Consider the following 113,178-nt stretch of genomic DNA (forward strand, 5'->3'; position numbering starts at 1 on the left):
GGCCGACCAGCTCGACACCGCGATCGAGCAGCACGGCAAGGGCGACCTGGGCGCACTGCTGGCCGGCGGCGACACCTGGACCGTCATCGGCTGACCTGCCGGACACCCACCCGAGGCCCGGGACCGCTAGGAGGCGGCCCGGGCCTCGTCGTACGTCTGCCGCGCCTTCTCCACGTCGTCCATGCGGTCGCGCGTCCACTGCGACAGGGCCCGCACCTGCTCGGCGGCCTCGCGGCCCAGAGAGGTGAGGGAGTAGTCGACGCGCGGCGGGATGACGGGCTTGGCGTTGCGGTGGACGAGTCCGTCCCGTTCCAGGGTCTGGAGGGTCTGCGTGAGCATCTTCTCGCTGACGCCCCGGCCGCCCCCGTATGCGCTGATCGTCCGGCGCAGCTCGCTGAACCGGTACGGGCGGTCCAGGAGCTCGATCAGGACGAGCACGCCCCAGCGGCTGGTCACGTGCTCCAGGACGAGCCGGTACGGGCACAGGGCTTCCTTGTCACTTACCGCCATGCCAGTACCTTACTTCAAAGTGGGTACTTTCCAAAAGTTAGCGCACCCCCTAAGGTTAGTTACAACGCACCCCACAAGGAGAGTTCTCACCATGAGCATCGTCGTCACCGGAGCCACCGGAAACCTCGGCCGTCACGTCGTGGAGCAGCTGCTGGAGAAGGTTCCGGCCGAGCAGATCACCGCGGTCGTGCGCAACGCCGACAAGGCCGCCGACTTCGCCGACCGCGGTGTGAAGATCGCCCTCGCCGACTACAACACCCCCGCCACCTTCGACGGCCTCTTCTCCGCAGGTGACAAGGTGCTGCTGGTCTCCGGCAACGAGTTCGACAAGGGCCGGGTGCAGCAGCACAAGGTCGTCATCGACGCCGCCAAGGCCGCCGGCGTCGCCCTGCTCGCCTACACCAGCGCCCCCGGCACCCTGACCGCCGCGCTCGCCGACGACCACCGCGGCACGGAGGAGATCCTGCTGGACTCCGGAGTGCCCTACGCGCTGCTGCGCAACGGCTGGTACCACGAGAACTACACCGAGAACCTGGCCCCGGTGCTGGAGCACAACGCGGTCGTCGCCGCGGCCGGCGAGGGCAAGCTGTCCTCCGCCTCCCGCGCCGACTACGCCGCCGCGGCGGTCGCCGTGCTGACCGGCGAGGGGCACGAGAACAAGACGTACGAGCTGGGCGGCGACACCCCGTGGAGCTTCGCCGAGTACGCGGCGGAGCTGAGCCGTCAGACCGGCAAGGAGATCTCCTACAGCGCCGTCTCCCCCGACGCCCTCGTCGGCATCCTCACGGGCGCGGGTCTGCCCGAGCCGTTCGCCCGCACCCTCGCCGGTGTGGACGTCTCCATCGAGAAGGGCGAGCTGGTCGTCTCCAGCGGTGACCTGTCCCGCCTGATCGGCCGTCCGACCACCCCGCTCTCCGAGGCCATCACCGCCGCGCTCAAGGGCTGACACCGCCCTCCTGTACGCCACCCCCGGCTGTCATGACCGTATGCCGATACGGGCATGACAGTCGGGGGTGCTCGGCGTTACCGTCGTGAACGCGGACGCAGGCCAGGCGCGAAGGAGGGGCACGTGAGCGGCAAGCCGAGGGGTGAGCGCCACATAGGACTGCTGAACGGCTTCGCGGCCTACGGGATGTGGGGGCTCGTCCCCCTGTTCTGGCCCCTGCTGAAGCCGGCCGGCGCGGCGGAGATCCTGGCCCACCGGATGGTGTGGTCGCTGGTCTTCGTGGGCGCCGCCCTGCTCGTGCTGCGTCGCTGGGCCTGGGCCGGTGAGCTGCTGCGGCAGCCCCGCAAACTGGCGCTGATCACGGTCGCCGCGGCGGTCATCACCGTCAACTGGGGTCTTTACATCTGGTCCGTGAACTCCGGGCACGTCGTCGAGGCCTCGCTCGGGTACTTCATCAACCCGCTGGTCACCATCGCCCTGGGCGTGCTGCTGCTCAAGGAGCGGCTGCGGCCGGCGCAGTGGGCGGCGGTCGGGACCGGCTGCGCGGCGGTCGTCGTGCTGACCATCGGCTACGGCCGGCTCCCGTGGATCTCGCTCTGTCTCGCGTTCTCCTTCGCAACGTACGGGCTGGTGAAGAAGAAGGTGGGCCTCGGCGGCATCGAGTCGCTGGCCGCCGAGACGGCGATCCAGTTCCTGCCCGCGCTCGGCTTCCTGGTCTGGCTCTCCGCGCGGGGCGGCTCCACCTTCGCGACCGAGGGCATGGGGCACGCGGCGCTGCTCGCCTCGGCCGGCATCGTCACCGCGCTGCCCCTGGTCTGCTTCGGCGCGGCCGCCATTCGCGTGCCGCTGTCCACCATCGGCCTGCTGCAGTACCTGACGCCGGTCTTCCAGTTCCTGCTCGGCATCCTCTACTTCCACGAGGAGATGCCGCCGGAGCGCTGGGCCGGGTTCGCTTTGGTCTGGCTGGCGCTGACGCTGCTCACCTGGGACGCGTTGCGCACCGCCCACCGGGCCGCCCGGAGACTCACCAGCGAGATCAGCGTGCCCGGCACCACCGGCGCGGCCGGCACGGCCGGCACGGCCGGCGCCGCGCGGAACGCCGAGAGCGTGGCGGCCTCCGGGCCGGACCCGGTGGACGCCAGGCCGTAGACCGCGCCGCTGGTGCGGCTCGTTCTGCTGCGCCGGCGTCCGGCCGCGCGAGCCGACCCGGGGCGCTGCCCTGCTCGGGTGAGGGGGCGTGAGCGGCACCGCCTGCGACACCCGCGGCGCAGGCCACGGACGCTACGGCTTCGTGGGAGCGTGGCGCGTCCGGTGCACCCGGGCCTTCTCGCGGTTCCCGCAGTGCTCCATGGCGCACCAGCGGCGGCGGCCCGGGCGGGAGGTGTCGACGAAGAGCAGGTGGCAATCGTGCGCGCCGCACTCCCGGACGCGGTCGGCGTAGGGCCCGGTGAACAGCTCGATCGCGTCGCGGGCGACGGTCGCGAGCAGCCGGCTGCCCGTGGCCCCCGGGGCCCAGGAGCGGGTGCCGTCGGGCTCGATGCGGGCGACGAGCGGGGGTGCGGCCGCGGCGGCGTTGACGACGTCCAGGTGGGCGGCCTGCAGGGGGCGGCCGTGGGCGCGGTCGGCGGCCAGCAGGAGAACGGCGTCCCGCAGGGTGCGGGCCCGCTGCAGTTCCTGCCCGGAGACGGTGAGGTCGAGCCCGTCCGGCAGCCGGCTGCGCCCGGCCCAGGCGATCAGGTCGGCGGGCTCGTGCAGCACTTCCCAGCGGGCGAAGGCCCCGGGGCCGCCCGTCGTCGTCAGCTCCAGGCACAGGGCGCCGGGGTCGAAGCGGTAGGGCTTGCCCCCGCCCGAGACCAGCACCAGGCCCGGCGTCCGATCCGGCGTTTCCCCTGCGCGTCCACTCACCTAACCAGTATAAGTGGTTACATGACGCAGACATCCGCATCACCCGCTCCCGTGCACTGGAAAGTCGTCATCGACGCGAACGACCCGCACGCGCAGGCCGACTTCTGGGCCGCCGCCCTGAGGTACGAGGTCGAGGACAACAGCGCCCTGATCGGGAAGCTGCTCGGCTTCGGCGCCCTGCCCGAGGAGGCCACGGTCGAGTTCCACGGCCGCCGCGCCTTCAAGGACCTCGTCGCCGTACGGCACCCCGAGGACCCGTTCGAGGAGGAGAGCGGGACCGGGCTGGGGCGGCGGCTGCTGTTCCAGCGGGTGCCGGAGGCGAAGACGGTCAAGAACCGGCTGCACCTCGATCTGCACCCGGGCGAGGGGCGGCGTGACGAGGAGGTCGCCCGGCTGCAGGGACTCGGGGCCGGTGTGCTGCGGCGGGTGAAGGAGCAGGGCGGCACATGGGTCGTGATGGCGGACCCGGAGGGGAACGAATTCTGCGTGCAATGACCTGAGGGGCGGAGGCTCGTACTCCGTAACGCCCTGGCCGGATCACGACCTTGACGGAGAGTCAGTACCAGCTTCACCATCCAGGCACCCCATTCACTGTGGGCGGCCCGTGGACACCCCACGGGCCTCCTGACGGAATCCGGAGCCCCCACATGAAGCTCTCCGTTTCCGCGCGCGCCGTCGCCGCGGGCGGCATGGCAACAGCCATGCTCCTGACCGGCGGTGCCGTGGCGGACGCCGCGTCATCCGCTCCTTCCAGATCCGCCGCCGCGCCGGACATCCCCGTGGCGAACGTCAAGACCCACCTGTCCCAGCTGCAGTCCATAGCCACCGCCAACGGCGGCAACCGGGCGCACGGCCGGGCCGGCTACAAGGCCTCACTCGACTACGTCAAGGCCAGGCTGGACGCGGCCGGGTACACCACCACGATCCAGCAGTTCACCGCCTCCGGCCGCACCGGCTACAACCTGATCGCCGACTGGCCGGGCGGCGACGCGAACCAGGTCGTGATGGCCGGCTCGCACCTCGACAGCGTCACCTCCGGGCCCGGCATCAACGACAACGGCTCGGGCTCCGCCGCCGTCCTGGAGACCGCCCTGGCCGTGTCCCGGGCGCAGTACAAGCCCACCAAGCACCTGCGGTTCGCCTGGTGGGGAGCGGAGGAGCTCGCCCTGGTCGGCTCCCGCTTCTACGTCAACCGGCTGGCCACCGGCGACCGTTCGAAGATCAGCGCGTATCTGAACTTCGACATGATCGGCTCCCCGAACCCCGGCTACTTCGTCTACGACGACGACCCGGCGATCGAGAAGACCTTCAAGGACTACTTCGGCGGCATCGGCGTCCCGACCGAGATCGAGACCGAGGGCGACGGCCGCTCCGACCACGCGCCCTTCAAGAGCGCGGGTGTGCCGGTGGGCGGTCTGTTCACCGGGGCGAGCCGGACGATGACGGCGGCGCAGGCGGCCAAGTGGGGTGGTACGGCCGGGCGGGCCTTCGACCGCTGCTACCACTCGTCCTGCGACACCACCGCCAACATCAACGACACCGCCCTGAACCGCAACAGCGACGCGCTGGCGTACGCGGTGTGGGGGTTGTCGGAGTAGCCCGCGCGTCAGCGCCTACTGGTTGCGGGCGGCGCGTTCGGTGAGGCGGCCCATGCGGGCGCGGGCCGACTCCAGCTGCTCGACCTCCTCGGCGGCCGGGCCGTCCTCGGCTGCGAGCTCCGTCCACAGGCCGATCAGGTCCCGCCCGAGCTCCAGCCCCAGCGCCGGGTCGCGCACCGCCCGCCAGGCGGTGGCCGCGCTCTCCACGTTGCCGTAGGCGGCCTCCGCGTCGCCGGCCCGGCGGTGGGCACCGGCCAGGTCGAGCGACAGGCGGAAGGCGCGGAGCGGGTCCCCGGCCAAGTAGGCGATGTACGCGGTGAGTTCGCTGAGCCGGAGCACCTCGGGGTGCTCCGCCCCCAGCGTTCGCGACGCCTGCGCGAGGGTCTGCTCGGCCAGGCCTGCGGCCTCTTCGATCCTGCCCTCCTTCACCGCCTCGTTGATCCGCGTGACCGGCTCCGCGAGGAGCGCGGGCGCGGCGGGATCGCCCGGGGCGGTGAGGGGTTCGTCCCCGAGCACGGCCTCAGCGACGGCGTCGAAGCCGCGGGGAGGCGTGGGCTTGGGGTCGGGGTCGGCGGCGATCAGGGCCTCTTCGTGAACCGGGGCGGGCCGGGGAGCCGGCCGGGCCTCGGGGACGGGGAGCGGCCGCGCGTCCATGGGCGGGGGCGGACCGAACGCACCGGTGGGCGGCGCGACGGTGCCGGGCGGCATCACAGCTTCCGGGGCCGGGGGCGCGTCTTCCGGCGCGGGCTCCACCGACTCCGGCACGGCTCGCAGCTCGAACGTCGGTACGACCTCCTCGGCCGGCTGCGGCTCGGACACGGCCCGCAGCCGGAAGGTCGGGGCGGAGCCATGGCCCGAGTCCGGCACGGGACGCAGCACCTGTGTGGCGCTGTCACCGGGCGGATGCGGGGGCTCGGACGGTGGCGCCATGGCACCGCCGCTCCGGGCGCGCTGCGACTCGGACGCGGCCGTCGCGTCGGCGCCTCGGACATGCTGCGGCTCAGGCGGAGTCGCGGCGTCCGCGCCCCAGGCGGGATGCGGCTCAGGCGGAGTTGCGGCGTCCGCGCCCCGGGCGGGCTGCGGCCCCGACGAAGTTGCAGCGCCCGCACCCCCGGCGGGCTGCCGCCCCGACGGAGTTCCGGCGCCCGCACCCCCGGCGGGCTGCGGCCCCGACGAAGTTCCGGCGCCCGCACCCCCGGCGGGCTGCCGCCCCGACGAAGTTCCGGCGCCCGCACCCCGGGATTGCCGCGGTCCCGGCGGAGTCGTCGTGTCGGTGCCGCGGGTGTGCTGCCGCTCCGGCGGGGTCGTGGCGATCGGCTCTGCCGTGAAGTGGCTGGAGCCGTCCGGGTCGACCTGAAGCGGGACGACGTAGCCGATGCGCTCGTCGCGGATCGTCGCGAGGACGGGATGGCCGGTGGCGAGGGCGATGTGGTGGAGGCGGTTCAGGACGGCCCGCTGGATCTCCTCGCCGGGGGCCGCGAAGACCGGGACGCCGCCGACGGAGGCGCCGTCTGACACCCCACCGGCTCCCCCGTTCACATCCGTACCGGCCCCGGGGACATGGACGTCGATCGGCGCCGCCGGGGTCGCCGCGTGCGCGGCCTGCTTCTGTTCCCGCTTCTTCTCGCGGCTGAGTCGCGCCATCGTCCCCTCACTCGGCGTCGGACACCTACTGTCGAGTGTGTCCGCTCGCCCCCGTTTCTCACGTCACCACGGTGTCACAGGCTCGTCCCAAGGGCCGTCCACCCCGCCGCGGCCGTCGGGGCGGGTATGAGAACCGGGCGCACGAGGGAGGAGAGGGGCATGCACACAGGCATGCGACAAGGGCCGGAGATCTGGCTGCGCGGTCCGGTGACCACTCCGGAGCCGGGCCCGCCGGAGCCCGCGCACGCCCATGCCGCGGCACGGTGTTTCTCCTGGGTCGGCACCCACGGCGGCGCGGGCGTCTCCACCCTCGCCGCGGTCTACGGCGGCCATGACAGCGGACGGTCCTGGCCCGGCCCCGGCGATCCCCCGTCGGTGCTGCTGGTGGCGCGCACCCACGCGGCGGGGCTCGACACGGTCGCCGGGGTGGTGGAGCTCTTCCGGCGCGGCCAGGCCCCGCCGGGGCTCGATCTGGACGCCGTCGTGCTCGTGGCGGACGCCCCGGGGCGGCTGCCGCGCCCGCTCGCCCAGCGGGTCAGGTCGCTGGAGTCGGTCATCGACGTGTACCGCGTGCCGTGGGTGGCGTCCTGGCGGCTCGGCGAGCCGGGCCGCCCGCCACGCGAGACGGCGGCCCTGGCCCGGCTGACGGGGGCGGCACGCTGACGGCCGTACCGCTGACGGCCGTGCCGCTGTCGGCCGGGGAGATCGCGGCGGGCGTTCGGGCCCGGGAGCTGCGTGCGATGGACGTGGTCGCGGCGGCCCTGGACCGGATCGAGCGGGCCGATCCGCACCTGTGCGCGTTCGTCGAGGTGTGGGGTGAGGAGGCACTGCGGCGGGCGGGTGAGCTGGACACGCGGCTCGACCGGCGGGGCGCCGGCCCGTCCCTGCCGCTGGCGGGTGTGCCGATCGCGGTGAAGGGGCGCGGCGGGCTGCAGGCGGCGGGTCCGCTGCTCGCGGCCGGTGGTGTGGCCGTGGGAGCCACCTCCGTGCCCGGGCCGGGGACGCCCTGGCAGACGTGGGGGCTCGGGGCCCGGGGCCGGACCGTCAATCCGTGGCGGGCCGACCGTACGCCGGGCGGCTCTTCGGCCGGGGCCGCGGCGGCCGTGGCGGCCGGACTGGTGCCGCTGGCGACGGGCGGCGACGGAGCCGGGTCGGTGCGGATCCCGGCGGCGTGGTGCGGGGTGGTCGGCCTGAAGACCACGAGGGGGCGGCTGCCGTCGCCCGACCGTACGGGGCTCGCCGTACCGGGGGTGCTCGCCCGCTCGGCGGCGGACGCCGGGCTGTGGTGGACGGTGATGGCCGAGGAGCCGGAGCCGGCCGAAGCGCCCCGCCCCGTCACCGCCGTCTGGTCGCCCGACCTCGGGTTCGCCGGACCCGATCCGGAGCCCGTGGCGCTGGCGCGGGCCGAGGTGGAACGGCTCGAGGCGGCCGGGGTCGTCCGGCTCGTACGGCCGCGGAGACCGGTGCGGCTGGCGGACCCCGGGCCGGCCTGGCTCGCCCTGCGCACTCCCGGTGCCGATCCGGCCGGGGCCGAGCACGTCCGGGCGCAGAACGACCTGCGGCTCGCCGGAATCCTCGGTGAGGCCGAGCTGTTGCTGACCCCGACGGCACCCACCGCCCCGCATGGCCACGAGGGGCCCGGGGATCGCTACTCCACCTCCCTCACCTGGGCGTTCAATCTCAGTGGGCACCCTGCGCTGAGTCTGCCCGCGGGGTTCGGCCGCGACGGCTGCCCGGCCGGACTCCAGCTGGTGGCGCCGCACGGGCGGGAGGCGCTGCTGCTGGCCGTGGCACGGAGGGCGGACCGGAGCTGACGGGCACCCCTGGCGCAAGTACTTGCGTACGCATATGATGCACACGCACGTAATTGACGTACGCCGAGTTTCCAGAGGGGCACCCCATGACCCGCCGTTTCCTTTTCGTCCTGGGCAGCGCTCGCGCCGAGGGCAACTCCGAGCTGCTGGCCCGCCGGGCCGCCGAGCAACTGCCGCCGGACGTCGAGCAGGAGTGGATCGACCTCTCCGCCGTTACGGTGCCGGACTTCGAGGACCTGCGGCACGACAGCGACCACGTCCGCCCGACCGAGGGCGACGTGGCCCGGCTGCTCGACGCCACGCTCGCGGCGACGGACATCGTGATCGTCTCGCCGCTGTACTGGTACTCGGTCTCCGCGCAGACCAAGCGCTACCTGGACTACTGGTCGGGCTGGCTGCGCACCCCCGGCCTCGACTTCAAGGCGACCCTGGCCGGCCGCACCCTGTGGGGCGTGACCGCCCTCGCGCACACACAGGAAGTGGTCGCCGACCCGCTCGTCGGGACGCTCCACAACTCGGCGGCGTACATGGGGATGCGCTTCGGCGGTGTGCTGCTGGGCAACGGCAGCAAGCCCGGTGACGTGCTGAACGACGACGCGGCCCTCACCCGGGCCAAGACCTTCTTCGCGCAGGAGGCGCCCCTGGCCAGGTTCCTGTACGAGGACTGAGCGCTGCGCGGTGGTGCCCTTCGCCGTGAAGCACGCCCCCGTCGGCGCCCCGCGGACCGCCGAGGAGCGGTCCTCTCGACGTCCCGCGGGGCCACGGGGCTCACTTGCCGGCGTCGGCCGCCTTCACGAGCGCGTCCTTGGTGACCAGGCCCGCGTAGACCTTGCCGTCGTCGGTGACGAGGGCGTTGACCAGGCGGGTGGAGAAGACCGTGCCCGAGCCGAACGTGCCGTGGACCTTGTCGCCGAGCGAGTCGATGAAGCCGCCGAACGCCCCGCCGGACTTGCCGGAGGGCACACCCTCGCCGCCGGTGTCGAACGTGGCTATGGCGGTCCAGCCCTCGCCGATGGTCTTCATGCCGTCATGACCGCCGACGCCACGGCCGGCGTCCTTCCCGGCCCCGGGGGCGTGGCCCGGCGCCTCACCCAGGTCGAAGGGCAGGCCCGGGGCCTTGCGCGGAGTCCCGCCCGCGGCCTTGCCGGCGTCCTTCTCCTCGGTGACCTTCGCGCCCTTGGGCGGCGTGAAGTCGAAGGTCGACGCGGCCGGCGCGGCGAAACTGACCTTCGTGAAGCCGGCGTCGACGACGGCCGCGCCGCCGCTCGCCGGGGTGAGCGTGAACTTCAGCGGCATGCCGGTCTTCGCGTCCACGGCGACGGTGATCGCGCCGACCGTCGAGCCGGACTGCTTCGGCTTCACGACGAGCTTGTAGGCGTCCCGGCCGGCGACCTGAGCGGTGCCGTCCACGGTCACGGACGTCGTGTCGTCGACCGCCTTCAGGGCCTCCTCGGCGAAGTCCTTCGGTGTGGCCGGCGGCTGCTGGTCCTTGCCGCGCTCCGGGCTCTCGGCGGCGGTGCCGTGGTACACCTCGCCGGCCTTGCTGTCGTAGCCCCAGACGTCCTTGCCGTTGTGGATGAGGCTGTACTCGGCGGCGTTCTCCACCAGCGACAGCTTCTGCTTGTCCGGGCCGTCGGCGGCGACACGCAGCGTGTGCGTGCCGGAGGCCAGTTCGGTGAGCCTGGCCGACGGATCGGCGGAGGAGCCGCCCTCGCCCTTGCCCGCCGCGCCGGACAGCAGGCCCGACTCCAGGCCGCCGAGGTCCGGCAGGCCGAGGTCCGTGCTGATCTTCACCGTGCCGGACAGCTGCTGGACGTCCGACTTCGCGATCTTCTCGATGAGCTGCTGGGCGGTGATCTTCGGGAGGTCGGGGTCACCGGAGCTGGCGAGCGCGGGGACCAGCCCGATCGTCGCGGCGGCCACCCCCACCACCGCGACCGGGACGATGTACCGCGCGGCCTTGCGCTGCCCGGAGCGCTGCTCGTCGACCTCTCCGGCGGTCGTGCTGTCGTCGGATGCGTACGGTGCCATGTGTGCCCTACCTCCGTGGTCGGCGGCGGCTGTCCGTGTCGTCCACGCACTCGTCCCTGAGCCGCCATTCTCACCCGAACAGGTGAGGAGTGGTGTTTTCCGTGGTCCCCATCTGACCAAATCGGCCGGGGAGTTGCGTCAGACCCCGGAATCAACTCCGCGTACTGCTGGGGTATGACACGGGAGGGCGGCTTGTCCCCCGACCCGTAGGGGTCGTCGGGACCTGGGAGGTCCGGGTGGCCGGGGAGGGCGGGCTAGCCGGCCCGGTGCACCACCGCGTCGCACAGCTCCTGGAGCGCCGTCTTCGCGGTGCACTCGGGCAGCGGCGCCAGCGCCGAACGGGCGTCCTGGGCGTAGCGGACGGTGTCCCGCCGGGCCTGCTCCAGGGCCGGGTGGGCGCGCAGCAGGCGCAGGGCCTCGCTGTGCCGGCCGTCGTCGGTGAGGTCGGAGTCGAGCAGCTCGCACAGGGCGATGTCCTCGGCGAGCCCGAGCCGGGCCGCGCGCTCACGCAGCCGGAGCACCGGCAGGGTGGGGATGCCCTCGCGCAGGTCGGTACCGGGAGTCTTGCCGGACTCGTGCGAGTCGGAGGCGATGTCGAGGACGTCGTCCGCGAGCTGGAAGGCGACGCCGAGCCGCTCGCCGTACTGGGTCAGCACGTCCACGACGGTCTCGTCGGCGCCGGACATCATCGCGCCGAACCGGCACGACACCGCGATGAGCGAACCGGTCTTGCCGCCCAGCACGTCCAGGTAGTGCTCGACGGGGTCCCGGCCGTCCTGCGGTCCGGCCGTCTCCAGGATCTGGCCGGTCACCAGGCGCTCGAACGCCTCGGCCTGCACCCGGACGGCCTCCGGGCCGAGGTCGGCCAGGATGTGCGAGGCGCGGGCGAAGAGGAAGTCGCCGGTGAGGACGGCGACGGAGTTGCCCCAGCGGGTGTTCGCACTCGGGACGCCGCGGCGCACGGCGGCCTCGTCCATGACGTCGTCGTGGTAGAGCGTGGCGAGGTGGGTCAGCTCCACGACGACCGCCGACGGGACGATCCCGGGCGCGTGGCGGTCACCGAACCGGGCGGAGAGCATCACGAGCAGCGGGCGGAACCGCTTGCCGCCGGCTCGCACCAGGTGCTGGGCGGCCTCCGTGATGAAGGGCACCTCACTCTTGGTGGCCTCGAGCAAGCCTTCCTCGACAGCCGTCAATCCGGCCTGGACGTCGGCTTCCAGAGCCTGGTCCCGCACGCTCAGCCCGAACGGCCCGACGTCGGTCACGAGGGGTCTCCTGTCTGCTGTGTCTGCCGGTGATTACGCGGATTGTCGATAGGTCGCTGCCCTCACTCGAGTCAGCGTATCCGGTCACGTTTCGATCACCGCCAGCGCCCGTGGTTACAGGCCGGGTGGTATCCGATCACGACCGCTATGTTTTCGATCAACCTATAAGAACAGATATTTATCGACTTACCCGAGGGTAGCGAGTTATGCACGATTTGCCGTGTTGAGTCGTGGAATTCCCCTTGGCGGAAATTGCCCCACGGGCTCGTGATCAGTGAGTTGAATCACTACTTCCCCTTTTCCGCCCCGTGCCCACACCAGCCCCTACCGCCTTCCCGTGAAAGCCAGTTGAGCCTTGGCTCTCGCAAAGGATCAAGTCGCCCAAACGCCCCCGACCAAGGTCAACCGCGCGATATGTGACTGAGGTGCTTGTTCCCGACATGTGCTCTCGCATACGTTCCGGCCCTGTCCGGCGGACGCCTAATCCTGCCGCCGCCCGGACTCCCCACAGGAACCGAACTCACTCACGCGTGGCAGGAGCGGGGGACCCAGGTAAGTCGCCGGTCCGCACAGCGGCACGGCTCGGGGTGAAGCCGCGTACGGCACACGGTGCCGTAGGCGGCCGGGCACCTCCCGGCCCGAACCCGACAGCTCACCTCGCAGGCGCCGGAGAGGAACATCGCCATGGCCGGACGAGGCAAGCACCGTCGCCCCAGAACCAACCCGCTGACCCGAGGCATCGTCGCCGTCGGCACCGGTGGAGCCGCACTGACCCTTCCGCTCCTCGGGGCCACGCACGCGAGCGCCGCCGAGCCCCAGAGCGCCCCCGCCGCGCAGTCCGTGAAGCAGGCGGCCCAGCCCGCCAAGTCCCTCACGTACACCGTGACCAAGGGCGACTCGCTCGCCCGCATCGCGGACCGGTACGACGTCCGGGGCGGCTGGAAGCAGCTCTACAAGGACAACCGCGCCGCCGTCGGCGACAACCCGAAGCTGATCCACCCGGGTCTGAAGCTCAAGGTGAAGACCACCAAGTCGCTCGCCCCGAAGAAGACGGCGACCAAGTCGTCCGCCCCCGCCAAGCCCGCCGGCGGTGTCGCCCAGGCCACGCAGGCATCCGCGAAGACCTACGCGAACAACCTCGACGGGTGGATCCGCGAGGCGCTGGACATCATGGCGCAGAAGGGGATCCCCGGGTCCTACGACGGCATCTACCGCAACATCATGCGCGAGTCGTCCGGCAACCCCCAGGCGATCAACAACTGGGACTCCAACGCCGCCGCGGGCACGCCGTCCAAGGGCCTGCTCCAGACCATCGACCCGACCTTCCAGGCCTACCACGTGGACGGCACGTCGTGGGACCCGTACGACCCGGTCGCCAACATCACGGCGGCCTGCAACTACGCGGCGGCCCGCTACGGCTCGATCGACAACGTCAACGGCCCGTACTGATCCGCCCCGTCCAGCAGTCGCTCGAGGACGACGGCGATGCCGTCGTCCTCGTTCGACAGGGTGACCTCGTCGGCCACGGCCTTCAGCTCGGGGTGGGCGTTGGCCATCGCGACACCGTGACCGGCCCAGTCGAACATCGGGATGTCGTTGGGCATGTCGCCGAAGGCGATGGTGTCCGCCGGCCGCAGCCCCAGATGCTCGGCGGCCAGCGCCAGCCCCGTCGCCTTGGTGATCCCGCACGGCTGGAGCTCGACCGTGCCGGGCCCCGACATCGTCACCGTCGCCAGCGAGCCGACCACCGAGCGGGCCGTCGCCGCCAACTCGTCGTCCGTCAGGTAGGGGTGGCGCAGCAGCACCTTGCTGATGGGCTCGCCCCACAGCTGCTCGCGCCGCTCGACCCGGACCGCGGGCAGCGTCGGGTGCGGCATCAGATACCCCGGCTCGATCAGCGTGAGCCCCTCCACCCCGTCCTGGTCCACGGCCGCGTAGACCTGCCCCACCTCGGCCTCGATCTTGCCCAGGGCGGTCTCCGCCAGCTCCCGGTCCAGGGTGATGGACCACAGCAGCCGGTCCGCGCCGGCGTCGTACACCTGCGCGCCCTGCCCGCACACCGCGAGCCCCGTGCAGCCGAGGTCGTCCAGGAGCGGCCGCACTCTCGGCGCCGGCCGGCCCGTCACCACGAGGTGCTGGGCACCGGCGTCCGCCACCCGCGCGAGCGCGGCGAGAACCCGGTCGGACAGGGTGTCGTCGCCGCGCAGCAGCGTCCCGTCCAGATCGGTGGCGATGAGCGAATATGCGAGGGGTGCGGCCATGATCAGAGAATACGGACAACGCGCCCCTTCGTTTCATCGGACGGTGGGCGCCGATTGCCCGGTTGAAGGCCTCTGCACCGGTTGGCAACAACATGCTCCGCTACCTACCCGTGGGGCCGCATAGAGCGGTACCTTCCAAGTGTCCAGGGGGGACTTGATCGGGGGGTCGGGTTGAGCAGTGGGCGCATTCGCGTGGCTGGGCCCGGGGAGCTCGGCGAAGGGGACAGGGAGCGCTGGCGTGCGCTGCGCGCCGCCTCGGAGGCGCCGCGCAACCCTTTCATGGAACCGGAGTTCACCGAAGCCGTCGGCTTGTTCAGGCCGGGGGCCCGGATCGCGGTGGTGTACGAAGGGCGGGAGCCGTCCGGCTTCCTGCCTTTTGAGCGGGGCCCGTTGGGGCAGGGCCGGGCGATCGGGCTCGGCGTCTCGGACGCGCAGGGCGCGATCCTGCGGCCGGGTCTGGACGTGGAGACGGGTGAACTGCTGAAGGCCTGCTCGGTGTCGAGCTTCGCCTTCGACAATCTGGAGGCCGAGCAGCGGCTGTTCGTCCGGTACGCGGCCGAGGAGCACGCCACCTACGTCATCGACGTGGAAAAGGGTTACGAGACGTACGAGTCGGTGCTGCGCGCGCAGTCGCCGAAGTTCCTGAAGACGACCCTGGCCAAGGAGCGCAGGCTGGGGCGGCAGGCCGGTGAGCTGCGGTTCGTGTTCGACGAGCGTGACCCGGCCGCGCTGCGCACGCTCATGGAGTGGAAGTCCGCGCAGTACCGCAGGACCGGCCGCCGGGACCGGTTCGCCCAGGAGTGGATCACCCGGCTCGTCGGGCAGCTGGCCCGGACCCGGGCGCCGGAGTGCAGCGGCACGCTGTCCGTGCTGTACGCCGGTGAGCGGCCCGTCGCCGCGCACTTCGGGCTGCGTTCGGCCTCGGTGCTGGCCTGCTGGTTCCCGGCCTACGACCCGGAGTTCGCGAAGTTCTCACCGGGTCTGGTGCTGCACCTGCGCATGGCCGAGGCGGCGGCCGCCGCCGGTGTCGCCCTGCTCGACCTGGGGCGGGGCGCGGCCGAGTACAAGGACGCGCTGAAGACGGGCGAACTGCCCGTGTACGAGGGCGCGGTGACCCGTCCGGGGGCGGGCGCGGCACTGCACTGGCTGAGCCGCGAACCGGCACGCCGCGCGCACAGCTTCGTCCGCGGCAGGCCACGGCTCGCGTCGCTGGCCGCGCGGACGCTCAAGGGCGCGGCCCGGCTGCGCCGTACCTGAACACACGAGGGGGGTGGGCGCATGGCCCGTTCGGCGCGTGCGCGGGAGGAGATTCGGCGGTTCCTGGCCATCGGGGCGGTGCAGGTCGCCGAGCTGGACCTCGACGGCGACGAGGCGGTGCTCAGACCCGGCCCGGGGAGTCCGCCCGTGACGCATGGAGAGGTGTTCGTGCTGGTCAGGAGAGGCGGCCGGCCCGTGGGGACGCTGCTCGGGCGGGTGCCGCAGGGGGCGGATCCGACAGCGGTGCTGGCGGAGCGGGCCCGGGCGGAATGCGGCCCCGCCGACCTCGGCGACCCCGGGGAGCCGCCGTTCACGAGCGTGGTCGTCGCGACGCGGGAGCGGGCCGGGCAGCTGGCACGGGCGCTGGACTCGCTGCTGGCGCAGGACCATCCGCGGTGCGAGATCGTCGTCGTCGACAACGCGCCCGTCACGAGCGAGACGCGGGAGCTGGTCGAGCGGAAGTACGCCGAGCGGGTGCGGTACGTCTGTGAGCCCGTTCCGGGGCTCGCAGCCGCCCACAACGCCGGGCTGGACGCCGTGCGCGGCGAGGTGGTCGCCTTCACCGACGACGACGTGGTCGCCGATCCGCGCTGGCTGACCGAGCTGGCCGCGCCCTTCGCCGCCGACCCGGGGCTCGGGTGCTGCACCGGGCTGATCCTGCCCGCGCGGCTGACGACTCCGGCCCAGGTGCTGCTGGAGAGCCACGGCGGCTTCGCGAAAGGCTTCACTCCAAGGACGTACGACCCGGCGCACCCGCCGGTCGACGAGCCGCTGTTCCCGTTCACGGCCGGGCGGTTCGGGTCGGGCGCGAACATGGCGTTCCGCACGGCGGTGCTGCGTTCCGTCGGCGGTTTCGACCCGGCCACCGGGGCGGGGACCGCGGCCCGGGGCGGCGACGACCTCTACGGCTTCGTGCGCGTCCTGGCCCAGGGCCACCGGCTGCGCTACACGCCGTACGCCCTGGTGTGGCACCACCACCGCGAGACCTGGCGGGACCTGGAGACCCAGGCCTACGGCTACGGCGCCGGGCTCACCGCCTATCTCACCGCGGTGCTCGTGAACCGGCCCGCGCTGCTCCCGGCGTTCCTCGCGCGGCTGCCCCGCGGCCTCGCCCACGCCCGCACGCTGACGGCGGTACGCGCGACGGACGGGGCGGACGGCACCGGCACGCCGGGCGACCACGACGCCCGCACACACCCGTGGCCGCGGCGGCTGTCACGGCTGCAGCGCAGGGGGATGCTGTACGGGCCGGTCGGCTATCTGAAAGCACGGCGTGCGCTGCGCGCGACCGCACGCGGGAAGACGGCCCGGGGGGCGATATGAGGGCGGACGGCAGAGGCAGGGCGGAGCGGAGTGCGCGGGAGAGCGAGGGACCGGTGGGTCCGCCGCCGGCCGAAGGCGCTCCCGCCGTCCCCGTCTTCCTGTACCACTCCGTGATGGACGATCCGCCGGACTGGATCGCCGAGTTCACCGTCACCCCCAGGCAGTTCGCCGCGCATCTCGACGCCGTGGTCCGCAGCGGGCGTACGCCCGTCACGATCAGCGCGATCGCCGATCACCTGGCCGGGCGGGCACCGCTGCCGCCCCGGCCGGTGCTGCTCACCTTCGACGACGGATTCGCGGACCTGCCCGGACCCACCGCCGAGGCCCTGGCCGCACGCGCGCTGCCCGCCACCGCCTATCTGACCACCGGCGCCATCGCCCCGGGCGGCCGCAGTCTGCTGCCGCCCGCGCCGATGATGAGCCTGGCCGGCGCGGCGGAGCTGGAACGTTCCGGCATGGAGATCGGCAGCCACACCGTGACGCACGCGCAGCTCGACACCCTGTCCGCCAAGGCCCTGGCGTACGAGCTGCGCACCTCCAAGGCCGTGCTGGAGGACGCCCTCGGGCACGAAATCCGGCACCTCGCCTACCCGCACGGCTACAACAGCCCCCGGGTACGGGCCATGTCGGCCAGGGCGGGCTACGAGACCGCGACGGCCGTGCGGCACGCGCTCAGCTCCGACCGCGACGAGCGGTACCGCATCGCCCGGCTCATCGTCCGGCGCACCCACACCGTCGCCGACGTCGAGGGCTGGCTGGCCGGGGCGGGCGCGCGGGTCGCGCCGTACCGGGACGGGCCGAAGACGATCGCGTGGCGCTGGTACCGGCGGGCCCGTGCGGTGCTGCACGGGCCCGAGTTCGCGGGCTGACCCCCGCGGGGACTACCGCAGCGGCTGGTTGAGGTAGGGGTCGGAGACGGCCTTGCGCAGGCTGTGCCAGGCGGTGTCGTTCGCCACCGCCAGGTCGCAGTGCGGGCCGGGGTCGCGGTAGTTCCACTGGAGGGCGGCCTTGACGCCGTCCAGGCCCTTGAGCACCCCGGGCACCTGCGCGTACCACTCGGCCTGCCGTCGCGGGCGGTTCGCGTCCGCCGCGGTGCCGAACTCGGAGAGCATCAGCGGCTTGTCGTCGGAGAGGTGCGTGCGGATCCAGTCGTGGGTGGCCTTCTGCGTCTGCGCGAAGGTCAGCCAGTCCGCGTCGTGGCAGAGGTAGTAGTTGTACTGGTTGTAGCCGATCCAGTCGACGTAGTCGTCGCCCGGGTACATCTTCTCGATCGTGCCGGCGTGGTCGAGGTACCCGGTGGTGATCCACGTCCACACCACGTTGTCGACGCCCAGGGCGCGGAACCGGTCGTGGATGTGCCGGTAGGCCTTCACGTAGTCGGCGGGCGTGCCGCTCGCCGGGGTGCGGGTGTCCATCTCCAGGTCGAAGGAGAGGAACACCTTCTTGCCGTAGTCCTTGATGCGCCGGGCCTGGACGTCGATCACCCGGTCGTCCAGCTCACCGGCCGCGATCTGCTTCCAGGTCGGCTGCTGCCCCTTGGCGCCGCCCCACCACTTGCTCTCCCAGGAGAGCAGCAGCAGGTGGTCCTCGCCGACGCGCCGCTCCTCCGGCGTGAGCAGCTGTCCCTCCCGCCGGGTGCCCGAGGGCAGGGACATGTCGTGGTACGTGTACACGATGTCCAGCTCCCGGCCCACGCGCCTCTCGTAGGCGCGTACCTTCTCCGGCAGGTCGTCGCGCTCGTGCGGCACGAAGGCCCCGAACCAGGCGCCGCACGGCGGTACCAGAAGAGCCGTCGGGCGGCAGTCCGCCGGGGACCCGGCCGCTCCCTGCTCCTGCGGTCCGGAGGCGTTCCGCAGAGCGAGTACGGCGACCAGCACCGCGCTGACGACGGTGGCGGACGTGATCAGCAGTCTGCGACGGCTCGAGGCCAGCGGGCCTTCGACCGTGTGCTCCTCGTGTGGCTTCTCCCCGTGCGTTCTGCGGTGCTGGCCTCCGGTGGCGTGCGGCGTGCGGCGAAAGGGACGGTGGGGGCGGTTGAACCTCACTGAGCGGAACCCTTCGGTGTCCTCGGTGTCGTCCCCGGCTGCGGGGAGGCGCGCAGCGGCGGACAGCACGCGGTGAGTGTGGTCAGCACTGTCAGCGTCAGCAGCACCCGCTGCGCGCTGAAGGTGTGCGTGGCGATCAGCACGGTCGCGACGAGCATCACGGCGCCGATGCTCAGGAACAGCGTCAGCATCAGCCGCTCCAGCAGGTCGGAGTGGCGGGCGAAGTCCGGGTCCCGGCGCTCCACGGGCCCTTCGGCAGGACGCGCCCCCAGGGCGGGGGCGCAGACTCTGACCACGGCCGCGCCGGGCCCCGCGGCCAGGAACAGCACGACCGCGGCGCCCCGCAGCGGCGATCCGCCGGGCAGGGCCAGGGCGGCCAGCGCCAGCCAGCCGCCGAAGGGGGGCAGCATCCGGACCACGAGTTCCTGCGGTGTCATCGCTCCGCTCCCCCTGACTGCTTCAGTACGTAGAGCCATCCGGCGCCGTTCTCCGCCACGAGCCGGAATCTCGGCGACGCGGCGACGGATCTCTGGATGCGCTCCAGCTGCGCCCGGTCGAGCTGCCCGTTCATCTCGGAGTTGGCCAGCTGCCCCTGGGTGAGCAGGAAGTAGGCCCGGCCCGGCCGCTCCACCCCGGCCATGTCGCGCGCGAGGGTGGCGGCGGGCTGCCTGACGATCCGGTCGACGTGACTGCGGCCGTCGTCGAGGAACCAGTAGTGGTCGACGCTCCAGTAGTCGGCGTACGCGTCCGGGTAGTTGCGGTTGGCCGCCACGACCAGCGAGCCCTCGGGGGCCTGCTCGAAGAGCTGCCGCACGAGCGCCACTTCCTGGGGCGGGAAGTAGTTGATCCGGTCCTTGCCGGAGTAGGCGGGCACGAACGCCAGGGTGGTGCCGAGCAGCGCGGCCAGCGGCACCCAGGTGCCGGCCCCCCGCCGGCGGGCCCAGGAGGGGCCGCTCGTCCGCCGGTTGCCGGCTTCCCGTACGGCGGCGTCGGCGGCCAGGGTGCGGACCTCGGGCAGCAGTGCCGCGGCGGCGAAGAAGGCGGCTCCGGGCAGCATGAACAGCAGCACCCGGAAGATCATCTCGCTGCCGTAGCTGCTCGCCGCGAACATCGGCAGCGGGGCCGCCGCGACCAGCAGCAGGGGGAGGGCGCGGTGGCGCAGCACCCGCTGGCGCAGTACTCCGACGGCCGCGAGCAGCAGGACCGAACCGGACAGCAGCCGGGCGGCCCAGGACGTCGCGATCGCTCCGGCGCCGGTCGGGGTGGCGCCGTAGCCCGTCTCGACGTTGGCGCCGACGTCGCCGATGGAGCGGATCATGTCCGGCATCGCCGCGGACAGGAAGGGCAGGGCGGCCGTGAGGCACCAGGCCAGGAAGATGACGACGGTCGTGACGACCGGGACCCAGTCGCGGTAGCGGCGGCTCAGGCACAGGGCGAGCAGGCAGACGGCCAGCATGCCCGGGGTGAGCTGGTGGGAGATGACGATCGCCACGATCATGACGGTGATCACCACCGTCCACACCGCCTGCCGCGGCTGCCCGCTCCGCACGGCGGACCGGCCGAAGCGCCGCAGGACGACCGCGAGCACGCCCACGTGCAGCGCGTACGCCACGGACTGGGGGGAGAAGTAGTCCTGCCCGACCCAGTTGGCCACGTAGAAGAGCCAGACCGCGGTCCAGATCAGCCGCCGGTCCTCGGTGAAGGTGCGGTAGATCAGCAGCAGCGGGAGCAGCAGCATCAGGCTGGAGACCAGGGGCCACCAGGCCATGAACATCGCCGCCGAGTCCACGCCCAGCAGCCGTTGCAGGGCGGCCTGGGCGGCGAAGAAGCCCGGCCACTGGTCGTACACCGCCATGTCGCCGACCTGATCGGCGGTCTGCAGTCCGCCGGCGGTCAGCAGATGGTCGATGACCGCCTCGTGCTTCCACGCCCAGGCGTACAGCGGGGTCGGGTAGAGCACGGCCTGCGTGGCCCGCTCCATCACCAGCAGGCCCAGTACGTACGCCGCCGACCAGGCTGCCGGGCGGTGTGCGTCGCGGACCGTGAACCAGAAGCCGGCGGTGAGCACCGCGAGCCCTGCCCAGAACGTCGGGTGCAGCGCGCTGACCAAGCCGTAGTCGTCGAGCCGCGAGACGTCGGTGTGCCGCACGGCGTACGCCCAGAGCGCGAGCGCGACGAGCAGCGGGACACCGGGCAGGGCGAGCGCGCGGCGGCCAGGCCAGGCCGGGGGCAGGTCGGACAGATCCGTCCCGAACCCATGGGCGGGGCTCGACGACTCCGAGGAGCTGGGGCTGGAGGACTGGCTGGCCGTCTCGGGGCCGCCGGCGGGGGTGCTCGCGCCGTCCCGTGCGGGTGTGGGTTCCGGCGTGGATCTCTCCCTCGGTGTGACTGGCGGACGCACGGTGGTTCCCCCCTGGCGGTTGCTCTCTTCGGCTGCGCTCGGCTTTTCCCGGGCCCGGGCCCGGTCGTTCTCGGCTTCGGGTGTGATCAGTCGCGGGGCCGGCCGCTCGGTAAGCCGCCGGCCGTTCGGTTGGCTGTCGGATCTGTCGGGGCCGCGGTGCGGGAGCGCCACCACGCAGACGCGGCGCGGTGAAGCGGCAGGAGCAGCGTGAGGGCGACGAGCAGGGGCGGCGCGAGGGGTGCGAGCGCGTCGCGCCACACCCAGCCGCAGACCGCGACGAGATACAGAACCCCCCAGCGCCCCGGCCACGTCAGCCGGCCACCCGCGTTCGCGAGCAGCAGCCCCAGCGGTACGAGACACAGCAGCTGGCAGACCGGCGGCGCCCAGCGCAGCAGCGGTTCGGGCCCGTCGAGCCCCACCGCGTCCGCCAGGAAACCGGCCGTCCTCTCGTACAACGCCCCGTCCGCCGGCCGTGGTTCCCGTCCGAGGGCGACCGGTGCGGCGTACAGGGCGCACAGGACGGCGCACAGTGCCGTGCCGGGCAACCACGGGTCGCGCCGGGTGCTCAGCGTGACGGCGGCGACGAACACCACGAGCAGCAGGCCGCCCGCGGTGAGCGACGGCAGGGGCAGGCCCTCCAGCAACTGGCGGCCGGACAGCGCGGCTTCGAAGGCCCCATCGAGCCACGGCAGGTCCCGCAACGGAGCCCAGAAGAACACGACGGCGACCCCGAGCAGGCTCCACAGGGCGCCTCGCAGCCGCCGCTCCTGCGGCTCCTGCTGCTCCTGCGGCTCCTGGTCCGGTTTCCCGGCCAGGTGGGGCGGTGGTTCCCTGGTCGGCCCGTCCGGCCGCACGATCAGCGCCAGCCTGTCCGCCTGCAGCGCCTCCCGCTCGTAGCCGGGGCGCCCGATGAACAGTGTGACCGTGTCCTGGTCACCGTCCTTGGGCTGGTAGGCGGCCCGGCGGGCCCAGGTCGTGCCGTATCCGGCGGTCGCGTTGAGCTTCGCCCAGCGGGTGCCGTAGGCGGGTTCGGCCGGCGGACGGACGGCAGGGGTGCTGTCGTCGTGACGCAGGGCCGCGCGCAGTCCGGCCATGGAGACGACGGCGATCAGCGTCATGCTCAGCAGCACCGCCCAGCCGGCGCCCGCGATCCCGGACGGGGAGAACAGCACGGCCGCACTGCCCAGCACCAGGGCGCACATGGCCCCCTGGAGCGCGGCCAGCACACCCGTGCGCCCCTGCACGCGCAGTACGCCGATGTACAGCTCCACCACGACCCGCGGCAGGGCACCGAGGGCGAGAAGCCGCAGCACGGTCGAGCCGTGCTCGGCGTAGTCCGGGCTGAAGGGCGTGAGGATCTGCGGGGCGAAGACGACCAGCACGGCCACGACCGGGACCAGAAGCAGCGTCATGCGCCGCAGGGCACCCCGGACGCCGTCGGCGAGCTGGCGCGGGTCGTGCGAGGCGTGCGCGGTGAGCGACGAGGCCATGTTGATGGCCATGAACTCCATCGTGCCGCCGACGGTGTAGGCCACGTAGAAGTAGCCGTTCTCGGCGGCGCTGAAGCGGACCGCGACCATCACCGGCAGCAGGTTGATCATCGCCAGGCTGAACAGTGCGCCCAGCGAGTCCCCGGCCAGGAAGCGGCCCATGTCCCGGATCTTCGGGGGGTCTTTGTCCCGGTCGGCGGCCGCCTGGCGCGGGATGAGCCGGCGGAAGATCAGCCAGCCCAGCGGCAGAGTGGAGAAGGCGATCGCCACCGCCCAGGAGACGAAGATGCCGAGGACCGGCAGCGCGCCGGCGAAGACGACCAGGAGGGCCAGCTTGCCGACCGAGAAGACCGCGTTCCCGGCGGGCACCCACTCCGCCTTGCGCAGTCCGGTCAGCACCCCGTCCTGCAGGGTGAGCAACGCCCAGGCCACACAGGCGGCGACGAACACGGCACCCGCCGCGGGTGTGCCCAGGGGCGCGTAGGAGGCTCCCCACGCGTCGAGCGTGAGCAGGAAGACGGCGGCTGCGAGCGCCACGACCAGCGAACTGGCCACGTACGTGCCCCACACCAGCCGTCCGGTCTCCCGCCCGGCACGCGGGACGAAACGGACGACGGCGCCGATCATCGTCGTCGCCGTGATGCTGGCGAGCAGCCGCATCGCGGCGATCGCGGCCGAGCCCTGGCCGACGGCCTCCTCCGTGTAGTAGCGGGCGGCCACCAGCCAGAATCCCAGGCCCAGTACGGCCGAGACGCCGGTGCTGAGCATGAGGAAGTAGGCGTTCTTGAACAGCGAGTCGTGGGTGTGGTCGCTCTGGGCAGGCTTCGGCCCGCCGCCGTCGGTGCGCGCGGCGGCGGGCTCGTGCACCTGGATCTCAGCCACCGGGCCGTCCCAGCCCTCCCGGCGTCGGCCTGTCCCCGGGCAGCCCTCCCGGCGTCGGCTCGTCACCGGGCCGTTCTCCCGGCGTCGGCTTGTTCCCGGGCTTTTCTCCCGGCGCCCGGACCGGCTGAACCCCGGACCACTCCAGCGCCTCGACGACCGTCCGCGCCCGCAGCGGATCCACGGGCAGTGCGTGCCGCGCGAACCAGCGGGCCGCCTCGGGAGCCGGTGAGGGGTCGGTGAACTCCGCACCGGCGTAGTCGTCCAGAGGCGGGTCGTAGAGGTAGCCGACGACGATGCCCTGCCGCGCCAGAGCCGCGATCGCCGCGTCCCGGTCGGCCACGAACAGCGGGACCCGGAAGAGCGGCTGCGTGCCCTGGCCGTCGCGCGGCTTGGCCCAGGGCGTGGACAGCAGCAGTTCCGTGCCCGCGCGGCAGGCGTCCAGCACGTCGTCCAGCCGGTCGAGTTCGTGACCGATGCGGCGCAGCCGCAGCCGGCCGGACCGGAGGCGGTAGTCGTGCATGTCGACGCGCACCCACGGGTGGTGGGCGTCGAGCCCGGGCGTGTGGCGGGCGGCGAGGGCGAGTTCGTCCGGGCGCAGCGGCATCCGGATCTCCTCGCGGTCCGCCAGCCCCAGCAGCCGGATCGCGGCCCAGGCAGCGCGCCGCAGCCGCAGCCCGCGCACCGCAGCCTCCGCGTACGGCCGGATCAGATAGGCGAGTTCGGCGCTCGCCCGGCGCGGCGCGAGCAGCCCTTCGCAGGTCTTCTCCACCGCCTCCCGTAACCCCGGGTCGGCGAGCGAGAGCATGCCTCCGGCCTGGGCGCCGACGTGCTTGGACAGGCTGAACACGGAGGCCTCGCCCCACGCCCCGACCGGCCGGCCGCCCACCCGGCTGCCGATCGCGTGCGCCCCGTCCTCGAACAGCGGGATCCCCAGCGCGTCGCACTTCTGCCTGAGACGCGGTGCCGGATCCGGGTTCCCGTACAGGTTCGTCGTGAGCACGGCCGACACCGAGCCCCACACCTCGTCCGGCACGGCATCGAGGTCGATGGACGCGTCGAGCGGGTTCAACGGCGCTTGCACCGGGCGCAGTCCGGCCGCGAGCACGACGAAGAAGATCACGTCGTCGTTCACCGGCGACATCAGCACCCGTCCGCCGGGCGGGCACCAGTGGCGCAGCGCCACGTACAGCCCGAAACGGCACGACGGTACGTACACACATTCCCGGCCGAGCCGGACGCGCATGGTCTCTTCCAGCCGCTTGGGCCGCGCACCACGCCGTACCGAACCCGGACCGGCCTCCCCTATGGCCATCCGCCCCCCAGATGTGCCGTGGGAAAGCCCCCTCCCCGAGGCCTTCCGGCACCCGCCCAGAGTCGCCCCGTTCGCACCGCTCCGTCAAGATTGCGTCGCGTCCTGTGGATAACTTCCGGCACGTACGGATACGGCGCCCCCTCCGGCGCGCCGGAGTCACCCCGTCCGGTCCCACCCGCGCCCACCTGCCCCGTTCGCCCCTCTCCGCCTCCTCGGACTCTGCCCAGGACCGGCGTGTCACCCGTAACGTGTGGCATGACCACGAACACGTGGCGACGACATGGCGCACCCGAAAGCGAGGCAGCACCCGATGCCCCCCTTCGATGTCCCCGAGGGCGACCCCTTCGGCCCGCACAACCTGCCGTACGGCGTGTTCTCCCTGCCCGGCTCGTCCCACCGGGCCGTGGGCGTCCGGCTCGGCGACCACGTACTGGACGCGGGCGCCGCGGCCCACGCGCTCGGCTCGCCCTACGCCTCCCTGCTCGCGCAGCCGACCCTCAATCCGCTGCTGGCCGCCGGCCGCACGGCCTGGTCGGACGTCCGCCGGGCGCTGACCGCCTGGGTGACCGTGCCGTCCCACCGCGAGACCGTCGCACCGCTGTTCCACCCCCTGTCGTCGGTGACCCTGCACCTGCCGTTCGAGGTCGCCGACTACGTCGACTTCTACGCCTCCGAGAACCACGCCCGGAACGTCGGGCAGATGTTCCGGCCCGACGCCGAGGACTCCCTCACCCCCAACTGGAAGCACCTGCCCATCGGCTACCACGGCCGCTCCGGCACGGTCGTCGTCTCCGGCACGGAGGTCCCGCGGCCGTCCGGCCAGCGCAAGGCCCCCGCCGACGCCGCCCCGGTCTTCGGCCCGTCCGCCCGCCTGGACATCGAGGCCGAGGTCGGCTTCGTCGTCGGCGTGCCCTCCCGGATGGGCGCGCCGGTGGCCCTCGGCGACTTCCGCGAGCACGTGTTCGGGCTGTGCCTCCTCAACGACTGGTCCGCGCGCGACATCCAGGCCTGGGAGTACGTGCCCCTCGGCCCGTTCCTCGGGAAGTCCTTCGCCACGTCGGTGTCGGCGTGGATCACCCCGCTGGACGCCCTGGAAGAGGCCCTCGTGGCACCTCCGGCCCGGACGCACGAGCTGCTGCCCTACCTGGACGACAGCGGCGAGGAACCCGGCGGCTACGACCTGCGGATCAGCGTCGCCGTCAACGGTCACGTCGTCTCCGAGCCGCCCTTCTCCACCATGTACTGGACGGCCGCCCAGCAGCTGGCCCACATGACCGTCAACGGCGCCTCCCTGCGCACCGGCGACCTGTACGGCTCCGGCACGGTCAGCGGCCCGGCGGAACGGCAACGCGGCTCCCTGCTGGAGCTGACCTGGAACGGCCGCGACCCGCTCGAACTCCCGGGCGGCAAGCGCACGTTCCTGGAGGACGGCGACGAGGTGACCCTGACGGCCTGGGCCCCGGGGCCCGACGGTGTGCGGGTGGGGCTCGGCGAGGTGACGGGGCGGGTCGTCCAGGGCTGACCCGGACCGGCCGGGAGCCGCTCTCGGGGGGCGTCCGAGGTCGCCCCTCCCGTCTCCCTTGTTGCCGTTCAGCCCCTGACGCACACCGCCCGGCCCGTCATACTGGGCGCGGGGCGGTGTGCCCGCACGGCCACCACGCTCGTCGTGGTCACCGGTGCGCACGGCGGCCGCCCTTCCCCGCACGACCCGTAGCCGCCCCTCTTGTGACGAGGAACCGGAGCCCGTGGCCATGACCGTCTGCCTGCTCCTGCTGAGTGTCGTCGCCGTGACGGCCGCCGTCCCCGTTCCCCGTGCGCTGACCCGGGCGGCCTGGCCCGAGCGGGAACCGGTGGTCGCGCTGTGGGTCTGGCAGTGCCTGGTCGCCACCGTCCTGCTGGCGTGCGTGACGGCACTCTCCCTGGGCGCCGCCGCCGTCTTCGGCACGGTCCGCGCCCAGCTCTTCGCCCCGGCACCGGCCGCGGTGACCGCGGCGTACGACCTGTCCGCCGCCCCACCGGGGGCCACCGCGCTCACCGTGCTGCTGGCCTGCGGCGCCGCCTGGACGACCGCGATGCTCGCGCGGGAGCTCGTCGAGGCGCGCCGGCGCCGGGCCCGGGCCCGGGCCCATCTGCGGGAGCGCGCACCCGACCTGCCGGCCGGCCTGCCCGCGGCCCGGGGTCCGCTGCTGGTCCTGGAGGACGAGTACCCGGACGCCTGGTGGATGCCCGGCCACCCGCCCCAGCTGATCGTCACCACGGGCGCCCTGCACCGTCTGACCGGCCACCAGCTCGACGCCGTCCTCACCCACGAGCGGGGTCACGCCCGCGCCCGCCACGACTGGCTGCTGCACCTGTCCACGGCCCTGGCCACCGGCTTCCCCCGCATCCCGCTGTTCGCCCACTTCTGCGACCAGACCCACCGCCTGGTCGAACTGGCCGCCGACGACACGGCCTCCCGCCGCTGCGGCCACCTGACCACGGCTCTGGCCCTGATCGAGCTCAACCAGCACCGCGGTGTCCTGTCCTGCGCCTCCAGCCCCCGCCTGCTGGGCGAGCGGGTCGACCGGCTTCTGGAACCGCCGCCCCGACTCGGCCGCCGGCACCGGGCCCTGACCACCACGACGGCCGCGCTCGTGCCGCTGGTGCCGCTGCTGATCGCGTTCGCGCCGGGCCTGACGGCGCTGTCGTAACCGCACCGGCCGGGAGGCGGCGTGCTGTCGCAGCGGCGCCGGTTCAAAGGCGGCCGGCTGTCGGAGCGGCACAGGTTGAGAGGCCGACCGCCCTCGGCGCGGCGCCGGTTCAGAGGCGGCCAACTGTAGGTGCGGCACCGGTTCAGAGGCGGCCGGCTGTCGGAGCGGCACAGGTTGAGAGGCCGACCGCCCTCGGCGCGGCGCCGGTTCAGAGGCGGCCAACTGCAGGTGCGGCGCCGGTTCAGAGGCGCGCCGGCCGTCCGTGCGGCACCGGTCGGGCGGTCGGTGGCGGATCCGGTTCGGGAAGGGCCAAACGACCAGCTCACTCGTCGGGCGCGTCACATTCCCGGTGGCGCAACATTCCTGCAACACCACTTTTCCTATCGGATAGGTATGGTCCGAACCATGCCCAGTGACCGCATCCGAGACCACGCCGGACAGGGAGCCGCGACCACCGTCGCCGCCCACCGCGCGCGGCGACGGCTGCGCGCCGACCGGGCACGGCAGCTGGCGGACCTGCTCCGGCGGCTGCTGCTCACCGGCGCCTTCCCCGACGGGGTCCTCCCCCACGAGTCGACCCTCGCCACCGAGTACGGCGCGAGCCGCAACACGGTCCGCGAGGCCCTCGACCTGCTGCGGACCGAAGGCCTCGTGGAGCGTCAGCCCGGTGTCGGCACCGTGGTCGTGGCCCACAAGTACTCCCACGGCCTCGACCGTCTGATGGGCCTCGCGGAAACCCTCCGTGAGCACGGCCGGGTCACCAACGAGGTCCGCACCATGGGCCCCGCCCCGGCACCCGCGCCGGTCGCCGACCGTCTCGGACTCGCGCCCGGCACCGACGTCCTCTACATCGAACGCCTGCGCAGGCTCGGCGGACTGCCCCTGTCCCTCGACCTCACCTACATCCCCCTCGACATCGGCACCGAACTGCTCGGTGCCGATCTGGAGAACACCGACGTCTTCCGCCTCCTGGAAGCCGTCACCGGCCGGCGCCTCGGCCACGCCGAGATCACCCTGGAAGCGGTCAGCGCGGACACCCACTCGGCCGCCGTGCTCGAGGCCCCGCGCGGCGCCGCCGTCCTCATGCTGGAACGCCTCACCCACCTCGCGGACGGCCGCCCGGTCGACCTGGAGTTCATCCGTTTCCGCGGCGACCGCATCACCATGAGCGGCCTGCTGCACCGGAACCGTTAGCCAACCCGCTCGCGCACATCCCTGGAGACAGCCATGCCCTTGGCGCCCCAGCGGGCCGACGTGCCCGTGACCATCGACGAGTCGAAGTGCATCGACGGCTGCACGCTCTGCGTGGACATGTGCCCGCTGGACTCCCTCGCCATCGACGAGCGCAACGGCAAGGCCTACATGCATGTCGACGAGTGCTGGTACTGCGGCCCGTGCGCGGCCCGCTGCCCCACCGGAGCCGTCACCGTCAACATGCCCTATCTGCTCCGGTGAGAGGCCCGAACCATCATGAAACGCACCGTCGTCGCGACATCCGCCGTCCTCCTCCTGCTCCCGCTCAGCGCCTGCGGCGGTGACGCGGAGGCGGGCAGCGGCTCCACGGTCACCGTCACCGTCGGCTACCAGTCCCGCACCATCAACACCGTCACGGCGGGCACCCTGCTCCGCTCCCTGGGCTCCTTCGAGAAGCAGCTCAACGCCCTGCACGACGGCGTCCACTACAAGGTCGACTGGCAGGACTACGCCACCGGCGCCCCCATCACCGCCCAGATGACCGCCGGGAAGATCGACATCGGCTCGATGGGTGACTTCCCGCTGCTCATCAACGCGGCCCGCGGCAAGCAGCTGAACAGCCCCACCCGCCTGGTCTCGGTCACCGGTTACAACCTCCGCGGCGGCCTCAACACCATCGTCACCGCACCGGACTCCAAGCTGGCGTCCCTGAAGGACCTGAAGGGCAAGAAGGTCTCCACGAGCGTCGGCTCGGCCGCCGACGGCACCCTCGTCCGGGCCCTGCAGCGCGCCGGCATCGATCCGAACAGCGGCATCGAGAAGCTCAACCAGCAGCCCTCGGTCGGCGCCTCCGCCCTCGCGGCGGGCAGCACGGACGCCCTGTCCCAGTTCGTCGCCTGGCCCGGCCTGCTCGCCTTCCAGGGCAAGGCGAAGGCGATCTACGACGGTGCCCGGCTGAACCTGCCCACCTTCCACGGCGTCACCGCCCGCGAGGACTTCGCGAAGCAGCGCCCGGCCGTGCTGGAGGCGTTCCTGAAGGCCCAGGCGGAGGCGACCGACTACCTGAACCAGCACCCGGTGGACGCCGCCGAGAAGGTCGCGAAGGCGACCGGCCTGCCCGCCGAGGTCGTCTACCTCTACAACGGCGATCACGGCATCGCCACCTTCGACCCGGCCATCAAGCCCCAGCTCGTCTCCGCGCTGAAGCAGGACGTCTCGGTCCTCAAGTCGGCGAAGCTCACCGGCGACGTGGACGTCGACTCCTTCGTCGACGACCGGTACGTGAAGAAGGCCCTCGGAGCGACGGCGTACTCCAGGCATCTCGCCACGAAGCCCGCACCCGCCGCGAGCGAGGCCTGGCCGAAGGGCGCTTCCAAGACCGTCACGTTCGACTCCCCCTCCAAGCTGCTGCGTTACGTCGCCGGGCACCGCGACGGCCTGCGTGCCGCCTACGTCCCCGACACCACCACCGGCACCCTCTGGTTCGCCGACAAGGCCGTGTGGGTGGCCGACGGCGACAAGCTGCTGCCCTTCGCCGCGCCCGACACCGCGCAGGCGTACATCGCCGGGCACGGCGGAGCCCGCGTCGTCTCCTACGCCGACGCCCTGGAGCAGGCGTCGTGAGGCGGTATGTGCTCCGCGTCCTCTCGCTGGTCGCCGCCCTCGGCCTGTGGCAGGCACTGACCAGCCTGAACGTCGACCTGTGGCTGCGCTTCTCGCAGTTCCCGACGGTCACCGACGTGGCCCGGGCCTTCGCCTCCCGGGTGTCCGGACCGGACTACTGGACGGACCTCACCAACAGCCTCACCCGGATCCTCACCGGCTTCCTGCTGGCCGCCGTCCTCGGGGTGGCCACGGGTGTGCTCGTGGCACGCTCGCGTCTCGCCGAGGACCTGCTCGGCCCGGTGCTGGAGGTGGTCCGCCCGATCCCGGCCATCGCCCTGGTGCCCGTCGCGATCCTGCTGTTCCCCTCCAACGAGCAGGGCATCGTCTTCATCACCTGCACCGCCGCCTTCTTCCCGGTCCTGGTCTCCACCCGGCACGCGGTGCGCGCCCTGACGCCCGTGTGGGAGGAGGCCGTACGGACCATGGGCGGCGGCCGGTGGCGGATCCTCGGCTCGGTCGTCCTGCCGGGCGCCCTGCCCGGCGTGTTCGGCGGTCTGTCCGTCGGCATCGGCGTCTCGTGGATCTGTGTGATCTCCGCCGAGATGATCTCCGGCCAGTACGGCGTCGGTTACCGCACCTGGCAGGACTACACCGTCGTCGACTACCCGGGCGTGTTCGTCGGCATGGTCACCATCGGCGTGCTCGGCTGGCTCACCTCCACCGCCGTGGAACTCCTGGGCCGCCGCCTCACCCGCTGGCTGCCGCGCACCGCGTACGTGCCCGGAGCCCGGCCGCCCCGGCCCAACCGGCCCCACCGGTCCGTGAAGCCGGCACCGGCCGCCCCCGCCGCCGCCCCCGGCAGGGCCCGATCCGAGGAGGCACGCGATGAGCACCTCGTCTGAGACCGTCTCGAACACCCCGCCCGGGGCTGCCCCGGACGCCTCGTCCGGCACCGGCCCGAAAGCGTCGTCCGAGGCCGGCGCCCCCACCGCCCCCGTGCGCGGCACCCGGCTCACCCTCACCGGCGCCTCCCTCGGCCGCCCCGGTGCGACCGCCCTGGACGAGGTCGGCCTGGACATCGCCCCCGGCGAGATCCTCACCGTCGTCGGCCCGTCGGGCTGCGGCAAGTCGACCCTGCTGCGCACCCTGGCCGGCCTGCTGGCGCCGCTCGCCGGCGAGCTCACCCAGGACGGGCACCCGCTCACCGGCCCCTCGGCCGACCGGGCCCTGGTCTTCCAGGAGGACGCCCTGCTCCCCTGGCGCGCCCTGCGTGCCAACGTCGAACTCCCCCTCGCCATCCGCGGCGTGCCCCGCGCCGAGCGCCGGGAGCAGGCCCAGGCCTGGCTGGATCGGGTCGGGCTCGGCTCGCAGGCACGGCAGTTGCCGCACCGGGTCTCCGGCGGGCAGCGCCAGCGCGTCCAGCTGGCCCGCGCCCTGGCCGGACGCCCGCGCGCCGTCCTGATGGACGAGCCGTTCGGCGCGCTCGACGCGCAGACCCGCGCCGGGATGCAGGACCTGCTGGTGGAGGTGCTCCGAGGCACGGGCGCCACCGTCGTCTTCGTCACCCACGACGTGGACGAGGCCCTGTTCCTCGGCGACCGCGTGGCCCTGCTCGGCGCGGGCGGCCTCGTCGCCGTCCGGGACATCCCCCGCCCGCGCGAGCGCGGCGCGCACGACGATCCGGCGCGCGTGGCCCTGCGACGCGACGTCCTCACCTCGCTCGGTACGTGAAAGGCACCCCGGTGACCACCTCCGTGAACCCCCCTGCGGACATCCCCCTGGCCGTCCCGTCCCTCTCCGACGCCGAGGAACTGACCTGCGACGTCCTCGTCATCGGCGGCGGTACGGCCGGCACCATGGCCGCCCTGACCGCCGCCGAGCACGGCGCGAGCGTGCTGCTGCTGGAGAAGGCGCACGTCCGCCACTCCGGCGCGCTCGCCATGGGCATGGACGGCGTGAACAACGCGGTCATCCCGGGCCGGGCCGAACCCGACGACTACGTCGCCGAGATCACCCGCGCCAACGACGGCATCGTCGACCAGTCCACCGTCCGCCAGACCGCCACCCGCGGTTTCGGCATGGTGCAGCGGCTGGAGTCCTACGGCGTGAAGTTCGAGAAGGACGAGCACGGCGACTACTCCGTCCGCCAGGTGCACCGCTCCGGCTCCTACGTACTGCCGATGCCGGAGGGCAAGGACGTCAAGAAGGTCCTCTACCGGCAGCTGCGGCGGCGCGAGATGCGGGAGCGGATCCGCATCGAGAACCGGGTCATGCCGGTGCGTGTCCTCACCGCCGGCGAGGGCGAGGACCGGCGGGCCGTGGGGGCGGCCGGCTTCAACACCCGCACCGGGCAGTTCGTCCAGGTCCGCGCGGGCGCGGTGATCCTCGCGACCGGCGCCTGCGGCCGCCTCGGCCTGCCCGCCTCCGGTTACCTCTACGGCACCTACGAGAACCCCACCAACGCGGGCGACGGCTACGCCATGGCCTACCACGCGGGCGCCGAGCTCACCGGCATCGAGTGCTTCCAGATCAACCCGCTGATCAAGGACTACAACGGCCCGGCCTGCGCCTACGTCGCCAACCCCTTCGGCGGCTACCAGGTCAACCGGCACGGCGAGCGCTTCGTCGACTCCGACTACTGGTCGGGCCAGATGATGGCCGAGTTCGCCGCCGAGGTGGCGTCCGACCGGGGCCCCGTCTACCTGAAGCTGAGCCACCTCCCCGAGGAGTCGGTCTCGGCCCTGGAGACGATCCTGCACTCCACCGAGCGCCCCACCCGTGGCACCTTCCACTCCGGGCGCGGCCACGACTACCGCACCCACGACATCGAGATGCACATCTCCGAGATCGGCCTGTGCGGCGGCCACTCCGCCTCCGGCGTCCGCGTGGACGACCACGCCCGCACGACCGTCCCGCGGCTGTACGCGGCCGGCGACCTGGCCTGCGTCCCGCACAACTACATGATCGGCGCGTTCGTCTTCGGCGACCTCGCGGGCGCGGACGCGTCCCGGTACTCGCCGTACGAGGGGGAGTTGCCGGGCGACCAGCTGCGTGAGGCGCACGAGCTGATCTACCGCCCGCTGCGCAACCCCGACGGCCCGCCGCAGCCCCAGGTCGAGTACAAGCTGCGCCGCTTCGTGAACGACTACGTGGCCCCGCCCAAGTCCGGTGCCCGGCTGTCGCTGGCGCTGGAGGCGTTCCAGCGGATGCACACCGACATCGCCGAGATGGGCGCCCGCACCCCGCACGAACTGATGCGCTGCGCCGAGGTCACCTTCATCCGCGACTGCGCGGAGATGGCCGCCCGCTCCTCCCTGGCCCGCACCGAGTCCCGCTGGGGCCTCTACCACGAGCGCCTCGACCACCCCCAGCGTGACGACGCGTCCTGGTTCCACCACCTCGATCTGCACAAGTCCCCCTCCGGTGCGATGGAGTTCACGGCGCGCCCCGTGGCTCCCTATCTCGTTCCCGTCGACGGTTTCGAGCCCGTCGGCGGTCCCTCTCGTGTCCTGGGCGAGGTGCACGCCGAGGATGTGGCCCTGGCAGGCTCGCGGGACGTGGCACCGGTCGCGGCCCCGGTCGGAGCGGCTGCGCCGGAGCCGGCCCCGGCGCAGCAGACTCCGGTCACCGTCCCTTCCGGTGGGGAGTCCTCCGCCCGCCTGCTCGAACTCGTCGCCCTCGCCGAGGAGGAGCCAGAACTCGGCGCTCTTCAGCCCTACTTGACGGACCCGGAGCCCGCTGTCCGCCGCGAGGCCGTCGCCGTGCTCACCGAGACGCTGCCGCCCGGGACGGGCACCGCGCTCGCCGCAGCGCTGCGCGACACCGCCGCCGAGGTGCGTGCCGCCGCGGCCGCGTCACTGCGTGAGCTCGTCGAGACGCTCCCGGCCGAGCCCGATCTGCGCGACGGCCTCGCCGCCGCCCTGACCGAACCGGACCCGGTGGTCCGCGCGGCGGCCCTGGACGTCCTGCGCGCCCTGCGTCTCGGCGACGCCGCCCTGTTCGCGGACTCCCTCACCGACTCCGACATCGCCGTCCGCATCGAGGCCGTACGCGCCCTGGTGTCGGTCGACGCCGTCGGCGAACTGGCCGGTGCGGCGGGCGCCGAGCCCTCCCGCGAGGTACGGGTCGCGATCGCCAAGGGTCTGGCCACGGTGAGTGCCGAGCTGCCGGCGGGTGGCGTCCCGGACGGCGCCGACCTGGCCGCGAGCACGATCGAAGCGGCCCTCACCGGCCTCCTCGACGACCCCGACGCCCTGGTGCGGGCAGCGGCCTACGGAGCACTGGGCACCACCGGCTGCCCGGCGCCCCTCACGACGCGAGCCGTGGCCGCGCTGTCCGAGACGGCCTGGCAGGTGCGGGCGGGTGCGGCCACGGCCCTGTCCGTCGCCGAACCCGAGGACGCCGTCCCCGCCCTCGCCAAGGCCCTGGCCGACACCAACGCCGACGTCCGCAAGGCCGCCGTCCTGGCGCTGACCCGGCACCGCACCACCGAGGAGGCCCGGGCGGCCCTCGCCACGGCGACGACGGACTCCGACGCGGATGTCAGGGCGTACGCGGGACGGGCGTTGTGACCGATACGCCTGTCTGAGCCGTCTGCCCTGGCCGGAGCCCGGCCTCATATCCAGTCGTCGGGCTCCGGCTCCGTGTCCGTCTCAGGCCAGTGGTACGGCTCACCGGCGTCCTGACTCGCGGCGTGGGCCGGAGCCCGACCGGATGCCGGAGCCCGACCGGACGCGTGGGCGGAGGGCGAGCCTGCGGCGGGTGCGGAGGCGGAGGCAGGGGCGTCCGCCGTGCCCGCACCGGGCGGTCCGCCCAGCGACGCCAGCACCTCCAGCACCCCCTCCCCATACGTGGTGAGCTTCTTCTCGCCGACCCCGCTGATCCCGCCGAGCTCCCCCATCGACGTCGGCCAGACCATGGCGATCTCCCGCAGTGTGGCGTCGTGGAAGATCACGTAGGCCGGGACGCCCTGCTCACGGGCCTGTTCGGCGCGCCAGGCGCGCAGCGCCTCGAAGGCGGGCAGCAACTCCTCGGGCAGCTCGGCGGCGACCGCCTTGGCCTTGCGTTCGCCCCGGCCGGAGCCGGAGGACGAGGAACCGGACCGGGAGGCCACCGGCTTCTTCGGCTCCTTGCGCAGCGGCACGTCCCGCTCCCGCCGCAGCACCGCCCCGCTGGCCTCGGTCAGCACCAGCGTGCCGTACTCGCCCTCCACCGCGAGCAGCCCCTGGGCGAGCAACTGCCGTATGACGCCGCGCCATTCGGCCTCGGACAGCTCCTCGCCGATGCCGAACACGGACAGCTGGTCGTGGTCGAACTGGATGACCTTGCCGGTCCGCTTCCCCAGCAGGATGTCCACGATCTGCACCGCGCCGAACTTCTGTCCGCGCTCCCGCTGCAGCCGGACGACCGTCGACAGCGCCTTCTGCGCCGCGATGGTGCCGTCCCACGTCTCCGGCGGCGTCAGGCAGGTGTCGCAGTTGCCGCAGCCGGACGGGTCGGGGTCCTGGCCGAAGTAAGCGAGGAGCTGGCCCCGGCGGCACTGGGCCGTCTCGCACAGCGCCAGCATCGAGTCCAGGTGGGCCTGGGCCCGGCGGCGGAAGGCCTCGTCGCCCTCGCCGGACTGGATCAGCTTGCGCTGCTGGATGACGTCGTTCAGCCCGTAGGCCATCCACGCCGTCGAGGGCAGCCCGTCGCGGCCGGCCCGGCCCGTCTCCTGGTAGTAGCCCTCGACCGACTTGGGCAGGTCGAGGTGGGCGACGAAGCGGACGTCCGGCTTGTCGATGCCCATGCCGAAGGCGATGGTCGCCACCACGACCAGGCCGTCCTCCCGCAGGAAGCGGGACTGGTGGGCCGCGCGCGTGCCCGCGTCCAGGCCCGCGTGGTACGGCACCGCCTCGATGCCGTTGCGGCTGAGGAACTCGGCGGTCTTCTCCACCGAGTTGCGCGACAGGCAGTAGACGATGCCCGCGTCGCCCGCGTGCTCCTCGCGCAGGAAGCTCAGCAGCTGCTTCTTCGGGTCCGCCTTGGGCACGATCCGGTACTGGATGTTGGGCCGGTCGAAGCTCGCCACGAAGTGGCGGGCCGTCGGCATGTTCAGCCGCTGGGTGATCTCCTGGTGCGTCGCGTGCGTGGCCGTCGCCGTCAGCGCGATCCGCGGTACGTCCGGCCAGCGCTCGCCGAGCAGGGACAGCGCCAGGTAGTCGGGCCGGAAGTCGTGGCCCCACTGGGAGACGCAGTGCGCCTCGTCGATCGCGAAGAGGGAGATCTTGCCTCGGGAGAGCAGATCGAGCGTGCTCTCCAGCCGCAGCCGCTCCGGTGCCAGGTACAGCAGGTCCAGCTCGCCGGCGAGGAACTCGGCCTCGACCATCCGCCGCTCGTCGAAGTCCTGCGTGGAGTTCATGAATCCGGCGCGCACGCCGAGCGCCCGCAGCGCGTCCACCTGGTCCTGCATCAGGGCGATGAGAGGGGAGACGACCACGCCCGTGCCCGGCCTGACCAGGGACGGGATCTGGTAGCACAGCGACTTGCCGCCGCCGGTCGGCATGAGCACGACGGCGTCGCCGCCCGCCACGACATGCTCGATGACGGCTTCCTGCTCACCGCGGAAGGCGTCGTAACCGAAGACGCGGTGCAGCGCGGCCAGCGCCTCGCTCGCATCGGGGCGGAGGGGCCCGGCGGAGTCGCCACCCGCGCCGGTCCCGGCCCCGGTCGCCCCGGCGCCGGTCACCGTGTCCAGTTCCGTCATCACACCTGTCCCGCCAGTAGCGCCCATCGTTGCGTCCCCCGTGCGTCGCGCCTCGACCACTGCGTCCACCATAGGCGCCCGGACCGACAGCCCCGGAGTTATCCACAGGTCTGCCCTGCAGGGGTGCGTCAAGGACACGATCGTCGTTCACACGTTCGCGGGAGACCTGCCCGTTTCCGGCGGATAGTCTGAAAGCACCCGCGAGACTCCGTCCCATGGGAGCCCTTATGAGCGTCGCGCCGAAGGCGTCCAAGCCCACCTGGCCGACCCCGCCGGAAGGCGGCTGGACCGCCGACGACCTGGACCGCCTCCCGAATCTTCCTCCGCACACGGAGCTGATCGACGGGAGTCTCGTCTTCGTGAGTCCGCAAACCCTGTTTCACTCACGCGCTGTCGACTTCTTCAACTGGCAGCTGCAGTCCCTCGCACCCGCGGAGTACGAGGTCATTCGCGAGTTCACCATCGACATCGACCGCCAGAACCGGCCGGAGCCGGATGTGATCGTGGTACACGGAGACGTTGTGGAGGACCCCGGGCAGACCCGGTATCCGGCGGAGTCCGTCCTGCTCGCCCTCGAGGTCGTCTCCGCGGACTCCGTTTCACGGGACCGCGAGACCAAGCCCCTGAAATACGCCCGGGCCGGGATCCCGCACTACTGGCGTGTGGAGAACGAGAAGGGACTCGCCGCGGTGCACGCCTTCGAGCTGGAGCCCACCACCGGTGCGTACACAAGCGTCGGAATCTTCCGGGAGCGGATGAAGGTCAGCGCCCCGTTCCCCGTGGACCTGGATCTGACCGGCATCAAGCCGCGCCGCAAGGGCGGCGAGTAACGACCAAGCCGCCAAGCACAGCGGCCCGGCCCCCGAGTGGGGAACCGGACCGCTGCCGCTCGGGCGGCTCAGCTCAGCGCACGAACACCCCCGCCTGCCCCGCCAGGTCCAGGAAGTACTGCGGCGCCACACCGAGCACCAGCGTGACCGCCACGCCCACTCCGATCGCCGTCATCGTCAGGGGCGACGGCACGGCCACCGTCGGGCCCTCCGGCCGCGGCTCGCTGAAGAACATCAGCACGATGACGCGGATGTAGAAGAACGCCGCGATCGCCGACGAGATCACACCGATCACGACGAGCGGGGCCGCCCCGCCCTCCGCCGCCGCCTTGAACACGGCGAACTTCCCGGCGAAACCGGACGTCAGCGGAATGCCCGCGAAGGCCAGCAGGAACACGGCGAAGACCGCCGCCACCAGCGGGGACCTGCGCCCCAGCCCCGCCCACTTGGACAGGTGCGTCGCCTCGCCCCCGGCGTCGCGGACGAGCGTGACCACCGCGAAGGCGCCGATCGTCACGAACGAGTACGCGGCCAGGTAGAACAGCACCGACGAGACACCGTCGGGCGTGGTCGCGATGACACCGGCGAGGATGAACCCGGCGTGCGCGATCGACGAGTACGCCAGCAGCCGCTTGATGTCGGTCTGCGTGATCGCGACGATCGCACCGCCCAGCATGGTGACGATGGCCACGGCCCACATGACCGGCCGCCAGTCCCAGCGCAGGCCCGGCAGCACGACGTACAGCAGGCGCAGCAGCGCGCCGAACGCCGCCACCTTCGTCGCCGCCGCCATGAAGCCGGTCACCGGCGTCGGCGCGCCCTGGTAGACGTCCGGCGTCCACATGTGGAACGGGACCGCGCCCACCTTGAACAGCAGGCCCATCACCAGCAGCGCGGCGCCGATCAGCAGCAGCGCGTCGTTGCCCATGGTGTCGGCGAGCGCCGGGTTGACGTCCTGCACGGTGCCGTCGACGACCTGCGCGATCGTCGCGTACGACATCGAGCCCGCGTAGCCGTAGAGCAGGGCGATGCCGAACAGGGTGAACGCGGAGGCGAAGGCGCCCAGCAGGAAGTACTTGACCGCCGCCTCCTGCGACATAAGCCGCTTGCGCCGGGCCAGGGCGCACAGCAGGTACAGCGGCAGGGAGAGGACTTCCAGCGCGACGAACAGCGTCAGCAGGTCGTTGGCCGCCGGGAAGATCAGCATGCCGGCGACCGCGAACATCAGCAGCGGGAAGACCTCGGTGGTGGTGAAGCCGGCCTTGACGGCGGCCTTCTCGCTCTCGCTGCCCGGCACGGAGGCGGCCTGCGCGGCGAAGGAGTCCACGCGGTTGCCGTGCGCCTCCGGGTCCAGGCGCCGCTCGGCGAAGGTGAACAGGCCCACGAGGGCCGCCAGCAGGATCGTGCCCTGCAGGAACAGGGCCGGTCCGTCGACGGCGATCGCGCCCATCGCCGCGATGCGCGCCTTGGTGGTGCCGTATCCGTCGGCCGCGAGAGCGACGACCGCGGCGAAGGCGGCCGCGATCGCGACGACGGAAACGAACATCTGAACGTAGTAACGCGATTTACGCGGTACGAACGCCTCGACCAGGATCCCGACGATCGCCGCGCCGACGATGATCAGGGTGGGGGCGAGCTGCCCGTACTCGATCTTCGGCGCGTCGATCTTCGAGATCGGGTCGGCCGCCGTTGTCCACAGGCTGTGGACGGCTGTTGCGCTCACTTGGCCGCCTCCACCTCGGGCTGGGGGTCCTTCTTCTGTACGTCGGACATGGTCTGCTTGACCGCCGGGTCGATGATCTGCGTGACGGGCTTCGGGTAGACGCCCAGGAAGATCAGCAGGACGACCAGCGGCGCGACGGCCACGAGCTCGCGGATCCTGAGGTCCGGCATCGCGGAGACCTCCGGTTTCACCGGGCCCGTCATCGTCCGCTGGTAGAGGACGAGGGTGTAAAGCGCGGCGAGGACGATGCCGAAGGTGGCGATGATGCCGATCACCGGGTACCGCGTGAACGTGCCGACCAGGACCAGGAACTCACTGACGAACGGGGCCAGCCCCGGCAGGGAGAGCGTCGCGAGGCTGCCGATCAGGAACGTGCCGGCGAGCACCGGGGCGACCTTCTGCACGCCGCCGTAGTCGGCGATGAGCCGCGAGCCGCGCCGGGAGATCAGGAAGCCCGCCACCAGCATCAGCGCGGCCGTCGAGATGCCGTGGTTGATCATGTAGAGCGTCGCGCCCGACTGGCCCTGGCTCGTCATCGCGAAGATGCCCATGATGATGAAGCCGAAGTGGGAGATCGACGCGTAGGCGATCAGCCGCTTGATGTCGCGCTGGCCGACCGCGAGCAGCGCCCCGTAGATGATGCTGATCAGAGCCAGGACGAGGATGGCGGGCGTGGCCCACTTGCTGGCCTCCGGGAAGAGCTGGAGGCAGAAGCGGAGCATCGCGAACGTGCCGACCTTGTCGACGACCGCCGTGATGAGTACGGCGACCGGGGCGGTGGACTCCTGCATGGCGTTGGGCAGCCAGGTGTGCAGCGGCCACAGCGGCGCCTTCACCGCGAACGCGAAGAAGAAGCCGAGGAACAGCCAGCGTTCGGTGTTGGTCGCCATGTCGAGCGTGCCGTTGGCACGGGCCTCGGCGATCTCCTGGAGCGAGAAGTTCCCCGCGACCACGTACAGGCCGATCACCGCGGCCAGCATGATCAGGCCGCCGACCAGGTTGTAGAGGAGGAACTTCACGGCCGCGTACGACCGTTGCGTCGCGGCCGCCTTCTCGCCGTGCTCGTGGGCACGGTCCCCGAAGCCGCCGATGAGGAAGTACATCGGGATCAGCATGGCTTCGAAGAAGATGTAGAAGAGGAAGACGTCGGTGGCCTCGAAGGAGAGGATCACCATCGCCTCGACGCCGAGGATCAGGGCGAAGAAGCCCTGCGTCGGCCGCCACCGGCTGCTGCCGGTCTCCAGGGGGTCGGCGTCGTGCCAGCCCGCGAGGATGATGAACGGGATCAGCAGCGCCGTGAGCGCGATGAGCGCCACGCCGATGCCGTCCACGCCCAGTTCGTAGCGGACGCCGAAGTCGGCGATCCAGGCGTGGGACTCGGTGAGCTGGTAGCGGTCGCCGCCCGGGTCGAAGCGCACCAGGACGGTGATCGCCAGGACGAGCGTGGCGAGCGAGAAGAGCAGCGCCAGCCACTTGGCGGCGGTGCGCTGCGCGGCCGGTACGGCGGCCGTGGCGATCGCCCCGACGGCCGGGAGCGCCGCTGTCGCTGTCAGCAGAGGAAAGGACATCGGTATCAGACCGCCCTCATCAGCAGGGTCGCGGCGACGATGAGCGCCGCACCCCCGAACATCGAGACCGCGTAGGAGCGGGCGAAGCCGTTCTGCAGCCTGCGCATCCGCCCGGAGAGGCCGCCGACCGAGGCCGCCGTGCCGTTGACGACGCCGTCGACCAGGGTGTGGTCGACGTAGACCAGGGACCGCGTGAGGTGCTCGCCGCCGCGGACCAGGACGACGTGGTTGAAGTCGTCCTGGAGGAGGTCGCGCCGGGCGGCCCGGGTGAGCAGCGAACCGCGCGGGGCGACGGCCGGGACCGGGCGGCGGCCGTACTGGGCCCACGCCAGGGCGACGCCGATGATCATGCAGGCGACGGTCGCGCCGGTGACCACACCCGCGCTGATCGGCGGGTTGCCGTGGCTGTGCCCGGTGACCGGCTCCAGCCAGTGCATGAACCGGTCGCCGATGCTGAAGAACGCGCCTCCGGCCACCGACCCGACGGCCAGCACGATCATCGGGACCGTCATGACCTTGGGCGACTCGTGCGGGTGCGGCGGGGTGTACTCGCCGCGCGTCTCGGCGGCGGGCTCCACGTCCGGCTCGGCCGGGGACGGCGTCGGGGCGTGGCGCCAGCGCTCCTCACCGAAGAACGTCATCAGCATCACGCGCGTCATGTAGAACGCTGTGATGGCCGCGCCGAGCAGGGCGCAGGCGCCGAGGATCCAGCCCTCGGTGCCGCCCTTGGCGAACGCCGCCTCGATGATCTTGTCCTTGGAGAAGAAGCCGGACAGTCCCGGGAAGCCGATGATCGCCAGATAGCCGAGGCCGAAGGTGACGAAGGTGACCGGCATGTACTTCCGCAATCCGCCGTACCTGCGCATGTCGACCTCGTCGTTCATGCCGTGCATGACCGAACCGGCGCCGAGGAAGAGACCGGCCTTGAAGAAGCCGTGCGTCACCAGGTGCATGATCGCGAAGACGTAGCCGATGGGGCCGAGGCCGGCGGCGAGGATCATGTAGCCGATCTGCGACATGGTCGAGCCGGCCAGGGCCTTCTTGATGTCGTCCTTCGCGCAACCGACGATCGCACCGAACAGCAGCGTGACCGCGCCGACGATGGTGACGACCAGCTGGGCGTCCGGGGCGCCGTTGAAGACGGCCGCTGAGCGGACGATCAGGTAGACGCCCGCCGTCACCATCGTCGCGGCGTGGATGAGGGCCGAGACCGGGGTCGGGCCCTCCATCGCGTCCCCGAGCCAGGACTGCAGCGGCACCTGGGCGGACTTGCCGCACGCGGCGAGGAGGAGCATCAGCGCGATCGCGGTCAGCTTGTCCTCACCGGCGGCACCGGCGAGCCCGGCCTCCCCGTGGTCGCCGAGCACCGGCCCGAAGGCGAAGGTGCCGAACCACAGGAACATCAGCATGATCGCGATGGACAGGCCCATGTCGCCGACGCGGTTGACCAGGAAGGCCTTCTTCGCGGCCGTGGCCGCGCTGGGCTTGTGCTGCCAGAAGCCGATCAGCAGGTAGGAGGCGAGACCGACGCCCTCCCAGCCGACGTACAGCAGCAGGTAGTTGTCGGCGAGGACGAGGATCAGCATCGCCGCGAGGAACAGGTTCAGATAGCCGAAGAAGCGGCGGCGGCGCTCGTCGTGCTCCATGTACCCGATCGAGTACAGGTGGATCAGCGATCCGACACCGGTGATCAGCAACACGAACGTCATGGACAGCTGGTCGAGCTGGAAGGCGACGTCCGCCTGGAAGCCCTCGACCGGGATCCAGCTGAACAGGTGCTGGCTCAGGACGCGGCTCTCGGCGTCCCGGCCCAGCATGTCGGTGAACAGCACCAGGCCGAGCACGAAGGAGACGGCCGCGAGCAGGGTGCCGAGCCAGTGGCCGACGGCGTCCAGCCGCCGGCCGCCGCACAGCAGGACCGCCGCTCCGAGCAGGGGCGCCGCCACCAGCAGCGCAATGAGGTTCTCCACGATTCTTCCGACCCCTTACAGCTTCATCAGGCTGGCGTCGTCGACCGAGGCCGAGTGGCGGGCACGGAACAGGGACACGATGATCGCGAGCCCGACCACGACCTCGGCGGCGGCGACCACCATCGTGAAGAAGGCGATGATCTGGCCGTCGAGGTTGCCGTGCATCCGGGAGAAGGCGACGAACGCGAGGTTGCAGGCGTTGAGCATGAGCTCGATGCACATGAACACGACGATCGCGTTGCGCCTGATCAGCACGCCGGTGGCGCCGATCGTGAACAACAGGGCCGCGAGGTAGAGGTAGTTGACGGGGTTCACTTGGACGCCTCCTCGGACCGCTGGAACTTCGCCGGCCCGACCGCCCTGCGCTCCAGACGCTCCTCCGACCGCTGCTCCAGGGCCTTGAGGTCGTTGAGCGCCTCCCGCGACACGTCGCGGATCTGGCCGCGCTCGCGCAGGGTCTTGCTGACGGTGAGGTCGGACGGGGTGCCGTCGGGCAGCAGGCCCGCGATGTCGACCGCGTTGTGCCGGGCGTACACACCGGGAGCCGGCAGGGGCGGCAGGTACTTGCCCTCGCGCACGCGCTCCTCGGCGAGCTCCCGCTGCGTCTTGGCCCGCTCGGTGCGCTCGCGGTGGGTGAGCACCATGGCGCCGACGGCGGCCGTGATCAGCAGAGCGCCGGTGATCTCGAACGCGAAGACGTACTTGGTGAAGATGAGGGCGGCGATGCCCTCCACGTTGCCCCCGGCGTTCGCCTGGCCGATGCCGTTGAACTCCGTCAGGGACGCGTTGCCGATCCCGCCGATCAGCAGGACACCGAAGCCGAGCCCGCACAGCAGGGCCAGCCAGCGCTGGCCCTTGATGGTCTCCTTCAGGGAGTCCGCCGCGGTGACGCCGACGAGCATCACGACGAACAGGAACAGCATCATGATCGCGCCGGTGTAGACGACGATCTGCACGACGCCCAGGAAGTAGGCGCCGTTGGCGAGGTAGAACACCGCCAGGATGATCATGGTCCCGGCGAGGCAGAGCGCGCTGTGCACGGCCCGCTTCATGAGGATGGTGCACAGGGCGCCGATCACCGCGACGGTGCCGAGAATCCAGAACTGGACGGCCTCTCCGGTGGAGGTGGAGTAGGCGGCGAGCTGGGTGGTCATCGCCCGATCACCCCCTCCGACGCGGGTTCCGTCCCGCCGAAGGTCGAGTCGGCCTCCTGGACGACCTCCCCCTTGGAGTGGGCGACCTGCCGCTCGGTACCGGGCGCGGCCTCGGTCACCAGACCTCGGTAGTAGTCCTGCTCGTCGGTGCCGGGGTAGATGGCGTGGGGCGAGTCGACCATGCCCTCCTCGAGACCGGCGAGCAGCTGCTCCTTGGTGTAGATGAGGTTGGCCCGGCTGGAGTCGGCCAGCTCGAACTCGTTGGTCATCGTGAGCGCCCGGGTGGGGCAGGCCTCGATGCACAGGCCGCACAGGATGCAGCGCGCGTAGTTGATCTGGTAGACGCGCCCGTACCGCTCGCCCGGCGAGTAGCGCTCCTCGTCGGTGTTGTCCGCGCCCTCGACGTAGATGGCGTCGGCGGGGCAGGCCCAGGCGCACAGTTCACAGCCGACGCACTTCTCCAGGCCGTCCGGATGGCGGTTGAGCTGGTGCCGTCCGTGGAAGCGCGGAGCCGTGGTCTTCTGCTGCTCCGGGTACTGCTCGGTCAGCCGCTTCTTGAACATGGCCTTGAAGGTCACGCCGAAGCCGGCCACGGGGTTCTGGAAACCGGGCTTGGTGTCCTTGGGTTCCTCACCCTTCGCACGCTCGAGTTCCTCAGCCATCGGACGCCTCCTTTCCATCCGTAGTTCCGCCCAGGGATTCGTCACTCTGAGTATCGGGCCCACCACTGACAATCAGCTCCCGCTCACGGCGTGAGCGGCGGCGCGGGACCGGCGGTAGTTCCTGTCCGGGCAGGGGCGGTACGGGGAAGCCGCCCGCCATCGGGTCGAAGGCGGCCGGGGTCTCGGCCGGCTGTTCGGCCTTCTTGGCCTTCTCGCGGAACATGTCGGCGACGAAGGAGAGCAGGAGCAGCACGAGGACGCCGCCGCCCACGTAGAGGGCGATGTCGGCGAAGTCGTAGCCCTCGTTGCGGAAGGCCCGCACGCTCGCGACGAGCATCAGCCAGACCAGCGAGACCGGGATGAGGACCTTCCAGCCGAGCTTCATCAGCTGGTCGTAGCGGACGCGCGGGAGGGTGCCGCGGATCCAGATGAACATGAACAGCAGCAGCTGGACCTTGACGGTGAACCACAGCAGCGGCCACCAGCCGTGGTTGGCGCCCTCCCAGAAGGTGCTGATCGGCCAGGGTGCCCGCCAGCCGCCGAGGAACAGCGTCGTGGCGACGGCCGAGACGGTCACCATGTTGACGTACTCGGCGAGCATGAACATCGCGAACTTGATCGACGAGTACTCGGTGTTGAAGCCGCCGACCAGGTCACCCTCGGACTCGGGCATGTCGAAGGGGGCGCGGTTGGTCTCGCCGACCATCGTCACGATGTAGATGACGAAGGAGACCGGCAGCAGCACGATGTACCAGCGGTCGGCCTGCTGCTCGACGATCGTCGAGGTCGACATCGACCCCGAGTACAGGAAGACGGAGGCGAAGGCGGCGCCCATCGCGATCTCGTAGGAGATCATCTGCGCGCAGGAGCGCAGGCCACCCAGCAGTGGGTACGTCGATCCGGAGCTCCAGCCCGCCAGCACGATGCCGTAGATGCCGACCGAGGCGACCGCGAGGATGTAGAGCATCGCGATCGGCAGGTCGGTGAGCTGCATCGTGGTGCGCTGGCCGAAGATCGAGATCTCGTTGCCGGCCGGGCCGAAGGGGATCACCGCGATCGCCATGAAGGCCGGGATGGCCGCGACGATCGGCGCGAGGACGTACACCACCTTGTCCGCGCGCTTGACGACGACGTCCTCCTTGAGCATCAGCTTGATGCCGTCGGCGAGCGACTGGAGCATGCCCCAGGGGCCGTGCCGGTTGGGGCCGATGCGCAGCTGCATCCAGGCGACGACCTTGCGCTCCATGACGATGGAGACCAGCACGGTCACCATCAGGAAGGCGAAGCAGAACACCGCCTTGATGGCGACCAGCCACCACGGGTCGGTGCCGAACATCGAGAGGTCTTCCGCGGCGAGGTACGGGCTGATGCCGCCGCCTCCTTGAAGGCTCATGCCTCCACCTCCTTGGGGGCCTCGCCGGCGAGCTTCGCCGGGCCGATGCGGACGAGGGAGCCGGGCCGCGCCCCGGTGTCGGAGGCGACACCGCCGCCGGTGGAGTTCAGCGGCAGCCACACGACCCGGTCGGGCATGTCGCTGATCCTGAGCGGGAGTTCCGTCACGCCCCGCGGTCCGGTCACCGCGAGCAGGTCGCCGTCCTTCACGCCCGCCTCGGCGGCCGTCGCGGACGACACGCGCGCGCATGCCGCGTGCCGGGTTCCGGCGAGGGCCTCGTCGCCCTGCTGCAGGACGCCCTGGTCGAGCAGCAGCCGGTGCCCCGCGAGCACGGCCTCCCCGATGGCCGGCCGCGGCAGCGCCGCCGCGGTCTCCATGGGTTCGCCCGCCCGCGGTCCGTCCCAGGCGCCGAGCCGGTCGATCTCGCCGCGCACGGTGCGCAGGTCCGGCAGTCCGAGGTGGACGTCCATGGCGTCGGCCAGCATCTGCAGCACGCGCGCGTCGGTGGGCGCGGAGCGGCGCGTCATCTGGTCGGGCTTGAGCGCCGCCTCGAAGAAGCGGATCCGGCCTTCCCAGTTGAGGAAGGTGCCGGCCTTCTCGGCGACCGCCGCGACGGGCAGGACGACATCGGCCTTGCGGCTGATCTCGCTCGGCCGCAGCTCCAGCGAGACCAGGAAGCCCACTTCGTCCAGCGCCGCACGCGCGCGTGCCGGGTCGGGCAGGTCGGCGATCTCCACACCCGCGACCAGCAGGGCCTGGAGCTCTCCGGTCGCGGCGGCCTCCACGATCTGGCCGGTGTCACGGCCGTAGCGGTGCGGAAGCCCCGCGACGCCCCAGACGGCGGCGACCTCGTCCCGCGCGCGCGGGTCGGTGGCCGGGCGCCCGCCCGGCAGCAGCGACGGCAGCGCGCCCGCCTCGATCGCGCCGCGTTCCCCGGCCCGGCGCGGGATCCACACCAGCCGGGCCCCGGTCGCGGCGGCGGTGCGGGTGGCGGCGGTGAGCCCGCCGGCCACGGCCGCCAGCCGCTCGCCGACGACGATCACCGCGCCCTCGGCGCGCAGCGCCTCGGCGGCGAGCGCACCGTCGTCCTCCAGGCCGGCGCCGCTCGCGAGCGCGTCCAGCCACTCGGTCTCGGTGCCGGGGGCCGCCGGCAGCAGCGTGCCGCCGGCCTTCTCCAGACCGCGCGTGGCGTGTGTCGCCAGGGAGTAGACCTTCTGCCCGTGCTTGCGCCAGGCCTTGCGCAGCCGCAGGAAGACGCCGGGCGCCTCCTCCTCCGCCTCGAACCCGACGAGCAGGACGGCCGGGGCCTTCTCCAGCGCGGTGTACGTGACGCCCGTGCCGTCGAGGTCCCGGCCGCGCCCGGCGATCTGCGCGGCGAGGAAGTCGGTCTCCTCGCTGCTGTGCACGCGCGCGCGGAAGTCGATGTCGTTGGTGTCGAGCGCCACGCGCGCGAACTTGCTGTACGCGTAGGCGTCCTCGACGGTGAGGCGGCCGCCGGTCAGGACGCCGGTGCGGCCCCGGGAGGCCAGCAGCCCCTGGGCCGCGATCTGCAGCGCCTCGGGCCAGGAGGCGGGCTCCAGCTCGCCCTCGGCGTTGCGCACCAGCGGCGTCTCGAGCCGGTCGCGCTGTTGCGCGTACCGGAAGGCGAACCGCCCCTTGTCGCAGATCCACTCCTCGTTGACCTCGGGGTCGTCGGCCGCCAGTCGCCGCATGACCTTGCCGCGCCGGTGGTCGGTGCGGGTGGCGCAGCCGCCGGAGCAGTGCTCGCACACCGACGGGGAGGACACCAGGTCGAAGGGGCGGGAGCGGAATCGGTACGCCGCCGAGGTCAGCGCTCCCACGGGGCAGATCTGGATGGTGTTGCCGGAGAAGTACGACTCGAACGGGTCGCCCTCGCCGGTGCCCACCTGCTGGAGCGCGCCCCGCTCGATCAGCTCGATCATCGGGTCGCCCGCGACCTGGTTGGAGAACCGGGTGCAGCGGGCGCACAGCACGCACCGCTCGCGGTCGAGCAGTACCTGCGTGGAGACCGGAACGGGCTTCTCGTAGGTCCGCTTGCGGCCGTCGAAGCGGGAGTCCGCGTCGCCGTGCGACATGGCCTGGTTCTGCAGCGGGCACTCGCCGCCCTTGTCGCAGACCGGGCAGTCCAGCGGGTGGTTGATGAGCAGGAGCTCCATCACACCCTTCTGGGCCTTCTCGGCGACCGGGGAGGTGAGGTGAGTCTTGACGACCATCCCGTCCGTACAGGTGATCGTGCAGGACGCCATGGGCTTGCGCTGGCCCTCGACCTCGACGATGCACTGCCGGCAGGCGCCGGCCGGGTCGAGCAGCGGGTGGTCGCAGAACCGGGGGATCTCGATGCCGAGCTGTTCGGCGGCCCGGATGACCAGGGTGCCCTTGGGCACGCTGATCTCGGCGCCGTCGATCGTCAGCGACACGAGGTCCTCCGGCGGGACCGCCGCTTCTCCCCCGCCGGAGGGAGAGCTGGTGGTCACGGTCATGCGTTCACCTCCGTGCGGTCGGCCCAGGCCGTCGACTTGGCCGGGTCGAAGGGGCATCCCCGGCCCGTGATGTGCTGCTCGTACTCCTCGCGGAAGTACTTGAGCGAGGAGAAGATCGGCGAGGCGGCACCGTCGCCGAGGGCGCAGAAGGACTTGCCGTTGATGTTGTCGGCGATGTCGTTCAGCTTGTCGAGGTCGGACATCTGTCCCTTGCCGGCCTCGATGTCGCGCAGCAGCTGCACGAGCCAGTAGGTGCCTTCGCGGCAGGGCGTGCACTTGCCGCAGGACTCGTGGGCGTAGAACTCCGTCCAGCGCGTGACGGCACGGACCACGCAGGTCGTCTCGTCGAAGCACTGGAGGGCTTTGGTGCCGAGCATGGAACCCGCGGCGCCCACTCCTTCGTAATCAAGGGGGACGTCGAGGTGCTCGTCGGTGAACATCGGGGTCGAGGAGCCGCCCGGCGTCCAGAACTTGAGGCGGTGCCCGGGGCGCATCCCGCCGCTCATGTCGAGGAGCTGGCGGAGTGTGATCCCGAGCGGCGCCTCGTACTGGCCGGGGCTGGCGACATGGCCGGACAGGGAGTAGAGCGTGAAGCCGGGCGACTTCTCACTCCCCATCGACCGGAACCATTCCTTGCCCCGCTGGAGGATCGCGGGAACCGACGCGATCGATTCGACGTTGTTCACCACAGTCGGGCACGCATAGAGGCCCGCGACGGCAGGGAAGGGGGGACGAAGCCGCGGCTGGCCCCGGCGGCCTTCGAGCGAGTCGAGCAGTGCGGTCTCCTCACCGCAGATGTACGCGCCCGCGCCCGCGTGCACGGTGATGTCGAGGTCGAGTCCGCTGTCCAGGATGTTCTCGCCGAGGAAGCCGGCGTCGTAGGCCTCGCGCACGGCGGAGTGCAACCGCCGCAGTACGGGGACGACTTCACCCCGCAGATAGATGAAGGCGTGCGACGACCTGATGGCGTAACACGCGATGATCATGCCCTCGATGAGGCTGTGCGGGTTCGCGAAGAGGAGCGGGATGTCCTTGCACGTCCCGGGCTCCGACTCGTCGGCGTTGACAACAAGATAGTGCGGCTTTCCGTCCCCCTGGGGAATGAACTGCCACTTCATCCCGGTGGGGAAGCCCGCGCCGCCGCGCCCGCGCAGACCGGAGTCCTTGACGTACGCGATCAGGTCGTCCGGGGACATGGCGAGCGCCTTGCGCAGCCCTTCGTAGCCGTCGTGCCGCCGGTACACGTCCAGCGTCCAGGACTTGTCCTCGTCCCAGAAGGCCGACAGCACCGGTGCGAGCAGCTTCTCGGGGCTCGTGTCTTTCAGCTCGGGTGCCAAGGTCATCACTCCCCCTCCTCGGCGGTGGGCCCGGCCGGGTGGGCCGGGTCGGAGGCCGATGTGTCCTGCGGCGCGTCGTGCGAGCTCAGGTGCTCCGTCGGTGACGGCTCGTGCGGTGCCCCGGTGCGGGCCGCCTCGCCGCGCGGGTGCACCACGCGCGCGGGAGAGGTCTCGCCCTTTGCGAGCTTCAGGCCGACCAGGGAGGCGGGTCCCGCGCTTCCCCCGGACTCCACGGCCCCCTCCCGCTCGTCGGGGAAGCCGGCCAGGATCCGGGCGGTCTCCTTGAAGGTGCACATGCGCGCCCCGCGGGTGGGGGTGACCGGCCGTCCCGCGCGCAGGTCGTCGACGAGGCTCTTGGCGCTGGCTGGGGTCTGGTTGTCGAAGAACTCCCAGTTGACCATCACGACCGGCGCGAAGTCGCAGGCCGCGTTGCACTCGATGTGCTCCAGGGTGACCTTGCCGTCGCCGGTGGTCTCGCCGTTGCCGACGCCGAGGTGCTCCTGGAGCTCCTCGAAGATCGCGTCCCCGCCCATCACGGCGCACAGGGTGTTGGTGCACACCCCCACCTGGTAGTCACCGCTCGGGCGGCGGCGGTACATGGTGTAGAAGGTGGCGACCGCGGTGACCTCGGCCGTGGTCAGGCCGAGCACGTCCGCGCAGAACCGCATGCCGGTGCGGGTCACGTGCCCCTCCTCCGCCTGCACGAGGTGCAGCAGCGGCAGCAGGGCGGACCGGGAGTCGGGGTAGCGGGCGACGACCTCGCGCGCGTCCGTCTCCAGACGGGCCCGGACGTCGTCCGGGTAGGCGGGGGCGGGCAGTTCGGGCATGCCCAGGCTGACGCCCCGCTCGGAAGACGATGTGGTCACCGGTCGACGCCTCCCATCACGGGGTCGATGGACGCCACCGCGACGATGACGTCGGCGACCTGGCCGCCCTCGCACATCGCCGCCATGGCCTGCAGGTTGGTGAAGGACGGGTCGCGGAAGTGGACCCGGTAGGGGCGGGTGCCGCCGTCGGACACGACGTGCACCCCGAGTTCGCCCTTGGGCGACTCGACCGCCGCGTAGGCCTGCCCCGGCGGGACGCGGAAGCCCTCGGTGACCAGCTTGAAGTGGTGGATCAGGGCCTCCATGGAGGTGCCCATGATCTTCTTGATGTGGTCGAGGGAGTTGCCGAGCCCGTCGGGGCCCAGGGCGAGCTGGGCCGGCCAGGCGATCTTCTTGTCGGCGACCATGACCGGCCCGGGCTGCAGCCGGTCCAGGCACTGCTCGACGATCCTCAGCGACTGGCGCATCTCCTCCAGCCGGATGAGGAAGCGGCCGTAGGAGTCGCAGGTGTCGGCGGTCGGGATCTCGAAGTCGTACGTCTCGTAGCCGCAGTAGGGCTGCGCCTTGCGCAGGTCGTGCGGCAGGCCGGTGGAGCGCAGGATCGGGCCCGTCGCGCCGAGGGCCATGCAGCCGGCCAGGTCGAGGTAGCCGACGTCCTGCATACGGGCCTTGAAGATGGGGTTCCCGGTGGCGAGCTTGTCGTACTCCGGGAGGTTCTTCTTCATCTTCTTCACGAACTCGCGGATCTGGTCCACCGCGCCGGGCGGCAGGTCCTGGGCGAGTCCGCCGGGGCGGATGTACGCGTGGTTCATCCGCAGGCCGGTGATCAGCTCGTAGATATCGAGAATGAGTTCACGATCACGAAAGCCGTAGATCATGATCGTGGTCGCGCCGAGTTCCATGCCTCCGGTGGCGATGCACACCAGGTGCGAGGAGAGCCGGTTCAGCTCCATCAGGAGCACGCGGATGATCGAGGCGCGGTCCGGGATCTGGTCCTCGATGCCGAGGAGCTTCTCGACGCCGAGGCAGTAGGCCGTCTCGTTGAAGAACGGCGTGAGGTAGTCCATGCGCGTCACGAACGTGGTGCCCTGCGTCCACGTCCGGTACTCGAGGTTCTTCTCGATGCCGGTGTGCAGGTAACCGATTCCGCAGCGGGCCTCGGTGACGGTCTCGCCGTCGATCTCCAGGATCAGGCGGAGCACGCCGTGGGTGGACGGGTGCTGCGGCCCCATGTTGACGACGATGCGCTCGTCGTCGGCGCGGGCCGCGGTCTCGACGACCTCGTCCCAGTCGCCGCCGGTGACCGTGTAGACGGTTCCTTCGGTGGTCTCGCGAGGAGAAGCGTGCGAGGTGCTCATGAGTACGACCTCCGCTGGTCCGGAGCCGGGATCTGGGCGCCCTTGTACTCGACGGGGATGCCGCCGAGGGGGTAGTCCTTGCGCTGCGGGAAGCCCTGCCAGTCGTCCGGCATCATGATCCGCGTCAGGGCGGGGTGGCCGTCGAAGACGATTCCGAAGAAGTCGTACGTCTCGCGCTCGTGCCAGTCGTTCGTCGGATAGACCGAGAACAGCGACGGGATGTGCGGGTCGCTGTCGGGGGCGCTGACCTCCAGGCGGATCACCCGGTTGTGGGTGATCGAGCGCAGGTGGTACACGGCGTGCAGCTCGCGGCCCTTGTCGTTCGGGTAGTGCACACCGCTGACGCCGGTGCACAGCTCGAAGCGCAGGGCCGGGTCGTCGCGCAGGGTGCGGGCGACGAGGACGAGGTGCTCACGCTCGATGTGGAAGGTCAGCTCGTCCCGGTCGACGACCGTCTTCTCGATGGCGTTGTCCGGGAGCAGGCCCTGCTCCTCCAGGGCGCCCTCCAGCTCGTCGGCGACCTCGTCGAACCAGCCGCCGTAGGGGCGGGCCGCCGGTCCCGGAAGCCGGACGGAGCGGACCAGGCCGCCGTAGCCGGTGGTGTCGCCGCCGTTCTGGGCACCGAACATGCCGCGCTGGACGCGGATCTCCTCGCCGCCCTGGCCGCGCTGTCCGGGGAGGTTGGACGCGCTGAGGTCCTTCTCGGGGTTGGCGTCGCCCGCGCCACCCGCGCCGTTCGCGCCGTTCGCGTCGCTCATCGCAGCAGCCCCTTCATCTCGATCGTGGGCAGGGCCTTGAGCGCCGCTTCCTCCGCCTCGCGGGCCGCTTCCTCGGCGTTCACGCCGAGCTTGGAGCTCTGGATCTTCTGGTGGAGCTTGAGGATGGCGTCCATCAGCATCTCCGGCCGGGGCGGGCAGCCGGGGAGGTAGATGTCGACCGGCACGATGTGGTCGACGCCCTGGACGATGGCGTAGTTGTTGAACATGCCGCCCGAGGAGGCGCAGACCCCCATGGAGATCACCCACTTGGGGTTCGGCATCTGGTCGTAGACCTGCCGGAGCACCGGCGCCATCTTCTGGCTCACCCGGCCGGCGACGATCATCAGGTCCGCCTGGCGGGGTGAACCGCGGAAGACCTCCATGCCGAAGCGGGCCAGGTCGTAACGGCCGGCGCCGGTGGTCATCATCTCGATGGCGCAGCAGGCGAGGCCGAAGGTGGCGGGGAAGACCGAGGCCTTGCGCACCCAGCCCGCGGCCTGCTCGACGGTGGTCAGCAGGAAGCCGCTCGGCAGCTTTTCTTCGAGTCCCATGACGTGTGGCCCCTCAGTCCCATTCCAGGCCGCCGCGCCGCCATACGTACGCGTACGCGACGAAGACGGTGAGCACGAAGAGCAGCATCTCCACGAGCCCGAAGATCCCCAGGGCGTCGAAGGTGACGGCCCAGGGGTAGAGGAAGACGATCTCGATGTCGAAGACGATGAAGAGCATCGCCGTCAGGTAGTACTTGATGGGGAAGCGCCCGCCACCGGCCGGCGTGGGGGTCGGCTCGATACCGCACTCGTAGGCCTCGAGCTTGGCCCGGTTGTACCGCTTGGGCCCGATCAACGTGGCCATGACCACGGAGAAGATCGCAAAGCCTGCCCCGAGGGCTCCCAGTACGAGGATGGGCGCATACGCGTTCACCGCTCCTCGCTCCTCTCAGTCGGCACTGACTGCTGGCGGTTTGCGTCGGGCTCACTTCCGGCCCACCCGTCCCTCGAACCCCGCACGCCCCGGCGAAGATCGGGAACATGTGAAGCAGGTCACAAGCCCAACCGCGTGCATCTTATGCCGGACGCTCTGTGATCTGCGACACGGGGTATTGCACAAGCTTTGTGATCTCCACCACCTGACGATCGATCATGAAGTCGGATGAGCGGTGATCTTCACACGCGAAGCGTCCGAGTGATCACGAGAGGTGACATTTTGGCTCGTCAGTGCAGGCCGGAGGGGGCGTCTCCATATCAAGAGGGTTCTCTTGCATGCAAATTCGCGGTGGACTTGATCTCTTGATAGGGGCGCGTTCACACATCAGGGGGCCCACGAGGTGAGGTGTGGACGCGTGCACGCGTTCACGATCTCCGCAAGCTCGTGACACGGCCGTGATCTACGCGCCGGGACGCGACCGGCAGGGCAGCCGTTCCGTGACCTCCGTCACATGGATGAGGCCTCCGTGAGAACGGGGCTTGGCCAATCAACCCAACGGATGGTAGGCGCGGGGCAATTCGGGCGTATTGATCAAACACCGTGATCACAGCCTGGTCACAGGCTGCCCGCAATGTCCGTTACGGCGTCAATAAAGAGTCTCGTTCGGGGGTTTTGGCGGCCCGATTGAGTAACTGTGGCGCAGCACACGTTTCTTGAAGATATGAAGGAGCCCCTGGTACCGGTTATTCCCATGTCCCACACCGCTCACATACGCAGCCACCGGAAACCCCGCCGCAGCGCGACCTCTTCGATCGCCCTGCGCGCCGGCGTTGCCGGTGGCGTTCTCAGCATGGCAGCGGCGGGTGCGTCGGCTTCGGCGAGCGCCGCCGAGCCGGTGACGCAGACCATCGAACTGCCCACCCTGACGGCCGACATGTCCGCTCAGGTCGCCCAGTCCGCCGCCGCCACCCAGCAGGCCGCCGCGAACTACGAGCTGCGCGCCGAGCGTGACGCCGCCGCCGCGAAGGCCGCCGCGGAGGCCAAGAAGGACCTCGCCGAGGCCAAGAAGAAGGCGGAGGCCAAGAAGAAGGCCGCCGAGGCCGCCCGCAAGGCCGCCGCCGAGCGCGCCAACCGCAGCACCGAGCGCGCCACCCTCTCCGCCTCCGCCTCCACCTCCACGTCCGTGTCGGCGCCCGCCAGCGGCAGCGTCGCGACGGTCATCGCGTTCCTCAAGGCCCAGGTGGGCGACGCCTACGTCATGGGCGCCACCGGCCCCAACGCCTGGGACTGCTCCTCCCTCGTGCAGGCCGCGTACAAGCAGGTTGGTGTGGACCTGCCGCGCGTCTCGCAGGACCAGTCGATGGCCGGCACGGACGTCCCGCTGTCCAGCATCCAGGTCGGCGACATCCTGTACTGGGGCGGCAAGGGCTCCGCGTACCACGTGGGTGTCTACATCGGGAACGGCCAGTACCTGGACGCCGCCAACCCCTCCAAGGGCGTCGTCATCCAGGACCTGTCGGGCTACCCGGCGTCGGGCGCGGTGCGCGTCCTCTGACGCCGCGGGCCGTCCGGAATCTCCGCACGTACGGGCTCGAGGGCCGTCGCCACTCCCAGGCGACGGCCCTCCCGGCCTGTCCGGGGCCATCGGGCTCCTGCTCCCCCACCTCACCTCCCGAGGCGCTCCAGGGGCCCTCAGGGCCCTTCTGAAGGCCCTCGGCACCACGGCCCGCCTCTGCGCTTGCGCCACTCCCGCATCGCATGCCCGAATTATCCCGTCGTGGCGGGGTGTTGAGGGCGAGCCGCACGGCCACCTCGGCGTCCTCGTTGCCCTGACGGGCCGAAAGTCCCGTACGCCCCGCAATGCTCCGGCCCGACGGCCGGGTCCGGCCGGACTGCTCCTGGGACCGGCCCGGGTGTTCTGCTGTGCCGGGACGTCACCGGGTTCGGTCCGGACCTCGCCGCGCTCATCGACGACATGTTCCTGACCAGGTACGCCGCGGACGGGGCCGGGCTTGCGGCGAACCAGGTCGGGGCCGATCTGCGGGTGTTCGTGTACGACTGTCCGGACGACGAGGGGGTGCGGCACGTCGGGCACCTCGTCCATGCGGTCCTGGAGCCGCTCGCCGCCTCGCGCAGGAGGCCCCCCGACGATGCGGAGGGCTGTCTCTCGGTGCCGGGCGCCACCATGGAGGTGCCGCGTCCGGACCGGGCCGGGTGCGCGGGTTCGACCGGGACGGCGAGCCGCTCGTGATCGAGGGCACCGGCTGCTTCGCCCGGTGCCTCGCGCACGAGAGCGACCACTGCGACGGACGGCTCTACCTGGACCGGCTCTCCGCGGGGGAGCGCAAGGACGCGCTGCGGCAGATGACGGACCGGCGGGAGCGGGTGTAGGCGCGCCGGGCCGCCGGCATCGAGGCACTGAGCGCCTGACCACGCCGCCGGCGGGGCGGGCCGGGCACGCGCCGAGGCACATGGCACCGCGGGCCGACCACCCAGGACGGCCGCACGGTCCCGTCGGCAGGCCACCCGCTCAGGCATGGCGGTCGGTGCCGCAGACGGCGGCCACTCAAGCCCATGGGCGTGAGGGCCGCCCCCGCCGGCTCGGCCACCGACACCGCGGACCGGCACCCGCGAGGCCACCGTCATCGCAGCCCCACGGCCCGCTCACGCCACGGCCGCACAGTGCGGCAGGCCACTCACGCCACCGGCAGCACCTCCCGGCGGCCCGTTCAGGCCTTCGGGGCCACTCGGCTCAGTCCGTTGATGATGCGGTCCATGGCGTCGCCGCCCGTGGGGTCGGTGAGGTTCGCCAGGAGCTTCAGCGTGAACTTCATCAGCATCGGGTGCGTCAGACCGCGCTGGGCCGCGATCTGCATGACCTTCGGGTTGCCGATGAGCTTCACGAAGGCGCGGCCGAGCGTGTAGTAGCCCCCGTAGGTGTCCTTGAGGACGCGCGGATAGCGCTGGAGGGCCAGTTCGCGGCTCGCGGGCGTCGGCCGGGCGTGCGCCTGCACGATGACGTCGGCGGCGATCTGGCCGGACTCCATGGCGTAGGCGATGCCCTCGCCGTTGAAGGGGTTCACCAGGCCGCCGGCGTCACCGACGAGCAGCAGGCCCTTGGTGTAGTGCGGCTGGCGGTTGAAGGCCATCGGCAGGGCGGCGCCGCGGATCGGGCCGGTCATGTTGTCCGGCGTGTAACCCCAGTCCTCCGGCATCGACGCGCACCAGGCCTTCAGGACCTCGCGCCAGTCCAGCTCCTTGAAGGAGTCGGAGGTGTTGAGCACGCCCAGGCCGACGTTCGAGGTGCCGTCGCCCATGCCGAAGATCCAGCCGTAGCCGGGCAGGAGGCGGTCCTCGGCGCCGCGGCGGTCCCACAGCTCCAGCCAGGACTCCAGGTAGTCGTCCTCGTGGCGCGGACTGGTGAAGTACGTGCGCACCGCCACGCCCATCGGCCGGTCCTCACGGCGGTGCAGGCCCATCGCGAGGGACAGCCGGGTGGAGTTGCCGTCGGCGGCGACGACGAGCGGCGCGTGGAAGGTGACCTCGCGCTTCTCCTCGCCGAGCTTGGCGTGCACCCCCGTGATGCGGCCCGTCCGGTCGTCCACGATCGGCGCGCCCACGTTGCACCGCTCGAAGAGCCGCGCCCCGGCCTTCTGGGCCTGCCGGGCGAGCTGCTCGTCGAAGTCGTCGCGCTTGCGGACGAGACCGTAGTCGGGGAAGGAGGCCAGATCCGGCCAGTCGAGCTGGAGCCGCACCCCGCCGCCGATGATGCGCAGGCCCTTGTTGCGCAGCCAGCCGGCTTCCTCCGAGATGTCGATGCCCATGGCCACCAGCTGCTTGACGGCACGCGGGGTGAGGCCGTCACCGCAGACCTTCTCGCGCGGGAACGCGGTCTTCTCCAGCAGGAGGACGTCGAGCCCCGCCTTGGCGAGGTGGTAGGCGGTGGTGGAGCCCGCCGGCCCTGCGCCCACGACGATCACATCGGCGGTGTTCTCCGAGAGGGGCTCGGTCACGACACTCACGGCGGGATCTCCCCGAGGTTCGGAATTGATGTGCCGGCCGGCACGGGACATGGGCAGTCTATGCAGCGGCATTCATCACCCGGCTGAAGGGCTGCCCCGTGAACCGAGTTCTCCCCGCCGTGCGGCTGCGCGTCCCCACCCACGAGGACGCGTTCGTCTGGCACCGGATCTTCGACGACCCGGACGTCATGGAGTTCCAGGGCGGCAGGGCCGCGGAACTGTCGGTCTACGAGGAGCTCACCGCCCGCCAGCGCCGGCACGACGCCGAGCTCGGCTTCTGCCTGTGGACCGTGCTCGACGAGTCGGGGCAGGTCATCGGCTTCACCGGCGCCCAGCCGTGGGAGCGGGCCTGGGGCCCGGCCGGCGAGATCGAGATCGGCTGGCGGCTCGGCCGGGAGCACTGGGGCAGGGGCTACGTGACGGCGGCCGCGCGGCAGACGCTGGACCGGATGCGGGCGGCCGGCGTGCCGGGCGTGGTCGCGATGGTCGACGCCCGCAACACCCGCTCCATCGCCGTGACGCGACGACTCGGAATGCGCCTCGCCGAGACCTTCACGACGCCGGCCGCGCAGCGGACGGGGCACTGCTACCGGCTCGACCTCCCGGCCGCTGACGGAGCGTAGCCGACTGTCACAGCACGAAACCCGTCGCTTCCGGTCGGTACGGGGCGGGAGTTACCCTTCCTGTACCGCTGGGGGTGACATCTGTGCACATATCCCGCAAGACACCCGATGTGCGCGTACCGCGTCTGGTCGGCCTGATGGCCATGGACGCGCGGGAGGCGGCCCGGGCGCAGGGCCTCCTGCTCACCACGCCGGACCGGCCCGAGCCCGCGCTCGCCGTCGTCGACTACGTCGTACGCCAGTACCCCCGGCCCGGCGCCGAGGTCCCGCGGGACTCGATGATCTACGTGTGGTTCGACTTCGGACCCGGTGAGGGCGGTGGGGGTGTGCACGAACCGCGGATACCGCGTCCGCCCCGGGGCGGTCTCCAGCGCGAGCTGGACGAGCCGGGCGACCCCTACATGGTCCTCAGCTCGCCTTGAAGCCCCGGTGCAGGGCGACGATCCCGCCGCTCAGGTTGCGCCAGGCCACCCGCGACCAGCCGGCCTTGCCCAGCCGCTCGGCCAGCGCGGGCTGGTCGGGCCAGGCGCGGATGGACTCGGCGAGGTAGACGTAGGCGTCGGGGCTGGAGGACACGGCCCGGGCGACCGGCGGCAGGGCGCGCATCAGGTACTCGGTGTAGACGGTGCGGAACGGCGCCCATGTCGGGTGCGAGAACTCGCAGATCACGATCCGCCCGCCGGGCCGGGTCACCCGGAGCATCTCCCGCAGGGCGGCGTCCGTGTCCTGCACGTTGCGCAGCCCGAAGGAGATCGTGACGGCGTCGAAGGTGTCGTCCTTGAAGGGGAGCCTCGTCGCGTCACCGGCGGTGTACGGCAGCCAGGGCTGCCGCTGCTTTCCGACCTGGAGCATGCCCTGGGAGAAGTCGCACGGGACGACGTAGGCGCCGGTGCGGGCGAAGGGCAGCGAGGAGGTGCCGGTGCCCGCCGCGAGGTCGAGGATCTTCTGCGCGGGGCGCGCGTCGACCGCCTTGGCGACCTCCTTGCGCCATCGCCGGTCCTGGCCGAGGGACAGCACGTCGTTGGTCAGGTCGTACCGTTCCGCCACGTCGTCGAACATCGAGGCGACTTCGTGCGGCTGCTTGTCCAGGGATGCGCGGGTCACGGGCCCATTCTTGCAGCACCCCCTCAGGGCGGGAGCCGCGGCCGCTGCCGCGCCGTCGCCGAGGGCAGGCCTGGGGACACGACGCCCGCGCAACGCGTCATGAGCGCCGGCCACCGTGAGGCGTTTGCGTCCGGGAGGCGTAGGGGTCCTCGACCCCTGGCATCTCGCGAGATCGGGAGCGCACCGTCATGAGGAGTCTCCGGAGGCCGGCCGCCGGGATCGGATGCCTGATCACCCTGGCCGCCACGGGCTGTTCGGGCCAGGACGGCCAGGACGGCCAGGCCCGAAAAGCTCCCTCTGTGACGGCGGCGCCCGACACCTCGGCCCGCACCGGGAACGGCACCTCGTACGCCCCCTACGTCAGCGCCGGGAAAGCCGCCCCCACCGATGCGGCCGGTTCCCCCACCACGTACAACCTGGCGTTCGTCATAGCCGACGGTGACGCCTGCGTCCCCCACTGGGACGGCTCCCACGCCATCGACGACCCCGGGGTCGCGTCCCGCATCGCGAAACTCAAGGAGGGCGGCGGCCGGGTCCGGGTCTCCTTCGGCGGCGCCGACGGCAGGGAGCTCGCGGCGAGCTGCGACAGCGTGCCGGAACTGGCCGCGGCCTACGGCAAGGCGCTCGACGCGGCCGGCACGACCCTGGCCGACTTCGACATCGAGGGCGACGAGCTGGGCGACTCCGCGTCCACCGACCGGCGTTCGAAGGCGATCGCACGGCTGCAGGAGGAACGGCCCGGCCTGAAGGTCTCGTTCACCCTGCCGGTGATGCCCAAGGGGCTCGGCAAGGACAGCCTGGCGCTCCTGGCGTCCGCCAACACCCACGCCGTGCAGGTCTCCACCGTCAACCTCATGACGATGAACTACGGCTCGTCGTACGACGGTGACATGGGCGGCTACGCCCTCAGCGCCGCCGAGGCCGCGCACACCCAGCTGCGGGAGACCTTCAAGACCTCGGACGCGACCGCCTGGCGGGGCATGGCGCTCACCTCGATGATCGGCGTCAACGACGTGGAGGGCGAGACGTTCACACTCGCGGACGCCGCCGAGGTCCGCGCTTTCGCCGAGGAGAAGGGCATCGCCTGGGTGTCGATGTGGTCCACGGCCCGGGACCGGCAGTGCGCGGACGGCACCGGGTCGGCGACGGAGGGGAAGGCGGCGACCGACTGCAGCGGGGTGGCGCAGAAACCGGGGGCCTTCGCGGAAGCGTTCGCGGGCTGAGACCGCCCCGGGGTCAGCGGGCCCGGTACACCAGGCGGCCGGCCAGCACGGTCGCCACGCAGGTCGCCGCGCCGCGCTCGCGCAGGGCCGTCCCGTCGGGTACGTCGAACACGGCCAGGTCGGCCCGGCCGCCGACGGACAGGGGGGCGTGGACCGTGCCGTGCAGGTCGTACCCCTCCGCGAACGGGTCGAGGTCGGGCCGCTCACCGAGGAGTGTGCCGGGAGCCCCCGTGGTCCCGACGACGGTCAGCCCGGACCGGGCGACGGCCGTGGCCACCAGCGGATCTCGGAAACGGGCGCCGGGCGAGGCGACGGCCGTCGTGCCGTACCGCAGCATCCGCTGCACTCCGCGCCGTACGCTGCCCGACCAGCGGGTCTCGGTAAGGTCGCCCAGGGCGGCCACCTTCTCGCCCCACAGAGGCTCTTCGCCCAGCTCGTCGGCTTCGCGCGGGTCGGGGTGGTAACAGTGGCGCAGCAGCCACAGCGGGTGCCATTGGCGCAGACCGGGGGTGAGCACGCCCGGCCAGCGCCGCACTCGCGCGCCCGGTGCTTGTTCGGCGAGTTCCTCGTACGGCCCGAAAGCCGCGATTCGGTCGCCGTCCACCAGGACGGCCCCGTCCACGACGGCGGTGTCGGTGCCGGGTGCGTCCGTGACTGCGTCGGCGCCGGGTGCGTCGGTGCGGGACGCGTCCGTGCCGGGTGCCGCGCCCGCCGGGAGGACCAGCGGGGCGGCGTGAATCGTCAGCACGGTGGGGTCAGTTGGGAGCCAGCAGCTTCAGCTCGGGGTGAGCCGTGCCGCCCGCGATGGCCGTGGAGGAGATGTGCGAGACCACGCGGTCGTCGACCGGGTCGTTCGCCGGGTCGTCGTGGACGACGAGGTGCTCGTAGGTGGTGGCGCGCTGGGCGGGGACCCGGCCCGCCTTCCGGATCAGATCGATGATCTCCATCCGGTTGGACCGGTGCTTGGCACCGGCCGACGACACCACGTTCTCCTCCAGCATGATCGAGCCGAGGTCGTCGGCGCCGTAGTGCAGGGAGAGCTGGCCGACCTCCTTGCCCGTGGTCAGCCAGGAGCCCTGGATGTGGGCGATGTTGTCCATGAACAGCCGCGCGATGGCGATCATGCGCAGGTACTCGAAGAGCGTCGCCTGGGTGCGGCCCTTCAGGTGGTTGTTCTCCGGCTGGTAGGTGTACGGGATGAAGGCGCGGAAGCCGCCCGTGCGGTCCTGGACGTCCCGGATCATCCGCAGGTGCTCGATGCGCTCGGCGTTGGTCTCGCCGGTGCCCATGAGCATCGTGGAGGTGGACTGCACGCCCAGGTTGTGGGCGATCTCCATGATCTCCAGCCAGCGCTCGCCGGACTCCTTCAGCGGTGCGATGGCCTTGCGGGGCCGCTCGGGCAGCAGCTCGGCGCCGGCGCCCGCGAAGGAGTCGAGGCCCGCGGCGTGGATGCGCTGGATGGCCTCCTCCACGCTCACCTTGGAGATCCGTGCCATGTGCTCGACCTCGGACGCCCCCAGGCTGTGGATGACCAGCTGCGGGAATTCCTTCTTGATCGCGGCGAAGTGCTTCTCGTAGTACTCGACGCCGTAGTCCGGGTGGTGCCCGCCCTGGAACATGATCTGCGTGCCGCCCAGCTCGACGGTCTCCGCGCAGCGGCGCAGGATGTCGTCGAGGTCGCGCGTCCAGCCCTTGGCGGTGTCCTTGGGCGCGGCGTAGAAGGCGCAGAAACGGCATGCCGTCACGCAGACGTTCGTGTAGTTGATGTTGCGCTCGATGATGTACGTCGCGATGTGCTCGGTCCCGGCGTACCGGCGGCGGCGTACGGCGTCGGCGGCGGCGCCCAGGGCGTGCAGCGGGGCGTCCCGGTACAGCACGAGCGCCTCGTCCGGGGTGATCCGCCCACCGGCGGCTGCACGGTCGAGGATGGGCTGAAGGTCGGCCTTCTCGGTCACCGGGCGTCCCTTTCGTAAGGGTTGTGGACGGACCAGCCCAGCGTACGCCAGGGCTTCGGGGGGCTGGACGTCAGGCCGTGGGGGCGGCGTGGCCGTAGGGGGCGGGCGGGGTGCGCGGCGCCGAGAGGCGCTGCGGCTCGCGGCGCCGGGCGAGCCACACGATGAGCGCGGCGTAGAGCAGATCGGTGGCCATGGCGGTGAGGGCCAGCGGCCAGGGCGCGTCGGCCGCGGTCTCGTCCGACGACAGGCCGCCGACGAGCGCGGCGGAGACGCCGAAGGCCAGCAGGTTGTTCAGGACGTGCAGGACGATGGCCGCTTCCAGCCCGCCGGTGCGGATCGTGAGCAGACCCATCACCAGACCGTTCACCGCCAGTCCGACGAAGCCCCACCGGGTGCCCCAGCCGTGGGCCGCGGCGAACAGTACGGCCTGCGGGATCACGGCGAGCCACGGCGAGCGCACGAACGCCCCGACCGCCTGGAGCAGCCAGCCGCGGAAGACGTACTCCTCGGCCGCGGCCTGGAGCGGGACGAGGAGGACCAGCACGGCCAGGGCCACGAGGAAGGAGCGCCACCCCACAAACGCGTCGGACTCGTCCGAGCCGCCCGGCAGGAAGAAGGAGACCACCGTGAGCAGGAGGATGGGCGGCAGCCCGGCCAGCAGACACCACCCGAGCCAGCCGATCCGCAGCCGCCCGGTGACCGACGTGACGGTCCCGGCGGCCCGTCTCGCCGGCCACAACGTGGCCAGCAGCACCAGGGGCAGGGCTATCGCGAGGGACACGAGATCCATCGCGGTGTTCCCGAGCGGCCCCAAGTCGGCCCCGCCGTCGGGCAGTTCCGGGGCACCGAGCGCCGTGGCGAGCCCGTAGGAGAAGGCCAGCAGCACGAGCAGGATCACGACATAGGCGAAGGCCAGCAGCACCGTCCCGGTCGGCGGCCGCCACCAGCGGTGACGTCCCGTGGTGCGGTCCAGGCGGTGGTACGGGTGGGGGGCGGGGTCCGGGAACGGGTGGGCGGGGGGCGGTGACGGGTAGGCGGGGTAAGAAGGTGTGTTTGTCATGATCAGCATCATGACAGCGCCGGTGCGGCGGATCACGAGCGTTCGGCGGGCTCTCGGACGCGCGTCGGCGTGCCGGATCACCCGGTACGCCCCGGACCCTGCGGTCAGGCCGTGTACGCCCCCACCAGAAGGCCCAGGAACGCACCCGCGATCAGGAACGGGCCGAAGGGGATGGCCGTTTTGCGGGTGGCCCGGCGCGTGATCACCAGCGCTGCGCCGTACAGCGCGCCCAGGAGGAAACCGGCGAACGTGCCGAGCATGACGGTCGGCCAGCCGTACCAGCCGAGGGCCGCGCCGGTGCCGAGGGCCAGTTTGACGTCGCCGAAGCCCATGCCGGCGGGGTTGACGAGGAACAGCACGAAGTAGCCGCCGCCCAGGGCGAGGGAGCCGAGCAGGGCGGTCGTCCAGTGGCCCGCGTGCTCGGGGACGAGGGCGGTGAGGCCGAGCAGGGCCAGGGCGGCCGCGGCGAAGGGGAGGGTGAGCGGGTCGGGCAGGCGCCGTACCCGGAAGTCGACGACCGTGAGCAGCACGCCGACCGGGGCGAGCAGCAGCCAGACCCCGAGCTCGGGGCGGGTGTCGGTCGCGGCGGCGAGGACCGCGCAGACCAGGGCGGTGGCGATCACGAGGGGCGTCGTACGCGGGCCGTATCCGGACTCCGCGCACTCCGGGCAGGCCGCCCTCCCCAGCCAGCCCCTGACGGGGTGCCCGCCGGGGCACTCCTTCCGCCACTCCTCCCCCGACGGCGCCGAGAACCGGTAGGCCGCGCGCGGCAGCAGCGCTCCCGCCGCCGCACCCCACAACGCGGCGACGAGGACCAGCAGCCCGGTGCTCATCCCACCGCGGCGATCGCGTCACGCCACGTCGGCAGCAGCTCGTCGAGCAGTGCCTCGGTGCGCGGCGGCAGTCCACGGGCCCCGCTGCGGCCGATGAGGTCGGTGGCGAGCCCGGTCAGCCGCTGCGTGTCACCGGTGGCGTGGGTGGCGCGCAGCAGCTCGTGCCACAGGCGCTCGTCGGCCGGAGCGGTGCGCAGGGCCGCGTTGAGCGCCTCGATGGCCTTCTCCGCGCGGTCCTTCTCCATGTGGAACTCGCACAGCGCCAGCCCCGTGTCCGCGACGAGCAGCGGCAGTTGGGCGTCGACGATCTCGTGGGAGAGCCACTGGTAACGGCCCTCCGGCCGGTCGGCGAGCAGCGGCCCGCGCACCAACACCAGCGCGTCGGTGAGCAGCCGTCCGCGCACGGCCCGGCTGCCGACGCCCCGGCCCTGGGTGGCCTCGTGGTAGAGGGAGCGCAGCACGTCCAGGTCGGAGACGACGGACTTGGCGAGCGTGAGCCGGCCGGAGCCGTCGGTGGTGAGGCGGGGGGTGCCGTCGGGGTCGGCACCGAGCCAGTCGCGCAGCCGGTCGAGCAGCGCGCCGCGCACGTCGTCGGTGACACCGCGCGGCCACAGCGCCGAGGACAGCACGCGCGGGTGCACGCCCTCGCGGTGCAGGAGCAGCAGGGCGAGCGCCTCGTGCAGCAGCGCGCTGCGCTCCCCGTCCGGGGTGTCCAGCCCGATGATCTCGTACGGCCCGACGAGCCGGGCGTACACGGCCGGACGTCCCTGCTCGCTGATGTCGACGAGGAACGGCGGGGTGGTCGCCGGCCTGTCGCTCTCGCGCTCCGGGTCCGCCTCGACGAACAGCTCGACCACGGCCCGCTGCTGGGCGACGGGCAGCGACTGGGCGTCCAGTTCGAGTCCGAGGAGGGGCGCGAGCAGCTTGCCCTGGCCGGTGATCTCCATCTCCCAGGCGGCGCCCGGCAGATCACCGGTGTCGGTGCCGACGAGGTAGCCGATGCCGAGGCGACTGGCGTCGGCGGCGAGTTCGGCGAGCTTGACGGCGTCCTCGGCGGACGGCTGGGCGGCGAGCAGGACCAGGTGCGGGGCCCAACGGGTGTGCTGGGCGGGCCCGGTGCGCCCGGTGAGGACGGAGTCGTGCCCGGCGGCGCCGAGCGCCCCGCGCCGCTGCCGCGTCTCGGCCTCCATGGCCTCGACCAGGGCCTCGACGTCCTCCAGGTGCCGGATCCGGTTCGGCGCGAGGGGCGTGAGGTCCTCCCCGAAGCCGACGAGCGTGATGGTCATGCGGTCCGACCACCCGTTGGTCGCCAACTCGGCGGCCACGGAGGCGAAGACGGCGGCCCGGTCGGCTTCCCGGCCGCTCAGCGAGACGATGCCGGGCACGGCTTCCAGGTTGAGCAGCAGCCGCGAGTCGTCCATGGTGCCGAGGCTGACGAGGCCGGGGTAGGGCGCGGCCGTGTCGACGTCCTCGTAGCGCTCGGCGTCGGTACGGGAGAGCATCCAGAAGGTCTGGTCCTGCCCCTGCTGCCAGGGGGCCGGGGGCTTCCCGGCGGGCTGGGCGAGCTGGAGGTGCAGGTCGCCGTTGCTGAGCCAGGCCGCGTAGACGACCGGCAGCGCGCGGGACTCCTCGGCGAGGGAGGCGGCGAGACCGCGCAGGCTCCGGTCGAGCAGCCGTACGCCCTCGGGGTCGGCGCCGACGAGCAGCGCGTCCTGGACGTCCTGCGCGTCACCGCTCGGGGTGGGCGGCTCCATGCCGCGCCGGCCGCCGACGGCCCCGAACGCCGACTGCCACAGGGCCTGCCGCCGGCGCCGCCCCAGGGCGCCGAGGAGACCGGCGGCGAGGAGGGGCGCGGTGAGGAGGGCTTCGGGCAGGCCGAAGGCGCTGTCCGACTCGGCGCCGACGGCGGTGGCCTGCTGGTGTCCGGTGCCGTCCTGGGCGGGCCGCTGCTGGTCGGGGACGGACACCTGGGTGGCGCCGCCCCCCTGTGCCTGGTCGCTTCCGCCCTGGGCGCCGCCTCCGCCCTGGGCGTGGTCGCCGGTCCGGGCGTAGTCGCTGATCTGCTGCTGCACGTCGGGCGACACGTTGGGGGCCTCGTCGGGCATCTCGACGAGCTCGCCGCCGCGGGCGTCGCCCGGCATCTCCATGATCCAGCCGGGCCGGATGAGGCTGGCCTCCGAGAGCCTGGACCCGTCCGGCTGCACGCGGTCCTTGTTGAGCTCGAAGATCTCCTTGTAGCGGCGCCCGTCGCCGAGGTGGCGCTGGGCTATCTCCCAGAGGGAGTCGTGGTGGCGGCCCTCGGGCGGCTGGATCCGGTAGTACTTCGTGTCGCCCTGCTTGGCGGTGCTGCCGCCGGCGTCGGCGTGGGCGGCGGCGTGCGAGGCCTGCTCGGCGAGGGCGGCCGCGGCGCCGGAGGCCTGCTCCTGCTGCTGGGCGAAGAGGCCCGGGGTGGCCTGGGCGGCGGCGACGGTCGGCTTCTGGTTGGCGTCGTAGCTGTTCCCGAGCTGCGACAGCCCCGGCGTGAAGCTGGCGGCGGTGGCGCCGACCAGCAGCAGCGCGGCGACGAGCTGACGCGCGAGCAGCTGGCTCGGTCCGGCGCCCGGCACCCGGCCCGGCACGCCGACACCCGACAGCGCGGCCTTCATCTCCACGAGCACGCAGGCCGTGAACTGCGCCCACGCCAGCCACACGATGACGGTGAGGATGTTCAGGAACGTGTGAACGGTGATCTCTTGCTGCAGCCAGTCGAAACTGGGCACCCCGTCCGGCAGCGGCCACCCGATCTGCGTGGCCAGCGCGCCCGGCACCCCGACAAGCAGCACGGCCAGGGCGACGAAGGCGAGGAACGCCTTGACGAAGTCCCCGAACGACCGCCGCCGGATCCGCACCGGCTGCGGCGTCCGGTTCCTGGGGGCGGCCGCGGCTCCCGTCGCTCCCGTCGGACTTCCCGTCGAGCTTGACGAGCTTGAGGTGCGGCGTCGCGGCATGGCGGGTGTCCTGGGGTCGTGTGTGGAGTCCGGTGAGGCCGAGCTGTGAGTAAGGAGTGTGCTGAGCCTACAGAGATCTTATGGACTCTCATCGGGGTCGTCGAAGGGCGGACGTAAGGAACCTCACGGTCGTCCGGTTTGCCCCTGTAGCCACCCGCGTCGCCCCTGCGGCCGAACTCGACGAGCACCCCTCTTCGCGAGTGCTACGCGCCCCCCTCACACCTTCCACACAACCCGTCGAGGTGGACCGTGGGCCCAACACGCTTCCCTGATAGCTTCGTTCTCAGTTGCACACGTCGAACTTCGGGGGAGAGGCCGTGGCCCGCCGCGCTCTGACCACCACAGCCGCCGCGTTCGCCGCGACGGCGGCATTGCTGCTCACCGCCTGCGGCGGGGGCGGCGGCACGTCGGAAGACATCAAAGGGGCGGGCACCGGCACCGACAGCCCTTCGGCTTCGCCGTCTTCGCCCTCCAGCCGACCGGACGTCAGCCTGCCGAGTGACCTCGAGGTCGAGTTCGACATCACGAAGCCGTCCGACGCCCGCCACGCGGCAGCCCTCGAGAGCGCGCAGAATTACATCCTGGCTCTCGATCACGGCATCACGGCCCAGGACCCGGACGACCCGGCCTACCGCTTCTACTCGCTGGGGAGCGCCACCAAGTACGCGAAGTCGCAGATCCAGGCATGGGTCGACGACGACTGGACCGCGACGGGATCCGACAGCTACTACCGGGGCAGGACCGATGACGTCGGCACGTCGAAGGGCGTCCTCGTCACGATGTGCCGGGATCAGAGCAAGTTCTACGGCAAGAACGTGAAGACCAAGAAGATCCGGTACACGAAGGAAAGCCTCAACGACTTCCAGCAGTTCCGCCTTCTGATGAAGCCGCCGCAGGGATCCCAGAGGGTGTGGAAGGTGCTGCAGATCGAGGTGCAGGGGCGCGTGGAGGACTGCCGTCGATGACTCCACTGCGACGGTCTCTGACCTGGTCCGCCGCGCTGACGGTAGCCGCCGTGCTGGGATGCGGCAGCACCGCGTACGCGGCGGGGCCGGAAGACAACACGAACGTGCCGCCGGCCGACCAGAAGAGCGGCGGCGGTACGGACGGCAAGGGAGGCCTGTCGGCTTCCGTCTCCAACATCAAGATCACCTACCCGAGTGGCGGGGACGGCGGCGGCAAGGAAGGCAACCTCGGCACGGTCGATCCCAACTGGAAGCCTCCCGCCTGCTGGTACGAGCCCACCTTCAGTCCGGAGGGATTGAAGAGATTCGTGGACACGGACGGCAGCGGCGACGTGGGCATCCACGAGTCGTGGATCGGCAAGGGCCTGTGGACCGACCACTACCGGGACGGCAAGCCTGCGGACAACTTCGATCTGCAGGCGCCGACGAACAGCTCCGCGGAGGGCTACGACGACTACAACCTCGGCAAGGACGGTTACTTCTGGCGAGGTGTCGCCCCCGACCCCGACGACCCGGACACCTGGGACTGCGGCCGCATCATGTTCTGGGTCAACGCCGGCGAGATCCCGGACGACCCGAACGCACCCACCCCGAAGACCCTCGCCGACTACGCCTACAACAAGGTCAAGGTCCCGGAAACCGAGGTCGAACTGAAACCGCAGACCAAGTCCACGGTCAACCTCCCGACCTGGATCTGGCTCGACAAGGGCACCTTCAAGGACGTCAAGGTCCGCGCCGCCCTGCCGAACACGGGCCTGTGGGCGGAGACCACCGCAAAGCCGGTCGCCCTCCACCTGGACCCGGGCACCGAGGACGCCGAGGTCTTCCCCGCCTCCGGCGACTGCGCGATCAACGACGACGGTTCCATCGGCACGCCGTACACCAAGGGCGCCGCCGACAAGACCCCACCGTGCGGCATCCGCTACCTCCACGCGACCGGCGGCACCCCCTACCAGCTCTCCGCCAGCATCACCTGGCAGATCACCTGGCAAGGCTCCGACGGCACCACCGGCGACCTCCCCGACGGCACCTTCGAGACCACCCAGGACATGAACGTCCAGGAGATCCAGTCGATCAACCGCTGAACCCGGCACCCGCCGGTCCAGGGACCGACGGCCGCGTTCGCTTCCGCCATACGGAGAGACGGGCCTGTGACGAGCCGCCCGCTGACGGGCGGCAGCCCTGGAGGACGCCGCCCACCACATCCGCGCACTGAACCACTGCATACGGAGCAGGACCCTGCCGATCCCGCCGTCCAGTTCTACTCGTCGGGCCAGGCCGCCCGGTACGCGCACTCGCAGATAAAGGAGTACGTGGACGGCGGCTGGACGCTGACGGGTACGGACCGGTACTACGACGCCCACATCAGCCCTAGCGGCGTCACCTTCTGTGAGGATCAGTCCGAGGTCTTCGGCAGGGAGGTGGCGAGCAAGAAGGTCCACCGGACGAAGGAAAGCCCGGTCAGCTACCAGGAGTTCACCCTTCTGATGACGTCCGTGAAGGACAACCCGGTGTGGCGTGCTCATCAGGTCGCCGTCGAGGGGACGTCAGCGGCATGCAACCGGCCTGCGGCGATGTGACGCCGCCTCCGCAACTACCTGCATCGAAGCCAAGGAGACCAACTGTGCCCCGCCGCGCACCAGCCACCACTGCCGTAGCGTTCGCCACGGCGGCGGCGCTGCTTCTGACCGCCTGCGGAGGAGGCGACGACTCGTCGTCGGACGGCAACGAGGACACCGTCGGCAACAGCTCGCCCAGCCCGGCGGCCTCGAAGCCGTCTGCGGCACCCGGCGTCAAGCGCCCCGTCATCAAGCTCCCCAGCAGCTTCCGGCTGACCTTCGAGAACTGGACGAGCAGCGACCCGGCGGAGCAGGCCATGCTCGACGACGCCAGGGAAGAGGTCCGGGCCGGATACGCGGCGATCATCGCCGACGACCCGGACAGCGAAGCCGTCACCTTCTACGACACCGAGGGGATCCGCGGGCTGACCAAGCAGTGGATCAAGTCCTACACGGACAAGGACCTCACCGTCATCGGCAAACTGCCCGCCTTCGACCCCAAGGTCGTCATGGCCGGCAACGGCAAGGGAGCGTCGCTCACCTACTGCACGGACGAGACCGACGCCAAAACCAGGAACCGCAAGACCGGCGAGGTCGAGGGGAATCCGGCAGGTACCAGCCCCTACGTCCGCTACTCGCTCTCCCTGACGAAGAACGAGCAGGGCGTGTGGCAGAACTCGTCGGTGCGTGGTGAACGAGGGAAGTGCTCCAGGTGAGGGCGGGCGAATCGAGCGTGAGCTGGAAACCGCCGGGCAAGGAAGGCATGGACGAGAAACCCGACCGCTACCGGGTCGAGTTCGCGAGTGGTACCGCCGCCTCCGTGGCGAAGCGTCGCTCCTATCGTGACCTCGAACGCAATGACATCGAAGGGGACTTGCCCGGATGGCCGACCCGACCGGCCTTCGGGGTCCGAGGGTTCTTCGGCAAGCTCGGCGTGCACGTGCTGACCGCCATCACCGGGCTCTTGATGCTGCCGCTCTACATCCTTGCCGACGCCCTCCGCAGTCCCGCGTCGCCGGCGATGCGAGGGGAACTGGAGGACCGCGAGAACGAGGTCGACGACTTCCCCGTCATGTGGGCGGGCGTGGGCGGGACGGCTCGTACGCTGCCCTGGCAGCTCGACCCCTCTCGGCGTTCCTGGCGCACCGTGACCGAGATCGAACTGGCCGAGCCTGACGGTCCGGTACGCATCCTGTCGTACGAGGACACTGCGCGGGGCAGCCGGTTCCTGTCATGGGGCGGTGGCCAGAAGACACCGGGAACCGAGTGCGTCCTCTGGTCGGTGCCTCGGGAGGAGATCACCGGGGCGGAGATCAGGCGGTTCAGCATGGACGAGTCCGACTTCACGGTCTTCTTCCGGGACGGTTCGTGGGCCCGGCTGACGAGTTCACCGCATGGCGCCCGGAGGGTCGTCGCCCTGCTCAGCCGAGGCCCCCTCGACGCAGGTAGCGACCTCACGGCTCCCCGAGCGTGAAACGCGGTGCTCGCAACCGCCAGGCCACCGCCCAGGACATGAACGTCCAGGAGATGCAGTCGTTCAACCGCTGACTCCAGCCGCTCTCGTGCCCGGGTTCGTCAGGCGCTCGTCGTCAGGGCTTCGAGTGCCTGGTCGTAGGAACGACACGCCGCTTTGCGCTGCTCGGGGGTGCCCGCGTCGGGGCGGAGGATGGCCGGGAGGTGGGCGACCCGCCACATCCTGAAGACCAGGGCGGGGGCGGTGCGCCCCATCGAGTCCGCGAGGCCGGACGCGAGTGCGAGGGCATCGACGATCCTGGCCGCCCCCTGCCGGACGTCCCCGCCGGAGACGATCGCGGCGGTGACGAGGGCCTGCAGCAAGTACGTCATCTGCAAGTCGGCCGCCATGTGACACATGCGGCGTACGACGTCCCGCTGTTCGAGGTCCTCGAGCCGGGACGGAATCCCCTCGACCGCCCCGGACCACAGCAGCAGAGCCGGGGCCGTCACCTCGTGCTCACGCAGGTAGCCCAGTTCGTCCGCGATGGCCATGGTGGCCGAGGAGAAGCCGCCGATGTCACGAACGAGGTCGAGCAGCCGGCCGACCTCATCGCGGCGGCGGCTCACCAGATCGCCGACGGAGGCGGCGCCGACGCTCCATGTCCCGGTCGCCGACACCGCCCCGATCTCCACGATGCCTCCGAGTGGCCCGAAGACCTCACGGGCCAGCACGCTTTCCGGTACCGGAGTGATCTGACCTGCCACTACGTCATGCCTCGTGTCGACGACGTACTCCGGCTGCCGTCCTGCCGGGCCGCTGTGTCTTCGCGCGTGTGCGCACCCGCTGCGGATCCCCAGGGGCCGGGCCCCTGTCCAAGTCCAGGACATCCCGGTCCGCAGGCCTGTGCCCCGCCATACCGCAACCCCCGTCACGCGTATCAACGTCAACAACCGTATGCACACGTGAACTTACAAGGCACAACCGTTCGACGGAAAGATCGGACCGGGGTACGGTTCCTCCGAGATCAGAGCGCCGGACATGGGGAGCTGCCGGATGGGCAAGGGCAAGAGCGACCTCGCGCTTCCGCTGACCGAGCTGGAGAGCTACGGGCGGCGGCTGCGGTCCATCAAGACCCGGCTGAATCACACCAAGAAGCTTTTCGAGTCGTACAAGGACGACATCGGCGACGGCAGCGTCAATGACGCGCTCGACGATTTCGAATCCAACTGGGAGGACGGGCGCGAGGACATCACGCAGCAGCTGGACGCGCTGGCGAGTATGTCCGATGCCGTGGTGCGCGAGTTCAAGAAGCTGGACGACGAACTCGCCAAGAAGGTGAACGACGCCGTGAAGACGCAGGACAAGCGGGGCGGTAAGGGCGGTAAGGGGGACGGCGGGGGGAAGTAAGCCCCTGTCCGAGACTTACGGAAAGGCCCCGGGTCGAAGCCCCGGGGCCTTTCGCATGCGTTCGTCAGTGCGCGACGGCCGCGTTGAGGTGCAGGTCCGCCTCGATGCCCTGCGGCGAGACGGCGAGGCCCACGCCGCCGCCGAGGCCGGTGGTGAGGCCCGCGGCCGTGGTCTCGACGTAGAGACCGGCTGCGGCGCCGGCACCCGCGGCAGCGCCCGCCTGCCCGCCGGCGATGGTGTCCAGCTCGGCGTCGGACATCTGGGCGGTCGCGATCTGCGGGGTGAAGGCCATGGGGGGCGGTTCCCTTCGGTTTGAAATTCGAAATGCTCGAGCGCGAACGATCAAAGCACGCCGGAGTAGGGGCGGCCAGTCGATGCCCATTCCGTGGATGGGAATGCGCACGGAAAGCGGGAGGCGAATTCATGAGTGTGATCGTTCGGTCACCTACGAACCCGTCACCTTCACACCATCTGCCGTTTTGCGATACAGGAACGCGGCGGCCGGGCCGGTGATGAGGCAGAGCCCGGCCGCTTCCCCGCTCCAGCAAGGCCTCACAGTGAACGGTGTGCAGATCCGCGGGATGTTCGGGACCGGCTCAGCCGACCTCGTTCTCCGCCACCGCCTGCCCGTGGACCACCACGTCACCGCCGTAGAACATCCCCGTGAAGACCGGGGAGTACGTGAGCTGCACCTCGACCTCCACCTGCTGGGCGTTCGCCGCCACGCAGTGGGTCGCGCCGATGTCCGCGCCGGTCATGTCCATCTCGCGGGCGAACGCCTTCACGCGGGCGTTGCAGTTCTCGAAGTTGATGGGGGCGGGGCCGCCCTCGTTCTCGTAGAGGGCGTCGCGGTCGATGTCCTGCGCCGCGTAGCGGGCGGCCTGTTCGGCGATGTCGGCGGCGCGTTCGCGCTTGGAGATGGACAGGCCGCCGTCGATGACGAACGCGGAGAGGGAGAGGAAGACCAGCGTGAAGATGATGACCGCGCCGGCGCCGGAGCCCCGGTCGTCCAGACGCGCGCCACGGGCCGTCCACCACGACGGCCAGGAGCACCGCAGGCGCCTCACACCGACCTCCGGAACGGGTCGAGCGGGGAGCTGAAGCTCGCCGACAGCGTCGTCGGGACGTCGAGGCCGAGCATGGCCAGACCCCGCACCTGGCAGCTCACCTCGACCGTGAAGATGGTGTCCGGTTCGAAGCCCTGGCTGGTCTGTGTGACGTTCACCGGGCCCGAGCAGACGTCCGCCAGGTTGGCCTCGGCGGCCTTCTTGGCCTCGGCCATGGCCGTCGCGTGGTCCTTCTGGATGGAACCCGCTCGGGCCGCGTCCCTGGCCGCGCCGTCGAGCGCTCCGCGGCCGTCCACGAGCTGGCCGAAGGCCACCAGGACCAGGATGAACAGGATCATCACCGGGGCGAGGATGACGACCTCGACGGTGGACAGGCCGCTGTCGTCCGCCGTCCGACGGCGCTTCAGGGAAGACTTCGGGAGAGAAGGGACGGACATTCAGTTCCCCTCTTCCTGTACGAAGCGCTCCACCGGTCCCGCCGACTGCGCGTGCACCGTCAGATCCAGCCCGGGGAACACCGTCGGGACCCTGGCCGCGATCTCCACACCCACCGTGTTCTGCTCCGGCTGCAGCATCGTCACGTCCGGGGAGAGCACCAACTGCGGTCCCAGCTGCTGGATGTAGCTGTCCACCACGTCCCGTGCCTCGCCCCGCCACGCGCCCGGCTGTTCGTCGGCCGTGGCCCGGGCCTTGCGGGCTCCGGCCTGGGCCGCCGCCTGGGCGACGTGGTCCGCGAAGAAGTACAGCGCGAACTGCACGGTCGCGAAGATCATGAAGAACAGGACCGGGGTGAGCAGCACGAACTCGATCGCGGTCATGCCTGAATCGCCGCGGGCGGCCGCCCGTTCCCGTGCGGCCCGCACCCAGCGGCGTACCCGTCTGCTGACGTCTGCCGGCATCCCCGTGAACCCCGTTGCTCCTGCTCCCGATGCTCTCGAGGCGATCAGCAGGTCTTGCCCGCGTCCGCACCCTTGATGCAGTCGCCGACCTTGTTGGCGCCCTCGCTCAGCGCGGCGTTGATGATGGCGGCCACGACACCCACGATCGCCACGACGACCGCGGAGATGATGACCCACTCGACCGCGGAGGCACCGCGGTCCAGCTCGCCCGAGCGGGCCCGCTCGGTGCGTGCCTGGAGGAAGGTGACGAGGAAGTCCACGGCGGGGATGCCGGTGTGGAAGTTACGTCCGTTCATGACGTCTTGTCCTTTCGAATTCGGTTCACGAGGTTCTGGAGTTGTGAACGTCGCTCACTGCGAGCTCACCGCAAGGCTCATGCACGGCTCACTGCACCTGGAACACCCGCATCGCCGCCGGAAAGATCAGGAACACCAGGAACCCGGCGCACAGCAGCAGCTGCGCCACGAGCATCGACTGGGACTTCTCGCCCGCGCTGCCCTCGATCTCGGCGAGTTCGCGGTGGCGCATGGTCTCGGCGCGGGAGGCGAGGGACTCGCGGACCTTGGCACCGTCGTCCGCGACCAGGGCCAGGGAGGCGGAGAGGTCCTTCAGCTCCTCCACGCCGATCTCCTCGCCGAGCGCGCCGAGCGCCTGCCACTGGCTGACGCCGGTGATGCGGGCGTCGGACAGGGCGTTGCGGATGCGCTGGTTGGCCCAGCCGTCGGAGACCTCGGCCGCCGCCATCAGGGCCTCCGGCAGACCGCGTCCGCCGGCGAGGCTCATCGACACCAGGTCGAGGTAGGCGCCGATCACGCGCCGCAGGTCGCGCCGCTTCTCGGCGGCGTCCCGGCGTACCTCCAGGTCGGGCAGGAAGAAGAAGATCACCGCGAAGAGCAGCGCCAGCCAGACCGGGATGATCGGGCTCCGGCCGACGCCCAGCGTGTAGACGATGGCGAACAGGAACGGGCCGAAGAACAGGCCGGCCACGCCCAGCAGCACCTTCGTCGCCAGGAACTTCTCCCAGCTGCGGTCCAGCACCGCGAGGTCGGCGCGCAGCGAGCGCTGCTCCCACCCCTGCTGGAGGTAGAACTCCGAGACGCGCAGGCCTACTTCGGCGCGCAGCGCGCCCAGGCCACCCTTCTCCCGTTCGACCCGGGCCGACTCGTAGGCAGAGCCGCGGGCCCGCATCGCGTCGATCCGCGCGACCTGCGAGATCGCGCTGCGCTTGCTGGGCATGAGGGCGCGGACGAGGGCGTAGATGCCCAGGCCGATGACGGCGCCGACGACGAGCGGCATCGTGAGGTCCATCAGCGCGCCCCTTCTTCCTGCGGCAGCCGCTGCTGGGACTGCGCCCCCGACGGCGTCCTCGGGCGGACGAACTGGACGGATGCCTCGTCGCGGACGAGGAAGCGTTCGGGCGTCTCGATGGTGGACAGCTTGCGCAACCACCAGAAGCCGAGCGCGAACAGGCCGCAGACGCAGGCCAGGACGAGCTGGCCGACGGCCGTTCCGTACGGCGCCACGAAGTCGCGGTTGAAGATCGACAGACCGAGGACGAAGGCGATGGAGACGGCGACGACGATCTGCACGGACCTGCGGGTCGACGCGCGCTGGGCCATGACCCGCTGACGCATGTCGACCTCCTCTCGCGCCGACTTGGCCAGGGCGCCCAGCACTTGGCGCAGACCCGGGCCGCGCAGGCGGGCGTTGAGGATGAGGGCCGCGACGATGATGTCGGCAGAGGCGTCGTCGATCTCGTCGGCGAGCTGCTGGAGCGCCTCGGGCAGCGGGGTGCGGGCGCGCAGCCGGTCGACGAGGGCGTCGAGGTGGGGCCGCAGGACGGGGGCCGCGGCGCGGGCGGAGGCCGGGATGGCCTGCTCCAGGCCGACGGCGCCGGCGATGGTGTCGCGCAGGGACTCTGTCCAGGAGGCAAGGGCCTCCACGCGGCGCATGGCGGCCCGTTCCTCACCGGCGCCGCCGAACAGGCGGTCCCAGAAGAAGACGAGGACACCGGCCGCGATGCCCGCGACGGCCCAGCGGGTGAGGACGAGGACGACCAGACCGACGATGGCGGCGAGCGAGCCGCGCTGCCCGGCGAAGCGGATCAGTTCGCTCGCCCGCTCGGCGGCCTTCTGCTTCTCGTGGTCGGGCTTGGCCGGCAGCCCGCGGATCGCGATGAGGAGGAGGGCGAGTCCGCCGCCGACGGCGACGCCGCTGCCTATCGAGTACAGGACGGTGGTGGAGAACAGGCCGCCCATGGAGCCGAGCGAGCCGAGGGCCGCGAGGTGCGTGGTCATTCCCGGCTCACCCCCAGGTCCCGGACGGCCGGTAGCCGTGTGCCATCAGTTCCTCCAGGCAGGCGATGGGGGCGTGCGGCACGATCCGGCCGTCGGGGGCCTCCGCGAACACCTCGCTGGACAGCACGCGTCCGTCGACGCCGTTGACCTCGCGGACCGAGGTGACCACGCGCTGGAGGCGGCCGCCGTTGCCGTAGTTGTTGCGCCGCTGGATGAAGACGACGAAGTTGACCGCGCCCGCGATCAGCATCTGGCTGGCCTCGATGGGCAGCCGTTCCGTGGCCTGCAGCGCGTAGGTGGAAATACGGTTGAAGACCTCGTGCGAGCTGTTGGCGTGGATCGTGGACAGCGAGCCGTCGTTGCCCTGCGACATGGCGTTGAGCATGGTGACGATCTCGTCGCCGAGGACCTCGCCCACGATGACGCGGGAGGGGTTCATACGCAGTGAGCGTCGCACCAGTTCCGCCATCGAAATGGTGCCCTGACCCTCGGAGTTGGGCAGGCGCTCCTCGAAGGCGACGACGTTGGGGTGCAGGTCGGGGAAGGTGTCGAGGCCGAGCTCCAGGGCCCGTTCGACGGTGATGAGGCGCTCGTGCGGCGGGATCTCGTTGGCGAGGGCCCGAAGGAGCGTGGTCTTGCCGGCGTTGGTGGCGCCGGCGATCATGATGTTCTTGCGGGCGCGGACCGCGCAGGCCATGAAGTGGGCGACCTCGGGCGACAGGGTGCCGTTGCCGACGAGGTCGGAGATGAACACCTTGCCCATGCGCGCCCGGCGGATGGACAGCGCGGGGCGCCGGGTGACGTCCATGACGGCCGACAGTCGCGAACCGTCGGGCAGCCGCAGGTCGAGCTGCGGGTTGGCGGAGTCGAAGGGCCGGGAGGACAGACCCGAGTAGGCGCCCAGCACCTGGATGAGCTCGATGAGCTCCTCGTCGGTCTCGGCGACGGGGTCGCCCTGCACCTCACGGCCGTCGGCATACCCGATGAACACCTGGTCACAGCCGTTGATGTCGATGTTCTCGACCTCGGGGTTGTCCAGCAGCGGCTGGAGCCGGCCGACGCCGAACAGCGCGGCGTGCACGGCTGCCGCGTACTGCTCCTCGGTCTCGGCGTCCAGCGGCGTACGGCCCGCGTTGATCTCGGCGCGGGCGTACTCCTCGAGGATCTGGGCTATGACGGCGCGGGCGTACTGCCGTTCGTCCTCGGTGGACATCGGGGTGACGCCCGCGACCTGGTCCTGCCGACGCTGCTCGGCGATGCGGTCACCGGCGTCCTGACGGAACCGCTTGACCAACTGGTGGTCGACAGCGGTCATGCGCCGGCCCCCGCGTGGCCCTGCATCCGGCCCGGGGCGTGCGGGGCGTGGTGGGCCTGGTCGGCCTGGGCGGAGGCGGCCCAGGCGGCGCCGTACTGCTGGTACAGGTCGGCGGCGACCTTGCGGGCCGAGCGGATCAGCAGCGACTTGTCGAGGCGGCCGCGCTTGCGGCCGGCCAGCTGGTCGGCGCCGGCCGGGTCGTCGGCGATGGTGCCGACCACGCGGGCGCCGGTCTGGGCGTGCACCAGCATGTCGTTGACCTGCGAGGCGAGCTTGCCGGCCGTGCCGGTGTCGGCGATCAGGACGACACCGATCATCGGGGTGCCGAGACTCGCCACGCCGCGCGATCCGCCGTGCAGCTTGCCCGCGAGGGCGGCGGCTCGGTCGCGGACGCGGGCGATGGCCTCGGGCTCGGTGCGCGAGACGAGCAGCACGAGCGCGGCGTGCGGCAGGAGTTCGACGGCCGGGGTGTCGCCGCTGATGCGTCCGCAGTCGGCGATGACGTCGGCGGCGGCGTGCGGGGAGTCGGCGAGGGAGTTGAAGGCGTGCCCGAGGGTCGGCCACAACCCCGCGAGTCCGGCGGCCTGTTCGGCGATCCCGAGCCCGACGAGGACTTCGAGTCCGCCGCTCAGCGGCTGTACGTGGTCCCAGAGCTGGTCGGGCACGAGGCCGCGGCGCGCGGTGGCGGCGATGGACAGCATGCCGGTGTTCGGGTTGAGCGGGCCGCCGTGCGCGGCGGCACTGCGGTAGACGAGGTCACCGCCCGCCGGGTCCGCCTCGGCGAGCAGGACACGCCGCGGCCAGACCGCCGCGAGGGCGACGGCCGCGGTGGTGACGCCGGGGGAACCCTTGTCGGCGGCGAGAGCGATGAGCGCCATGGGGTGGGTGCCGCCTTCTAGTTGCCGGGGACGCGCACGATGGCGACCTGGTTCGCCGCCGCGGCCGAGGTGAGCGCTGCCGCGTCGGCCTGGTCGACGAGGACGGTGATCGAGAGGTTGCCCGTGCTCACGGTGGCGTCGTCGTTCGCCACGACACGCTCCACTCGCGCGTCGTCGACGAGGGCGCCGCCGGAGGAGGAGGTGCCGCCCGAGCCGCTGTTGCTCTCGGAGCTGTTCGAGCTGGAGCCGGTGGAGCTGACGCGGTAGGCGGAGACGAGGTCGCCGCCCTTGATGTCCGCGGGGTACGTGCCCTCCTTGAGGGCGAGGCCGACGGAGACCTTGCCCGCGGGCAGGCTGGCCTTCTTGGCGAACATCTGGCCCATCACGATCGTGTCCCGGTAGATCGTGGACTTGGCCTTCAGGGTCCTCAGCGTGGCCAGCTGGTCCCACGTGACGTAGTTGATGCTGTCGTCGGCGGCGACCATCACCGAGGTCACGTTGTTACCGACGGACTCCCCGGCCTGGATCTCCTTCGTCACCTTGACGACCTCGACCCGGTTGCCGACCTGCAGCACGAGCATCGTGACACCCAGCGCACCCACCAGGATCAGCAGCACCGCGAGCGCGGCCAGTGCAGGTTTGCGCTCGCGAGGCGGGGTGGGAAGCCGGTCGCCGACCGACGGCTGAGCCGGAGCGGTGGAACGACCTGCGCCCGCCCCCGTACGCTCTTGGATCTTCACGCAACCGCTCCCCGTACACCCAAGAAGATGTCTGTCATGTGCCTTCAAATTCGGACACTTCACCCGCGCCGACCCGCACGGAAAGGTACGGGACGGGCCGGACGTACCCGCCCGACCTGGGCGAATAGCCAGCACTGGGGGTGACTGTCAAGCCATCGCACCGTATCAGCCGCACATAAGCCCCTCAAGACGCGTTCGGCCCCAGGGGCCGCAGGGTGCGGCCTGTTATCCATCTGCAACGTCGGACCCGCTCAACCCGGCCGGGACCAGCCCCACATGACATCGGCACCTGTGCGCGAGCGAATCGCCACGATCCTCAACAGGTTTGGCCAACGGCTTGGTTCGTCACCTGTCGGCCATCAGGCCTGCACGATTCACTCACGAAGTCGGGGTGAAGTCACCGATACCAGTCTTCTCCCCCACTCTCCAGCGCCCTGCGCACATAGCCGGCGAGGTCCGCTGCCACGAGACCGCGTTCGTCCGTCTCGTGGTCCCAGACGTGGACGCCCGCCCGCACGGAGGCCTGTCCGAGCGCGAACTGGTCTCCCCCGCCGTTGTCGCCGATGAACAGCAGGGAGTCGAACGGTCGGTAGAGAGAGCGGATTTCGGGGTCGGTCCGGAAGGTCTGGTTGTTCTCCAGAATCTGTTCTGCGGGCCAGACGACAGCCTCGCCGTACGGGCCCTCGATGCCGTCCGTCTGCAGGAGCAGGGCGCTCAGGTCGCGCGGCAGAGGGTGGCCGAGGGACTGCTCGACTCGGTGAAGGACGGCAGGGTCCGCCGGAGGGCACGAAGGCACTGCTCCGGACTCCTCGATCAGGCCACGCCACATATCGACCCGTACTCCCTCCGCATCGCCACACGCCCGGCCCCAAGCCTGGCACCCCCCATCGGGCGGCTGGGCCGCTCGCCGTACGGGCCGGGCGCAACCCGCCAGCACCCAATCCTTCAAGGCGCTGTCGACACCCTCCCGGAGAGCGACCTCACCCCCGACCAACGTGACCGTGTCACCCGTTCCGGTGAAGGCCGGGAAGGACGTCCACGAGACCCACTCGATCCTGATGGGCCCCCTCCGGAGAACCGCCACAGCCACGACCGGGCGACCTGTAGCAGTCGCGAACGGGCGAGTAGAGTGCCGCGCGGACGTCGAACGGACCGCGGGGGACTTACCGGTGAGAGCAGCCACGGCCAACTGCGCCTGCACAACGGGGATACGGGCAACGGGGTGCAGCCGAAGCCGCGCGATCGGGCTGTTCCTGATCCTGCTCGCGCTGACGGCCCTCTTCGCAACCGCCACACCCGCCGTCGCCGCGGACACCCCCACCCGGGCCGCCTACCTCGCCGACCGCCTCCGCGAGAACCCGGTCCACGTCTCCGACCAGCTCCCCCGCGAGGTCCCCCGCTCCAGCGCCCCCGACTTCGCCCGCATCGCGAAGAAGACCGGCGTCCCGACCTACGTCCTGGTCCTGCCGCTGCAGTCCAGCGCGGACGCCCGTCAGCTGCTCGGCGCGGTGCACGACCGGCTCGGGCGCGACGGGCTGTACGTCCTGTTCGAAGGGCCGGACATCACAGAGGCCAGGGCCTTCGGCGTAGACGCCCCCGCTGACGCCGCCGTCACCGTCACGCAGTACGAACTCCCCTACGACGCAGGCGCATTGCTCAGCTTCGAGCGCTTCGCCGACGTCATCGCGCAGGGCGGCGAGAAGGCCACCGCCCGGGCCGAGGCCGCTCGCGAGAAGTACCAGGACGACGAACCGGCCGAGATGTACATCGGCCCGTCCGACCGCCAGAACCAGTCGTTCCTCACGGGCATCCTGCTCACCGGCGTACCCCTGTCGATCCTGCTGCTGGCGGCCTACGCGAGGCGCGGGCGCCCGAGGAAGCCCGGTCTGCGCTGGTTCGTCTGGGGCGGTGCCGTGCTCTCCGCCGCCGCTGTCGCCCTCACCGCCACCGTCGTCTTCGACCAGACCCGGTCGAGCGCGGCGGAGCCTCCCACCCCCGCCGACCTGTCCGCCCGGGTGGAGCGGGTCGCGGCAGGGCTGAAGCAGGACCCGGTGTACGCCGATCCGGAGAGCCCGCGCGTGCTCGACGCCCGTCAACGGGACCGGTTGCACGAGCGGATCCGGGACTTCCGGCGCTCCGACGGCGGCGGCCCTGTGTACGTCTCCCTCGTACCGCAGACGCCGGAGAGCGAGTCGGCCGGCGACTCGGGGCTGTTCGCCGCGGCGGTGCACGCCAAGGTGGGCCGGGACGGTGTGTACGTGGTCGCCGACCCGGCCGACGGCACGATCAACGTCTACAACCACGGACTGCGCCTGGACGGCAACCGCCTCTCCTTCGACGTACCGGACTCCGTCACGCTGGGCGACAGCAAGGCGGACGAGGCCGACGACCACCTCCTCGGTGAGCGCCTCGACGCGCTGATGACCTTCCTCGACGACACGCCGCGCACTGACCGGCCCTGGTCCGAGCCCGCGCCCCCGGCGGCACCGAGTGCCACCCGCGAGACCGCCCTCCCCGCCCTGTTCTCCACGGACTTCTGGCCGGGCCTGCTCGTGGGCGCCTTCGCGGCCCTGCTGCTGTCGAGCCTCGTGGCCGGGGCGACCTGGATCGTCCGGGGCCTGCGGCGGCGACGCTCCCCCGTGCCCGAGCCGTCCGGCCGCCTGCCGCTCACCGCCCCGACCGAACCCTCGGTGTCCTACCTCCGGCGCACCGCCTACGCCGAACTCACCGCCCTCGCAGACGGGTTCAACGACCCGGACGACCGCGGCCGCGCCTGGGACCACCTCGACGCCGCGCTGCTCCTGGTCGACGGCGACCCGGGGCGGGTGCGGCAGCCGGGGACGGATGCCGCGACCCTGGTCGCCGTGATCGTGCTGGCGCGAGCCGGCCGTGCCGCACTCGCCGGTGATCCGGCCGACCTGTGCTGCGGCGTCAATCCGCTGCACGGCCCCGCCGCCCGCCGGCACCACGTCCGCGTCTCGGCCGAGGGCAACAGCCGCCGGCTGCTGCCCGTATGCCCGCTCTGCGGCGACACGGCCGTCGCCGCACCGGGCGACATCCCGGGCCGGCTGCTGAAGCTGCCCGACCCCTCCCTCGGCAACACCCGCCTCCCCTACTACGACGCGACCGACGGCCCCCTGACCGCCGTACCGCAAGGAATCGCCCGGCTCATCGACAAGGTGAGGGAGACCGCAGGTGTCCACTGAAGTCGGCCGGGGCGCCGCCAAGCGCGTGATCACCGCCCTCGCGGCGCTGCTGCTGACGGCGCTCACCCCGACGGGCACCGCAGGCGCGGCGGACGGCGGCACCCCGAGCGCCGGGCAGCGCATCGCGAGCGCCCTGCGTACCTCACCCGTGTATGTCGACGAGGCCTACGCCGAGGCCGTACCGCCGTCCCGGCAACGGCAACTGGCGGACCGCATCCGCCGCACCGGCCTGCCCATCAAGGTCGTGCTCACCCCTCTCACCAAGGGCGACGCCTTCGACGGCGACTCCGACCTCCTGGCCGGGACGGTCCGCGACCGGCTCCCGGAACGGCGCGACCTCGTCCTCATCACGTCGGACGGCGACTTCCCCGACTCCCTCCAGGGCTACGAGTGGCCCGACGACACCCACCAGGCGCGCAGGGCCGTGGCCGCCGCCGGGTTCCTGGACGAGATGCGGGACGCGAGCCTTGCGGACCTGACGGCGAAGGCCGTGGACCTGGTGGCGGAGGGCAAGGGCGAGCAGCGCTACGAGGAGGCGATGCGCGACCTGGGCGGGTCGGCCCGCCCCACTCAGTCCGGCTCCGGAGCGGCCGGCTCCGACTCCGGCTCCGGCATGACCGGCTGGTGGCTGTTCATCGCCGTACCGGCCCTGGCCCTGACCGTGTTCGCGGCCCGTACGGCCCTGCTCCGTTCCCGTAGGCCCTCCCCGGCCGTCCCCCACGTCGTGTTCGCCACGGCCCGCGCGGCCGACGAGGCGCGGGTACGGCGCCGTGCGGAGGCGGAGGTGCTGGCGCTGGGCGAGGCGACCCAGGCCGCCGACGTGGCCGCGACCCCCGGCCTCCAGCAGGCCCTCGACGCGTACGCCGCGGCCGGCACGGTCCTCGACGGGGCCCGGGGCCTGCCGGACCTCGCGGGCGCCCTGGCCCTGACGCAGGAGGGCCGCGACGCCCTGGCCGGCTCGCCCGGCCTTCCCCTCTGCTTCTTCAACCCCCTGCACGGCCGCGCGGCCCTGCGCACCGACTGGCGTCCGCTCGGCCGCCGGGACCGGCTCGCCGTGGCGGTGTGCCCGGAGTGCGCGGACGCGCTGCGGGACCGCCGCGCCCCGGAGGTGCTCCCCGACACGGACGAGGACGGCCGTAGGGTGCCCTACTTCGAGGTCCCGGCCGGGCGGAGCGCGTGGGCGGCGTCCGGGTACGGCTCGCTGATGCCCCCGTCGGCCGGGGTCGCCAGGGCCCGTTGAGCGGGCACGGCTCCCGGCTGCCCACGCCGGCCGGTCTCGGCAGGGGCCGTTGCTCAGCCGGGCGGGCGGTCCTCGCGCAGGGCGTCGAACAGGGCACGGGCGCGACGGTCGTCCCACTTCACCGCGCTGCCCTTGGGGGTGCGCAGGTCAGGATCGGCCACGGGCACGTTGAGCTGCCGGCCCCCGCGGCCCGTGACCTTCCGCAGAGCCTCGAACAGCCCCATGAGGTCCGGCAGTTCGGTGCCCTAGTCGACGATGAGCGTGTCGAGTCCCGCGTCCAGCGTCGGGAACGATTTCGACGGGTCGACGAGGGTGGACGGGGTGGCGGCCTTCCGGGCGAGGGCGGCGAGGAACCTCTGCTGGTTGCGGGTGCGGCCTAGGTCCCCCTGGGCCTCCTGCTTGCGCTGCCGTACGAAGGCCAGCGCCTCGGCGCCGTCGAGGGTCTGGCAGCCTGCGGGCAGGTACGCTCCGGAGTCCTTGTCCCGCACGGGCCGGCCCAGACACAGGTCGACGCCGCCGACGGCGTCCACCACCCCCACGAACCCGGCGAAGCCGATCTCCGCGTAGTGGTCGACGCGCACCCCGGTGTTGCGTTCCACGGTCCGCACCAGCAGGTCGGGGCCGCCCAGCGAGAACGCTGCGTTCAGCTTGTCCGGCGCGGCCCGGTAGCCGCGGCCGGTGCCGGGGTCGACGTAGGGCGGGAGGGTCACCCAGGAGTCGCGCGGCAGGCTCACCATGGCCGTGCCGCTGGCGCCGGTGTGCAGCAGGATCACCGAGTCGGTGCGGCGGCCCTCGGCCGAGCCGGTGTTGAGGTCCTTCCGGTCCTGCTCCGACGGTCCCTCGCGGCTGTCGGAGCCGACGACCAGGTAGGTGGTGCCCTCACCGGCCGGCACCTGGGCGCCCAGCGCGCCGAGGTCGATCTCCTGGTTGAGCCGGGTGTCTGCCCAGACGTACGTACCGGCCCCGCCGAGCACCAGCGCGGACGCCAGGACTGCGGCCGTACGCAGGTACCGCCGGCCCCTGCACGCCCGACGCCGCGGGCGGCGGAGGAACGAGGGCGGGGGAACGAGGAGTTCCCGCCGCGGGCTCCACTCCGGTGGGGATTCTCCCAGCCGGTCGGATCAGTCGCTCATCGACGCCTCGAAGGTGCTGTGGGGGCTCTCGGGTCAGCGCATCGGCACACCCCTACACGGAACGGGCCCGCCGATCTGTTCAGCGGCAGTCCCGGACCGCTGCATCCGCTGCCACCGCAGCCGGCTGCCGCCAAGGTCGGCAACCGGCGGAGTCTGCTGGCCAGGTGGCAGCACCTGGAGTACGTCTTCGGGCTCAACCTCGACCGGCGCATGTTCGAGGGCTGGATGCAGCGCGACGCGATAGCAAAGCCCCCGGTTACACCGACAGCCCCGGGTACGGACGACCGAGCGTCCGGGGCCGCCAATCGCTGGGGCACGATCTGGGAACAACTCCGCGCCACTACACCCTCATACGCCCCAAATGCCCTGCGCGGCTCCCAGTTCGCTCTGGCGAAACCGAGAACCTCACCGATAGCGTCTGTCTCCCTGACCTCACATCTGTCTCACGGGGAGTATCCACTGTGAAGCGCCGCCCTTTGCCCGTTGCTGCCGCGCTGGCGGCAACGGCAGCACTACTGTTGACGGCCTGCGGCAGCGGGGACGACAAGTCCGGCGACAACGACAAGATCGCAGGCGCCGACCAGGGAGCGAAGACGCCGAAGGAGTCGGCATCACCTTCGGGAGCACCGGCAGAGGACAAGCCGGACGGCGTGGACCTGTCCCTGCCTAGCGACATGAACCTGGTCTTTGACTGGGAGAAGCCGAAGGACAAGAACGAGGCGGCTGCGATGGATGATGCCGCCAATTTCGTCCGTGCCATCTACCGGGGCGTCTACAAGCGCACATCCAATGACGCTGCCGTGACCGCCTATTCCACGGGCGAGGGACTGCATTACGCAAAGACCCAGATCGATGGCAGGGTCGACGGCGGCTGGACTGCCACCGGAACCCGGCGCCACTACCAGGCCACCACACGGTCCGCCCCGAACGGAAAATCAGTGGAAGTCGCGTTCTGCGTCGACTCAAGCAAGTTCTACGGCAAAGAGGTTAAGACCGAGAAAGTCTTGAAGAGCAAGCCCAGCATCAGCGACTTCGACTATTTCAAGATCGTTATGGTCAAGTTCCCTACTGGTGAGGGCCTATGGCAAGCATCCAAGGTGTTCGTAGAGAGCAAGGCGGAGAAGTGCCAGTGAACAGGGCGCGGCGTGCCACCCTCCGCACGAGCACAGTTGCTCTGACGCTGGCCCTCGGCGCTTTCACCCTCGCGGATTCGGCCCACGCGGGGGAGCCTATGGCCAACGGCGAGGGCGCCAGCGCCGAGCAACGAGGCGGTGGCGACAAGAAGGGCATCTACGCCGCCGCCCGCATCCAATACTCCGGATCCGTAGCCAAGGACGGCGGCACGGGAAATGTGACGCCTTCGGACGTCAACTGGACGCCACCGCCCTGCTGGTACGCCCCGTACCTCGGCGCCAAGGACTTCAAGAAGGAGATGTCCAAGCACATCGACAGCCAGCTGAACACGCCTGGAATGGGCGGGACCGCGGGCGCGGCGCTCGGCGAGACCAAGCGCCACTACGAGGACGGCTTCGACATCCCCGGGAAGCCCGGCTACAAGGACTACAACGTCGAGAACGACGGCAAGGGAATGTTCTGGGCCGGCGTCGAGAACCCCAACGAGCCGGACTACCTCAAGCGGACCTCGTGCACGGACCTCCCGTTCTGGGTCGAGAACGGCGATGCCCCGCCACCCCAGTACGAAGAGGCCATCAACCCTGAAATTCTCGCCGCTCTCGCCTACCAGCACATGGAGCTCCCCGACACCAAGGTCACCCTCGCCCCCGAGGCCAACACCAAGGTGAACCTGCCGACCTGGGCCTGGCTCGACAAGGCCGTCTTCGACGAGGTCCAGGCGACGGCAGCCCTCAACGTCCCCGGCTTCAACATCCAGGCCACCACGACCGCCAAGCCGGTGTCACTCAAGCTGGAGCCCGGCACCAAGGACGCCGTGACGTACCCGGCCTCAGGCGAGTGCGTTATCAACGCCGACGACTCCATCGGCGAGCCCTACGCCAAGGGGAAGGCCGACGAGACGCCGCCGTGCGGAATCAGGTACCTCCGCTCCTCCGGCGACGGCACGTACAAGCTCCGGGCCACCATCACGTGGGACATCGACTGGACCGGCACCGGCGGCGCGGGCGGAGACCTCCCGAACGGCACCTTCGGCAACGACCAGGACATCACCGTCCAGGAGATCCAAGCCGTCAATCGCTGAACCCGCATACCGTAAATCGGAAGTATTTTCACAGGAGCCCGAACAGCAGCCATGGCAAGCGACCCGGATCTCATTGTTAACATCGATCTCCTTGTTGAATCAGAATCCCATCTACGCAAAATTCAAAAAGAACTCAAGGATATCGACAACAGAAAAGACGACATGCGCCCCTACTGGGGGAGCGGGGAAATCAGCGACGCGATGGGTGAATTCGTCGACAATTGGGACGACTATCGCACCAAAATGATCGAAAGCCTCGAAGGCGTCGGCAAGCTTGTCACAAACACAATAAACGGATTCACAGGAGCAGACGCAGCGCTGGCAAAGGAACTAAAGAAGGCGAGGAAAGGCAAGTGAGCGCATCATCCAAGCCCCGCCCGCGGGACTGGCACCCGCTTGCCGACTCCGACCCCGTTCCTGGGGACGCGGAAGAGATTCGCGATGAAGTTAAGCACATGAAGGCCGTTGCTTCCTCTCTCCGGGAGCAATCCGACCGACTTAAGAAAATTAAGGACGACAACGAACTCAAAGGCAAGTACGCAGGCAAGCTGCGCGACGATTCCGGGGTACTGGAAAAACACCTACGAGAGGTCGCCAGCCGCTACGAGCGCGTTCACGTTCACCTGTCAAACTGGGCCACCGATCTCGAGCATTACCAAGGCGAGGCCGACAAGGTCCTAGCGGACGCTAAAAAAGAGCAGGAAGAACTCGACGCCGATAAAGCAAAAAAGAACACAGGAGACGGCAAGACCCCGAACCCCTCGGAGAGCGGAACCGAAGGGGACCCTTTGCGAGAATATCGGAATAAACTCGATGGCATCGTAGGGAATCGAGACGAACGAGCCGGACACTACGCAAAGAAGATTCGTAATGAGATTGACGACATCATTGAAGACAGTTTTTGGGATGACATCAAGGGATGGATTCATGAAAACATCGACACCATTAAATGGATTCTTGATCTTGCCGGTTGGGCGGCCACGGCTTTGGCGCTTCTAGCACCTTTCGTCGCCTTCATTCCCATTATCGGCCAGATAGCCATCGCGCTATCCGTGGCCGTCTTGCTAACGAGAATGGTCCTATTCGCCGCAGGAGAAGCAAGCCTCGCCGATGTGGCCATGGACGCGGTCGGCTTGGTGGCTTTTGGCGTGGGTGTAAAGATGTTGACCAAGCTCAAGATGGCCGATAAGGCCGTCAAGGCTGCCTCACAAGTACAGCGCACCGCGCGCCTCAAGGTAGCGTTGCGAGTCAACAGAGCCGCACGAGACGAGCTCACCCGAGTCATTGCTACGACGTCAGATGACGGCCTCAGGAACTTTGCACGCCAGACCCTCAACCGCATGAGAAAGGAGATGTCACAGAATGCCGGACGGGTGACCGACGAAGCGCCCGTCACGCCGACTCATTTGGAACGTCTGGGGTTCGGAGACGACGGAGCTCGATCCGCCATCGAAAACATTCGGCGAAATAGCGATCTGTTTCCTGACGCTGCGTCCGCTGTCGGTAAATCAGAGAACTACTACAAGGGTGCAGTCGCAGCCGCAGCTACAGGTGCGACGGCAGATGTCATTGACAAGGCTCTGGGGAAGAGCGACGTCTTTTCCGATAAACCATACAGCGAGACTTATGACAACTTCAAGGGAGACTTCATTAAGGTCCCGGAAGACACGCACTGGTAGCAGTTCGTTCAAGGAGACAGTATGGAAGCGAATCGCCAAAGCCGTACTTTTGGCCGCTTGGGTGAAGGGCCAACCGGCCTAGCCAAATTGTGCCTCATCGTGGGAATGTGCTCGATCTTCATCGCAGCGCTGGGGTCTTCGGCTCCCGACCCGGCGAAGGATGTCATTTACTGGATTCAACGCGCAATCGTAGGTGGAGCCATCGTCGTACTGCTGACCATCTTCTTCAAGTATCCGCTCCCCTCGCAACGTCCCGAGGGCCTGACAGGCGTGTTCATCGCTTCTGCCGGTCTCTTCCTCGCTGCTTGGGTCACAGGAATCTGGCCCGGCGTCTTTATAGCTCCTCTACTTCCACTCCTTGTTGTTGGTTCATGGTGCGTGGAAAGGCTGCGCCGTGGCTGAGCCGAGACCTACGGAGCCTCTCGTCCCTACCGGCTTCAACCTCATCGCCCCACCTGGGTGGGATAAAATCGACCTTCGCGACGAGTCCATGAGCGATTCAATTCTGCGAGTCGTCGATAATTCCATCGGTCAGCTGCCTGACGATCTACCTAAAGACGATGTCAGCAAGCTGCGGATGGAACTCTTTAGGCGACTCAAGAAGGCTGCCAGAAAAGCAGCAAAGGCCAACGGGCTGCTGCTCTACCTACCCGTGCAGCGCGTGAGGAGCACCCTGGCTCCAGCGTCCTTCGTCATTTCCCAGGTGTCCGGTGAAGGTATAGGTATCCAATCGAACGAGGTACTTGGAGCGCTGGCGGCCGACCGCGGGAACAGTGAGCCAGTCGATGTTGATGGCTCACAAGGGACGCGAATCGAGAGAGTCGTTCCACCTGCCGAAGACGCTGAGGGCAGCTTTTCGTCGCGACGAATCGAATACGTGCTCCCCCTACCCGACAGCCCACTTCCGCGTTGGCTGACAGTGACCTTCAGTACCGTGGGCGACGGGGATCCTGACAGCGATTTCACTTCTGCGCTCGTCGACCTTTTCGATGCTGTAATGACGACTTTCCGATGGAGCTACGCGTGATCTTCTTCGAAACTGAGGCCGACCCAACCGAGTGGTTTCTCATGCCGTTGCATTGGACATCCGAAAATGAGAATGAAATCGCCGGCTGGTCCGCCAATTGCGCGGAGATCATGTACCGGCGCCATAAAAAATGGTGGCGGAGTCCAAACAAGGACGCGTTGGCTACTCGTTTCCGACATCTAATCGAGGCTCACCCGATTCCGGGAGTTCCGGCACATCAAGCTTTTCTTTACGGCGCCGATCCGCGCAGGCTTCCGCAGCCGTTCTATGCTCTGGTGGTGCAGCCAGAGGGAGGTGATCGCGATGCAAACCTGCGTATCGTCGTCCAGGCAGCAGAGAAGAACGCCGTCCGTCCGCCCGACATCGAGCCTTTCGATTCGGACCGCTTGGGGCCGGGAATGCGTTGCCTTCGTTACTTCGGCGACGAAGGGGAGTTGGGCGCATCCCTCAACTATGGTTGGTGGTCGGAGGAGCACCACGTTTACGTCTCACTGCGCACGGTGACGGCGGAAATCGGATGGTTGGCTACAAATATCGACATCTTCGATGATTTTGCCCGGAGTATCTGGCTCAACCCGCATCCTGGCTGACAACGACCGACGTCGGCGGCACCGCCCACGTCCCGCTTCGCGGGCGACTCTTTCCGTCACCCGCATGCATATGTCTTGGAAATACGACAGGACGTCTTCTGGCTCTTGGCCCACTAGGACGAGGTATTGCATCGCAGCAAGCGGCACCGGTTTCCACCACCTCTACGCCCCTGCCTGAATTGACGTGTCGCTGCCCCGGTAATACGGGTCGATATCTCTGACGTGAGGCGAGTTCGATCTCGCGTAGATCGTCCAGCATAGGTAGAAGGCGTGGCGGCGTCGCCCCTAACCCTTCGTAGGGTGGAGCAGGTCACCGAAGAGAACCCTCTCCGCCGGCTGGGAAGTCGTGGCGTTCGATTCCGAACAGGATAAATTAGTGGCTGCGCCACTTGCGGTACTGCGGAAGCTGAGGAAGGTGTCAGCGGCTCCTTCATCTAAGGCCGTGGCCCGAGGAGTGCAAGATCTACGCCACCCATGCGGACGGTATCCACACACCCTGAATGACTATCTGAGAATAGGGAACTATTCGTCGACTTCGTCCGCAACATCCGAACCGATCTGAGTCCGGAGCTTCGGTCAACTGGCGGACGCGTCGGTTGCACTCCTCATCTCCGGAGTCAGAACGGCCCCACCGTCCTATCGACCACGCGCCGCCCGGCTCTTCCCCTTCCCCTTCTTCCGCAGCCTCCGCACCCGTTCCCGCTCCCGAGCCGCTTCTTCCTCGGCCCGTGCGCTGAACCGGCGGTAGACAAGCCAGCCCACCAGCACGGCACTGATGACGTAGGCCAGAAACGTGCTGCCGGTGCCGGGGATGTAGGCGCAGGTCCCCGAACGGCAGTTCTTGCCGGGCAGTCCGCTCAGCAGATAGAAGAGCGGCCCGAACGCGGCCAGGCAGCAGGCCGCTGTCCCCGCGGCGTGCAAGCCGCGCGACATGCGTGTGCGGCCCGAGTCTCCGGCCGCACACTGCAGTGCTCCGATCGATCCGAGCACGGAGATCACGCCAAGGACGCCACCGACCGCCCAGAAACCACCGGGCAGGCCCCGCAGCATCGGTACCGTCTCACGCGCGAATCGTTTCCACAGCCCCATGATCAGCAGGATTACTCCCATGCCGACCACCAGACAGACAACCACCCCAGCGATCCCCAGGCCGTCTCGGGCCTCGAATCTGCGGTTGGTTCCGGCGTCTTCGGCTGATCTCCGCACCTGTCGTCCCCTCACGGCAGCTGACGATCCCCGCCCGAGCGAACGCCGGCCCGGCGCGTTCAGCGTCCGCTGTCGCACCGGACCGGCGTCTCACGGCTACTTCCGAGCCTGCTTGGCCAGCTCCTCGTCGATCTGCTCGAACTTGTCCGCCGCCATGGTCAGGTAGTCCCCCATGCCGTCCAGACCCTCCAGCGTCGTCTTCGTGCCGCGCACGAACTCGTCGAAGTTCTCGTCGAACGCCTTCGACGAGCTCTTCGTGACGTAGCCCGACTGCACGAGGTTGTTGATGTACTTGCGCAGGGCGTCGAGCTTCTCGTTGAGCTTTTCCTTCTCCTTCACGACATGCTTGGCAGCTTCCCGCATGTCCTGATATGTGATGTCAAGGTCCTTGGCCATGAAGCCGCTCCCTTTCACAACGCCGCAGGGCCAACCCCCGTGGCTCCCTGTTTGCGGACTCATCGACTCGACGCGCAGGCCGAGTTGCCGGTCGCGGGCGGCAACCGGTGTGATCGTCCGCGCTTTGCGTCAGCAGCTTACGGGTGTGGCCTGTGGTGCCACATCCCCGGCTTGTGAACGAGCCGTCATGAAGTCGTGCACGCCGTTGCCATTGGGAACGTTACGGTGCCTCCCCCATTGCCTCACCGCCGCACCGAACGGATATCGTCCCTTACGGCTGCGACCCGCCTGACTGAGTGGACACCACAGCCGTCACAGAACCACAGCGGCCGTACCGGCCCAGTGGCACGGGGAGGACAAGTCGTGCGCCTGACTCTGACCGTCGTCGACCCGTACGGCGGTGGCACCGCCGACGTCGTGCTCGATGCCGATCCTGAGTCCACCGTGGGGGACATCGCGCAGGAGCTGGCCAAGCAGGTGGGGCACAGCGGGGCGCAGGTCATCCCGCTCGGGCAGCACCGGCACGCGCCGGCCGACAACGCGCCCCTCGTCTACGTGGACGGGTACGCCGTCGATCCCGGCGCCACCGTGGTGGGATCGCCCCTGCGCGAAGGCGCCGTCGTCAGTCTCCAGGATCCCTCCGGGTGTCTGCCGGGCGAGCCCACCGGGCTCGTCGAACTGCGGGTCGTCGGCGGGCCCGCCGCCGGGTTCGTGCACCGGCTCGGCGTCGGGCGGTACGACATCGGCAGCGGGGCGGCGTCGTACGTCCGGATCGACGATCCCGAGGTCGACGCCCGGGCCCTCACCCTCTCCGTCGCCACGGACGGCACCTGCCAGGTCGCCGTGCACATGGACAAGGAGCACGTCACCCTCGACGGCACGTCCCTCGCGGAGGACAAGGACGAGGACAAGGGCGAGTCCAGCGGCAAGAAGCGCGAGAAGCGCGGCCGGAAGAAGGGCCCGGAGAAGAAGGAAGAGAAGAAGGACGGTCCCGTCGAGTGGCCGCTCGGCGCTCAGATCGGGCTCGGGAACACCCTTCTCGAACTCACCCGCTACACACCCCCGAACGCCGCCCTGAAGTGGTCCGACGACGGCGTGGGCCTCGACTACAACCGGCCCCCGCGGCTGCGTCCGCCCGAGCGGCAGACCAGCTTCCGGCTGCCGTCGCCGCCCCGTGACTACGAGGCCAGACCGCTGCCCTGGCTGATGGCGCTGACCCCGCTGGTCGGTGCCGTCGTGTCCGTCATGATCTTCCAGCGCTGGTACTACCTGATCATGGCCGCGCTCAGCCCGATCCTGCTCTTCGCCAACTACTACAACGACAAGAAGCACGGGCGTAAGTCGCACGCCAAGCAGGTCGAGGAGTACAAGGAGCAGAAGGAGCGGATCGAGAAGGACGCCCAGGACGCGCTCGTCGCCGAACGGAACGACCGGCGGCAGGCCATACCCGACCCGGCGACCGTGCTCGCCCTCGGGACCGGGCCGCGTACCCGCCTGTGGGAGCGGCGGCGCACCGACCGCGACCACCTCCTGATCCGGTTCGGGACCGGGCAGTTGCCCTCCGAGGTGGTGCTCGACGACCCCGAGCAGGACGACCACCGCCGCCAGGTGACGTGGAAGATCGAGGACGCCCCGGTCGCGCTGCACCTGCGCACGCTCGGTGTCGTCGGCATGGCCGGTCCGGGGGATTCCGCCCGGGCCCTCGGGCGCTGGGCCGTCGCGCAGACGGCGGCGCTGCACAGCCCGATGGACGTGCAGTTCTACGTGCTGAGCGACAACGCCGCGCAGGAGTCCTGGGACTGGGTGCGCTGGCTGCCACACGCCCGGCCGTCCGGCGGGCAGGACGTCAACGCGCTCATCGGGACGGACGCCGAGACCGTCGGCGCCCGTATCGGCGAGCTGACGCAGATCCTCGACGCGCGCAAGAAGGCCGCCGAGGAGAACAAGTCGCAGGGCAATTCGAGCTTCGGCGATCCCGACATCGTGGTGGTGTGGGACGGGTCGCGGCGGCTGCGGTCCCTTCCCGGCGTGGTGCGGCTGCTGCGCGAAGGGCCGTCGGTGTCGATGTTCGCCATATGCCTGGATGCCGAGGAGCGGTTCCTGCCCGGCGAGTGCCAGGCGTACGTCGTGGCCGAGCCGAAGGCCGAGGAGTACCGGCCGGCCGCCCAGCAGGTGCAGCAGCAGTCCCAGCAGGCCGCCGGCGCCTTCCCGTCCTTCCAGGCCTGGCACACCACCGCCCAGCAGCCCGAACAGGCCGAGCGCACCGAGCAGTTGCGGCTGCGCGTCGAGGAGGCCGGGGCGGAGCGCCTGAAGGACGTACGGCCCGACTTCGTCTCCGCCGCCTGGTGTCTGCGGCTGGCCAGGTCGCTGTCGCCGCTGCGCGACATCAGCGGCGAGACCGAGGACTCGGCGCTGCCCGGGTCGAGCCGGCTGCTGGACGTGCTGCAGCTGGAGCCGCCGACCAGCGATGCGATCGTGGCCCGGTGGCGGATGGGCGGGCAGTCGACGCTGGCCGTCATCGGTGAGTCGTACGACGGGCCGTTCGGCATCGACATCCGCAAGGACGGGCCGCACGGTCTGATCGCCGGTACGACCGGTTCGGGCAAGTCGGAGCTGCTGCAGACCATCGTGGCGGCGCTGGCGGTGGCGAACACGCCCGAGAACATGACGTTCGTGCTGGTCGACTACAAGGGTGGCGCGGCCTTCAAGGACTGTGTGCATCTGCCGCACACGGTCGGCATGGTGACCGACCTCGACGCCCACCTCGTGGAGCGCGCGCTGGAGTCGCTGGGTGCGGAGCTGCACCGGCGCGAGCACATCCTGGCCGCCGCCGACGCCAAGGACATCGAGGACTACCAGGATCTGGTGCGCCGGGACCCCTCGCACCGGCCGGTGCCCCGACTGCTCATCGTCATCGACGAGTTCGCCTCGATGGTGCGTGACCTGCCGGACTTCGTCACGGGTCTGGTGAACATCGCCCAGCGTGGTCGTTCCCTCGGCATCCACCTGCTGCTGGCGACGCAGCGGCCGTCCGGTGTCGTGTCGCCCGAGATCCGCGCCAACACCAACCTCCGTATCGCGCTGCGGGTGACGGACGGCGGCGAGTCGTCCGACGTCATCGACTCGCCCGAGGCCGGGCACATCTCCAAGAACACCCCGGGTCGCGCGTACGCCCGGCTGGGGCACGCCTCCCTGGTGCCGTTCCAGTCCGGCCGCGTCGGTGGCCGCCGGCCCGGCGCCGCCGACCCTGCCGCGCTGATGCCCTGGGTGGGCCCGCTGACCTGGGAGGATCTGGGCCGGGCGGCGCTGGTCAAGCCGAAGGCGGAGTCCCGTGAGGACGAGGAGATCACCGATCTGAAGGTCCTCGTCGACACCATCCGCGACGCCAACAGCTCGCTCGGTATCCCGCCACAGCACAGCCCGTGGCTGCCCGCCCTGGACGAGACGCTGCTGCTGGACGAGATCGAGCTGCCCGCGTTCGCGGGCGGCCCCGGCAAGCTGCCGCCCGCGCCGTACGGCGTCGAGGACCTTCCCTCGAGCCAGTCGCGCCGCCCGGTCGCCGTGGACTTCTCGTCCTTCGGCCACCTCATGATCGGCGGCGCCCCGCGCAGCGGCCGCTCCCAGGTGCTGCGCACTCTGGCGGGTTCCATCGCCCGTACGCATTCGGTCGCCGACGTGCACCTCTACGGCATCGACTGCGGCAACGGCGCGCTCAACGCCCTGACGCGGCTGCCGCACTGCGGTGCGGTCGTGAGCCGAAACCAGACGGAGCGGGTCGTACGGCTGGTCAACCGGCTCAAGGGCGAGATGAGCCGCCGTCAGGACGTGCTGGCGGACAAGGGATTCGCGGACATCGGTGAGCAGCGGGCCTCGGTCGCCGAGGACGAGCGGCTGCCGCACATCGTGGTGCTGCTGGACCGCTGGGAGGGCTGGGTGCCCACCCTCGGGGAGGTCGACCACGGGTCGCTGACCGACGAGTTGCAGACGATGATGCGCGAGGGCGCGAGCGTCGGCATCCACCTGGTCCTGACGGGTGACCGCACCCTCCTGGTGGGCCGTATCGCGACGCTCACCGAGGACAAGTACGGGCTGCGGCTGTCCGACCGCAGCGACTTCTCCGCGCTCGGCATCCCGGCGCGCAAGGTGCCGGAGGAGATCCCGCCGGGCCGTGCGTTCCGCAACGAGTTCGGTACGGAGACGCAGTTCGCGCTGCTCGCGGCGGACACGACCGGTCAGGGGCAGGCCGCGGCGCTGGCGGCGATCGGCGAGGCGGCCACGGCCCGCGACGCCTCCGTCCCGCGTTCGCGCCGTCCCTTCCGGGTGGACAGCCTGCCCAGCCGCATCTCCTTCCCGGAGGCGTGGGAGATGCGCGATCCGGAGGCGTCCCGTTCGCGGCTGTGGGGTCTGGCCGGCATCGGCGGCGACGAGATCGTCGGCTTCGGCCCCGATCTGGCGGAGGGCGTACCGGCGTTCGTCATCGCGGGCCCGGCCAAGTCGGGCCGCTCGACGGTCCTGCTGAACTTCGCCCACTCGTTCCTGTCCCAGGGCACCCGCCTGGTCATCGCGGCCCCGCGCCAGTCGCCACTGCGCCAACTCGACGGCACGGACGGCGTATTGAAGGTCTTCACCGGTGACGACATCGACGAGGACGAGTTCGAGGAGCTGATCGACCAGGCGTCCCTTGAGGAGCCGATCGCGGTCCTCGTCGACGACGGCGAGATCCTGGAGGACTGCGACGCCGAGAGCCAGATGAAGAAGCTGGTCTCGCGCGGGGCCGAACGCGGGCTCGCCCTGGTGATCGCCGGTGACGAGGAGGACGTGTGCAGCGGCTTCTCGGGCTGGCAGGTCGACGCGAAGAAGGCCCGCCGCGGCATCCTCCTGTCCCCGCAGGAGTCCTCCAGCGGCGACCTCGTCGGCGTCCGCCTCAACCGCAGCATGGTCGGCGGCCAGGTCGCCCCCGGCAAGGGCATGCTGCACCTCGGCGACGGGGAGCTGCGCACGGTGGTCATCCCGGGGTGAGGCGGTGAGCGGGGGCTCGGCGAGGCCGAAGCGGAGGAAGGCGGCGGGAGCCGCCCTGCGGTACGAGCACCGGCCGGGGCGGCCGAACGCCGAAGGGTCCAAGAAGGGTGACTACGGCTGTGCTTGGGGCTGCGTGGTGCTCCCCGGCTTCGTCGTCCTGCTGATACCGCTGGTCCTCTTCGAGACGTACTGGGGCCACGAGCTCTGGGGCGACTTCGCTCCGGCGTGGCCCGGCGGTGCGTACGCCTTCGCCGGCACCGTCGGCGCCCTGGTGCCGTCGGTCTTCCTCGCCTGGGTGGCGCCGCTGTACCGGATGAACTGGAAGAAGAGCAAGCCGCGTTCGCTGGCCTGGGCGGCCGCGTCCCTGCCGGGGCTCGCCGCGGGCTACCTGATCGCCGGGGTGATCGGCACGACCATGCGCCCCAAGCGGCGCCGCAACTGGGATGCCGACTGCTACAGCCAGGGCGGACCCTGCTGGGTGCACGTGCACTACCCATGGCTGTGGGTCGTCGGCCTGGTCAGCACCCTGGCGGCGGCCACGCTGCTGATCACCGTGCTCGTCAAGCTCAGCCGCAGGGCAACCCCTACCGGACCTTCGACATCCGGGCCTGAGGCCGGCCCGACTCGGCGCTCTCCGAGCGGTACTGAAGGTCGTCGCCCACCGGCTTGAGGTGCACGGTCGTCCTCGCGGGATTGCAGCCGCTGTGGTTGGTCTTCGCGCCGACCGACGTCGCGACGAGCTCCTTCTTCTTCACCTGCTTCACGGTGAGTACGTCGACGCAGACGCCGCCGATCGGGTCGGTCTGGCGGAGCGTGCCCAGTTCCTGGCCGACAGCGGTCCGTTCGACCGTGAGGCGGAACGTGCCGAGGGGGAGTCTGCCGTCCAGGGCGACGCCCTGGCCCTCCCAGGTGCCGAGGTACGCGGCGGGTCCCGCGTCGGTGGAGGGAGCGGAGCTCGCGGTCGCCGCCGGAGGGGAGTCGGCCCCGCTGCCCCCGTCCGCGTCGTCCTGGCCGCCGCGCCCCGGCAGCAGGTCGAACACGAACACCGACCCGAACGTCACGGCCGCCATCGCCCCCGCGACCGCCAGTGCCACGGAGCAGCTGAGCCTGCGCACCCGCCCGCCGCCCTCGCCCTCCGGCGTGGACGTGGCCGCGACGCAGACGGTGACCTTGCCGGGGCGGCGGCCGGAGGACGGGGCCGTGTCCTGGGCGTGGTCGACGTGCGGGTGGTCGCCGTCTCGGGGGGCGGGTACGGCTGTGGAGAAGGAGGCGGGTGTCCCGGGCGTGGTCCCCGGCGCCGCGGGCGGACCGGTTGTCGCGGATGACCCCGTCGCCGCCGGCGCCCCGGTCATCGCCGAAGCCCCCGACGCCCCGGAGTCCTCGGTCGGGGACGCCTGCGCCCCCTCGGGCGGCCGGCCGCCCTCGAAAGCCCCGGCCACCGCCGGCATCACCGGCGGTGGCCCGAAAACCCCGAGCCCCTCGCCCGGGCCGCCGGCCGCGTCCGGTGCCCCCACCGACGGGCTGCTGAACCCGACCGGCCCGGACGGGTCGTCCCCGGCCCCGGTCGCCTCCAGGTTCAGCAGCCGGACCGCGCTGCGGCTCACCTGCTCCACCAGGGGCCCCGGCAGCCACCCGCCCGTCACCAGCCGGGCAGCGCCCTCGGGGGCCAGGCGGCGGGCCAGCTCCGCGGGGGCGGGGCGGCTGCCCGGGTCCTTGGCGAGGCAGGCCGCCGTCAGGCCCCGCAACTCCCCGTCCAGCAGACCGAGCTCGGGCTCCTCGTGGACCACCTTGTAGAGCAGGGCGGCGGAGGAGTCCCCGGGGAAGGGCGGCCGGCCGGTCGCCGCGTACGCGAGGACCGCGCCCAGGGAGAAGACGTCGGCCGCGCCCGTGACGCCCTTGCCCAGGATCTGCTCGGGCGACATGTAGCCGGGCGAGCCGACCGACACGCCGGTGGAGGTGAGGGACGCGGTGCCGTCCGTGGCCCGCGCGATACCGAAGTCGATCAGAAGAGGGCCGTCCAGGGTCAGCAGGACGTTCGACGGTTTCACGTCCCGGTGCACCAGCCCCAGCTCGTGCACCGCCGCCAGCGCCTCGGCGAGTCCCGCTCCGAGCGCCCTTACGGTGTGGGCCGGCAGGGGCCCGCCGTCGGCGATCGCGGCCGACAGCGACGGGCCGGCCGCGTACGCCGTCGCCACCCACGGCACCCGCGCTTCCGGGTCCGCGTCCAGGACGGGCGCCGTCCAGGCGCCGCCCACTCGGCGTGCGGCCTCGACCTCACGCCGGAAACGCGCCCGGAACTCCTCGTCCAGCGCGAAGTGCGGATGGACGATCTTCACGGCGACCGTGCGGCCACCGGCGCTGCGGCCCAGGTAGACCCGGCCCATGCCGCCGGAGCCCAGCCGGCCCAGCAGCCGGTAGGGCCCCACGACGGTGGGTTCGTCGACGTCGAGCGGCCGCATGGGCGTCACCCCTCCCCCGGAGGCAAGCGGGGACGTCCCCGGTCCCGGTGCGCCTGCACTCCTCAGCAGGGTAGTGCGGGAGCACCGCCCGGCTCACGGCTGGAGCAGGTCCACCTTCACGTCCGCCGGGAATCCGGTCGTCGGGCCGACCCGGCGTGCGAACTCGGCGACCGCGGCCAGCTGCGGGTCGCCGAAACGGAAGTCGAGGGTGGTGAAGTAGCGGGCCAGGGTCTGCTCGTCGAAGGCCTCCCAGCGGGCGGCCTGCTCGGCGACCTTGCCGACCTCTTCCAGGGAGAGGTTGCGGGAGTCGAGGAAGGCCTCGTGCACCCGGCGGGTGATGACCGGCTCGCGCTCCAGGTAGTCGCGGCGGGCCGCCCAGACCGCGAAGACGAACGGCAGGCCCGTCCACTCCTTCCACAGGGCGCCGAGGTCGTGCACCTCCAGGCCGAAGCGCGGCCCGTCGAGCATGTTCGCGCGCAGTGCCGCGTCGCCGATGAGGACGGCGGCGTCGGCCTCCTGCATCATCAGGCTGAGGTCGGGCGGGCAGGTGTAGTAGTCCGGCTGGACGCCGTAGCGCTCGGCGAGGAGCAGCTGGGCGAGGCGGACGGAGGTGCGGGAGGTCGACCCGAGGGCGACGCGGGCGCCGTCCAGACGGTCCAGCGGGACCTGCGAGACGATCACGCAGGACATGACCGGGCCGTCGCAGCCGACGGCGATGTCGGGGAAGGCGACCAGATCGTCGGCGTGCCGGAGAAACTCGACGAGGGTGATCGGACCGATGTCGAGTTCGCCCTGCACCAGCTTCTCGCTGAGCTTCTCCGGGGTGTCCTTGGAGAGCTCGAAGTCGAGGAGCGTGCCCGTTCTCGCGAGCCCCCAGTACAAGGGCAGGCAGTTCAGGAACTGGATGTGGCCGACGCGCGGCCGGGTGCGAGGATTGTCCACATCGTGAGGCTAGCCCGCACGGCGTACGGACCGGCGCGCGACCCCGCCGTCGGGGTGCGGGCCCGTATCGGGCGCCCCCTGCGCCAGTCGGCGGAGGGATGTTCAAACATTCGGGTGACGTGATCTTGACCCCTATTGCATTCCGGGGCCTGCGTGCTAGGCTCGTCGCAAGTTGCAGTTTGGTTTCCCTTGCAGTACAGAGCCTGCGGAGCATGTGACCGCGGGCTCTCGTCATTCTCAGACATATGCACTTGTGCGGAATTCATCTTCACACTTGCTGGTTCTGGAGCAGGGCAACCCTTTTGGGCCCAAGGAGGGCTTATGGCTACCGGAACCGTGAAGTGGTTCAACGCCGAAAAGGGCTTTGGTTTCATCGCCCAGGAGGGCGGCGGCCCCGACGTCTTCGTCCACTACTCCGCGATCAACGCGAGCGGCTTCCGCTCGCTCGAGGAGAACCAGCAGGTGTCTTTCGACGTCACGCAGGGTCCGAAGGGCCCGCAGGCTGAGAACGTCACGCCGGTCTGATTTGTAGTACCCAAGGAGCCCCGCGCCGCAAGGCGACGGGGCTCCTGCCCTTTCCGGGCCCTTCCGCTCCATGAATTCCCGGCGAATTCCCGCCGTGGGACGATGGGCGGATGCGGAAAGATCAGGAGAACAGCGGGGAGGCGGGCGGCACGCCCGCCGACAAGGCCATGGCCACAGGCCTGTCGGTCGGCCTGCCCCTCGGCACGGCCATAGGGATCGTGCTCGGCATGACCGTCTTCGACGACCTCGCCCTGGGCCTGGCCCTGGGCCTCGGTTTCGGCACGGCGATCGGAGCGGGTGTGGGTATCGGCGCCCGGCGGGGCCGCCCCTGACAATCGGAGCCCCCCGGGGCCCCGAACGGCCTGGTCTACGGCCATGACCGACACCCCTGACTTCGTGACCGAGACCCGCACCTTCTACGACACCGTGGCCGAGGAGTATGCCGCTGCCTTCGGCGATCTGCGTCCGGGGACGCCCCTGGACCGGGGCGTGCTGTACGGCTTCGCGGAACTGGTGGGTGAGGGCGGCGAGGTCGCGGACCTGGGGTGCGGGCCCGGGCGGGTGACGGCGTACCTGGCGTCCCGGGGGCTGTCGGTGTTCGGACTCGACCTGTCGGAGTCGATGCTCACGATCGCCCGCCGCGAGCACCCGGGCCTGCGGTTCGTACGGGGCTCCATGCTGGAGCCCGGCCTGCCGGACTCCTCGCTCGACGGCGTCGTGTCCTGGTACTCGATCATCCACACCCCCGAGGAGCACCTGCCCGCGCTCTTCGCCGGTTTCCACCGCGTGCTGCGCCCCGGCGGGCATCTGCTCCTCGGCTTCCAGTGCGGTGAGGAGCCCCGCCGCTACGAGGAGGCCTTCGGCCACCCGGTGTCCCTGACCTTCCTCAGGCGCCGGCCGGAGCACGTCGCCGCGCTGCTGGACACCGCCGGTTTCACCGTCCGCGCCACGACGGTGAGGGAGCCGGACGCGGCGCGGGGCGAGCCGGTCGCCCAGGCGAGCCTGGTGGCCCGCAAGCCGGCGGAGTAGGCCGCCCGGCGGCCAAGTCGGGTCCGCGACCTAGAGCGCCCCCGCGGCATCCTTCGCCGCGATGTACCCGAACGTCATCGCCGGGCCGATCGTCGAGCCCGCGCCCGCGTAGCTGTGGCCCATCACCGCCGCGCTCGCGTTGCCCGCCGCGTACAGGCCCGGGATCACCGAGCCGTCTTCCCGCAGCACCCTGGCCCGGGCGTCCGTGCGGAGGCCGCCCTTGGTGCCGAGGTCGCCGGGGACGATGCGGAAGGCGTGGTACGGAGGGAGCCAGAGGGGCGCGAGACAGGAGTTGGGAAGGACCGACGGGTCCGTGTAGTAGTGGTCGTAGGCGCTGTCGCCCCGGTGGAAGTCGGGGTCCTCGCCCTGGAGCGCCTGGGCGTTGAAGCGGTTCACGCTGGTGCGCAGGGCCGCCGCCGGGACGCCGATCGAGGCCGCCAGCGCGTCCAGGGTCCACTCCTTGTGCGCGGCCCCGGAGTCGTACCAGGCGTCGGGGAAGGGCAGGGTCGGCAGGACGTCCTTGAAGAGGTACCGGTTGCGGTAGTTCTGGTCGGTGATCAGCCAGGACGGGATCGCCCCGCCCGCGTCGTACATGGTGTGCACGACGTCGCTGTAGGGCGCGGCCTCGTTGACGAAGCGCCGGCCCGCGCCGTTCACCAGCAGCCCGCCGGGCAGGGTGCGTTCGGCGAGGCAGAAGTAGGGCTGTCCGGGGACCGGGACGGCCGGGCCCCACCAGGCGTCGTCCATCAGGTCGAGCGCCGCGCCCAGCCGCTCCCCTGCCAGGATGCCGTCGCCGGTGTTCTCCTTCGCCCCGACGGTCCACTCGGTGCCGATGGGCTGCCGCTGGAAGCGCTGCCGCATCTGTGCGTTGTGCTCGAAGCCGCCCGAGCCGACGATCACGCCCCGGCGGGCGCGGAGCAGTCCGGGGGTGCCGTCGCGGGTGACGACGGCTCCCGTCACCCTGCCGTTCTCGACGTGCAGGTCCGTCAGCGGCGTGTTCCGCCAGACCGGGACCCCGGCCGAGCGCAGGCCCGCCCGCAGGCCCGCGGCCAGCGCCTGGCCCATCGTCAGGGGCTTCTGGCCGAGCGTGGCCGCCTTCGTGCTGCGGGCGAGGCACTGGGCGGCGACGGCCGCGCCCCGGGCGTTGACGGCGGCCAGGGCGACCCACTTGTAGTCGGCGCTGAAGACGACCATGCCGGCGGGGACGTCCATGTAGGGCGGGTTGAGGTGCGCCAGCTCGTCGCCCAGCAGGTTGCCGTCGAGCTGGTCCGGCTCGATGGAGCGGCCGTTCGGCAGGCCTCCGGGCAGCTCCGGGTAGTAGTCGCTGTAGCCCTCCATCCAGCGGAACCTCAGCGGGCTGTTCGCCATGACGAAGGAGATCGTCGCCGGGCCGTGGGCCAGGAAGGCCCGCTGCCGCTCGGCGGGGACGTCCGGCCCGACGACCGCGGCGAGGTAGGCGGCGGCCTTAGCGGGGGTGTCCGGGACCCCGGCCGCGAGGATCACGGAGTTGTTGGGGATCCAGATCCCGGCACCGGAGCGGGCGGCCGAGCCGCCGAAGGCCGGGGCCTTCTCCACGACGACGCAGCTCAGCCCCTGGCGGGCGGCCGTCAGCGCCGCGGTCATGCCGGCGGCGCCGGAGCCGATGACGACGACGTCGTACGTGCCGAGCGGGGGTAAGTCGGCCGCCCGGGCGCCTTGTTGCACTCCCGCGGCGACCGCGAGCCCGGCACCGGCCGCCCCGGCCAGCAGTCGTCTTCGGGACGGGGATCCGGCGGTGCCCGGGGTGTCCGTGGGTGTGGTCATGGCCGCTCCAGCCCGACGAGAACGCGAAAGGGGTGGGGAATGTCGCGCGGCGCTCTCGCGAAGTCAAGACCCGTGCGGCACCCACCGCGCGTCCACTCGGCCTGCGGCAGGCCGACGTCCTTCTTCTCAAGGGCGCGGGGAACCGCGCGATCAGCACAGGCAGCCCGCGGCCGCCGGCCGAGGGGAACCCCGCACCCCGGGTCCGACGACCACCCGCCTCCGCTACTCCAGGCCGATGGCCGCGCAGTCCGCCTTGTACTTCGGGGTGCAGATGTCCTTGACGGTGTACACACCGTCGGTGATCACCGTGTCCTTGATGTTGTCCTTGGTGAGGGCGACCACCGGCACCAGCATCGCCGGGATGTTCTTCTGCGTCGGGCTGTCGACCGTCTCCCGGGTCAGCGCGGCGAACTCGATGTCCCGGCCCTGGACCTTGGCCACGGCGGTCTTCGCGGCGTTGGTCGCCTCCAGCAGGAAGGACTTGTACACGGTCATGTACTGCTCGCCGGAGACGATCCGCTGCACCGCGTCGAGGTTGGCGTCCTGGCCGGTGACCGGCGGCATCCTGGTGGCTCCGGCCTCCTTCAGTGCCTCGATGACGGCGCCCGCCATGCCGTCGTTGGCCGAGTAGACGGCGGCGATGTTGTTCAGCCCGACCTTCTGGATCGCCTTCTTCATGTTGGCCTCGGCGATCGCGGGCTTCCACTCCTTGGTGTCGTACTGCGCGACGATGTCGACCTGGCCCTGGAGTTCGCTGAGCGCGCCGTCCTTGAAGCGTGCGGTGTTGGGGTCCGCGGGGTCGCCGTTCATCATGACGACCTTGCTCTTCTGGGCCTTGTCGCCGAGCTCCCCCATGATGGCGCGGCCCTGTACCTGGCCGACGAGTTCGTTGTCGTGGGAGACGTAGGCGTCGATGGGGCCCTCGGCGAGCCGGTCGTAGGCGATGACCGGGATGCCGGCGTCCTTGGCCTTCTTCACGTCCGCGGCGATGGTCCTGGAGTTGAGGGCGTCGACGAGGATGACGTCCACCTTGTCGGCGATCATCTTCTGGAACTGTTCGCTCTGTCTGGCCACGCTGGCCTCGGCGTTGGCGTAGCGGACCGTGCCCTTGTTCTCCGTGAGCTCGGCGACCTCCTGCTTGATCAGCGGGTAGTCGAACTTCTCGAAGCGTGCCGTGTCCCGGTCGGGCAGCAGCAGACCCACCGTGATGTCGTTGCCCTTCTTCACGGCGGTGTCGTCACTCCCGCCGTCGCCGCAGGCGGCGAGGGACAGGGCCGACACGGAGACCGTCAGGGCGATGGAGATGCGCCGCACGGCGGCCTGACGGGTGTTACGCGCTATCACTGGTGGTGCCTTCCGATGGGGGTGCATCGTGCCGATGGGGGGAGCATCGTGACGAGGTGGTCGAAAGCCAACGGGCAGACGCCGTGCGTCGTCAAGAACCACGTGTGAAGACCTCGCAAAGGTGAATCACCGGGCGTACAGAGCCTCTACTTCCGTGGCGAACGCGCGCAGCACGGCCTCCCTGCGGAGCTTCATCGACGGGGTGAGGTGGCCCGCCTCCTCCGTGAAGTCCTCGGGGAGGATGGCGAAGCGGCGGATGGACTCCGGGCGGGAGACCATCTTGTTGGCCTCGTCGACGGCACGTTGCAGGACGGCGCGCAGTTCCTCGTCGTCGACGAGCAGGCCGGCCGGTACGGGGTGTTTGCCGTTCATCTGGCGCCAGTGGGTGATGCCCTCCGGGTCGAGGGTGATCAGCGCGGAGACGAAGGGCCGGCCGTCGCCGAGGACCAGGCACTGGGAGATCAGCGGATGCGCGCGCAGCCAGTTCTCCAGCGGGGCGGGGGCGACGGACTTGCCGCCCGCGGTGATCAGCAGTTCCTTCTTGCGGCCGGTGATGGTCAGGTAGCCCTCGTCGTCGAGTTCGCCGAGGTCGCCGGTGGCGAGCCAGCCGTCGGGGGCGGCGGGGACGACGCCACCGGCCTGCGGGTCCCAGTAGCCGCGCAGCACGTGGTCGCCGCCGACCAGGATCTCCCCGTCGGCGGCGATGCGGACGCGGGTGCCGGGCAGCGGCCAGCCGACGGTGCCGAGCCGGGGTTTCAGGGGTGGGGTGACGGTGCTCGCGCCGGTGGTCTCGGTCAGGCCGTAGCCCTCGAAGATCTCGATGCCGGCGCCGGCGTAGAACGCGGCGAGGCGGCGGCCGAGCGGGGAGCCGCCGCAGATGGCGTAGCGGACTTTGCCGCCCATGGCGTTGCGGAGGCGGCGGTAGACCAGCGGGTCGTAGAAGGCCCGGGCGGTCCTGAGGGCGCGGGAGGGGCCGGGTCCGGTGCCGGTCTGCTGGGCTTCCAGGGCCTCTCCGTAGCGCTGTGCCACGGCCACCGCGCGGTCGAACGACGAGGCCCGGCCGCCCGCCTCGGCCTTGGCGCGGGCCGAGTTGAAGACCTTCTCCAGCATGTACGGGATGGCCAGCAGACAGGTCGGCCGGAAGCTGGCCAGGTCCGGCAGCAGGCGGTCGGCCTTGATGCTCGGCGCGTGGCCGAGCCGGACGCGGGCGCGGATGCAGGCGATGGCCACCATGCGGCCGAAGACGTGGGACATCGGCAGGAACAGCAGCACCGACGCCTCTTCGCTGGTCCTGGCCCGGAAGACGGGGTAGAGCAGCTCGATGGCGTTGTCGACCTCGGCGAAGAAGTTGCCGTGGGTGAGCGCGCAGCCCTTGGGGCGGCCCGTGGTGCCCGAGGTGTAGACGAGGGTGGCGAGGGTGTCGGGGCCGAGCATGCCGCGCCGTACCTCGACCTCCTGGTCGGGCAGGTGTGCCCCGGCTTCCGCGAGCCGGTTCACATGGCCCTTCTCCACGACCCACATGTGCTGGAGGTCGGGCAGCCGCTCCCGCTCGGGGCCGAGGGCGGCGGCCTGCGCGGCGGTCTCGGTGACCAGGGCGACCGCGCCGGAGTCCTGGAGGATCCAGCGGGCCTGGAAGACGGAGGAGGTGGGGTAGACGGGGACGGTGACCAGTCCGGCCGCCCAGGCGGCGAAGTCCAGGACGGTCCACTCGTAGATGGTGCGGGCCATCACGGCGATCCGGTCGCCCGGTTGCAGGCCCTCGGCGATCAGGCCCTTCGCCACGGCCCGCACCTGGTCGGCGAACCGTGCCGCCGTGACGTCGCTCCAGTCGCCGTCGGCGTTCTTGCGGCTGAGGGCGACGGCGTCCGGGTGCGCGCTCGCGTTGTCGAACGGCAGGTCGGCGAGCGAGCCGTGGGCCCACGGCGGGGCCAGCGGCGGGACGGAGGCCTCCCGTACCGCCCCGTCCAGCCGCCGTACCTCGGGCTCGACGAGCCTCGGCCCTCCGTACGCGTCGCCGTAGGCGGAGGAGGGATACGCAGTGGACACGGGCGGCTCCTGGGGCGTGCAGCGAAGGACTGCTTGCTGCATGACGTACGTGCCTCGCACGCCGAGGCGCTCAACCGGCTCAATCCCCCCTGAGAGGCCCTTAAGGGGTTACTGGCGGTAGGAACGGGATCGTACGGCGCGCACGTGGCGGCTTTGTGCGGGTTCGGGGATGGTCCGGAGCCAGGCCTGTGCAATCTCGGGGATTACGTGAGGGGACCTCACGTACGGCGCGGCGACGCCCTCAGGCGCGCTCCAGGACGGCCGTCACTCCCTGCCCACCCGCCGCGCAGACGGAGATCAGGCCGCGGGCGGGGCCGTCCCGTTCGGTGAGGAGCTTGGCCAGGGTGGCGACGATCCGGGCGCCGGTGGCGGCGAAGGGGTGGCCGGTGGCGAGGGAGGAGCCGGCGACGTTCAGCCGGGCGCGGTCGACCGTGCCGAGGCCCCGCTTCTCCCAGGCGGCGAGCGTCGCCAGCACCTGGGAGGCGAACGCCTCGTGGATCTCGACGAGGTCGAAGTCGTCCAGGCCGAGCCCGGTGCGCTCCAGCATGCGCGGGACCGCGTACGCGGGCGCCATGAGCAGTCCGTCCTCGCCGCCGGCCACGTCGCCGCCGACGAAGTCGACGGCCGCCGTCTCGTACGCGGTGAGGTACGCCAGCGGCTCCAGGCCGCGCTCGCGGGCCCAGCCCTCGCTCGCGAGCAGGACGGTGGCGGCGCCGTCCGTCAGCGGGGTGGAGTTCCCGGCGGTCATGGTCGGATCGGGGTGGTCGAGTCCGAACACCGGCTTCAGCGAGGCCAGTTTCTCCACCGTCGAGCCGGGGCGCAGGTTCTGGTCGCGGGCCAGGCCCCGGAAGGGGACCACCAGGTCCTGGAAGAAGCCGCGTTCGTACGCCGCCGCCAGCCGCCGGTGGCTGGTGGCCGCGAGTTCGTCCTGGGCCTCGCGGGGGATGCCCCAGGCGCGGGCGGTGACGGCCGCGTGTTCGCCCATGGACAGGCCGGTGCGCGGCTCGGCGTTGCGCGGGATGTCGGGGACGAGGTGACCCGGGCGGACTTTCGCCAGGGCTTTCAGGCGGGCGCCGGGCGATGTCGCGCGGCGGACCTCCAGCAGGATGCGCCGCAGCGTGTCGTTGACGCCGAGGGGCGCGTCGCTGGCCGTGTCGGCGCCGCCCGCGACCGCCGACTCGATCTGGCCGAGGGCGATCTTGTTGGCGGCGGCGACGACGGCCTGGAGTCCGGTGCCGCAGGCCTGCTGGACGTCGTAGGCGGGGGTGCTCGGGTGGAGGTGCGAGCCGAGGACGGTCTCGCGGGCGAGGTTGAAGTCGCGGGCGTGCTTGAGCACGGCCCCGGCGACGAACTCACCGACGGCGCCCGGCTCCCGGAGCCCGTACCGCTCCACGAGGCCGTCGAGGGCGGCGGTGAGCATCTGCTGGTTGGAGGCGGTGGCGTAGGGGCCGTCGGAGCGGGCGAAGGGGATGCGGGCTCCGCCGACGACCGCCACGCGCCGCACCGACGGCGCCACCTGCTGGGGGCTGCTCATCTCGACCCGCTCCTCCTCCGTGACATAGCATTACCTCCGGTAACCTTACTCCAGAGTAAGCAGGAGTGGGGCTTCAGCGAACCGTCCTCGGGAACTGGGAGTCGTCCATGGCCGACCGCTATCTGCGCTTCACCGGAACCGCGCCCGGCCGCTTCCTCACCCATAGGCTGGGACTGCCGCAGCCCGCGGCGCTGACCCGCTTCTCCCCCGAGCGGCCCGTCCTGGACGGCGGGCTGCTGCACCTCACCGCCGGCCGCTCCACCCTCGCCCCGGAGCCGGTCCTGGCCCGCACGGGACCCGGCCCGGCCGGCGCCGACCGCACGGCCGCCGTCGTCCTGGACGCGACCGGCGTGCGGGACGTCGAGGCCCTGGCGGAGGTGCACGCCGCCCTGCATCCCGTCGTACGGTCGGTCACCCCGAGCGGGCGCGTGGTCGTGCTCGGCGCGCCGCTCGATGCCGCCGACCACCACCAGGCCGCGGCCCAGCAGGCCCTGGAGGGTTTCACGCGTTCCCTCGGCAAGGAGATCGGCCGGGGCAGGACGGTGAACCTGGTCCGGCTCACGGACGCGGCCGCCGCCGAGTCGACCCTGCGCTTCCTGCTGTCGCCCAAGTCGGCGTATGTGAGCGGGCAGGTCATCGAGGTAGGGGCCGCTCGGGAGACGACCGCCGCCGACGGGGACCGCCCCCTGACCGGCCGCACCGCCCTGGTCACCGGCGCCGCCCGGGGCATCGGCGAAGCGGTCGCCGAGACCCTCGCCCGGGACGGAGCCCGGGTCGTGGTGCTCGACGTGCCGCAGGCCGGGCCGGACGCCCGGCGCGTCGCCGACCGGCTCGGCGGCACCGCGCTCCTGCTCGACATGACGGCCGCCGACGCGGGCGCCCGGATCGCCGAGGCCCTGCCCGGCGGACTGGACGTGCTGATCCACAACGCGGGCATCACCCGCGACCGGCGGCTGGTGAACATGCCCGCCGAACGCTGGGCCTCCGTGCTGGAGGTGAACCTGGCGAGCGTGCTGCGCACCACGGACGCCCTGCTGAAGGACGGCACGCTGAAGCGCGGCGGCCGGATCGTGGCCACCGCCTCGATCGCCGGGATCGCCGGCAACGCCGGCCAGACCAACTACGGCGCGAGCAAGGCGGGTGTCGTCGGCCTGGTCCGCTCCCTCGCGCCGCGGGCGCTCGACGAGCACGGCGTGACGGTCAACGCGGTCGCGCCCGGCTTCATCGAGACGAAGATGACGGCGGCCGTCCCGCTGTTCATCCGCGAGGCGGGCCGCCGGATGAACTCCCTCGCCCAGGGCGGCCTCCCGGCCGACGTCGCCGAGACCACCGCCTGGCTGGCCCATCCGGCCTCCGGCGCGGTCAACGGCCAGGTCGTCCGCGTCTGCGGCCAGAGCCTGCTGGGGGCGTGATGACCGGCGCCCCCGCTCGCACCCTCACCCGGCCCCCCTCCCTCGCCCCGCTCCTGGCCCGCGGTGCCCTGCTGTCTCCCCTCAAACGGCCCGGCTCCGACGCCGGGTTCCCCCGCACCCGGCTCGTCCTGCCCGGCGTACGCGTCGACCTCTCACGGCTCGCGGCGTACGAGCGGGTCTGCGGATTCCCCGTCGGGGAGGACGCGCTGCCGGTGACCTATCCGCACGTGCTCGGATTCCCCCTGGCCATGCGGCTGATGAGCGGCCGGGACTTCCCGCTGCCGCTGCTCGGCCTCGTCCACACCTCCATCACCGTCACCCGGCACGAGCCGATGTCTCCCGGCGTCGCCTGTGAACTGTCCGTCCACGTCGAGGGGTTGGTCCCCCACCGGCGTGGTACGGAGGCCACGGTCGTCACCGAGGTGTGCCGCGGTGGTGCCGTCGTGTGGGAGTCGAGCAGCACGTACCTGGCCCGGCACCGCACGCACCGGCTGACCGCGGTCCCCCGGGAGCCGGAGGCGCGGGGGCCGCTGCCCCCGGTCGAGGAGTGGCGGCTGGCCGGGGACGTCGGGCGCCGCTACGGGGCCGCCTCCGGCGACCGCAACCCGATCCATCTGCACCCGTTCACGGCCCGGCTGTTCGGCTTTCCCCGGGCCATCGCGCACGGCATGTGGACCGTGGCCCGCTGCCTCGCCGCGTACGGCGTGCCCCAGCGCTGCCATCTGCGCGCGGAGTTCAGGGCACCGGTCCTGCTGCCCGCGACGGTGACGTACGCGGCGCAGGACGGCCGGTTCGAGCTGCGCGGCCCGGCGGACCGCGTCCATGTGACGGGGGACGTCTATCCGACGTGAGCGCCCTGCGGCTCCTCCGGGGGCGCCCAGGGCCGCCCCGCCATGAGGTCGCCCAGGCCCGCCCAGGCGAAGTTCATCAACGTGGCCGCGGCCTGGCGGGCGGTGACGCCCGGGGTGGCGTTGGCCCAGGCGGCGAGCGACTCGGCGGCGCCGACCAGGGCCTCGGCGAGCCCGGCGACCTCGCGCTCCGGCAGGTCGGGGTCGCGGTGCGCCTCACGGGCACCGGCGAGGATGAGCTGGGTCACGAAGGCGACGATCTCCTCGCGCATCGCGGTGACCTCGGCGGCGAACGGCTCACCGTGCGTGCGGGCCTGGAGGTGCAGGACCGACCAGGCGTCCGGGTTCCGGCCGGTGTGCGCGAAGAAGGCTCCGAGCCCCTCCCACAGCTGCCGGTCGGCGGGCAGGTCGGAGCGGACCCCGGACCGTACCGCCTCGACGAGCGCCTGCGCCTCGCGGCGGATGCAGGCGGTGAAGAGGTCTTCCTTCGAGTTGAGGTACAGGTAGACCAACGGCTTGGACACGCCCGCGAGTTCGGCGATCTCGTCCATCGACGCGGCCATGTAGCCCCGCTGGCCGAAGATCCGCACGGCGGCGTCCAGCATCTGCTGTTCACGGACCGCGCGCGGCATCCGCTTGGTCTTCACGGCACCCATAGCGCTCAAGCGTACGGGCCCCCTGGAGGGCCCTCTCCCGGGCAACCGGGGAAGGACCGCTCAGGGGGCCCGTGACGCGTGCGGCAGGTCCGGCCGTCAGGCGGTCGCGCCGACCGGCTCGGTGCGGTCGCGCGGCTCATCACGAGGCTCGTCGAGCGGCTCGTCCAGGGAGGAGCCGTCGGCCGTGGCGTAGGCGTCGCGGTCGAGCAGGTTCTCGCGGGCCGAGACCAGGACCGGGATCAAAGCCTGCCCGGCGACGTTGGTCGCGGTGCGGATCATGTCCAGGATCGGGTCGATCGCGAGGAGCAGACCGACGCCCTCCATCGGCAGGCCGAGGGTGGACAGGGTGAGGGTCAGCATGACCGTCGCACCGGTCAGACCGGCGGTCGCGGCCGAGCCGACCACCGAGACGAACGCGATCAGCAGGTAGTCGCCGACGCCGAGCTGGATGTCGAAGATCTGGGCGACGAAGATCGCGGCGATGGCCGGGTAGATCGCGGCGCAGCCGTCCATCTTGGTCGTCGCGCCGAACGGCACGGCGAAGGAGGCGTAC

At 71.0% G+C, this 113,178-nt stretch carries 104 protein-coding genes, 1 pseudogene and 1 riboswitch (1 of these 106 only partly in view); of the genes and pseudogenes, 48 read left to right on the forward strand and 57 right to left on the reverse strand.

Annotated elements, in window-relative coordinates; all coding sequences use genetic code 11:
• Positions 1 to 126: 126 nt before the first annotated feature.
• The gene (locus AB0F04_RS30470; RefSeq protein WP_362047207.1) at positions 127 to 510 is read right to left on the reverse strand and encodes a helix-turn-helix domain-containing protein; all 384 of its coding nucleotides are present in this window, start codon (positions 508 to 510) and stop codon (positions 127 to 129) included.
• Between the two features lie 91 nt (positions 511 to 601).
• Here AB0F04_RS30470 and AB0F04_RS30475 point away from each other — a divergent pair, with 91 nt between their 5' ends.
• Together AB0F04_RS30475 and rarD are read left to right on the forward strand one after the other, a co-directional pair.
• On the forward strand, positions 602 to 1,456 hold the full coding sequence (locus AB0F04_RS30475; protein WP_362047210.1) for an SDR family oxidoreductase: 855 nt from the start codon (positions 602 to 604) through the stop codon (positions 1,454 to 1,456).
• A 123-nt stretch (positions 1,457 to 1,579) separates the two neighbouring features.
• Positions 1,580 to 2,605 (forward strand): EamA family transporter RarD, encoded by a 1,026-nt coding sequence (gene rarD, locus AB0F04_RS30480; protein WP_362047213.1) that lies wholly within the window; start codon positions 1,580 to 1,582, stop codon positions 2,603 to 2,605.
• A gap of 132 nt (positions 2,606 to 2,737) precedes the next feature.
• On the opposite strand, the gene AB0F04_RS30485 is transcribed toward rarD, so the two are convergent.
• Entirely contained in the window at positions 2,738 to 3,361 is a 624-nt protein-coding gene (locus AB0F04_RS30485) for a CGNR zinc finger domain-containing protein (protein WP_362047216.1), read from the reverse strand.
• Positions 3,362 to 3,382: 21 nt separating this feature from the next.
• Between AB0F04_RS30485 and AB0F04_RS30490 the strand changes: the two genes are divergently transcribed.
• Together AB0F04_RS30490 and AB0F04_RS30495 are read left to right on the forward strand one after the other, a co-directional pair.
• Entirely contained in the window at positions 3,383 to 3,856 is a 474-nt protein-coding gene (locus AB0F04_RS30490) for a VOC family protein (RefSeq protein ID WP_362047219.1), read from the forward strand.
• 152 nt (positions 3,857 to 4,008) lie between these two features.
• Positions 4,009 to 4,959: a M28 family metallopeptidase gene (locus AB0F04_RS30495; RefSeq protein WP_362047222.1), complete on the forward strand. Its 951-nt coding sequence runs from the start codon at positions 4,009 to 4,011 to the stop codon at positions 4,957 to 4,959.
• Between the two features lie 15 nt (positions 4,960 to 4,974).
• Here AB0F04_RS30495 and AB0F04_RS30500 read toward each other — a convergent pair whose 3' ends face one another.
• Positions 4,975 to 6,351, reverse strand: coding sequence for a tetratricopeptide repeat protein (locus AB0F04_RS30500; RefSeq protein WP_362047672.1), 1,377 nt, complete (start codon positions 6,349 to 6,351; stop codon positions 4,975 to 4,977).
• Here AB0F04_RS30500 and AB0F04_RS30505 point away from each other — a divergent pair.
• From AB0F04_RS30505 to AB0F04_RS30520, 4 genes are all read left to right on the forward strand, one after another.
• Positions 6,289 to 6,474: a hypothetical protein gene (locus AB0F04_RS30505; protein WP_362047696.1), complete on the forward strand. Its 186-nt coding sequence runs from the start codon at positions 6,289 to 6,291 to the stop codon at positions 6,472 to 6,474. The genes AB0F04_RS30500 and AB0F04_RS30505 overlap by 63 nt on opposite strands.
• Positions 6,475 to 6,762: 288 nt before the next feature.
• The gene (locus tag AB0F04_RS30510; RefSeq protein ID WP_362047225.1) at positions 6,763 to 7,266 is read left to right on the forward strand and encodes a DUF6668 family protein; all 504 of its coding nucleotides are present in this window, start codon (positions 6,763 to 6,765) and stop codon (positions 7,264 to 7,266) included.
• Between the two features lie 77 nt (positions 7,267 to 7,343).
• A complete protein-coding gene (locus AB0F04_RS30515) occupies positions 7,344 to 8,417 on the forward strand; it encodes an amidase (protein WP_362047675.1) in 1,074 nt (357 codons plus the stop codon).
• 86 nt (positions 8,418 to 8,503) lie between these two features.
• A complete protein-coding gene (locus AB0F04_RS30520) occupies positions 8,504 to 9,085 on the forward strand; it encodes an NAD(P)H-dependent oxidoreductase (RefSeq protein WP_362047228.1) in 582 nt (193 codons plus the stop codon).
• Positions 9,086 to 9,185: 100 nt separating this feature from the next.
• Here the strand turns inward: AB0F04_RS30520 and AB0F04_RS30525 are convergent, their stop codons facing one another.
• Positions 9,186 to 10,448 (reverse strand): DUF2092 domain-containing protein, encoded by a 1,263-nt coding sequence (locus tag AB0F04_RS30525; RefSeq protein ID WP_362047231.1) that lies wholly within the window; start codon positions 10,446 to 10,448, stop codon positions 9,186 to 9,188.
• A 254-nt stretch (positions 10,449 to 10,702) separates the two neighbouring features.
• Positions 10,703 to 11,713 (reverse strand): polyprenyl synthetase family protein, encoded by a 1,011-nt coding sequence (locus AB0F04_RS30530; RefSeq protein ID WP_362047234.1) that lies wholly within the window; start codon positions 11,711 to 11,713, stop codon positions 10,703 to 10,705.
• Between the two features lie 511 nt (positions 11,714 to 12,224).
• Positions 12,225 to 12,394, forward strand: a riboswitch (cyclic di-AMP (ydaO/yuaA leader).
• Between the two features lie 3 nt (positions 12,395 to 12,397).
• Here AB0F04_RS30530 and AB0F04_RS30535 point away from each other — a divergent pair.
• On the forward strand, positions 12,398 to 13,162 hold the full coding sequence (locus AB0F04_RS30535) for a transglycosylase SLT domain-containing protein (protein ID WP_362047236.1): 765 nt from the start codon (positions 12,398 to 12,400) through the stop codon (positions 13,160 to 13,162).
• Here AB0F04_RS30535 and AB0F04_RS30540 read toward each other — a convergent pair.
• Positions 13,126 to 13,974 carry a Cof-type HAD-IIB family hydrolase gene (locus AB0F04_RS30540; protein WP_362047239.1) on the reverse strand — a complete coding sequence of 283 codons (849 nt, stop codon included), beginning with the start codon at positions 13,972 to 13,974 and terminating at the stop codon, positions 13,126 to 13,128. The genes AB0F04_RS30535 and AB0F04_RS30540 overlap by 37 nt on opposite strands.
• 192 nt (positions 13,975 to 14,166) lie before the next feature.
• On the opposite strand from AB0F04_RS30540, the gene AB0F04_RS30545 reads away from it, so the two are divergent.
• The 3 genes from AB0F04_RS30545 (at position 14,167) to AB0F04_RS30555 (ending at position 17,423) form a co-directional block, all read left to right on the forward strand.
• Positions 14,167 to 15,231 carry a GNAT family N-acetyltransferase gene (locus AB0F04_RS30545; protein ID WP_362047242.1) on the forward strand — a complete coding sequence of 355 codons (1,065 nt, stop codon included), beginning with the start codon at positions 14,167 to 14,169 and terminating at the stop codon, positions 15,229 to 15,231.
• Positions 15,232 to 15,252: 21 nt separating this feature from the next.
• Positions 15,253 to 16,554 (forward strand): glycosyltransferase, encoded by a 1,302-nt coding sequence (locus AB0F04_RS30550; protein WP_362047245.1) that lies wholly within the window; start codon positions 15,253 to 15,255, stop codon positions 16,552 to 16,554.
• Between the two features lie 113 nt (positions 16,555 to 16,667).
• The gene (locus tag AB0F04_RS30555; protein ID WP_362047248.1) at positions 16,668 to 17,423 is read left to right on the forward strand and encodes a polysaccharide deacetylase family protein; all 756 of its coding nucleotides are present in this window, start codon (positions 16,668 to 16,670) and stop codon (positions 17,421 to 17,423) included.
• Positions 17,424 to 17,435: 12 nt separating this feature from the next.
• Here AB0F04_RS30555 and AB0F04_RS30560 read toward each other — a convergent pair whose 3' ends face one another.
• From AB0F04_RS30560 to AB0F04_RS30580, 5 genes are all read right to left on the reverse strand, one after another.
• Positions 17,436 to 18,668 (reverse strand): glycosyl hydrolase, encoded by a 1,233-nt coding sequence (locus AB0F04_RS30560; protein WP_362047251.1) that lies wholly within the window; start codon positions 18,666 to 18,668, stop codon positions 17,436 to 17,438.
• Positions 18,596 to 19,036: a hypothetical protein gene (locus tag AB0F04_RS30565; RefSeq protein WP_362047254.1), complete on the reverse strand. Its 441-nt coding sequence runs from the start codon at positions 19,034 to 19,036 to the stop codon at positions 18,596 to 18,598. The genes AB0F04_RS30560 and AB0F04_RS30565 overlap by 73 nt, the downstream gene beginning before the upstream one ends.
• A complete protein-coding gene (locus AB0F04_RS30570) occupies positions 19,033 to 21,000 on the reverse strand; it encodes a glycosyltransferase (RefSeq protein WP_362047257.1) in 1,968 nt (655 codons plus the stop codon). The genes AB0F04_RS30565 and AB0F04_RS30570 overlap by 4 nt, the downstream gene beginning before the upstream one ends.
• Positions 21,001 to 21,086: 86 nt before the next feature.
• On the reverse strand, positions 21,087 to 23,372 hold the full coding sequence (locus AB0F04_RS30575; RefSeq protein WP_362047260.1) for a lipopolysaccharide biosynthesis protein: 2,286 nt from the start codon (positions 23,370 to 23,372) through the stop codon (positions 21,087 to 21,089).
• Positions 23,365 to 24,684 (reverse strand): DegT/DnrJ/EryC1/StrS family aminotransferase, encoded by a 1,320-nt coding sequence (locus tag AB0F04_RS30580; RefSeq protein WP_362047263.1) that lies wholly within the window; start codon positions 24,682 to 24,684, stop codon positions 23,365 to 23,367. Before AB0F04_RS30580 ends, AB0F04_RS30575 begins: the two co-directional genes overlap by 8 nt.
• A gap of 310 nt (positions 24,685 to 24,994) precedes the next feature.
• On the opposite strand from AB0F04_RS30580, the gene fahA reads away from it, so the two are divergent.
• The 8 genes from fahA (at position 24,995) to AB0F04_RS30620 (ending at position 34,744) form a co-directional block, all read left to right on the forward strand.
• The gene (fahA, locus tag AB0F04_RS30585; RefSeq protein ID WP_362047266.1) at positions 24,995 to 26,206 is read left to right on the forward strand and encodes a fumarylacetoacetase; all 1,212 of its coding nucleotides are present in this window, start codon (positions 24,995 to 24,997) and stop codon (positions 26,204 to 26,206) included.
• A gap of 229 nt (positions 26,207 to 26,435) precedes the next feature.
• A complete protein-coding gene (locus AB0F04_RS30590) occupies positions 26,436 to 27,374 on the forward strand; it encodes a M56 family metallopeptidase (protein ID WP_362047677.1) in 939 nt (312 codons plus the stop codon).
• A 405-nt stretch (positions 27,375 to 27,779) separates the two neighbouring features.
• Positions 27,780 to 28,568 (forward strand): GntR family transcriptional regulator, encoded by a 789-nt coding sequence (locus AB0F04_RS30595; RefSeq protein ID WP_362047269.1) that lies wholly within the window; start codon positions 27,780 to 27,782, stop codon positions 28,566 to 28,568.
• A gap of 33 nt (positions 28,569 to 28,601) precedes the next feature.
• Positions 28,602 to 28,829, forward strand: a complete 228-nt coding sequence (locus AB0F04_RS30600) for a ferredoxin family protein (RefSeq protein ID WP_003992261.1) — start codon at positions 28,602 to 28,604, stop codon at positions 28,827 to 28,829.
• A gap of 15 nt (positions 28,830 to 28,844) precedes the next feature.
• On the forward strand, positions 28,845 to 30,191 hold the full coding sequence (locus AB0F04_RS30605) for an ABC transporter substrate-binding protein (RefSeq protein ID WP_362047272.1): 1,347 nt from the start codon (positions 28,845 to 28,847) through the stop codon (positions 30,189 to 30,191).
• Entirely contained in the window at positions 30,188 to 31,075 is an 888-nt protein-coding gene (locus tag AB0F04_RS30610; protein WP_362047275.1) for an ABC transporter permease, read from the forward strand. Before AB0F04_RS30605 ends, AB0F04_RS30610 begins: the two co-directional genes overlap by 4 nt.
• Positions 31,059 to 31,904: an ABC transporter ATP-binding protein gene (locus AB0F04_RS30615; protein ID WP_362047278.1), complete on the forward strand. Its 846-nt coding sequence runs from the start codon at positions 31,059 to 31,061 to the stop codon at positions 31,902 to 31,904. The genes AB0F04_RS30610 and AB0F04_RS30615 overlap by 17 nt, the downstream gene beginning before the upstream one ends.
• 11 nt (positions 31,905 to 31,915) lie before the next feature.
• Positions 31,916 to 34,744 (forward strand): fumarate reductase/succinate dehydrogenase flavoprotein subunit, encoded by a 2,829-nt coding sequence (locus AB0F04_RS30620; protein ID WP_362047281.1) that lies wholly within the window; start codon positions 31,916 to 31,918, stop codon positions 34,742 to 34,744.
• Positions 34,745 to 34,788: 44 nt separating this feature from the next.
• Here the strand turns inward: AB0F04_RS30620 and recQ are convergent, their stop codons facing one another.
• Positions 34,789 to 36,945 (reverse strand): DNA helicase RecQ, encoded by a 2,157-nt coding sequence (recQ, locus tag AB0F04_RS30625; RefSeq protein ID WP_362047284.1) that lies wholly within the window; start codon positions 36,943 to 36,945, stop codon positions 34,789 to 34,791.
• Between the two features lie 200 nt (positions 36,946 to 37,145).
• Between recQ and AB0F04_RS30630 the strand changes: the two genes are divergently transcribed.
• Positions 37,146 to 37,748, forward strand: a complete 603-nt coding sequence (locus AB0F04_RS30630; RefSeq protein ID WP_362047287.1) for a Uma2 family endonuclease — start codon at positions 37,146 to 37,148, stop codon at positions 37,746 to 37,748.
• A gap of 73 nt (positions 37,749 to 37,821) precedes the next feature.
• Here AB0F04_RS30630 and nuoN read toward each other — a convergent pair whose 3' ends face one another.
• From nuoN to AB0F04_RS30700, 14 genes are read right to left on the reverse strand one after another with little or no spacing between them, the layout of a single operon-like run.
• Entirely contained in the window at positions 37,822 to 39,471 is a 1,650-nt protein-coding gene (gene nuoN / locus AB0F04_RS30635) for an NADH-quinone oxidoreductase subunit NuoN (protein ID WP_362047290.1), read from the reverse strand.
• Complete coding sequence (locus AB0F04_RS30640) at positions 39,468 to 41,039, reverse strand: NADH-quinone oxidoreductase subunit M (protein WP_362047293.1); 1,572 nt, start codon at positions 41,037 to 41,039, stop codon at positions 39,468 to 39,470. The genes nuoN and AB0F04_RS30640 overlap by 4 nt, the downstream gene beginning before the upstream one ends.
• Positions 41,040 to 41,044: 5 nt before the next feature.
• On the reverse strand, positions 41,045 to 43,009 hold the full coding sequence (gene nuoL, locus AB0F04_RS30645; RefSeq protein WP_362047296.1) for an NADH-quinone oxidoreductase subunit L: 1,965 nt from the start codon (positions 43,007 to 43,009) through the stop codon (positions 41,045 to 41,047).
• A 15-nt stretch (positions 43,010 to 43,024) separates the two neighbouring features.
• Positions 43,025 to 43,324, reverse strand: a complete 300-nt coding sequence (gene nuoK, locus AB0F04_RS30650) for an NADH-quinone oxidoreductase subunit NuoK (protein WP_003992252.1) — start codon at positions 43,322 to 43,324, stop codon at positions 43,025 to 43,027.
• Positions 43,321 to 44,163, reverse strand: a complete 843-nt coding sequence (locus AB0F04_RS30655) for an NADH-quinone oxidoreductase subunit J (RefSeq protein WP_362047299.1) — start codon at positions 44,161 to 44,163, stop codon at positions 43,321 to 43,323. The genes nuoK and AB0F04_RS30655 overlap by 4 nt, the downstream gene beginning before the upstream one ends.
• Positions 44,160 to 44,825: an NADH-quinone oxidoreductase subunit NuoI gene (gene nuoI / locus AB0F04_RS30660; RefSeq protein ID WP_362047301.1), complete on the reverse strand. Its 666-nt coding sequence runs from the start codon at positions 44,823 to 44,825 to the stop codon at positions 44,160 to 44,162. Before nuoI ends, AB0F04_RS30655 begins: the two co-directional genes overlap by 4 nt.
• Positions 44,818 to 46,194, reverse strand: a complete 1,377-nt coding sequence (gene nuoH, locus AB0F04_RS30665) for an NADH-quinone oxidoreductase subunit NuoH (protein WP_362047680.1) — start codon at positions 46,192 to 46,194, stop codon at positions 44,818 to 44,820. The genes nuoI and nuoH overlap by 8 nt, the downstream gene beginning before the upstream one ends.
• A gap of 20 nt (positions 46,195 to 46,214) precedes the next feature.
• Positions 46,215 to 48,719 (reverse strand): NADH-quinone oxidoreductase subunit G, encoded by a 2,505-nt coding sequence (locus tag AB0F04_RS30670; protein WP_362047304.1) that lies wholly within the window; start codon positions 48,717 to 48,719, stop codon positions 46,215 to 46,217.
• A complete protein-coding gene (gene nuoF, locus AB0F04_RS30675) occupies positions 48,716 to 50,065 on the reverse strand; it encodes an NADH-quinone oxidoreductase subunit NuoF (RefSeq protein ID WP_362047307.1) in 1,350 nt (449 codons plus the stop codon). The genes AB0F04_RS30670 and nuoF overlap by 4 nt, the downstream gene beginning before the upstream one ends.
• Positions 50,062 to 50,922, reverse strand: a complete 861-nt coding sequence (nuoE, locus tag AB0F04_RS30680; RefSeq protein WP_362047310.1) for an NADH-quinone oxidoreductase subunit NuoE — start codon at positions 50,920 to 50,922, stop codon at positions 50,062 to 50,064. The genes nuoF and nuoE overlap by 4 nt, the downstream gene beginning before the upstream one ends.
• Positions 50,919 to 52,241 (reverse strand): NADH-quinone oxidoreductase subunit D, encoded by a 1,323-nt coding sequence (locus AB0F04_RS30685; protein WP_053669589.1) that lies wholly within the window; start codon positions 52,239 to 52,241, stop codon positions 50,919 to 50,921. The genes nuoE and AB0F04_RS30685 overlap by 4 nt, the downstream gene beginning before the upstream one ends.
• Positions 52,238 to 52,999 carry an NADH-quinone oxidoreductase subunit C gene (locus AB0F04_RS30690; RefSeq protein WP_362047313.1) on the reverse strand — a complete coding sequence of 254 codons (762 nt, stop codon included), beginning with the start codon at positions 52,997 to 52,999 and terminating at the stop codon, positions 52,238 to 52,240. The genes AB0F04_RS30685 and AB0F04_RS30690 overlap by 4 nt, the downstream gene beginning before the upstream one ends.
• Positions 52,996 to 53,550: an NADH-quinone oxidoreductase subunit B gene (locus tag AB0F04_RS30695; RefSeq protein ID WP_007383964.1), complete on the reverse strand. Its 555-nt coding sequence runs from the start codon at positions 53,548 to 53,550 to the stop codon at positions 52,996 to 52,998. Before AB0F04_RS30695 ends, AB0F04_RS30690 begins: the two co-directional genes overlap by 4 nt.
• A 13-nt stretch (positions 53,551 to 53,563) precedes the next feature.
• Positions 53,564 to 53,923, reverse strand: a complete 360-nt coding sequence (locus AB0F04_RS30700; protein ID WP_003992243.1) for an NADH-quinone oxidoreductase subunit A — start codon at positions 53,921 to 53,923, stop codon at positions 53,564 to 53,566.
• Positions 53,924 to 54,647: 724 nt separating this feature from the next.
• Between AB0F04_RS30700 and AB0F04_RS30705 the strand changes: the two genes are divergently transcribed.
• Both AB0F04_RS30705 and AB0F04_RS30710 read left to right on the forward strand, forming a co-directional pair.
• Positions 54,648 to 55,481 (forward strand): C40 family peptidase, encoded by an 834-nt coding sequence (locus AB0F04_RS30705; RefSeq protein ID WP_362047316.1) that lies wholly within the window; start codon positions 54,648 to 54,650, stop codon positions 55,479 to 55,481.
• A 363-nt stretch (positions 55,482 to 55,844) separates the two neighbouring features.
• A pseudogene (locus tag AB0F04_RS30710) lies at positions 55,845 to 56,317 on the forward strand (peptide deformylase).
• 338 nt (positions 56,318 to 56,655) lie between these two features.
• On the opposite strand, the gene AB0F04_RS30715 reads toward AB0F04_RS30710, so the two are convergent.
• Positions 56,656 to 57,948: a geranylgeranyl reductase family protein gene (locus tag AB0F04_RS30715; protein ID WP_053669586.1), complete on the reverse strand. Its 1,293-nt coding sequence runs from the start codon at positions 57,946 to 57,948 to the stop codon at positions 56,656 to 56,658.
• Between the two features lie 98 nt (positions 57,949 to 58,046).
• On the opposite strand from AB0F04_RS30715, the gene AB0F04_RS30720 reads away from it, so the two are divergent.
• Together AB0F04_RS30720 and AB0F04_RS30725 are read left to right on the forward strand one after the other, a co-directional pair.
• The gene (locus AB0F04_RS30720; protein ID WP_362047319.1) at positions 58,047 to 58,571 is read left to right on the forward strand and encodes a GNAT family N-acetyltransferase; all 525 of its coding nucleotides are present in this window, start codon (positions 58,047 to 58,049) and stop codon (positions 58,569 to 58,571) included.
• A 110-nt stretch (positions 58,572 to 58,681) separates the two neighbouring features.
• Positions 58,682 to 58,993 carry a PASTA domain-containing protein gene (locus tag AB0F04_RS30725; protein ID WP_362047322.1) on the forward strand — a complete coding sequence of 104 codons (312 nt, stop codon included), beginning with the start codon at positions 58,682 to 58,684 and terminating at the stop codon, positions 58,991 to 58,993.
• On the opposite strand, the gene AB0F04_RS30730 is transcribed toward AB0F04_RS30725, so the two are convergent.
• Positions 58,980 to 59,675 (reverse strand): demethylmenaquinone methyltransferase, encoded by a 696-nt coding sequence (locus AB0F04_RS30730; protein ID WP_053669583.1) that lies wholly within the window; start codon positions 59,673 to 59,675, stop codon positions 58,980 to 58,982. The two genes, AB0F04_RS30725 and AB0F04_RS30730, sit on opposite strands and share 14 nt — an antisense overlap.
• A gap of 188 nt (positions 59,676 to 59,863) precedes the next feature.
• Between AB0F04_RS30730 and AB0F04_RS30735 the strand changes: the two genes are divergently transcribed.
• Positions 59,864 to 60,898: a chitinase gene (locus AB0F04_RS30735; protein WP_362047325.1), complete on the forward strand. Its 1,035-nt coding sequence runs from the start codon at positions 59,864 to 59,866 to the stop codon at positions 60,896 to 60,898.
• A gap of 13 nt (positions 60,899 to 60,911) precedes the next feature.
• Here the strand turns inward: AB0F04_RS30735 and AB0F04_RS30740 are convergent, their stop codons facing one another.
• From AB0F04_RS30740 to AB0F04_RS30760, 5 genes are all read right to left on the reverse strand, one after another.
• Positions 60,912 to 61,646 carry a hypothetical protein gene (locus AB0F04_RS30740; RefSeq protein WP_362047328.1) on the reverse strand — a complete coding sequence of 245 codons (735 nt, stop codon included), beginning with the start codon at positions 61,644 to 61,646 and terminating at the stop codon, positions 60,912 to 60,914.
• 7 nt (positions 61,647 to 61,653) lie between these two features.
• Positions 61,654 to 62,853, reverse strand: a complete 1,200-nt coding sequence (gene mqnC, locus AB0F04_RS30745; RefSeq protein WP_362047331.1) for a cyclic dehypoxanthinyl futalosine synthase — start codon at positions 62,851 to 62,853, stop codon at positions 61,654 to 61,656.
• Positions 62,854 to 62,923: 70 nt separating this feature from the next.
• Positions 62,924 to 63,913, reverse strand: coding sequence for a type II CAAX endopeptidase family protein (locus AB0F04_RS30750; RefSeq protein ID WP_362047334.1), 990 nt, complete (start codon positions 63,911 to 63,913; stop codon positions 62,924 to 62,926).
• Between the two features lie 104 nt (positions 63,914 to 64,017).
• On the reverse strand, positions 64,018 to 64,746 hold the full coding sequence (locus tag AB0F04_RS30755; protein WP_362047337.1) for a prepilin peptidase: 729 nt from the start codon (positions 64,744 to 64,746) through the stop codon (positions 64,018 to 64,020).
• Complete coding sequence (locus AB0F04_RS30760) at positions 64,743 to 67,733, reverse strand: BTAD domain-containing putative transcriptional regulator (protein ID WP_362047339.1); 2,991 nt, start codon at positions 67,731 to 67,733, stop codon at positions 64,743 to 64,745. Before AB0F04_RS30760 ends, AB0F04_RS30755 begins: the two co-directional genes overlap by 4 nt.
• A 317-nt stretch (positions 67,734 to 68,050) precedes the next feature.
• On the opposite strand from AB0F04_RS30760, the gene AB0F04_RS30765 reads away from it, so the two are divergent.
• From AB0F04_RS30765 to AB0F04_RS30785, 5 genes are all read left to right on the forward strand, one after another.
• Positions 68,051 to 68,698, forward strand: coding sequence for a hypothetical protein (locus AB0F04_RS30765; protein ID WP_362047342.1), 648 nt, complete (start codon positions 68,051 to 68,053; stop codon positions 68,696 to 68,698).
• A complete protein-coding gene (locus tag AB0F04_RS30770) occupies positions 68,695 to 69,783 on the forward strand; it encodes a hypothetical protein (protein ID WP_362047345.1) in 1,089 nt (362 codons plus the stop codon). Before AB0F04_RS30765 ends, AB0F04_RS30770 begins: the two co-directional genes overlap by 4 nt.
• Positions 69,784 to 69,849: 66 nt before the next feature.
• Complete coding sequence (locus tag AB0F04_RS30775; protein WP_362047348.1) at positions 69,850 to 70,278, forward strand: hypothetical protein; 429 nt, start codon at positions 69,850 to 69,852, stop codon at positions 70,276 to 70,278.
• A 44-nt stretch (positions 70,279 to 70,322) separates the two neighbouring features.
• Complete coding sequence (locus AB0F04_RS30780; protein ID WP_362047351.1) at positions 70,323 to 70,973, forward strand: hypothetical protein; 651 nt, start codon at positions 70,323 to 70,325, stop codon at positions 70,971 to 70,973.
• Positions 70,974 to 71,020: 47 nt separating this feature from the next.
• Complete coding sequence (locus AB0F04_RS30785; RefSeq protein WP_362047354.1) at positions 71,021 to 71,731, forward strand: hypothetical protein; 711 nt, start codon at positions 71,021 to 71,023, stop codon at positions 71,729 to 71,731.
• Between the two features lie 101 nt (positions 71,732 to 71,832).
• On the opposite strand, the gene AB0F04_RS30790 is transcribed toward AB0F04_RS30785, so the two are convergent.
• Positions 71,833 to 72,477, reverse strand: a complete 645-nt coding sequence (locus tag AB0F04_RS30790; RefSeq protein ID WP_362047357.1) for a hypothetical protein — start codon at positions 72,475 to 72,477, stop codon at positions 71,833 to 71,835.
• Positions 72,478 to 72,766: 289 nt separating this feature from the next.
• On the opposite strand from AB0F04_RS30790, the gene AB0F04_RS30795 reads away from it, so the two are divergent.
• Positions 72,767 to 73,120, forward strand: coding sequence for a hypothetical protein (locus tag AB0F04_RS30795; protein ID WP_362047360.1), 354 nt, complete (start codon positions 72,767 to 72,769; stop codon positions 73,118 to 73,120).
• Positions 73,121 to 73,184: 64 nt separating this feature from the next.
• Here AB0F04_RS30795 and AB0F04_RS30800 read toward each other — a convergent pair whose 3' ends face one another.
• From AB0F04_RS30800 to AB0F04_RS30850, 11 genes are all read right to left on the reverse strand, one after another.
• Positions 73,185 to 73,412, reverse strand: a complete 228-nt coding sequence (locus AB0F04_RS30800; protein ID WP_362047363.1) for a hypothetical protein — start codon at positions 73,410 to 73,412, stop codon at positions 73,185 to 73,187.
• Positions 73,413 to 73,716: 304 nt separating this feature from the next.
• Entirely contained in the window at positions 73,717 to 74,178 is a 462-nt protein-coding gene (locus tag AB0F04_RS30805; RefSeq protein WP_362047683.1) for a pilus assembly protein TadG-related protein, read from the reverse strand.
• A gap of 5 nt (positions 74,179 to 74,183) precedes the next feature.
• Positions 74,184 to 74,624: a TadE/TadG family type IV pilus assembly protein gene (locus tag AB0F04_RS30810; RefSeq protein WP_362047366.1), complete on the reverse strand. Its 441-nt coding sequence runs from the start codon at positions 74,622 to 74,624 to the stop codon at positions 74,184 to 74,186.
• Positions 74,625 to 75,086 (reverse strand): TadE family protein, encoded by a 462-nt coding sequence (locus AB0F04_RS30815; protein WP_362047369.1) that lies wholly within the window; start codon positions 75,084 to 75,086, stop codon positions 74,625 to 74,627.
• 44 nt (positions 75,087 to 75,130) lie between these two features.
• Positions 75,131 to 75,382, reverse strand: a complete 252-nt coding sequence (locus AB0F04_RS30820) for a hypothetical protein (RefSeq protein ID WP_010041603.1) — start codon at positions 75,380 to 75,382, stop codon at positions 75,131 to 75,133.
• An 88-nt stretch (positions 75,383 to 75,470) separates the two neighbouring features.
• Complete coding sequence (locus tag AB0F04_RS30825; protein ID WP_362047372.1) at positions 75,471 to 76,394, reverse strand: type II secretion system F family protein; 924 nt, start codon at positions 76,392 to 76,394, stop codon at positions 75,471 to 75,473.
• Positions 76,394 to 77,344, reverse strand: a complete 951-nt coding sequence (locus AB0F04_RS30830) for a type II secretion system F family protein (RefSeq protein WP_351625683.1) — start codon at positions 77,342 to 77,344, stop codon at positions 76,394 to 76,396. Before AB0F04_RS30830 ends, AB0F04_RS30825 begins: the two co-directional genes overlap by 1 nt.
• Before the next feature lie 46 nt (positions 77,345 to 77,390).
• Positions 77,391 to 78,698 (reverse strand): ATPase, T2SS/T4P/T4SS family, encoded by a 1,308-nt coding sequence (locus AB0F04_RS30835; protein ID WP_362047375.1) that lies wholly within the window; start codon positions 78,696 to 78,698, stop codon positions 77,391 to 77,393.
• Entirely contained in the window at positions 78,695 to 79,576 is an 882-nt protein-coding gene (locus tag AB0F04_RS30840) for a hypothetical protein (RefSeq protein WP_362047378.1), read from the reverse strand. Before AB0F04_RS30840 ends, AB0F04_RS30835 begins: the two co-directional genes overlap by 4 nt.
• Positions 79,577 to 79,593: 17 nt before the next feature.
• On the reverse strand, positions 79,594 to 80,316 hold the full coding sequence (locus tag AB0F04_RS30845; RefSeq protein ID WP_362047381.1) for a hypothetical protein: 723 nt from the start codon (positions 80,314 to 80,316) through the stop codon (positions 79,594 to 79,596).
• Positions 80,317 to 80,713: 397 nt separating this feature from the next.
• On the reverse strand, positions 80,714 to 81,112 hold the full coding sequence (locus AB0F04_RS30850) for an SMI1/KNR4 family protein (RefSeq protein WP_362047384.1): 399 nt from the start codon (positions 81,110 to 81,112) through the stop codon (positions 80,714 to 80,716).
• Between the two features lie 373 nt (positions 81,113 to 81,485).
• Between AB0F04_RS30850 and AB0F04_RS30855 the strand changes: the two genes are divergently transcribed.
• Together AB0F04_RS30855 and AB0F04_RS30860 are read left to right on the forward strand one after the other, a co-directional pair.
• Positions 81,486 to 83,522, forward strand: coding sequence for a hypothetical protein (locus AB0F04_RS30855; protein WP_362047387.1), 2,037 nt, complete (start codon positions 81,486 to 81,488; stop codon positions 83,520 to 83,522).
• Positions 83,512 to 84,762 (forward strand): hypothetical protein, encoded by a 1,251-nt coding sequence (locus AB0F04_RS30860; protein ID WP_362047390.1) that lies wholly within the window; start codon positions 83,512 to 83,514, stop codon positions 84,760 to 84,762. Before AB0F04_RS30855 ends, AB0F04_RS30860 begins: the two co-directional genes overlap by 11 nt.
• A gap of 53 nt (positions 84,763 to 84,815) precedes the next feature.
• On the opposite strand, the gene AB0F04_RS30865 is transcribed toward AB0F04_RS30860, so the two are convergent.
• Both AB0F04_RS30865 and AB0F04_RS30870 read right to left on the reverse strand, forming a co-directional pair.
• Entirely contained in the window at positions 84,816 to 84,986 is a 171-nt protein-coding gene (locus AB0F04_RS30865) for a hypothetical protein (RefSeq protein WP_362047393.1), read from the reverse strand.
• Positions 84,987 to 85,007: 21 nt separating this feature from the next.
• On the reverse strand, positions 85,008 to 85,736 hold the full coding sequence (locus AB0F04_RS30870; protein WP_362047396.1) for an LCP family protein: 729 nt from the start codon (positions 85,734 to 85,736) through the stop codon (positions 85,008 to 85,010).
• Positions 85,737 to 86,356: 620 nt separating this feature from the next.
• On the opposite strand from AB0F04_RS30870, the gene AB0F04_RS30875 reads away from it, so the two are divergent.
• The 7 genes from AB0F04_RS30875 (at position 86,357) to AB0F04_RS30905 (ending at position 91,406) form a co-directional block, all read left to right on the forward strand.
• Positions 86,357 to 87,028, forward strand: coding sequence for a hypothetical protein (locus AB0F04_RS30875; RefSeq protein WP_362047399.1), 672 nt, complete (start codon positions 86,357 to 86,359; stop codon positions 87,026 to 87,028).
• On the forward strand, positions 87,019 to 88,110 hold the full coding sequence (locus AB0F04_RS30880) for a hypothetical protein (protein WP_362047402.1): 1,092 nt from the start codon (positions 87,019 to 87,021) through the stop codon (positions 88,108 to 88,110). The genes AB0F04_RS30875 and AB0F04_RS30880 overlap by 10 nt, the downstream gene beginning before the upstream one ends.
• Before the next feature lie 51 nt (positions 88,111 to 88,161).
• Complete coding sequence (locus AB0F04_RS30885) at positions 88,162 to 88,467, forward strand: hypothetical protein (RefSeq protein ID WP_362047405.1); 306 nt, start codon at positions 88,162 to 88,164, stop codon at positions 88,465 to 88,467.
• Positions 88,464 to 89,789 (forward strand): putative T7SS-secreted protein, encoded by a 1,326-nt coding sequence (locus AB0F04_RS30890; protein WP_362047408.1) that lies wholly within the window; start codon positions 88,464 to 88,466, stop codon positions 89,787 to 89,789. Before AB0F04_RS30885 ends, AB0F04_RS30890 begins: the two co-directional genes overlap by 4 nt.
• Before the next feature lie 21 nt (positions 89,790 to 89,810).
• Complete coding sequence (locus tag AB0F04_RS30895; protein WP_362047411.1) at positions 89,811 to 90,191, forward strand: hypothetical protein; 381 nt, start codon at positions 89,811 to 89,813, stop codon at positions 90,189 to 90,191.
• A gap of 88 nt (positions 90,192 to 90,279) precedes the next feature.
• Positions 90,280 to 90,816, forward strand: a complete 537-nt coding sequence (locus AB0F04_RS30900; protein ID WP_362047414.1) for a hypothetical protein — start codon at positions 90,280 to 90,282, stop codon at positions 90,814 to 90,816.
• The gene (locus AB0F04_RS30905) at positions 90,813 to 91,406 is read left to right on the forward strand and encodes a hypothetical protein (RefSeq protein ID WP_362047417.1); all 594 of its coding nucleotides are present in this window, start codon (positions 90,813 to 90,815) and stop codon (positions 91,404 to 91,406) included. The genes AB0F04_RS30900 and AB0F04_RS30905 overlap by 4 nt, the downstream gene beginning before the upstream one ends.
• Positions 91,407 to 92,042: 636 nt before the next feature.
• On the opposite strand, the gene AB0F04_RS30910 is transcribed toward AB0F04_RS30905, so the two are convergent.
• On the reverse strand, positions 92,043 to 92,612 hold the full coding sequence (locus AB0F04_RS30910; protein WP_362047420.1) for a hypothetical protein: 570 nt from the start codon (positions 92,610 to 92,612) through the stop codon (positions 92,043 to 92,045).
• A gap of 96 nt (positions 92,613 to 92,708) precedes the next feature.
• A complete protein-coding gene (locus tag AB0F04_RS30915; protein WP_355831703.1) occupies positions 92,709 to 93,008 on the reverse strand; it encodes a WXG100 family type VII secretion target in 300 nt (99 codons plus the stop codon).
• Between the two features lie 363 nt (positions 93,009 to 93,371).
• On the opposite strand from AB0F04_RS30915, the gene AB0F04_RS30920 reads away from it, so the two are divergent.
• Positions 93,372 to 98,027 carry an FtsK/SpoIIIE domain-containing protein gene (locus AB0F04_RS30920; protein WP_362047423.1) on the forward strand — a complete coding sequence of 1,552 codons (4,656 nt, stop codon included), beginning with the start codon at positions 93,372 to 93,374 and terminating at the stop codon, positions 98,025 to 98,027.
• Between the two features lie 4 nt (positions 98,028 to 98,031).
• Positions 98,032 to 98,697 (forward strand): hypothetical protein, encoded by a 666-nt coding sequence (locus AB0F04_RS30925; protein ID WP_362047426.1) that lies wholly within the window; start codon positions 98,032 to 98,034, stop codon positions 98,695 to 98,697.
• On the opposite strand, the gene AB0F04_RS30930 is transcribed toward AB0F04_RS30925, so the two are convergent.
• Both AB0F04_RS30930 and AB0F04_RS30935 read right to left on the reverse strand, forming a co-directional pair.
• Entirely contained in the window at positions 98,612 to 100,486 is a 1,875-nt protein-coding gene (locus tag AB0F04_RS30930; RefSeq protein WP_362047429.1) for a protein kinase, read from the reverse strand. The two genes, AB0F04_RS30925 and AB0F04_RS30930, sit on opposite strands and share 86 nt — an antisense overlap.
• 93 nt (positions 100,487 to 100,579) lie before the next feature.
• The gene (locus AB0F04_RS30935; RefSeq protein ID WP_362047432.1) at positions 100,580 to 101,428 is read right to left on the reverse strand and encodes a menaquinone biosynthesis protein; all 849 of its coding nucleotides are present in this window, start codon (positions 101,426 to 101,428) and stop codon (positions 100,580 to 100,582) included.
• Positions 101,429 to 101,749: 321 nt separating this feature from the next.
• Between AB0F04_RS30935 and AB0F04_RS30940 the strand changes: the two genes are divergently transcribed.
• From AB0F04_RS30940 to AB0F04_RS30950, 3 genes are all read left to right on the forward strand, one after another.
• A complete protein-coding gene (locus AB0F04_RS30940; protein WP_003992177.1) occupies positions 101,750 to 101,953 on the forward strand; it encodes a cold-shock protein in 204 nt (67 codons plus the stop codon).
• 110 nt (positions 101,954 to 102,063) lie between these two features.
• Positions 102,064 to 102,285, forward strand: a complete 222-nt coding sequence (locus AB0F04_RS30945; RefSeq protein ID WP_362047435.1) for a hypothetical protein — start codon at positions 102,064 to 102,066, stop codon at positions 102,283 to 102,285.
• Positions 102,286 to 102,328: 43 nt separating this feature from the next.
• Complete coding sequence (locus tag AB0F04_RS30950; RefSeq protein WP_362047438.1) at positions 102,329 to 102,982, forward strand: class I SAM-dependent methyltransferase; 654 nt, start codon at positions 102,329 to 102,331, stop codon at positions 102,980 to 102,982.
• Between the two features lie 30 nt (positions 102,983 to 103,012).
• Here the strand turns inward: AB0F04_RS30950 and kstD are convergent, their stop codons facing one another.
• From kstD to AB0F04_RS30970, 4 genes are all read right to left on the reverse strand, one after another.
• Positions 103,013 to 104,785: a 3-oxosteroid 1-dehydrogenase gene (gene kstD / locus AB0F04_RS30955; protein ID WP_362047441.1), complete on the reverse strand. Its 1,773-nt coding sequence runs from the start codon at positions 104,783 to 104,785 to the stop codon at positions 103,013 to 103,015.
• A 222-nt stretch (positions 104,786 to 105,007) separates the two neighbouring features.
• Entirely contained in the window at positions 105,008 to 106,129 is a 1,122-nt protein-coding gene (locus AB0F04_RS30960; RefSeq protein WP_362047444.1) for a substrate-binding domain-containing protein, read from the reverse strand.
• Between the two features lie 126 nt (positions 106,130 to 106,255).
• On the reverse strand, positions 106,256 to 108,175 hold the full coding sequence (locus tag AB0F04_RS30965; protein WP_362047447.1) for a long-chain fatty acid--CoA ligase: 1,920 nt from the start codon (positions 108,173 to 108,175) through the stop codon (positions 106,256 to 106,258).
• A gap of 241 nt (positions 108,176 to 108,416) precedes the next feature.
• The gene (locus AB0F04_RS30970; protein WP_362047450.1) at positions 108,417 to 109,709 is read right to left on the reverse strand and encodes an acetyl-CoA C-acetyltransferase; all 1,293 of its coding nucleotides are present in this window, start codon (positions 109,707 to 109,709) and stop codon (positions 108,417 to 108,419) included.
• A gap of 107 nt (positions 109,710 to 109,816) precedes the next feature.
• On the opposite strand from AB0F04_RS30970, the gene AB0F04_RS30975 reads away from it, so the two are divergent.
• Both AB0F04_RS30975 and AB0F04_RS30980 read left to right on the forward strand, forming a co-directional pair.
• Positions 109,817 to 111,121, forward strand: coding sequence for a 3-oxoacyl-ACP reductase (locus AB0F04_RS30975; RefSeq protein ID WP_362047687.1), 1,305 nt, complete (start codon positions 109,817 to 109,819; stop codon positions 111,119 to 111,121).
• A complete protein-coding gene (locus AB0F04_RS30980) occupies positions 111,121 to 111,972 on the forward strand; it encodes a MaoC/PaaZ C-terminal domain-containing protein (protein WP_362047453.1) in 852 nt (283 codons plus the stop codon). The genes AB0F04_RS30975 and AB0F04_RS30980 overlap by 1 nt, the downstream gene beginning before the upstream one ends.
• Here the strand turns inward: AB0F04_RS30980 and AB0F04_RS30985 are convergent.
• Both AB0F04_RS30985 and AB0F04_RS30990 read right to left on the reverse strand, forming a co-directional pair.
• Positions 111,960 to 112,625 carry a TetR/AcrR family transcriptional regulator gene (locus tag AB0F04_RS30985; protein WP_362047455.1) on the reverse strand — a complete coding sequence of 222 codons (666 nt, stop codon included), beginning with the start codon at positions 112,623 to 112,625 and terminating at the stop codon, positions 111,960 to 111,962. The two genes, AB0F04_RS30980 and AB0F04_RS30985, sit on opposite strands and share 13 nt — an antisense overlap.
• 96 nt (positions 112,626 to 112,721) lie before the next feature.
• Positions 112,722 to 113,178, reverse strand: the final stretch of a protein-coding gene (locus tag AB0F04_RS30990) for a dicarboxylate/amino acid:cation symporter (protein WP_362047458.1). The gene runs 866 nt beyond the window's last position; the window shows 457 of its 1,323 coding nt (coding positions 867-1,323); the start codon falls outside the window, past its right edge; the stop codon is at positions 112,722 to 112,724.

It is taken from the genome of Streptomyces sp. NPDC029041, from assembly GCF_040637515.1.
Classification (GTDB): Bacteria; Actinomycetota; Actinomycetes; order Streptomycetales; family Streptomycetaceae; genus Streptomyces.

What these genes read in the sequence shown, in the direction of transcription:
- AB0F04_RS30470 (WP_362047207.1), bottom strand. Translation starts at nt 510, where the DNA reads ATGGCGGTAAGTGACAAGGAAGCCCTGTGCCCGTACCGGCTCGTCCTG.
- AB0F04_RS30475 (WP_362047210.1), top strand. Translation starts at nt 602, where the DNA reads ATGAGCATCGTCGTCACCGGAGCCACCGGAAACCTCGGCCGTCACGTC.
- AB0F04_RS30490 (WP_362047219.1), top strand. Translation starts at nt 3,383, where the DNA reads ATGACGCAGACATCCGCATCACCCGCTCCCGTGCACTGGAAAGTCGTC.
- AB0F04_RS30495 (WP_362047222.1), top strand. Translation starts at nt 4,009, where the DNA reads ATGAAGCTCTCCGTTTCCGCGCGCGCCGTCGCCGCGGGCGGCATGGCA.
- AB0F04_RS30510 (WP_362047225.1), top strand. Translation starts at nt 6,763, where the DNA reads ATGCACACAGGCATGCGACAAGGGCCGGAGATCTGGCTGCGCGGTCCG.
- AB0F04_RS30515 (WP_362047675.1), top strand. Translation starts at nt 7,344, where the DNA reads ATGGACGTGGTCGCGGCGGCCCTGGACCGGATCGAGCGGGCCGATCCG.
- AB0F04_RS30520 (WP_362047228.1), top strand. Translation starts at nt 8,504, where the DNA reads ATGACCCGCCGTTTCCTTTTCGTCCTGGGCAGCGCTCGCGCCGAGGGC.
- AB0F04_RS30525 (WP_362047231.1), bottom strand. Translation starts at nt 10,448, where the DNA reads ATGGCACCGTACGCATCCGACGACAGCACGACCGCCGGAGAGGTCGAC.
- AB0F04_RS30535 (WP_362047236.1), top strand. Translation starts at nt 12,398, where the DNA reads ATGGCCGGACGAGGCAAGCACCGTCGCCCCAGAACCAACCCGCTGACC.
- AB0F04_RS30540 (WP_362047239.1), bottom strand. Translation starts at nt 13,974, where the DNA reads ATGGCCGCACCCCTCGCATATTCGCTCATCGCCACCGATCTGGACGGG.
- AB0F04_RS30550 (WP_362047245.1), top strand. Translation starts at nt 15,253, where the DNA reads ATGGCCCGTTCGGCGCGTGCGCGGGAGGAGATTCGGCGGTTCCTGGCC.
- AB0F04_RS30555 (WP_362047248.1), top strand. Translation starts at nt 16,668, where the DNA reads ATGGACGATCCGCCGGACTGGATCGCCGAGTTCACCGTCACCCCCAGG.
- AB0F04_RS30565 (WP_362047254.1), bottom strand. Translation starts at nt 19,036, where the DNA reads ATGACACCGCAGGAACTCGTGGTCCGGATGCTGCCCCCCTTCGGCGGC.
- AB0F04_RS30580 (WP_362047263.1), bottom strand. Translation starts at nt 24,684, where the DNA reads ATGGCCATAGGGGAGGCCGGTCCGGGTTCGGTACGGCGTGGTGCGCGG.
- fahA (WP_362047266.1), top strand. Translation starts at nt 24,995, where the DNA reads ATGCCCCCCTTCGATGTCCCCGAGGGCGACCCCTTCGGCCCGCACAAC.
- AB0F04_RS30590 (WP_362047677.1), top strand. Translation starts at nt 26,436, where the DNA reads ATGACCGTCTGCCTGCTCCTGCTGAGTGTCGTCGCCGTGACGGCCGCC.
- AB0F04_RS30595 (WP_362047269.1), top strand. Translation starts at nt 27,780, where the DNA reads ATGCCCAGTGACCGCATCCGAGACCACGCCGGACAGGGAGCCGCGACC.
- AB0F04_RS30600 (WP_003992261.1), top strand. Translation starts at nt 28,602, where the DNA reads ATGCCCTTGGCGCCCCAGCGGGCCGACGTGCCCGTGACCATCGACGAG.
- AB0F04_RS30605 (WP_362047272.1), top strand. Translation starts at nt 28,845, where the DNA reads ATGAAACGCACCGTCGTCGCGACATCCGCCGTCCTCCTCCTGCTCCCG.
- AB0F04_RS30615 (WP_362047278.1), top strand. Translation starts at nt 31,059, where the DNA reads ATGAGCACCTCGTCTGAGACCGTCTCGAACACCCCGCCCGGGGCTGCC.
- recQ (WP_362047284.1), bottom strand. Translation starts at nt 36,945, where the DNA reads ATGGGCGCTACTGGCGGGACAGGTGTGATGACGGAACTGGACACGGTG.
- AB0F04_RS30630 (WP_362047287.1), top strand. Translation starts at nt 37,146, where the DNA reads ATGAGCGTCGCGCCGAAGGCGTCCAAGCCCACCTGGCCGACCCCGCCG.
- AB0F04_RS30640 (WP_362047293.1), bottom strand. Translation starts at nt 41,039, where the DNA reads ATGTCCTTTCCTCTGCTGACAGCGACAGCGGCGCTCCCGGCCGTCGGG.
- AB0F04_RS30655 (WP_362047299.1), bottom strand. Translation starts at nt 44,163, where the DNA reads ATGACCACCCAGCTCGCCGCCTACTCCACCTCCACCGGAGAGGCCGTC.
- nuoI (WP_362047301.1), bottom strand. Translation starts at nt 44,825, where the DNA reads ATGGCTGAGGAACTCGAGCGTGCGAAGGGTGAGGAACCCAAGGACACC.
- AB0F04_RS30670 (WP_362047304.1), bottom strand. Translation starts at nt 48,719, where the DNA reads ATGACCGTGACCACCAGCTCTCCCTCCGGCGGGGGAGAAGCGGCGGTC.
- AB0F04_RS30685 (WP_053669589.1), bottom strand. Translation starts at nt 52,241, where the DNA reads ATGAGCACCTCGCACGCTTCTCCTCGCGAGACCACCGAAGGAACCGTC.
- AB0F04_RS30690 (WP_362047313.1), bottom strand. Translation starts at nt 52,999, where the DNA reads ATGAGCGACGCGAACGGCGCGAACGGCGCGGGTGGCGCGGGCGACGCC.
- AB0F04_RS30695 (WP_007383964.1), bottom strand. Translation starts at nt 53,550, where the DNA reads ATGGGACTCGAAGAAAAGCTGCCGAGCGGCTTCCTGCTGACCACCGTC.
- AB0F04_RS30705 (WP_362047316.1), top strand. Translation starts at nt 54,648, where the DNA reads ATGAAGGAGCCCCTGGTACCGGTTATTCCCATGTCCCACACCGCTCAC.
- AB0F04_RS30735 (WP_362047325.1), top strand. Translation starts at nt 59,864, where the DNA reads ATGAGGAGTCTCCGGAGGCCGGCCGCCGGGATCGGATGCCTGATCACC.
- AB0F04_RS30750 (WP_362047334.1), bottom strand. Translation starts at nt 63,913, where the DNA reads ATGACAAACACACCTTCTTACCCCGCCTACCCGTCACCGCCCCCCGCC.
- AB0F04_RS30755 (WP_362047337.1), bottom strand. Translation starts at nt 64,746, where the DNA reads ATGAGCACCGGGCTGCTGGTCCTCGTCGCCGCGTTGTGGGGTGCGGCG.
- AB0F04_RS30760 (WP_362047339.1), bottom strand. Translation starts at nt 67,733, where the DNA reads ATGCCGCGACGCCGCACCTCAAGCTCGTCAAGCTCGACGGGAAGTCCG.
- AB0F04_RS30770 (WP_362047345.1), top strand. Translation starts at nt 68,695, where the DNA reads ATGACTCCACTGCGACGGTCTCTGACCTGGTCCGCCGCGCTGACGGTA.
- AB0F04_RS30785 (WP_362047354.1), top strand. Translation starts at nt 71,021, where the DNA reads ATGGACGAGAAACCCGACCGCTACCGGGTCGAGTTCGCGAGTGGTACC.
- AB0F04_RS30795 (WP_362047360.1), top strand. Translation starts at nt 72,767, where the DNA reads ATGGGCAAGGGCAAGAGCGACCTCGCGCTTCCGCTGACCGAGCTGGAG.
- AB0F04_RS30800 (WP_362047363.1), bottom strand. Translation starts at nt 73,412, where the DNA reads ATGGCCTTCACCCCGCAGATCGCGACCGCCCAGATGTCCGACGCCGAG.
- AB0F04_RS30810 (WP_362047366.1), bottom strand. Translation starts at nt 74,624, where the DNA reads ATGTCCGTCCCTTCTCTCCCGAAGTCTTCCCTGAAGCGCCGTCGGACG.
- AB0F04_RS30815 (WP_362047369.1), bottom strand. Translation starts at nt 75,086, where the DNA reads ATGCCGGCAGACGTCAGCAGACGGGTACGCCGCTGGGTGCGGGCCGCA.
- AB0F04_RS30820 (WP_010041603.1), bottom strand. Translation starts at nt 75,382, where the DNA reads ATGAACGGACGTAACTTCCACACCGGCATCCCCGCCGTGGACTTCCTC.
- AB0F04_RS30825 (WP_362047372.1), bottom strand. Translation starts at nt 76,394, where the DNA reads ATGGACCTCACGATGCCGCTCGTCGTCGGCGCCGTCATCGGCCTGGGC.
- AB0F04_RS30830 (WP_351625683.1), bottom strand. Translation starts at nt 77,344, where the DNA reads ATGGGCGGCCTGTTCTCCACCACCGTCCTGTACTCGATAGGCAGCGGC.
- AB0F04_RS30835 (WP_362047375.1), bottom strand. Translation starts at nt 78,698, where the DNA reads ATGACCGCTGTCGACCACCAGTTGGTCAAGCGGTTCCGTCAGGACGCC.
- AB0F04_RS30840 (WP_362047378.1), bottom strand. Translation starts at nt 79,576, where the DNA reads ATGGCGCTCATCGCTCTCGCCGCCGACAAGGGTTCCCCCGGCGTCACC.
- AB0F04_RS30865 (WP_362047393.1), bottom strand. Translation starts at nt 84,986, where the DNA reads ATGGGGCTGTTCGAGGCTCTGCGGAAGGTCACGGGCCGCGGGGGCCGG.
- AB0F04_RS30885 (WP_362047405.1), top strand. Translation starts at nt 88,162, where the DNA reads ATGGCAAGCGACCCGGATCTCATTGTTAACATCGATCTCCTTGTTGAA.
- AB0F04_RS30895 (WP_362047411.1), top strand. Translation starts at nt 89,811, where the DNA reads ATGGAAGCGAATCGCCAAAGCCGTACTTTTGGCCGCTTGGGTGAAGGG.
- AB0F04_RS30900 (WP_362047414.1), top strand. Translation starts at nt 90,280, where the DNA reads ATGAGCGATTCAATTCTGCGAGTCGTCGATAATTCCATCGGTCAGCTG.
- AB0F04_RS30915 (WP_355831703.1), bottom strand. Translation starts at nt 93,008, where the DNA reads ATGGCCAAGGACCTTGACATCACATATCAGGACATGCGGGAAGCTGCC.
- AB0F04_RS30930 (WP_362047429.1), bottom strand. Translation starts at nt 100,486, where the DNA reads ATGCGGCCGCTCGACGTCGACGAACCCACCGTCGTGGGGCCCTACCGG.
- AB0F04_RS30940 (WP_003992177.1), top strand. Translation starts at nt 101,750, where the DNA reads ATGGCTACCGGAACCGTGAAGTGGTTCAACGCCGAAAAGGGCTTTGGT.
- AB0F04_RS30945 (WP_362047435.1), top strand. Translation starts at nt 102,064, where the DNA reads ATGCGGAAAGATCAGGAGAACAGCGGGGAGGCGGGCGGCACGCCCGCC.
- AB0F04_RS30950 (WP_362047438.1), top strand. Translation starts at nt 102,329, where the DNA reads ATGACCGACACCCCTGACTTCGTGACCGAGACCCGCACCTTCTACGAC.
- kstD (WP_362047441.1), bottom strand. Translation starts at nt 104,785, where the DNA reads ATGACCACACCCACGGACACCCCGGGCACCGCCGGATCCCCGTCCCGA.
- AB0F04_RS30970 (WP_362047450.1), bottom strand. Translation starts at nt 109,709, where the DNA reads ATGAGCAGCCCCCAGCAGGTGGCGCCGTCGGTGCGGCGCGTGGCGGTC.
- AB0F04_RS30975 (WP_362047687.1), top strand. Translation starts at nt 109,817, where the DNA reads ATGGCCGACCGCTATCTGCGCTTCACCGGAACCGCGCCCGGCCGCTTC.
- AB0F04_RS30980 (WP_362047453.1), top strand. Translation starts at nt 111,121, where the DNA reads ATGACCGGCGCCCCCGCTCGCACCCTCACCCGGCCCCCCTCCCTCGCC.
- AB0F04_RS30985 (WP_362047455.1), bottom strand. Translation starts at nt 112,625, where the DNA reads ATGGGTGCCGTGAAGACCAAGCGGATGCCGCGCGCGGTCCGTGAACAG.